Consider the following 113,078-nt stretch of genomic DNA (forward strand, 5'->3'; position numbering starts at 1 on the left):
GCGCTCGCCGCTACCCTACGTCGTCACAGCGCCCGGTCCCGCCTGGCGTGGCCACGGGGCTGGCGCTGATCGCCTTTCCTGAACGCATCCAGCAGCGATAGGCGATTCCAAGGTTTACATCCGAGGTTCGCACGGCATCGGACAAACCCCGAACGCTCCCAAGTCTTGATCCACGCGCCCATTTCGTTTGCAATATCTCCTGCAACCGGAGACGGATTTCCGGCGTATGATCTCACCAGGAGTCCCAACCGAATGCCATTGCTCGACAAAGTTCACACGCCGGCGGATCTGCGGAAGCTGTCCCTCACGGAACTGCCGGTCTTGGCGAGCGAACTGCGCGAGCGCATCATCGCGGCCGTCAGCACCAACGGCGGGCATCTGGCATCGAACCTCGGCGTGGTCGAACTGACGATCGCGCTGCATTACTGCTACCAGTTCGGCCCCTATCCGACCGGCCCAGACCGGCTGCTGTTCGACGTGGGTCACCAGTGCTACCCGCACAAAATGCTCACCGGCCGGGCGAACGATTTCACGAAATTGCGAAAGAAGGGGCACGTTAGCGGGTTCCCGAACCCGGATGAAAGCCCCTACGACCTGTTCGCGGTGGGCCACGCCGGCACCGCCATCAGCACCGCCGTCGGCATGGCGCGGGGTGATGCGGCCGCGGGCAGACGCAACCACGTGGTCGCGGTGGTGGGCGACGCATCGATCGTCAACGGGTTGGCGTTCGAAGGGCTGAACAACGCCGGCACGCTCAAGCGGCAGATGCTGATCATCCTGAACGACAACGGCATGAGCATCAGCTCGCCCCAAGGCGCGTTCAGCGAGTACCTCGAGCGCGTGCGCGTCAGCACGACCTACGAAGAATTCAAGCGGTTCAGCGAAAAGCTCGTGCACGCGCTGCCGAACCCCATCGGGCACCCGATCGAGCAGGCGTGGAACGCGCTCTGTTCCGGCGTGAAGGGCGCCATGTGGGCCGGGCAGATGTTCGAGGCCATGGGCATTAAATACATGGGCCCGATCGACGGCCACGACCTGCCGGGGCTGGTCAACTTCCTGTCCGAGATCAAGCACGTCGACAAGCCGGTGCTGCTCCACGTAAAGACCAAGAAGGGCCAGGGTTACGAGATTGCCCTGAACGAGCCGACGCGATTCCACAGCCCCGCGAGTTTCCAGGTGAACGGCTGCCGGGTGGAGATGAAGGCCGGCGGGGGCAAGTCGTGGACGACCGCGTTCGCCGACGCCATGATCGAGCTGGCCAACACCGATTCGCGCGTCGTCGCGCTGACGGCCGCCATGCCCGACGGCACGGGCATGAGCAAGTTCCAGAAGTCGCACCCGACCCGCTACATCGACACCGGCATCTGCGAATCGCATTTGGTTGCAATGGCCGCCGGCATGGCCAAGGCGGGCCAGCGACCGGTGGCGGCGATCTATTCGACGTTCATCCAGCGGGCGTTCGACCAGGTGTGGCAGGAAGTGGTGTTGAACGGCCTGCCGGTCGTGTTCGCGATGGACCGGGCCGGCTTCGTCGGCGACGACGGGGCCGTGCATCACGGGTTCTGCGATCAATCGTTCCTGCGCCCGCTGCCTGGTATGGTCCTGATGGCGCCCAGCGACGAGGCGGAACTGAACCGCGCCCTGCGGCTGGCCATGTCCCTCGACACCGCCAGCGCCCTGCGCTACCCGCGCGATAACGTGCCGGCGTGCAACTTCGAGGCGATCGTCGACCAGTCGCTCGCCGGCTTGGCCACCGCCGAATGGAAGCTGGGCCACAGCCGCACGCTGCGCGACTTCGACGAGCCGGATGCCACCTTGATCGTCTACGGCGCCCTGATGGAAAGCGCCCTCGCCGCCGCCGACGCGCTGCTGCTGGAGGGGTTGAACGTGCGCCTGATCGACGCGCGCTTCTGCAAGCCCTTGGACGCCGCGATGCTCTCTCGCGTCCTGCGCGACGGCCACCCGGTGCTGACGATCGAAGACCACAGCCTCCAAAACGGCTTCGGCACCGCCGTGCTCGAACACGCGATCGCGAACCACCTGTCGACTGATTCGATCACCCGCCTCGGCATGCCCGACCGGCTAATCAGCCACGCGACGCGGCAAGAGCAGTTGACGGAGATTGGCTTGGACCCCGCGGGCATCGCCCGCAGCGTCCGTGAGGTCTTGCAGACGAGTCGCCCAGCCGCGTCACGGCTGTTCACCTGATGCAGTATGCAGAATCCGCTGCGCCCTTCATCCGACGACAGCTTCGGTCGCAGTAGATCGGTTACCGGTTCCATACGCATCGACTCGATCCGTTTGGAAACGCTTACGCGCGATTCTCGATGAGGCTCACCTGCCACGTAACAAAGCACTCCTCAAGGGTTTCCCCGTACGATAAGTCGCGCATCTCATGGGTTACCCTCAATTTATCGCTGCCAGCGGAGTCGTCGCTGCTGCTTAGAAATGCGGCGTGAGAAAGCCAGAAACGCGTCGCATGCTAGAATGATGCGCGATGCGATGACCAGAAACTGATGCTGGGTGATTCGGCACGTCTTTTGTTAATGAACGTTACCAGCTGCACATTGAAAATACGGTGCCTTACTCATCGAAGCCTAACACGGGCCGAAGATAAGTAGCCTGTCGAGGATCAATAAAATACTCGCAGTGGATTGTTGAGCTGATAGCCTGAGTGAACATCTGAGAGATTGCGATGGGGCTCGCTGGAGTGATCAATGGGCATTCGTGAGTTCACGGAGTCTCGACGGGGTAAGCAAAGTGCTGCGTTGCTGCTGGTTGTTGCGATCGGCATCCTGTTGGTGTCGATCCGGGGCAACCTGGGCCAAAGTGAGGCGGCGTCAACTTCACGGACCGGCTATTTCATCTGCACCGAGACTGGGAAGACCTTCCAGTACCAACTCAGCGAAGGTGACACGGTCCCGGTGATGTCGCCCTACAGCGGTTCGAAAACTGGAATCATGGGAGAGCTCTGTTACTGGAACGTGGACGGGTCGATTGGGGAAACTCCTACGGTCGTGTTGCACAACAGTGACGCACGCAAAGCAGGCCCCACCTTCTGTCCCACATGTGATCGGTTGGTGGCCAAAGACAACCCGCCGCCAGTTCCGAATTATGCACCCGTTAAACGATCCGAGTATAGGGCTAACTGACGCGCAACTAAGGGACAGCAAAATGAAGACTTCACTTAACGGACGAGCCGCCGGCTTCACGCTGGTAGAGTTGCTGGTCGTTATCGGGATCATCGCACTCCTGATCTCGATCCTCCTGCCGTCATTGAACAAGGCGCGTGCCGCGGCCAACACAGTCGCATGCTTGGCAAACCTTCGATCGCTCGGCCAAGCGATGGCGATATACTCTACGGAGAACAAGGGGGCGATCCCTGGGTCGCCTCACACGACCGGACGCAACCTTTGGCGGGTGACTGGAACTGCATATTCCAATACCTTCCTTTGGAACACGAACCCGGGCCCTGCCTTGGAGTTTTTCGATTTTTATGGTCCACTGGCATCCCTGACCGGCACCAAGCTGCCAGCTCGTACGAACAATGGGGAACGCTGGAACGACTATCGGCAGGTCAAGTCCTTTCGTTGCCCCTCAGCTGCCGACATGCTTTCGATCTCAGGTAGCGGCACTTATGATGTCGGCGCAGGACCGGTGAACACCTACGTCAGTGCATTAAGCTTCATGCTCATGCCTTATGCCAGCATGCCCAGCGCGTCGTTCAACGGCTCAACCAGTGACATGAACGGCCGACTCCGCATGAACGACGCGCCGTATTGGGTTCTACCGGGCGGCTATTCACCCAAAGTCAGCAAAGTCGGACCGGCTTCTCGTAAGGTTTATATTGCTGATGGGCTGCGCGTGTATCGATACAATCGTCCGCCCACCTACTACTTGTTCACCGACCAAGACTATACGAATTCGAACTTCACGGACTACGGACCGTTCTGGGGCTTTAGTCGCTCATGGGACCGCCAGGTATATCTTGGCACCCAGAACGGCTATGACGGACGTGTCCTATCGTTCCGGCACGGCACGACGAAATCCGGCCAGAAGGCAGGCGTATATCGTATGAATATGGTCTTCTTCGATGGTCATGCAGAGAATATGGCGGAGATGGACGCCTGCAATCCGGAAATGTGGGTGCCACGCGGTACAACAATGTCCAACACTTCTGCGGGCACGGGTGGCGTGAATTACATCGCGGCTGACGTTAAGGTTCACTATAATATGCCAACCAACTGGACGGCCCCCTAGTAAACAAGGGGTCGCTGCCACAACTTTTCGATCGAATCAAAGGTCCAGTCCGGAAGGATTGGACCTTTGCTTTTCTTCCCCTGCGGCTCCGGTACTATCTCCAGCACGATGCAATCCGACACCTACGAATCCCCCCTCGCCTCCCGCAACGCCAGTCCCGAGATGCTCCGCCTCTTCTCCCCCCGCTACAAGTTCGGCCTGTGGCGGCGGCTGTGGGTGGAACTGGCTAAAGGGGAACGGGAACTGGGGCTCGAGCGCATCTCGGTTGAGGCGATTGGCCAGATGGAGGCCCATCTCGATGACATCGACTTCGACCTGGCGGCCAAATGGGAGAAGCGGCTTCGCCATGACGTGATGGCGCACGTGCACACGTTTGAGGAAGTCGCCCCGGCGGCCAAAGGATTGATTCACCTGGGGGCCACCTCGCAGTACGTCGTGGACAACGCCGATCTCATCATCATGCGCGAGGGCCTGCGCCTGCTGGCCGGCAAGCTGGCGGCGGCGATCGATGCGCTGGCGACGTTTGCGGTGCAGTGGAAGGATTTGCCGACGCTGGGGTACACGCACTACCAGCCGGCGCAGCTGACGACCGTCGGCAAGCGGGCGACGCTGTGGGCGCAAGATCTCGTGCTGGACCTGGAGGAATTCGAACACCGCATCGAATCGCTCGCGTTCCGCGGCGTGAAGGGGACGACCGGCACGCAGGCGTCGTTTTTGTCGCTGTTCGATGGGGACCACGCCAAGTGCGATGCGCTCGATCGGCGGGTGACCGAGCGCTTCGGCTTCAAGAAGTCGTTCGACGTCACCGGGCAAACCTACCCGCGCAAGGTCGATGCGTTCATCGTCAGCGCGCTCGCCGGCGCGGCGGCCAGCGTGCACAAGTTCGCCAACGACGTTCGGCTGCTGGCGGGCATGAAGCAGGTCGAGGAACCATTCGAGGCCGAGCAGGTCGGGAGCAGCGCGATGGCGTACAAGCGCAACCCCATGCGTTGCGAACGCGCGACCGGTTTGGCGCGGTTCGTCATCACGCTGGCCAGCAGCCCGCTGCAGACTGCCGCCGAGCAGTGGTTCGAGCGCACGCTGGACGATTCGTCGAACAAACGGCTGAGCATCCCCGAGGCGTTCCTGGCGCTCGACGGCTGCCTGCAGATCGTCATCAACGTCGCGCGCGGCTTGGTCGTCTACCCGAAGACGATCGAGAACGCCGTGATGGCCGAGCTACCCTTTATGGCGACCGAAGAGATCCTGATGGCCGCGGTGCGCGCCGGTGGTGATCGTCAGGAACTGCACGAGGTCATCCGCCAGCACTCGCAGGCCGCGGCCCAGCAGGTGAAGCAACACGGTAAGCCCAACGACCTGATGGACCGCCTAGGCAACGAACCGGCCTTCAAGTCGATCAACCTCAGCCAAGTGCTGGCGCCGGCGGCATACGTGGGCCGGGCGCCGCAACAGGTGGAGCGGTTCGTGGAGACCGTCGTCGGTCCGATCCGCGACCGCTACCGCGCCAGCCTCGGTCAGACCCCGACGCTGAAGGTGTGATGCCGGCAATGTTTGGACAATGCGGCGTGTTCGTGTGGGTTTCGGGGCATGGGAAGCTCGAATCGAAAGCAGCACGTGCAAGGCGCATGCATTTCGTAAGGAATGTTACATCCCCTGCGTATGTTCCCGCCCGATAACTCGCGACTGTTGCACGAGATTATTTAGCATTCAATTCATCTTGCGATAGGACCGCACAAACCACCTATTTACCCAAGAAAAACAATGAATTTTGCAGTTGTTGATGGGCCAGGTTAGGGGTAGATTCCGTAGCGTTAGCCGTCAGGCTATGAAGTGGGTAGAGGCGGGTAGATCTTCATTTCGCGTTGCGATCGAAGTTTTACTTAGCATGCGTCGGAACGTTGGACGCTTGAACCGCTACGGGAATGCGGTTGGAGCGAGGTGTCGCGGTAAGGTGAGACCTACCGCACGACACATCCATTTCCGCGTGGCATGCGTAGCGTCGGCAGATGCCAGCCTCGACACGAAGCGATGGCGACTTGCGATGATGGGATATCGTCGGGGTCGCGTGTGCGTCAGTGGGTATATTCGGCCGGTTTGTTTGACCTGTCCCGAATCGTCTGACGCCATTGGCTTGTTTCGGTGAATGTATTGTAAATCGTGTTATCGATGTTCTGGTGCGACGTCCCAATGGTTGTGACGGCGCATCAGTCCGATAAAGGGGAAAAGATGCCTGTTGTTTCCAAGTCTGTGTCTGTTGCTTCGTTGAACCGCGCGGCGTTGGTCGCCGTCGCGTTGATCGCCTCGCCCCTGTCGGCGGCGACGACCATCACCGGTCTGACCGTGACGAACCTGTCGGGTACATCGTCGAGCCAGAACGGTGTCGATGGTAATGGCGCGCCGATCACCGGTGGCATTTCGGGTGAGAACGAATACGACCTGAACTACACCGGCGACATCCGCCGGGTCGATTCGATCATCGCCGGTGGGCTGAGCTATCAGCCCGGCATGTCGGCGACCCATGTCTACCGCCGCACGGCGACGCCCGACACCGATATCGTCTTCTTCCGTGGCAATGGCAACGCGTCCAGTCCGTCGCTCGACCTGTACGGTGAAGAGGCCCAGAGCCTGGCCGACATGTTCTCCGGCAACAACCTGAACGTCGGCGTCGACAACATGTTCGCCAACCGTGCTGACGCGAACTCGAACTTCAGCAACATCGAACGCGTCGACTTCGTCTTCGCCAACGGCATCTCGGTCAACACGGGCCGTGGCTTTGCCGTGATCGAGCGCGGCAACAAGGGCGATCACGACGAGTTCGGCATCGTGGCGATCACCGGCATCGATCAGGATGGCAACCCGACGTCGTTCGGGTCGATCCTGAACTTCGGCCTGGGCAACTGGGGCAACACCGACCTGAGCGAAAAGCAGGACTACATCGTCCTTCGCCGCGATAACTACGAGGGCTCCGACGCCGAGTTCGCCCCCAGCGCGGTTGTCCGCAACTCGCTCGGTGGCGTGTTCGTGTCGCTGACCGACCTGGCCCAGCTGGGTTCGACCATCTACGGGTTCGCGCTGGTCGGCGGTGACGTCACCGGTTCGGGCACCGAACTGGTCGACTGGACCAACCCGAACGTCTTCCCGACGGACACGCTGCAGGACAACACCAACTACGACTCGAACGGCGTCAAGATCAACCGCAGCCCCGGTGGTCTTGATCCGACCGGCACGCTCGCGTTCCTATACGAGAGCCCGACGGCCGTCCCCGAACCCGCCGCGATGGGCATAATCGCCCTGGCCGCCGGTGTGCTGGGCTTCGGTCGTCGCCGCAGCGCCAAGTAACTAAGCGGGCGACCAATGGGTCGTTCGAAGATCCTCATCGTTCAACGCCTGCTGTGGTCTATCCAAGACCGCAGCAGGCGTTCTTGTTTTGCCCATGCTCATCTGGCGCAGCATCGTCGTTCTGAAAAAGAGCGACGACCAGGCAAGCCCAGCCCGATAACACCCGCACTTTTTGCATAAATCGCCCGGCTTCGCTTTCGGATGTGCCCACCGTGCGCATATAATCGCGCGGAACCGGGCCAACCTGCCGCGCTGTACATGCAAAGAAACCAACCCGCGTCATCCTGATCGCGTTAAGCGAGTGGCCCGATTCTGCCGAAGAAATCGATTGCCCGGCCTCCTCATTGCCCGCTTGGGGCAGGTTGCGCTCTCGGTCTGATAACTTTTGCACTGAAAGCGAAGACGCATGCCCCGTGACATCCCCGTTGGTAATGGCAAGCTGCTGGTCACCTTCGACCACCAGTACCAGATCCGCGATTTCTACTTCCCCCACGTCGGTCAGGAGAACCACGCCGGCGCCGGGCCGTGCCGATTTGGTGTCCACAGCGACGTGCCGGGCACGGGCAAGGAACAGCTCTCCTGGACCAGCGACGGCTCGTGGATCGTCCGCCAGCGCTACCTGCGCGACACGCTGACCACCAGCGTCAGCCTCGAGCATCGCGGCATGAAGTTGGCGATGTATTGCAACGATGTCGTCGACTTCCACCGCAACATCCTGATCCGCAAGATCAAGGTCAAGAACCTGACGAGCAACGAGCGCGTGGTGCGCATCATGCACCACCAGGACTTCAACATGTGGGGCACGAAGATCGGCGACACCGCCTACTTCGATCCCGAGCTGCGCTCGATGGTCCACTACCGCGGCAAGCGGTACATCAGCGTGACGTTCTACAGCCAGGGCGAGCAGCGCATCGACGAGTACGCCACCGGCACCAGTGGCTTCCACGGCGCCGAGGGCACCTGGCGCGACGCCGAGGACGGCCACCTGCAGGGCAACGCGATCGCGCAGGGCGCGGTCGACAGCACGATCAGCCATCACGTGAACCTTGAGCCCGACGGCGAGCGCACGATCTACATGGCCTTCACCGCCGCCGAGAGCCGCGAGGAGCTGATCGAGCTGCACAAGTGGCTCGTGAAGATGGGCCCGCAAGGCGTCATCGACCGCACGGGCAGCTACTGGCGTCTGTGGGTGGGTGGCACGAACATCAACTTCGGCAATTTGCCGGCGAAGGTCGTGGAACTGTTCAAGCGCAGCCTGCTCGTGCTGCGCACGCAGATCGACAACGGTGGCGCGATCATCGCGGCCAACGATTCGGACATCATGCAGTTCTCCCGCGACACGTATTCCTATATGTGGCCGCGCGACGGTGCGCTTGTCGCTGACTCGCTTGATCTGGCCGGCTTCCCCGACGTGGCGCGCGGGTTCTACAGTTTCTGCCAGCGCGTGATCACCGACGAGGGCTACTTCTATCACAAGTACAACCCCGACGGTTCGCCGGCGTCCAGTTGGCACCCCTGGGTGATGAAGGGCCAGCGGGCGATGCCCATTCAGGAGGACGAGACCGCGCTGGTCGTCTGGGCGATGTGGCGGCACTACTACCGCTACCGGGACATCGAGTTCATCCGCCCGCTCTGGGTCGACGTGGTCCAGAAGGCCGCCGACTTTATGTGCAAGTATCGCGACGAGCGCACGGGCCTGCCTTTGCCGTCGTACGACCTTTGGGAAGAGCGCTGGGGCGTGCATGCCTTCACCGTCGCCACGGTCTACGGCGGCCTGAAAGCCGCCCGCAACTTCGCCGTCTGCTTTGGTGACCGCGAGCGTGCCGAGAAGTACGCCAAGGCCGCCGGTGAGATTAAGGCGGGCGCCGCAAAGTATTTGTTTAGTGAGAAGCTCGACCGCTTCGTTCGCCGGCTGGTGCCGAAGGACAGCCCGACGCCCCCCACCAACGCCACGCAGAACGGCGACACGCCATACGCCGAGAAGGTGCCGCTGTCGCACGACGAGGCGATCGGCGAGTTCTACGAGGTGGACGAGGTGATTGACGCCTCGCTCTACAGCATCTTCAAGTTCCACCTGTTCGAGGCCGACGACCCGCGCGTCGTCAGCACGATGACGCAGGTCGAGCAGAAACTGTGGGTGAAGACGCGCGTGGGCGGCGTGGCGCGCTACGAGAACGACTACTACCACCGCATCAGCAACGACATCGCCGCCGTGCCGGGGAACCCGTGGTTCATCTGCACGCTGTGGCTGGCCGACTACTTCATCACGCGCGCCCAGAACGCCGCCGACCTGAAGCTGGCGTTGCCCATCTTCGAGTGGACCGCCGGCCACAGTTTGGAATCCGGCGTGCTGGCCGAACAGGTGAACCCGTACACGAACGAGCCGATCAGCGTGTCGCCGTTAACGTGGAGCCACGCGACCGTCGTCAGCACCGCCATCAAGTACCTCGAGAAGCTCGAGAGCCTGCAGCTGTGCGACACCTGTCACCAACCCGTCTACCGCCTGCGCCGCCCCGGCCCGGTGGAGGTGAAATCGCAGGCGACCTTCGACCGGTTGGAAGCCGAGTTCGAGAACGTCGAGAGCCGCGAGACGATGAGCCCCATCGGCCACTTCCAGCGCGTCGACCCGCGCAGCAAGCAGCCGATGAAGGCCACGCTCGCGATCGACATAAGGGACTGCATCGGCTGCGACGTCTGCGTCGCCAACTGCGAGCCCGGCGTGCTGAAAATGGTCGACGGCAAGGCACTGATCGACCTAAGGCACCTCAACAAGTGCGATTTGAACGGCCAATGCGTCGAGGTCTGCCCGACCGACGTCGTGTCGCTGAAACTGCAACCCGCCAACGACCCTAACGCCGCGCCGACGGTGCTGAACAACGCCGAGGCAGAGCTGGCGTGACGGGCACGCGAGGTGCCGGAGGGCCGTTCGGGGTAATAGCGGCCGCCCGATGACGTTGGCCCCAGCGCGCGTTCACGCGCGCCGCATCCTCGCGACATCGCCGAACGGCGCGACGTGAACGTCGGCCTCGCGCCGTCGTAGCTCGGCCAGCAGGTGCTCGTGGCGCTCGTTTGCCAGCGACAGCCACCCCCCGCCGATACCGTGGAAGACGTAGATCAGCCAATCGCCGCGCGCGATGGCGTCGTCGATGTAGCCGATGATCGTCTCCTGTGGCGTGGCGTCGGTCACGCCGCGGCCGGCGAAGAACTTCTCGCGATGTGCGGGCACATCATCCGGCACGCCACCCCCTCGGCACGCTGCGAACATACGTGCGGTGGCACGGCGATAGCTGGTGCGTTCAGGACCCACCCAACTTACCCCGCACGGAAACGCGAACGACCGTGACCCTGCCGGGACCGGCACGATCGCGTCCAAGTCCTTTTCGGCGTCCACCAGTTCCTGTTCGATCTGGGCCAGTGAGTACGCCTCGCTCGCCCGCGGGTTCGGCGGTTGTCCAGGTTTCTGCGGGCACGGGTGGTACTGCGTATGGTTGCCCAACTCGTGCCCGCTGGCCGCCGCTTGCCGCCATTCGTCGGCCCGTTGGGAAATGCACTCGCCCGACCGCGTGTTGATGAAGAACGTGCCACGAAAGCCGGCGCGATTGAGTTGTGGGATCGCGTGGTCCAACTGTGCGTGCATGGCGTCGTCGTACGTCAAACTGACTGCGGCGCGCTTGCCGGCGAAACGGTTTGGTGGTGTCATACGTCCGCTAAGAATGCTCGCAACGGCCGACGGATACAATCGCCATGGACGGATCCACGCCCACTACACCACGCGACCCCGCGAAACTGCTTACGCTACAGTTGACCGGCACCGACCCGCGCGCGTGGGGCGCTCAACACGGCGAGGCATTCGCCAGCGAGATTCGCGAACTGGCGGCGATTCGTTCGGACCTATTGGCGACCGCGCTGCGCGGCTGGACGACCGCGCAGGTCGAGCGGCTGTGCGACGATCACTTGCACACGCTGGCCACGCGTTACCCGGCGACCTTGGCGGAACTGGAAGGCATCGGCGCCGGATCCGGCACGTCGCTGCGTGAGCTGATCATCCTGAACGGATACACGGATCTGCGCGACTTCTCCGCGAGCGACCGACCCGCAGTCGAGGACGGTTGCTCGGCGATGGCGATCAAGGGCCCCCACATCAACTTCGCGGCTCAGACGTGGGACATGCACGCATCGGCCGAGCCGTTCACCCTACTGCTCGACCTTCCCAACGCCACCGTGCCCGCACGGGTGCTGACCCTAACCGGCTGCCTCGGCCTGTGCGGTGTGAACGCGGCCGGCGTCAGCGTGATGATTAATAACTTCCATTGCCGCCAGACGAACCGCGGTGGCATTGTCTGGCCCGGCCTGGTGCGGCAAATGCTCGACCAGCGCACCGCTCACGCCGCGGTCGCGACGCTGAAGGCCAACCTGCCCAGTTCGGGCCATAACTACCTGGTCAGCGATCGAGATGAGGCATTCAACATCGAGACGACCGGATTGCGGCACGAGCAGACCGGTCACGTCGCGCGCGAGATGGTCGCCGCCATCGGCCACACGAACCACTTCGTTGGCGCACTGAATTCCGAGGAGATTGTCGCTCGCCGGAGCACGTCGACCGACGCGCGCCTGGCCGCGCTCGACGCGTTCTTCGCCGACCATCCCGCCGCCGAGGTAACGGGGACCGTCGCCAGGGCCGCTTTCTTCGAAGCGGGCGCCTTATGCGACTGCGTTTGCTTTCCGAAGCCCCAGGACCCCGCCGCCGCCTGCACCTGCGGCGGCATCGCGGTCGATTACGCCACGGGGACGGCGATGGCGTTCAGAGGGCTTTACGACAAAGCGCACGCGATCGAGTGGCGATTCTAGCGATGGTTCCCGCACGTACGCAGAAAACGGGACGGGTCACCCGTCCCGTTTTCTGCCCCCGTCAGCTGGGCGAGCGGTGCCGTGCGTTTAATCCAACACGACGAGTTCGTGCTTCGGCTTGGCCGCGTCCGGTGACGTGCTTGCTGGTCTCACGTGTTTCAGCACGCCTTCCAGCAACGGGCGCATGACGCGCAGCTGCTTCGTCTTGATCGCTGCGTTCCACAGCGGCTCGAACTTCTTCCACCCCGCGGCATACGCGAAATGCTTGGCCGACCGTCCCACCGTTGCGTGGTGCGTCGCGGCGGTGGCGATGTTGTGCCACGAGTAGAACTCGCGGTACGCCCAGCGGTAGCCGGCCTCCAGTTGGTCAACCGACATGTGCGCCGGCCGGAACACCGCGTGCCGCGTGTCGTAGCGGTCCCAATCGCGCGTCAGCAGTCGCCCCTGCGACTCAATTCGCTTGAAGAACCCCGTGCCCGGGTACGGCGTGGCGACGTGGAACGTCGCCGTCGTGATGCCGCTGCGCACGGCCCAATCTACGGTGCGGCGGAACACGTCCGGGCCGTCGTTGTCCAGGCCAAACACGAAGCTGCCGTTGATCATGATGCCCAGATCATCCAGCCGACGGATCGCGGACGTAATCCTTGCCAAGGTTTTGCCCCTTGTTCGTCTCCCGCAGGTTTGCCTCATCCAGCGATTCGAATCCGACGAAGATCGACCGCAATCCCGCAGCGGCCGCCTGCTCGATCGCGGGCCCCTTGAGGATGGAATCGACGGTCGCTGCACCCTGGAAGATGCGGTTCATCCCCTTCATTCCGGCAAACAGGTCGCGCGCGAAGGCGCGGTTGCCGAGCAGGTGGTCGTCGAGGAAGTAGAGGTGCCGCCCCGGCAGCCGCGCGATCTCGGACAACGCATCGTCGACCGTCTGCGTGTAGAAGGTTTTGCCCCCTTCGAAGAACGCGTCCTTGTAGCAGAAGTCGCAGTGGAACGGGCAGCCGCGCGTCACCACGATCGAGTTGGGCACGAGGTAGCGCTGTCGATGGATCAAATCGCGCCGCACCGGCGGCAGGCCGACGAGCGTGCGCGGGTGGTCGGCCGAGTTGTACTGCGCGCGCACCGCGCCGGCGCGCCGATCGCGCAGGAACTGCGGGAACGTGTGCTCGCCGGGCCCGAGGAAGATCACGTCGGCATGTGGCCGTGCTTCATCTGGCAGGCTGGTGACGTGCAGGCCGCCAAGCGCCACGAATGCCCCCTGCGCGCGATAGTAGTCGGCCAGCCGATAGGCCCGTCGTGCATTGGTAATGTAGACCTGGATCACGACCAGATCCGGCACGTCCGCCAGCGGACGGTCGATTGGCACGTCGCCTTCAACGTGTTCGTCGATGATCTGCACCTGATCTAGATCGCGGTCGAGGTAGGCCGCCAGCGTTGCCAATCCTAACGGGGGAAACAGCGAGTACTTAATCGGTCGCCAGAACGGCCCTTTCGCCTCGGTCAGTGCTGGCAGGATCATCAGAACATTCATTCACGGCCCCAAAAGTGGTGGGAGTCATGCTACTCCATGTCCGAGCGGTGAGAATGTTGCAGTCGCGGTGGGCCGGCCGTCAGGTCGTCTGCGCGGAGACCAACTGAAAGTCACGCAGCGAATGAAGTTGCCGTTCCACGTCGTAGTAGTGGCGGCGCCTCGAGAAGACGACGCGCAGCTGGATGTCGACCGAGCTAAGATCGCCCGTGCGCTCGAAGCTGGTTTCAACCACCTCCACGAGCGTGTTCTTAAACAGGTCGACCGCCTCCGGCACGCGCTCGGGCGTCCAGGTCGAGCGCAGCTTGACCGTGCGGTAACGGCGGCGTGGGAAGGCGTCGCCGACGTAGTTGAACAGCCAGAGCGTCAGGACGATCAGCGTCGCCGCGATGATCGTCAGCGAGTACATCCCGAAGCCGGCGGCCAGCCCAACGGCGGCGACGGACCACATGGCGGCGGCGGTCGTCAGGCCGCGCACCGAACCCTTCGTCTGCAGAATCGTGCCGGCGCCCAGGAAGCCGATGCCCGTCATCACCGCGTACCCGATGCGGATCAGATCGACGTTGACATGCACACCCGCCCCGGCGCCGCCCCAGTCGGTGCGCGTCATCTGGATCGACACGACCATCACCAGCGCGCTGGCCATGCAGACGAGGATGTGCGTGCGGAACCCCGCCTCGCGGCCACGGATCTCCCGCTCGGCCCCCACCAGCCCACCGGCAGTGGCGGCCAACAGCAGGCGAAAGATCGCTTCGGCGGTCCAGCCGATATCGGACAGGAACTGGTGCAGGTACTGATCGAATGGGTTCATTGAGGGCGTTACCGCAGGTTGGAACGGCGGATCTTAACGAGTTCTTAACAATTGGAGAAGAGGAAGGAATGTCTGGAGTTGAGCGGCCGAACTTCGGGGCGCTCCGGTCGCTCTCCTGCATGCTTCGGGAGAGGGAAAAGAGGCCGCTACTCAATCGGTTCTGGAATCGGCGTCTCCATCGGCCGGCGCCACAGCAGGTGAAGGCGCCAGTGGTCGTCGAGGCGCTCGGGGTAATCCAAGCGATAGTGCGCGCCGCGGCTCTCGGTGCGCGTGTAGGCGGCGGTGGTGACGAGGAAGCAGACCGTCAGCATGTTCTGCAACTCCCAACCCGCGACGGCGGCGGGTTGGCCGAGCGTCGTGGGGTTGAAGGTCTTGTCCATCACGTAGCGGCTCCAGAACGCGATGATCTCGCGCGTCTCGGTCAGGCGGTCGCCGTCGCGCTCAATGCCGACGTTGCGCCACATCACGCTGCGCAGGGAGCTCTTCACGTCGACGATGTCCAGCTCGGTCTTGTTGCTCTTGTCAATCTTGTATTCAAGGTGATGCGGGAACTTCACGGCGTTTGCCGTCGCCTCGCGGGCGGCGTCCTCACCGGCGCGGGCGCCGAAGGTCAGACCTTCCAACAGCGAATTGCTTGCCAATCGATTGGCCCCGTGCAGGCCGCTGCAACTGGCTTCGCCGACGGCGTACAAACCGTTGAGGCTCGTGCGGCCCATCTCGTCGGCGTCCACACCGCCGATCATGTAGTGCGTCGCGGGGTGCGTGGGGATGAGGTCCTTGGCGGAGTCCAGTTCGAAGTCGGTCAGCAGCTTCTGCAACTGCGGGAAGCGCTCGCGGAACTTTGTTTGTTCCAGGTGTCGCGCGTCGAGGAAGACGTGCGTGAAGTGCGTGCGACGGATCTGTTCGACGATCGCCCGGCTGACCACGTCGCGCGGCGCGAGCTCGCCGTCCTTGTGGTAGTCGAACATGAAGCGGTAACCGTTGCGATCGACGAGGTACGCGCCCTCGCCGCGCACGGCTTCGGTGATCAATGCACGGCTGGCACCGGCGATGTAGAGCGTGGTGGGATGGAACTGCACCATCTCCATGTCCTGCAGTTTCGCCCCGGCGCGGTACGCCATCGCGTGACCGTCAGCGGTGGCGATCTTCGGATTCGTGCTTTCGCGATACAGCTGGCCCGCCCCGCCACTGGCCAAGATCGTCCGCTGGGCCCAGATGAGCGTTTCTTTGCCATCGATCAGCGCCAGTGCCCCTACGCAACGGCCATCGTCGGTGACGAGGTCGATCGCGAAGGTGTTCTCGCTGATGCGGATGTTGTCGCTGGATCGCACCTTGCGGATGAGCGTCTGAGCCATCTCCTTGCCCGTCGCGTCACCGTAGGCGTGCAGGATGCGCGCGTAGCTGTGGCCCCCTTCGAGGCCATAGGCCAAGTCGTACGCATTGCCGGCCTGCTTATCGAAGTTCGCGCCCCACTGAAGCAGTTCGAGGACGCGCTTGGGCCCCTCTTCGACGGTGATGCGGACTGCCTCTTCATCGCACAATCCGACGCCAACGATCTCGGTGTCCTTGATGTGCGCTTCCACCGAATCCAACGGTTGCAACACCGCCGCCACGCCCCCTTGGGCGTACCATGTATTGGATTCATCGACGGAGTCCTTGGTGAGGATCAGCACGTCGGCCCCCGCGTCCGCCGCCGCGATCGCCGCACGCAGCCCCGCGACACCGCCACCAATGACCAGCACGTCCGTCACCTGCTGCGGCAGGCGGGACGCTTTGAACGGGACCAAATAACGGCGTTGGGTGAGGGCTTCGAACATAAGTTATCGCGAAGAATACTAAGCGAAACGCAGACAGCGCGGTACAATCAGTCAATGGACTGGACGCAGTACATCGATCGAGATCCGCAGGTGATGTTAGGTAAACCGGTCTTCCGTGGCACGCGCATCACGGTCGAATTCGTCCTGGACCGACTGTCCCAAGGCGCCACTGCGGACGACCTGCTGTCCAACTATGAGGGGCTGCGACCCGAACACATCCCCGCGGCTCTCGCGTACGCTGCCGCCACCATACGCAATGACGAACTGGTCGCGGCGCGATGAGGATCCTCGCTGACGCGCACATCGGCTGGCTGATCGTCCGGCATCTTGAGACGCTCGGTCACGACGTGTTGCGTGCCGCGACATTCCCGCCAAGCACGTCGGATGCGGAGATCCTGAAACGAGCGGTAGATGAAGGCCGCGTAATTCTGACCAGCGACAAAGACTTCGGCGAACTCGTGTTCAGGCTCGGCCTGCGTGCGGTGGGCGTAGTGTTACTGCGAATTGACGTGCCGACGGAAGCCGAACGCCTCTCCGTTGTCGAATCGTTCTGGCCTGATATCGAGCAGGCGGTGGTCGGGCACTTCGTCACAGTGACGGCTCGGCGCGTTCGTCGGATACCCCTCCCGTAACGTCACTACGCCCCTTCGCGCGTGATGATCTTGTAGTTCTCGCGTTCACCGTTACCGCGTAGCGGGTAGTCCTTGCGCAGCGGGTAGTTGCCGTAGCCGTTCCAAGTGAGCAGGCGGCGCAAATCGGGGTGGCCGGTGAAGATGATGCCGAACATGTCGTAGGCCTCGCGCTCCATCCATTCGGCGCCGGGCCAGATGCCGGTGACGCTGGGGACCTTCAGGCCGGGGTCACCGTCGGCCTCGGCGTCCTCGTCGCGCAGGGGCGTGCCGCCGACCGTATCCTGCGTGGGGTTCAGGAAGACCTTCAGCCACAGGCGGTCGTTGCGCGACAGGCTGCTCAGACCGTAGTTGACGGCAAAGCGATCCTTGGCGCCGGGGTAGTTCAGGTAGTCGACGCCGTTCAGCTCCGCCAGCATCTCGAACCGCAACGCCGGGTCGTCGCGCAGGTAACGGCAGACGTCGAGCAAATGCTCGCACGGCACGACGATTGTCACCATGTCGCGGAACTCGCCGACCTTCAGCCCGATGTCGGGAAACTTGGCTTTCAGCGGGGCCAGGGCAGGATGGTTGATCGTACGGGGCATCGGCTTCCTTTAAACGGCGTCTACGAACGCGGGCAATTGTTGAGCGGCCCGGCCAAGCCGTCAAGCGATGGAGCCCGGGTTAAGTGGGGCAGCCAATCGACCGAAATATGGATTAGCAGCCTTCGACGCCCCTCATTTTGAGTGCGTACCGCACGCCTTACCGCGCTTGCGCACCCCTCGTAAGAACCGGCCACTAAAGTGGCCAGTCAGGTTGCGCGGGCTTTCAGGCTGGATACCTGATCGGGGAGTTCGGAGAACGACGCCATGCGACGTATCAAGGACACGCTCAGGTCGATCGTACGCGACGAATCCGGCACGGAGATCATCGAGTACGCGCTGATCCTGGGCATCATCAGCGTCGCGTCGATCTCGATGATCACGGTCTTCGGTGAAAAGGTCCTGGCAAAATGGACCTCCATCGACAGCCACAGCTTCTAAAACCCCGACCCCACCACGGCGGCCTTCCCGCTTCAGCGGGGAGGTTCCTCCGCCTTACAACGAACACGCGATAATCGGCTCGACCTCTCCCCCGGTGTGCAGCCAGCGCCGGCCGTCGTTCTCGATCAAATCCTGCGCCCGCTTGGGCCCCCACGATCCTGGCGCGTACTGGGCAGGCGGCTTCTTGGACATCGCCCAGCCCTGCTCGATCGGGTCGACCACCGCCCAAGCGGCCTCGGCCTCGTCGCCGCGGATGAAGAGGGTCTGATCGCCGAACGTGGCGTCGGAGATCAGGCGTTCGTAGGCCTCGGGCGGTTCGACGTTGAAGGTCGTCTTGTACAGGAAGTCGAGCGCGACGGGCTTGATGTTCAGCTGCCCCTGCCCGCCGGGCACCTTTCCGTTGATGCGCCAGCTGATGCCCTCGTCCGGCTGCACGCGGATGATGAGGTCGTTGGGGTACAACTGCGTGTCGCACTGCCGCTGGAACAGCGTCTGCGGTGGTGAGCGGAACCGCACGGCAATCTCGCTGACCTTCTGCGATAAAGACTTGCCCGTGCGCAGGTAGAACGGCGTGCCGCTCCAGCGCCAGTTGTCGATGTACAGCTTCAGCGCCGCGAACGTCTCGGTGCCGCTTTCCGCAGGCACGTCCTTTTCCTTCAGATAGCCCGGCGTCGATTCCCCACCCGCCTCGCCGGCGCCGTACTGGGCGCGCACCACGAAGTCGTCGACGCGCTCGGGGTTAATCCGGCGGATCGACCGGAACACCTTCACCTTTTCATCGCGAATGCTTACCGCGTCCAGCGCCGTCGGGGGCTCCATCGCCGCCAGCGCCATCAGCTGGAACATGTGGTTCTGCACCATGTCGCGCAGCGCGCCGCTCGAGTTGTAGTAGCCGCCCCGCTTGCCCACGCCCAGCGTCTCGCTGACCGTGATCTGGACGTGGTCGATGTACTTGTGGTTCCACAGTGGCTCGAAGATTGCATTGGCGAACCGCAGCACCATCAGGTTCTGCACCGTCTCTTTGCCCAGGTAATGGTCGATGCGGTAGATCTGCTCTTCCTCGAAGTACTTGTGCAGCAGCGCGTTCAGCTTCTTGGCGCTGTCCAAGTCGCGCCCAAAGGGTTTCTCAATGATGATGCGCTGCCAGATCTTCTTGCCCGACCCATTGTCACCATTGCCGGCCGGCTTCAGCTGGCCCAGTTGGGTGATGATCGGCTCGAACGCCGCCGGTGGGGTTGAGAGGTAGAACAGGCGGTTGCCCCCGCCACCGAACTGCTTGTCGTAACCGTTCAGCGAGTCGGCGAGCTTCGCGTAGCTGGCGGCGTCGCCGTAGTCGCCGGACTGGTACGAGATGCGCGGCTCGAGCTTCTTCCAGAGCGCCTCGTCCATCCCGTTGCGGGCGAACTTCTTGATCGCGTCGTAGCACTCCTGGCGATACTGCTCGTCGGTCATCGGCGAGCGCGAGTAACCGACCAGGTACGACGCATCGTTCAGCGTGTTCTCGCGCGCCAGTTCGAACAGCGCCGGGATAAGCTTCCGCTTGGCCAGGTCGCCGCTGGCACCAAAGATGACGATCGCGCACGCGGGGGCAGTTGGCATAAATATCCTTCAACTAGTCGACCCGGAAGTTTTACCGAAACGCCGCCGGAATGCCACGGGCGGCGCGCCTCGTTTGGCGACGGTTATCGCCGGTCAGACGCAGACGCGCGTGGGGAGCAAAGGTACAATCGCAGCGATGATCACCCACCGCGTGTCCGCCGGACCGTTTACGCACATCTATGATCCCAGCATTGGCGAGGCGGAGCCGTGGTACATCAACGACCACTGTTTTGTGCACGGCCACGACGGGCTGTGGCACATGTTCGGCATCACGCACGCCGAGCCGGCGAATTCCGCGGAGGAAAAGTCGCTGGCGCACGCGACGGCGGCATCGCTGGCGGGTGGTCCGTGGACGAAGCAACCGTTCGCGCTGACGGCCGACCCGGCCGCGGGGGAAACGCACCTCTGGGCGCCCCACGTGCTGCGGCACGGCGGCATGTACTACATGTATTACTGCGCCGGTGGCAACAACGACGAGCAATACCGCATTCACCTCGCGACCTCGCCAGACCTGCGCCAATGGCAGCGCGTGGCTGACAACCCGGTGGTGACGGCCGGCTTCCACGGGCGCGATCCGTGCGTCATCCGCGTGCGCGACCAGTGGGTGATGTACTACACCGCCACCAGCGAGCCGGCCGGTGGGTGGCACATCGTGGCGGCGCAGGTCAGCGACGACCTGGTGCACTGGCGTGAGCCGCGCACGGTCTTCACCTGTCGCTTCAAAGGCAAATGGGGCGGCGGCACCGAGTCGCCGTTCGTGGTGGAAAAGGACGGCGCGTTCTACCTGTTCATCGGTCCACGCAGCATCAGCGACGACTACGACTACGGCCGCGACTACGACCGCACTCAGGTCTTCGCCTCGCGCGACCCGTTCCACTTCGACATCAACGAGATGGTTGGCGAGATTCCCGCCCACGCCGCCGAGGTTGCACAGGACTTGGACGGCCAGTGGTACGTCTCGCGCTGCGGCTGGGGCCGCGGTGGACTTTACCTGGCGCCCCTGATGTGGGGTTGACACGCGATTTTCAACCGCCGTTTTGGCGCGTGACCGCTGCACGTGCGGAGCGAGGATGAGAGGCGGAGGCGGGCGGCCGAGACGTCGCGATGATGTCTCGGCCGCCGGCTAATCTGGACGTCTCACGCAACCTTATCGATCTTATCGATGTACGACGCCCCGGCCGACCGAGTGCGTGACCGAGCCGCCGTCCGCGTCCTGCGTCGGCACCAGCATGCCCTGGGGCGACTCCGAGCCGCCCATGAGCGGCGTATTCATCGACTGCGGGTTCTGACCCAGCGACGGACCCTGCCCGCCCATGCCCTGACCGGAGTAGCCACCTTGTCCACCGCCGCCGGTCATCGATCCGCCACCCTGCTGGCCACCACCGGTCATGGTAACCCCGCGGTAGAACTCGTAAATCGCGTAGCCAATGAGCCCGTAAACCGCCAACTTGATCAAACGAAGCATAAAGTTCTCCTATTTTGAAACGACAACCGAATGTAAGCCGCCGGTGCCATCGCGCCAGCCTGCAAAATATGAACGGAAAATTCGGCGACGCGTCCGGTTAGCGTCCCGGCAGGGTTGGCCACCGGGAACGCCATCCCTACAATCGCGGCCTATGCGTGACCCCCGCTTGGAACGACTTGCCGATGTGCTGGTGAACTACTCGACGGCCGTGAAGAAGGACCAGGTTGTCCGCATCAGTGGCCCCCCGATCGCCCAGCCGCTGATCGTCGAGCTCTACCGCAAGGTGCTGGCCGCCGGTGGTCACCCGGCCGTGCGCATGGTGCCCGAAGAGCTCAACGAGATCTTCCTGAAGAACGCCACGGACGAACAGTTGAAGTGGTGCAACCCGATCAGCCAATACGAGTACGAGCGCATCGACTGCAGCATCGGCATCTGGGCTGAGGAAAACACCAAGGCCCTCAGCAACTGCGATCCGAAAAAGATCGGCGCCACACAGGCGGCCCGCAAGCCGCTCATGGACATCTTCATGAAGCGCGCCGCCGAGGGATCGCTGAAGTGGGTCGGCACGCAGTACCCGTCGCAGGCGCCCGCCCAGGACGCCGAGATGAGCCTGGCCGAGTACGAGGACTTCGTCTTCAACGCCGGCCTGCTGAACCACCCCGACCCGGTCGCGGCGTGGAAGAAGGTCAGCGAGCGCCAACAGCGCCTCGTGGATTTCCTGCAGGGCAAGAAGGAGTACCGCGTTGTGTCCGCCAACGGCACCGACGTGCGCATGAGCCTTGAAGGCAAAACCTGGGTGAACTGCGACGGCCACGAGAACTTCCCCGATGGTGAGGTGTTCAGCGGCCCCGTGATCGACAGCGTCGAGGGACAGATGAACTTCAGCTTCCCGGCCGTCCATCACGGCCGCGAGTGCGATGGGGTAAAGCTGACGTTCCGCAACGGCAAGGTCGTCGACGCCAGCGCGGCCAAGGGCGAGGACTTCCTCATCTCCATGCTCGACATGGACGCCGGCAGCCGCCACATCGGTGAGAACGCCATCGGCACCAACTACGACATCCAGCAGTACACGCGCAACACCCTGTTTGACGAAAAGATCGGCGGCACCGTCCACTTCGCGCTCGGCGCCGGCTACCCCGAAAGCGGCAACAACAACCAGTCCGGCCTGCACTGGGACATGGTCGTCGACCTTCGCCAAGGTGGCTTCGTGGAAGTGGACGGCGTGAAGATCATCGTGGACGGAAAGTTCACCAAAGAGGGCATGCCGGGGCTATAATAGCGATTGACTAAGGAGCGGCCGCGATGACCAAACGACTTGAACAAGCGATCAACGGGATGTCTCCTGACGCGATCAGGGAGTTGGAAGATTTCGCAGAGTTCCTTCAGTCGCGCCGGCCGAATCCCGAACAAGCGGTCCCCGATCGCCGACTGTCTCTCAGCTGGGCTGGTGGGTTGGCGCATCTGCGCGATCAGTACGCCTCCGGTGTCGAACTCGCACATGCAATTCGCGATGAGTGGGCGGATTCCGTTGCGCCCCACGCTACGAGAACCGATGGAGATAAAACGCATCTCGACGGAGACTAAATGTATCTGGTCGACACCAACGTTTGGATCGAATCCCTGCTTTTACAAGCGAACGCCAACGAGGCCGATCAGTTCTTTCGATCCATCTCTCCGCGCGAGCTACTGATCACGGATTTCTCGACGCACAGCATCATCCTGAAGCTGCACAGACTGAACATGCACGCCAAAGCCGTCGAGTTTGCCGACGATCTGCTGCTGGCTCCGCAGGTGACGGTCATCACCATCCTGCCGTCCCACTTACCCAGCGTGCTGAAGTGCATGCTGTCGACGGGTTTGGACTACGACGATGCTTATCAGTACGTCGCTGCGGAGGCGAATAACGCGACGATCGTGACGTTTGATGCCGACTTTACAAAGACTCCGCGAGGTGGCAAGTCGCCGGGACAAGCCGTGGCCGAAAGACGGACCACACCGGGGAGCCCCTAATGGACGGCCTCGACATCCGCCCTGCCATCGCGTCCGATCTGCTGTCGATCAACGAGATCTACAACCACTACGTCGGCTCCTCCACCGCAACGTACCAGACGCGCCCGATGTCGCTACAAGAGCGGGCGGCGTGGTTTGCCAAGTACGACGGGCTGCACCCGGTGATCGTCGCCGAGCGCGATGGGCGGATCGTCGGCTGGGCGTCGCTGGGCGAGTTCCACAAGCGCGAGGCGTTTCGCAATACGGTCGAGAGTTCGATCTACGTCCGCCACGACCAGCGCCGTCTGGGCATCGGTAAGGCCCTATTGGCCGAACTGATTCAGCAGGCCCGCGTGATCGGCCACCACACGATCATCGCCTCCATCGACAGCGAACAGTCCGCCAGCATCGTCCTCCACGAACACGCCGGCTTCGCCCGCGTCGGCCGCCTGCATCAGGTGGGGTACAAGTTCGGCCGCTGGCTGGACGTGATTTACATGCAGATGATGTTGTGAGGCGGAAAGGAATGACCAATGACCAAGCCCGAATGACCAGTAAATGACCAAGCTCCAATGTCCAAACCCTCCCCCGCGATCGTCATCCTGAGGTACTCCGAAGGATCTCCCCCCCGTATTTGCAGGCAGGAATGAAGAGATCCTTCGGAGTACCTCAGGATGACGAATCTGGAGCATTGGGCATTTGGCATTGAGCATTCATTGGTCATTCGGGCTTGCTCATCGTTCATTTCCACATCGACTCAACGGTAACGCTCAGCGACAATGGCTCCCATGCTCATCGTCGACGCCCACCTCGATCTCTCCTACAACGCCCTGCTCGGCCGCGACGTGCTGGCTCCCGCCGCGCATCAGCCGCCCGATGAGGGTGGCATTCCCACGGTGGGCCTGCCCGATCTGGCCAAGGGCGGCGTGAAGCTGATCTGCGCCACGATCTTCTGCATGCCCAGCCTCGACGGCAAACCGGGCTACGGGTCGGCCGAGGACGCGTACCGCGAGGGCGTGCGGCACCTGGATTGGTACGAGGAGGCCCGCGAGGCCGGCCACTTCTCATTCATCCGCACGCCGGCGCAGTTACAGCAAGTCGTCAACGATCACGATCACGAGTTGGACGCCACCCAGCCCGCCATCCTGCTGTTGGAAGGCGCCGACCCGCTGCGCGACCCCGCTGACCTGCCCGGCTTTTTCGATTCGGGCGTGCGCATCGTCGGCCTGGCGTGGCGCGAAACCCGCTACGCCGGCGGCACCGGCACGCCCGGACCGCTGAAGCCCGAGGCGTATCCGCTGATAAAGGCGATGGACGAATTGGGCATGATCCACGACGCCTCGCACCTGGCCGAGGAATCGTTCTGGCAGCTGATGAAGGCGTCCGCCGGCCCGGTGATGGCGTCCCACAGCAACTGCCGCAGCATCGTGCCGACCGACCGCCAGCTGTCCGACGACATGATCCGCGCCATCATCGAGCGCGGCGGTGTGATCGGCATCAACTTCTTCGACAAGTTCCTCTTACCCCCCGCCGACTACGGCCACCGCCGCGCGACCCTGAACGACGTCGTCGCCCACGTCCGCCACATCTGCGACCTCGCCGGCGACACCACCCATGTCGCCATCGGCACCGACATGGACGGCGGGCTGGGTCGTAATGAGATTCCCGAGGAAATCGCCACCAGCGCTGATCTGCCCAAGCTCGCGGACGTGCTGGCCGCCAGTGGTTTCGCGGTGCAGGATATCCAGAACATTATGGGGGAGAACTGGCTTCGCTATTTCCAGCAGAACCTGCCAGGTTTGGACGACCTGACATGAACGCAAGCTGCAGGAGCGCGATCAGCGAAAACCAACCGGCGGCGTCGGAACGGACCAAGGTGACCACAGCGGCCGACAGCCGTTCCAATACCATCGACGCCACGGAGGCTGCCGGTTTGGGGTTGGCCGGGACCTGAGACCAGCGTTGCAAGTCGCCGGCCGGGGCAAAGCCGGACCCTACGATGGGAAAGTGGGCCATCGGGTCATACGGGCTCGCAAAGTTGATCCATCCCCACGCACCGAGTATCTGCGAGATATCGTGAGCCCGGAATACCATGCTTCCCAACAGCAGGACCAGGACGATCGCGCACGACGTGACCGCGGCGGTCTGCCGACAGGCCCGCGCGACGCTGATGGCGTAAACGTAGAACAGCAGCGATCCCACGAGGAGAACGTAGGGGGTCAGCAGCGGGATGATGTAAGCGAACTGACCGTACGATGGGCCGATTCCCGCGACCTTCAAAAGCGTCCCTACGACGCCTGCGAGGACAATGACGCGTAGCAGACGCCGGACAGCGTTCGCGTAGCGTGGCTGGTTCAGACCGACCGCGCTGCGCGTACTGGCATACACACCGCTTGCCGCCAAGATGCAAGCCGCCACGCGTAAGGCCGACCGAAGCACGAGCGTCGCCGGGCCCTCCGGCAGCATGCGGGCAATACCCTCGATTACGATTGCCACGATGATCAACCACGGCCCCCATCGCAGGTCCGACCGCCTTCGTTCATCGTTCTGCCCACCCACCGCGAGCATGCCCGCGTACTCATCGGCCGCCTTCGCCGCCGACATGGCGACCACAGTCCCGCATTCGGGACAGCGGCCGTCCAGCGTCTGACCGCGCAGGCAATAGCCGCACCCGATACAGGCCGCATCGCTGTCGGGCAGGTCGGCGAATCGCTTGGAGCCCGATCGACTTGTCATTCCACCCGCGTCCGTCATTGGTCACCCATTGTGCGTTCCACGTCGTCGGCCGCATCCATTCGGCGTCCCGGCATCAACGCCAGGTGAACCAAAACCAACAGCGACCAACAGCTCGCCAACAAGATCACTCCGCGTCTGAGGTCGGCTGCGAAGCCGCCTGGCATGTTGACAAGGTCGCTAGCCAGCGTGGCGGTGAGCAAAACGCCGGAGATCGGTAGTGCGTTGATGATCTCGCTGACACGTCCGCCGACACCCATAAGTACTTCGATGCCAGTTTCCATTGATACCAGCGTCCAGACAATCGATGCCAGCACGAAGACGGCGAAGGCCTCGACGGCCGTCACACGGCGACCGGCGCGCCAGGCGATTTGACCGGCGTACAAAAACAGGAGCGCGCTCGCCCAGATCGAGCAGTAGAACGCGAGGTTGAAATAGGTGTCAAGCCATCCGGTCGGACGGCGGAAGCCCTGCATCAGGTGCAAGGGCACCAGCACGAAAGGGATCGCGATGACCGTCGCGATTCGCACGAGTAAGCGCGTCAGTCGAACGTCCAATGGCTCGCCGCCATGGCGCGACGGGCGGGTGGCGACCAACAGACCAGTCGTCCCCAAGCCAAAGCCCGCGACCCAGAGGCAAATTCGCGGCGTGTCCATCGACTTCAGGTCCGGCAGCAACAGGATGACCAGCGAGCACCCCCACGCCGCTAGCATCAGCCACGGCCCGGCCCGCAGGTCGGACGTCCGTCGGGCGTCGCCCTGCCCGGTTGTCGCCACCACGCCCGCCAACCGGTCCGCGACCCGTATTGCCGACTCGGCGACGGTCGTGCCACACTCGGGACAGCGGCCTTCCTTCGGCTGGGTTCGCAGGCAGTAACCGCACCCTTCGCAGCGCACATCGCTTTCGGGAAGGTCTCCAAAACGGCTGAATGTTAATCTGGGATAATTCTGGTCAATCATGCGCCCCGCCGGTAAGTGACGCTCAAATCATCGCTTGCAGACAGAACAACTGCAACAACCTTCCCATATGTTAAAATAGGTAAAGTAATCATCCGGGCTCTCCGATATAACACCTGTTGCATGTTACCCAGATTAACATGGCCTAGTAAGTCCAGAACGGCCGCAGGGACGCAGCCGGTGAAGTGATGGTGATGGGTGCGGTTGGATAACCGCCTTGTCCGCTGATCTTTCGGAGAGTGTCCATGAGCCTTACCTACGACCTGTCGGCCGCCAAGCTTTCGCAGCACTATGTCGAACCGTTGCTGGCTGGCGACCGCATCGCTTGCCGACAACTGATGGACAAGGCGATCGAGGCGGGCGTTCAGCCGGAAGATCTGCTGAACCAGCTCGTCTGGCCGACCATGGAACTGCTGCAGTCGCTGTACCGCGAGGACCGCATCAGCATCGCCACGCTGAACATGGCCACCCGCCTGAACCGCTCGCTGACCGATCAGCTCTGCGGCCGCCTGGAGCGCAAGGCCAGTAACGGAAAGCGCGTCCTGATCTTCTGCGGCGACGACGAGCCCGAGGAACTTGGTGGCCAGATTTGCGCCGAGATGTTCGAGGCCGACGGTTGGACCGTCCGCTTCGCCGGCGGTGGCGTGCCGCACGACGAGGTCCTGAAGCTCATCGGAGACATCCGCCCTGACCTGCTCGTAAACTTCAGCACCCTGCCAAGCGGTGTGCCGGGCGTGCGGAAACTGATCGACTACCTGCGCGACGTGAACAGCTGTCCCGACATGCAGGTGATGTGCTGCGGCGGCATCTACAAACGGGCCGAGGGCCTGAGCGAAGAGATCGGCGCCGATCTGTTTGCCCCCGACGCCGCCAGCGCCGTCACCATTGCCAACGATCATCCGACCCGCCGCGCGACCGCCGACCAGCAGACCGTTGGCCGCACCCGCCGGGTGCGCAAGGCTGCCGAGGTTCGCAAGGAAGAATCCGATGCCCGGATGACCGCGAACGTCGCCTGAAAACGAAGCAATGCGACCGGCATGGACGCCGCGATTGCAGTAACCGCTACCGATCATCCGCGGGGGTCGTTCCCCCAACCGGTGCTCGCGGCGAGGGATCGCGAGCCGCTGCCCACAGCGGCCTGCGAATGAAGCGTGAACGGATTCACGGCCAGATACATCGCCTGACGCATGACGCGTCGGACGCCGTCGCGGATGTCGACGCGGACAGCATGGACGCATTCAGCCGGCCTTCTCAGGATGAGGGGCCGGCTTTTTTATTGCCCCGCGTCGGCTACTGCGCCCCCTCTTCTGTAGGACAGGCATTCCTGCCTGTCTCTCCCCCCGTCTTGCTCTCTCCCCCCGTATTCTCTCTGTCTTTCTTCTGTGGCACAGGCATTCCTGCCTGTGTCTCTTGTGACTTTTTCTCTTCCAGTGGGGCGGACGTTTTTGTCTGCCTCGCAGCACTCGCTGCGATTTCATATGAAGAAGAGAACGGGGCCACCAAACGCCTTGGTGTCGTCCCGAGCGGAGCGCGAAGGTTGTCGGACAAAATCCCTGCGTTGATAAGGGACATGTCATCCCGATGGGAGGCTTGCCGACCTGAGGGATCTCCCAGTGCCGCGAACCGTCTGTGGCTCGAGATCCCTCAGGTCGCTACCGCTCCCATCGGGATGACACCTTGGGCAATGGATCGCCATTCGTATGACGAGCCCTCACCCTGACCCTCTCCCGGAGGGAGAGGGAACCAAGTCGCCGAGCCCCGTGAATCCGCGTCTTCCTACCGCCCCGCCACCGTCGGATCGACGCCCAGCGTCCCCACCAACCGCTGCACGTACGCCGATTCGGACACGCGGGCGAGATCCGCCTTCGCCTGGGTCAGTCGGCCGGCGATGTCCAGCCGCTGGGTTTCCTCGGCGTGCATGCCGTTGGCGGTGAACGCCTGCAAATACTCGACGTGCCGTTTCCAGAGCGCGACGTCGCTGGCCTGCTTGGCGGTCAGGCGGGCGCGGTACCAGTCGCTCTGCATCAGGTGCTCGCGCGTGAAGAGCCGGCGGACGTCGGGGTGGTGGGCGTCCTTCCCCTCGTAATGGCCGTGAACCATGATGTGCAGGACGGCCTTCAACGGCGGAATCGCCTGCTCGACGCTGCCGTCCTCGAAGTACTGCTTGGCGACGCGATGCTGCGCTTCGACGATGTTCAGGATGCCGTCGACGTAGGCTTCCATGTCCTGCGTTTCGGGCTTCAGCATCGCCTCGTCGAACACCTTGCCCGGGCTGTCGAACAACCGGCCGAAGAACGTGCGGACGAACTGGTACGTGATGCGGTACCCCAGCCGGCTGGCGGGGATGGTTTGGCCGCCGTGCTGGAAGTCGGTGATGGGCTCGAGGTAGCCGTTGTCGATCATGTACTTCGCGTCGCGCTCGTGCGGCTTCAGGCGGCACCAGATCTCGGGCACCAGCAGGCTGATGTCGTGATCGACCCGAATGTTCGGCCCCACGTAACCGGCCGCCGTCGAGAAACCACCGAGCCCGGTCAGGATGTAGCTGACGAGCGCGGCGTTCAGGTCGATCACCGGCGCAACCGCGTTGAACGGCGCCTTCGTCAGCGCCCCTTCGCTGCCCGCGCCGGTGGTCGACGGCGACTTGCCGGTCAGGCTGCAGACGAAGTCCATGAACAGCTCGGGCAGATCCTGGTAGTGAATCGGGTTGTACACCGCCAGCGGGCGAATGCCCGCCTCCTTGTCTGGCGGGTTGTTGCGCCGCCCCACCAGCACCGCATCCACCGGCCTCGCCAGCGGTTGGTCGGCGGGCATGGCGCGCCAGAAGCGCGTGCCGATGTCGGCCAGGTACGCGCCCAGCGGGTTCACCAGATCGGGCCGATCCTGCAGGTACCGCGGGTTCTTCGTCGGCTTGCCATCCACGATGCGCGGGTGCGCCGACGACACCACCAGCCCCCCGTCGGCCGCTGCGGCGTCGGCGAGCAGGCGCTTCATCGGTGACGTGTAGGCGTCGAACTCGGTGATCTTGTCGACGATCTGCTTCGCCTCGTCCGACGACAACGGCTGGAAGTTCGAGATGAAGTTGTTCGGCTTCGACAAATCGATTTCCGTCTGCTTGTCGAAGCCCGGAATGATCGCGTCGTCCGGCCGTTGGAACAGGCGCGTCTCGCAGTTGATCAGCAGCTTCAAGCTGTGATCGTCCGTCGTCGGCACGCCCGCCGGCAGCATGCCGGGCGGCACGACGACCGAGGCGGTGATGTCGTCCTCCGTCTGCACCTTGGCCGCAGGGAAAAAGTCCTGCCGCAGCTTATAGGTGCGCCACCCGTGGTTCGGCAGCAGCCCGACGCGCAGGTACGTGCCGCCGGCCTTCTTGTCGTCCACCTTCAGCTCGTGGCCGTCCTCACCGTTGACCACGTCCACGGTGAAGTGCGACCGCCAATTGTCGCCCCACTCGGGCTTGAACAGCCGCTTGATGAGGAAGACGAACGCGAGGATGTCGGTCGGTATGCTCGCGAGCCACTTGTTGTACTCGTCGGTGTACTCATCCGACGGCGTCAGCAACTTGATCACGCTGCCGAGCGTGCGCTCCTTGCTTAAGATCGGCCGGCTCGGCGTCTTGGCGTAGTCCTGCGGGGCCTTGCCGGGCTTCCAGCGCTTGCTGTGATCCTTGGCCAGAATCACTTCCACCGCGTCCAGGTCCTTCTGCAGGTTACCGACGTAGATCGGCCCGTAGATCATGTAGTCGCTGAGCGACTTGCTGATCTCGCTCTTGCCACCGCCACTGACCGTGCAGGGCTTGTGACAGAAGACGCCCTCGGCGACCGTGATGATCACCCGAAACCGCCCGCTGCCCGGGTGCTTGTTCAGCGTCAGCTTCTGGCCCCAGGGTGGCATGTATACGTGCTCGGCCAGCAGCGGCAGGGTCTGCGGCTTGCCGTCCTTCGTCCATTCCACCGTGAGCGACCGCGAATCCAGCACGGCGTCTTCAGCGATATAGATGACGTTGGGGTAGCGCTTGTCGACGCCGTACCCCTCGGGCTTCACGTCCATAATGTGCCCGTAATCCCGCGCCACATCCGCAAACGTTCGGCCGTTGCCGTAGCGCGGGTTGGGCCGATAGGCATCGCCCAGGCTGAAGCTGAGGAACGCCAGCGCGCCACCGGCGTGTTCCTCTTCGGCGCTGCCGTACAGGTTGGCGGCGTAGCTGATCTGCGTCTTCACTTCCTTCTTGCAGTAGCCGTAATAGTTGTCGGCGATCAGCGTGACGATCACGCCTTGCTCGGTGCGGCACGTAATCTTGAACGCGGTGCCGTTGTTGTACTTCTCGTCAGCGTCCTTCCAACAGGCGCCGTCGCGCTTCTGGCGGGCCGTGGCCTGGTCGACGTGCGGCAGGCCCAGTTCCTTCTTCGTCAATTGCGTTAGATGCGGCGCCAGGATCACGCAGCCCGTGTGGCCGGTCCAGGTTTGCGGGTCGAGGGCCGCGTCGTTCTCCGGCAGCACCGGGTCGCCGGCGTTGCCGAAGATCGATTCGACGAAGTCAAGGTTGCTCACCAGGCTGCCCGGCACGTAGAACCGCACCTCCATGCGCTTGGCTGGCTGCTTGCCGGGAATCTCGGGCACCACGATCGGGCGCAGCAGCAGCGTGCAGAACCCCTCGGCCTTCTGCGGCTGGTGGGCGGTGTAAGGCAACTCCATCATCGCGCGCGGTGGCTTCACCGCGTGCTGGAACAGCTTGGCAAAGACCGCCAGCGGCACCGCGACCTTGTCGCCCGGCACGGGCAGGCCCCCTTCGGCGACGTGGAACGTACCTGCAGTCGTCCTGCGGTCGCTGCGCGGGTTGTGCAGCACGCCGTTGCGAACACGGTAGCTGCTCAGCAGTTCGCTCTCGTACGTGTCGCTATCCATCGGAAGCGACAGCTCGCGCGCCACGCCCGGCCGATCGAGCCCGAACGTCTGCCCCGGCAGGCGCAGCGGCTCGGGCAGGTTCAGGTGAGCGGTGTGACCGTTCAGGAACCCTTCGATGCGCTTATCGACCGGCGAGCGGTAGTCCGAAAGCAGCCGACTCTTCTGCCGGTAGTTGCTCAGCAGCCCCGTCACCAGGTGCGACAGCCCCGACTCCGCCTGCGTCGCCACGCCCGGCAGGCCCAGCGCCAGCAGCTTCAGGTGGATGAACTGCTGCAACTGCGCCCGATCGGGCGCGGGCCCACCCAGTGCCTGATCGGCCACGACCACATGACTTCTATACACGGCAAATCTCCTTGCGAGCCATCGACTTTTCATCGCTCCGCACGGGCGCGGTTCCGTGGGAATGGACCCGTCCGGGAGCCTAACCGCGTGCGTGTTGCGAGGCAACGTAATGATGACGCTTCGAATGACGAAAGGGGCGAACACGCCAGCCACTAAAGTGGCGAGCCTTCGGGTTCATCCCAGCGCCCCCACCTCTTCTGTAGGACAGGCATTCCTGCCTGTCTCTCCCCCGTCTTCATCTCCCCCCGTATTCTGTGGCACAGGTATTCTTGCCTGTGTCTCTTCTGCCTTTCACTTCTACCAGCGGGACGAACATTCTTGTCTGCCTCTCTTCCTTTGCGTTGCGCATCCATCAACAGCATTCAAGAGACGCGAAGGCGCGAAGCCACGAAGGATACGCGAAGAAAAACGTAACCCGATGTCCCGGCGGCGGTTTGGGTAAGCGAAAACGCGAAATCGTGCACCATTATGCACCATTTTGCGCCATCGCCTGAGTGAGACCGGGACCAACTCGGTCCCGCACACCAGCCATTCACTTGTCAAAGAACACACTATCCATCTCTACGCTCGCGCTGCGCAATTAAGCTCGATCCGGCGCAACGCCCTTCGCGCCTCCTTCGCGCCTCCTTCGCGCCTTCGCGTCTCTGCCTCCCCCCGCCCACCACAAAGAATCCCCCCAACATTGCCCGCAGCGGCAACACCGTCCGCCCCGCGTGATATGATGAACAGGCGAGGTCCCCATCATGAGCCAACTGTCCCAACATCCCGCGTTGCTGCAGATCGAGGACACGCTGGACCTCATCGGCCAGCGGTACCGCGTTCACCGCATGGCCCGTGGTGCGGTGCTGTTCGGCGCGACCGTGGTCCTGGCGACCGTGGCGCTGGCGTTCTTCGCCCACGCGACCGAGCCCGGCTCGCGGCTGGCGTACGTGGCGCTGCCGGTCTGGTTGATCGTCGTGATCGGCGCAGCCGTCGCGTGGGTCCTGCGGCCACTGCTGATCCGGCCGCGCTCGCTGGAGGTGGCCCGGCTCGTCGAGTCGCGCGTGCCGGACCTGCACAACGGTCTGACGAACGGCCTGCTGCTGACCCAGCGGGACGACCTAGCGGACAACCCGTGGCTGCCGTCGGTGTTGGACGAGATCGTTCAGAGCACCCGCGGCGCCTCGCCGGAGTCGGCCGTGACGTTCGCCGACGTGAAACGGCTGGCGATCACGCTGTCGTACGCCGTCGTGCCCGCATTGCTGCTGGTGGCGATCTTCTCGGGTTCATTCGCGCACGGCTTTGCGCAGATGTGGTCACCGGCGGCGTTCGTGCCAATCGAGGGGGATGCGAAAATCATCTCCGTGCTGCCGGGCGACACGACGCTCGTGCAGGGCCAGCCATTAGAGATCGTCGTGCTCGCCGAGGCCGCCGCCGACGCGCCGGCGCACGTCATCTTCGATTCCGGCGTGCCACGGGCCGAGGTGATCGGGTCGCCGGCCGAGGATGGCATCGTGCGCTACACGTATCGCGTCGACCATGTCGATTCGACGCTGAAGTACCGAATCGAGATCGCCCGCACGCAGAGCGCATGGTACGTGGCGAATGTGGTGCAACAGGTAAAGCTGACGAACCTGTCGCTGCGCATCGCCCCGCCGAGTTATACGAAGCCAGAGCCGGAATCGATCGTGATGACGATTAAGCCGGAAGACCTCGGCAAGGCGCCGGTGGAGGTGCTGCAGGGCAGTTCGGTCGACCTGTCGATCGGCATCGACGTGCCCGTGGCCGGCGGCATATTGCAGGTGGACGGCGCGTCGCCGATCGCCATGAGCCGGTCGGACGATGGCCGGCAGTTCAACGGGTCGACCGTGCTGCTGCACGATGCCCAACTGGCGGCGTTGCTGACGGAGACGGGTGGGCAGATTGTCGCCCGCCTGCCCGACCCGGCGTTGCCGATCACGGTGAAGCCCGACGCCGCGCCGACGATCGAGGTGAAGTGGCCAACCACCGAGACTGCGGTCGCGCCGGACGCGGAAGTGAAGGTCGTCGCCAAGGCGAGCGACGACGTCGGCCTGTCGACCGTGCGCGTGCTGATGGCGACCTCCGCCGGCGGCCCACTCACGAGCGTGTTCGAAAAGACGGTCAGCGACTCGGCCGCGGTGTTCGATTTGGCGCAGGCGATCGACATCAAGCCCGAGTACCGCAAGCACGGCTCGTCGGTGCGCCTGCAGATTGAAGCGGTCGACAACCGCAACCTGATCGGCCTCATCGACAACGGCGGCCCGCAGACGACGCAGTCGCCGATCTACGAGATCAAGTTCCGCGACCCCGCCCAGATCGCCGCCGACGAAAAGGAAGCCAGCGACAAGCTGCGCGAGATTCTGACAGAACTGCTGCGCCAGCAGAACGCGTTGCACACCACGACCACCATCCTGAAGCCCGAGGACATCGCCGGCATGGCGAAGGTGGGCACGGGTCAGGCGCAGCTGGCGGTTACCATGCAGCAGACGGCCGACACCTTTAAGTTCAACCCGGACGATACGGTTGTTCAGAAGACGCTGATCGTGCTCGCGACGGGCCCGGCGAAGGACGCGATCGACCTCACGGCGGCGTTTCCGACCGAACCGGTGATGAAGGAGCGCGCCCGCCTCAGCCTGGACCTGCAAACGCGCCAGCGGCGGATCATCAGCACGCTGGAAAGCTTGCTGGCCCTGCTGAACAAGTCGCCCGAGCCCACCACGGCCCCGGCAGCCAAGGAAGGGGGCGATCTGCCGAACAAGGTCGATGCGCTGAAGAAGCTGAACGAGGATCTGAAAGAGTTCATGAAGGAACAGCAGCGCATCCTCGATCAGACCACCAACCTGGCAAAGAAGCCGGTCGATAACTTCGACGAGAAGGACAAGAAGCTGCTCGACGAGCTGCTAATGAGCCAGGAAAAGCTGGACGCCTTCATGCAGCAGAAGGTCAGCGATTTTTCCAAGCTGGCCGAGCAGGACATGAGCAACGCCACGCTGCTGAAGGAACTGATGGAGGTCTACAGCGAGGTGACGATGGCCAAGGACGGCTTAAAGAAGCAGGCCATGGAGATCGCCGTGGCCGCGGAGGATGCGGGGCTGGAACTGGCCAGCGAGATCACGAGCAACCTTGAGAAATGGCTGTTGGAAAATCCCGATCGCGTGAAGTGGACGCAGGAAGAGCTGCTGGACAAGCAGGACGTGCCGATGGCCGAGCTGCCGACCGAGTTGGAAGACATGATCGGCGAGCTGATGGAAGAGCAGGAGGATCTGTTCGAGGACGTGGAGGACATGAACGCGAACATGACCGACAGCCTCGACAAGGGCGCCGGCTGGGACGCCGCCGACGGGCCGATCGCCAACATGAGCGCCAAGGGCGTTACCGGCAACACGCTGCCGAACAACAACGAAATGGGTGGTCGTGCCGGTGAGGGGCGCAGCGGCAAGTCGCAGGGCGAGTTCGTCGAGGATAACGCGACCGGCAAGGGTGGCCGTAATACGCCAACGCGGCTCGACCCCACGGCGTTCCAGCAAGGTCAGATCAACGACACCAGTAAGGACCCCGTCGGTGGCGCCACGGGTGGGGGCAAGATGAGCGGCCAAGGTGGCGAAGGTTTAGAGGGCCCGGTGCCGCCGGGTGTGTCGGCGGAGATGAAGCGGCTGGCGCAGAAGCAGGCCCAGATCCGCAACGCCGCCGAGCGGCTCAACCTGCAGTACCAGCTTGGCCGGTACGACAACTTCAAGCTCACGCAGGCGACCGCCCTAATGCGGCGGGTTGAGTCCGACCTGAATGCCAACCGCTACGACACCGCATTGCGCCGCCGCGACGTGCTGCTGGATTCGATCGACACTTCACACTTGCTGCTATCCGGCGAGATCAGCGTCCAACACGACACCAGCCCGGTCGCCACCCGCAAGTCGCAGGAACAACTCAACAACGCCATGAACGGCGACCTGCCGGCGGCGTGGAGCGATGCGCTGAAGACGTATTACAAGAAGCTGGGGGCGGAGTGAGGTGCGAGCCTCTGCGGCTGTAGCGGCGACGACGCGATCAGGCCAAGTGGTCATCCCGGGCGGAGTCTGTAGGCTCGCGGCCAAACCCCTGTCGCCTCGCGCGCACTTGTCATCCCGATGGGAGGCTTGCCGACCTGAGGGATCTCGACCCACGGACGGTTCTCGGCCCTGGTAGATCCCTCAGGTCGCCAAGGCTCCCATCGGGATGACACGTTGCGTGATTGCGGCGGGCCTCTTCAGGAAGGGGCCGTTGCGCCACGTTCGGGCGCGTCACCTCACTACGAGGTCGACTCGTCGCCACCATCGCCGTCATCTAATCCCTCAGCCCGCGTCATCTTCAGCTCCCCATCCGCCCCCTTGCTCAGCAATTCGATCTGTTGCTCGGCCCGTTCCAACACGCCGCGGCAGTGTTGCAGGAGGAAGCGGCCGCGCTCGTACTTGATCAGGGAGTCTTCGAGGCCGATCTCGCCGGCCTCGATGTCGCTCACGATCTGGTTCAGCTCGCGCTCGGCTTCTTCGTAGGTGCGGGGGACGGGTTGCTTCTTGGTGGCCATCGGAAAGGATTATAATCCTTTTCGAATTTCCGGGCGACCGCCCAAGCATGGGGCGCGGGCGTTGGGTAAACTACTCGGGACATGCCAGCGGTGACCGACGCACGCAACCAGACCTCAGATGCCGCGCCCGCTACGGTGGACGCCGCGGGCGCCGCGCTGCCGTCGCGGCCAAGCGGGCGGTGGCGCACGTACGTGATCGCCGTCACCGCCGTCATCGCTGCCGCCTTCGTGCGGCAGGCGTTTACGCCGATCCTCGGGCAACGCGCCCCCTACTGGACCTTCCACATCGCGCTGGTCGTCTCGGCCTGGTTCGGTGGGTTGCTTCCGGGCCTGCTGGCGACGGCGCTGGGCGCGGTGGCAGCGGTGTACCTCTTCGTGAACCCCGCGCACGAACTGGGCGTGCAGACCGCGCAGGACGCGATCAGCCTCGGCATCTACTGCTTCATCGGGGTCGTCGTCTCCTTGCTCACCGAGAGCCTGCACCGCGCCCAACTGCGGGCCGAACGCGCCTCGGTGCGCGCCCAGCAGCGCGACACCGCCGTGCGCGACATCATGGAACACACGACCGACGCGATCGCGGTCTTCGACCGCGACTGGCGGTTCGTCACCGCCAACGAGCGCGCGATGGTCATGCTGCGCCGCTCGGCCGAGGCGCTAGCGGCGGGCACGTTCTGGACGCTGTTCCCGCAGACGGTCGGGTCGGAGCTGCAACAGCGGCTGACGCGCGCGATGGAGACGCAGGCGCCCGACCGGTTCGAGACCTACTTTGCCGGGCTCGACCTGTGGGCCGAGGTGCAGGTGTCGCCGGCGCCAGAGGGCCTGACGCTGTTCTTCAACGACACCACCGCCGCCCATGCCACGGCGCGCCAGCGCGCCGTGATGGCGGCCATCAACGAGGCCGCGCGCTCACCCGGCAATGGCGAGGAAACCGCCTGGGCGATCGTGTCGGCGGTCGGTCGGTTGCTGGGCGTGGCCCGCTGCACGGTGGCGGACGTGGACGTGGAGAACGGCGTCGTCCACGTCTTTCGCGACTACCTCGACGGGGTCGACAGCATCGCCGGCATGCACCGCCTGGACGACTACGGCGCGTTCCTGGAGCGCGAGACGCGCCAGGGCCGCACCGTCGCGGTCAACGACGTCTCGGCCGACCCGCGTATCGACGTCATGCAGCGCGCGGTCTACGCTAGGATGCAGATCGGCGCGTTCGTCGCGGTGCCGCTCATGCGCGACGGTCGCGCGGTCGGGCAGTTCAACGTCCACAGTGTCGCCCCCCGCGCCTGGCCACCGGAAGACGTGAACATGCTCGAACAGGCCGCAGCCCGCACGTGGTCAGCCGTCGAGGCGGCCCGCGCCGCGCAGTCGCTGCGGCGCAGCGAACAGCGCCTGCGCCTGGCGCTGGAGGCCGGCCAACTGGGCGTGTGGGACTGGGACCTGATCACCAACCGCGTCAGCTGGTCCGACCGCATCTACGGGTTCCACGGCTTAGACAAGGACGAGGTCGGCATCCGGCTCGACCCCGACCTGCCCCTCATCCACCCCGACGACCGACCGCTGGTGCTGGCGGCCCGGCGGCACACGCTGGAGACCGGCGAGCCCTACCAGATCGAGTTCCGCGCCATTCAGCCCGACGGCAGCGCCCGCTGGCTCTTTACCAACGGGTCCCTGATCCGCAACGACGCGCTCCAGCCCGTGCGCATGCTCGGCGCCACGATCGACATCTCCGAGCGCAAGCGACAGGACGAGCAACGCGAGCAGCTGCTGGAATCGGAGCGCAACGCCCGCGCCGAGGCCGAGCGCGCCGGCCGCATGAAGGACGAGTTCCTCGCCACGCTCAGCCACGAGCTGCGCACGCCGTTGAACGCCATTCTGGGTTGGTCACAGCTCATCCGCGCTGGCCGCATGCCGAACGACGAGTTGCAGCACGGCCTGGAGACCATCGAGCGCAACGCGCGGGCGCAGGCACAGCTGATCGACGATTTGCTCGACATGTCGCGCATCATCAGTGGCAAGGTGCGGCTCGACGTGCAGCCGTTGGACTTGGTCGACGTGGCCACCGCCGCCGTAGCTACCGTGCGCCCGACCGCCGAGGCGAAGGAGATCACGCTGGCGGCACAGATCGGCGAGCGGCACTGCCCGATCAGTGGCGACGTGAACCGGTTGCAGCAGGTGTTGTGGAACCTGCTGAGCAACGCCATCAAGTTCACGCCGCGCGGCGGGCGCGTCACGCTGGCGGTGCGGTGCCCCGGTGGCGCGCAGACGGTGGAGATCGTCGTCACCGATACGGGTCAGGGCATCACGCCCGACTTCCTGCCGCACGTGTTCGACCGCTTCCGTCAGGCCGACGCCAGCACCACCCGCCGTCATGGAGGCTTGGGCATCGGGCTGGCGATCGTGAAACACTTGGTCGAAATGCACGGCGGCACGGTGACCGCGACCAGCGACGGGGCCGGTCATGGCGCGGTGTTCACGATATCGCTGCCACTGATCGCCGGCCTGCCCACGACGCTGCCGGCCGAGTCGCCGTCACGATCGATCGCGTTCGGTGAACCGGCCCACGAGCCCACGTTGGCGGGCGTGCGGGTGCTGGTGGTGGACGACGAGGCCGACGCGCGCGACCTGGCTAGCCACGTGTTGACCGGCCGCGGCGCCAGCGTCGCGGTCGCCAGCAGCGCCGCCGAGGCGCTGGACGGGCTGGTGAGCGGCTGGCCGTTCGACGTGCTCGTGAGCGACATTGGCCTGCCCGGCGAGGACGGCTACGCGCTGATCCGCCAGGTGCGTTCGCTCGACGGCGCGGTCGGTGGCAAGGTGCCGGCGATCGCGCTGACCGCCTACGCCCGGGCCGAGGATCGCACGCGGGCCATCCTGGCCGGTTACCAGGTTCACCTGACCAAGCCGATCGAACCGTCCGAACTTCTGGCCAACGTCGCCAGCCTCGCGGGTCGCACCGGGTCGGCAAGTCCGGCGGCACCGACGTCTCCCGCGACCGTCGGCACGGTGTAATGCCATTGACCGGGTGCCCGCCCGCCACATAGCATCGGTTCTCAAGGAACGCATCACATGTGGTTTTTTGGCATTGTCATCGTCGTCGGCCTGCTGGCGCTCTTCTGGTTTGCGCGCAAGGCGTTCATCAGCTGGTACGGCGAGGAACAGGGCGCCACGAGCGGGTTCTCGATGGGCGATCTGCGCGACATGCGCAAACGCGGGCAGATCAGCGAGGCCGAGTTCGAGCGCGCCAAGGCCATGGTGATCGATTCCGCCAAGCGCGCCGCGGCCGCCCCACCCCCCAAGGCGCCGTTGAAGGACTTCCAAGCCAAGGGCATCAACTTCACCGGCGGCTTCCCGATCGAGCCGCGCGACGACCGCCATCGACGCGAGTAACCCTGCAATCATGGCATTATCGGCCGCTGCTGCCGTTGGGCTCGGTTCGCTTCACGCCCGGTAACCACGGGCGTTTATAGGGACCTCCCCACGTCGATTTCGCGTTTTCATTTTGCGCATTGGCAATGCTAAGATGCGGTAACGAAACGGGGAACGAACGCATCAAGTAGGACCCCCCAATCGTTCGATAGACAGACGAGAGAGGCATGGAAATGCCAAGGGCTCGGCGCCGCGGTCGCGCCGCCCTGCGAGCAAGTCGGGTGGCGCGGTCAACGCGGCCACCCGCGTGTTTCTCGGATAAGCTCACCCGGCACGCGCCAAAGCGCGAACGGGTGGATCACAGCAGGAAGGTGAGAGTCAATGGCCAACAACAATCGTCCCGGCAACGGCGGTGGCAGTGGAACGGTGCCGCCCGGGAACCCGCCCGGCAACAGCACCAACCCACCCGGTGGGTTTCGTGGGCGCCGGGTGACCACCTGCAGCTTCTGTGGCAAGAGCAGCCGCGACGTCGGCCCGATGGTGGAAGGTCCCAGCGACGTCTACATCTGCGCCAACTGCGTCGATTTGGCCCACAACATCATCCGTCAGGAAAAGCGCAAGCTGTCGACCAGCTCGCCGATGTTCAACAGCATTCCGTCGCCGCGCCAGATCAAGGAATTTCTGGACGGGTACGTCGTCGGGCAGAACCACGCCAAGCGTGCGCTCGCCGTCGCCGTTCACAACCACTACAAGCGCCTGAGCACCACCGGTGAGAACGCCGCCGCACCCGCCGAGACCGGTGGCACCACCGCCCCCGCCGTCGCCGCGGCCGCCGCTGCGGCTGCGAACGACGTGGAGATCGACAAGAGCAACGTCCTGCTGATCGGGCCCACCGGCTCGGGCAAGACGCTGCTCGCCAAGTCGCTCGCCCGCGTGCTGAACGTGCCGTTCGCCATCGGCGACGCGACCACGCTCACCGAGGCCGGCTACGTCGGTGAGGACGTCGAGAACATCCTGCTCAAGCTCCTGCAGAACGCCGACTACGACCTGGAAGCCGCCCAGCGCGGCATCATCTACATCGATGAGATCGACAAGATCGGCAAGACCAGCGGCAACGTCTCCATCACCCGCGACGTGTCGGGTGAAGGCGTGCAGCAGGCATTGCTGAAAATGCTCGAAGGCACCGTGGCCAACATTCCGCCGCAGGGTGGCCGTAAGCATCCCGAACAGCAGTACATCCAGATGGATACGTCGCAGATCCTATTCATCTGTGGCGGGTCGTTCGTCGGGCTGGAAGACATCATCCGCAAGCGTCTGGGCAAGCGCCAGATCGGCTTTGGTTCGGAAAACGGCCCGACCGAGCAGACCAACGAACGCGCCACCACCCTGGCGCAGGTTCAGCCGGAAGACTTGGTCGAATTCGGCATGATCCCCGAGTTCGTCGGCCGCCTGCCGCTGTGCGCCACGCTCGAACCGCTGGACGTGCAGACGCTGATCAACATCCTGACCGAGCCCAAGAACGCGTTGGTCAAGCAGTACCAGAAGTTCTTCCGCCTGGAGAGCTGCGAGCTCACCTTCACCAGCGGCGCGTTGGCGAAAATCGCCGAGCGAGCGCTGAAGCGCGACACCGGGGCCCGCGCCCTGCGTGCGGTGTGCGAGGAGATCATGCTCGACATGATGTACCGCCTGCCTGACGAGGGCCAGGGCGGCAAGTACGTGATCGACGAAGCGGTGGTCGAAGGCCGCCGGAATATCTTCGAGATCAAGCCCGAACGTCGACAGTCGGCGTAAGCCGAACGTATTGCGACAGATAGAACCAGGGCCGGCGAATCGCTTCGATTCGCCGGCCCTTTTCGTTTGCGCTGCCACGGAAGCCGTCCTCTTATCCCCTCTCCCGGTACTCCGGGGGAGGGTTAGGGAGGGGGGCCGGGTGCCTTGCCTCATTATTAGAGCGGTTCAACTTCGGGTGTAGCGTATGGCCGCAACCCTGTCATCCCGAGCGGGAGCGGTAGCGACTCGAGGGATCGCCACGGTCGAGCGCCCTCCCTTACTTGAGATCCCTCAGGTCGCTACCGCTCCCTTCGGGATGACACGCTACACCTGAGGTAGAGCCGCTCTAGACCGGAAGCCCCCACCCCAGCCCTCCCCCGGAGTACCGGGAGAGGGGGTGAAGACAGTCCTCAGGCGTCACGTGTGTACCAACCCCGCTGGGTCGAACCCCTCCCCCGCCGGTAGTTCGCCCATCTCGATCGACGCAAATCCCACGTTCACCGCGAACGTGGGCAGGTTCAACGCCGCACACAGGTCGCCATGCCGGTTGGCGGCGTAGGCGTAGCCGTTGCCCTCGGTCCCGGGTTTGGACAGCAGCGTGGTCAGCCTGCGGATGGCCGTCGGCCGGCTGAACATGTCGGCGACACGTTCGGGGTCGCCCGGTGGCGCGGTGGCGCCGTCGGTCAGGTCCTCGTGCGGCTCAGAGACGTACGCGTCGACCTGCTGCCCCTTGTCGAACAACACGTACAGCAACACCCGCGTCGCGTACGTCATCACCAGCAACACCGGACATTCGAAGTGCTGGGATAGCTCCGCGGCCAGTGGTTCCTGGCTGGCCAGGTCCTCGTGATACACGACCGTCGCGTTTCGATACGTCGGCGCGACGTACGCGACCGTGCCGAGCCGCTTCAGGTAGGCGACCACATCGGCCTGGCTTGGCCCGACGAGCGTGAGGTTGGCGTAAGAATGCATGAACGTGATCCTACGCGCCCCCTTCACGTCCTGCGACCGCGTTTTCCGATGATATCCAATGTTGCGGCCGCGCGGTCGTCCGTGGCCGTTCCGGGGCTGTCAGGCCTTTGTCCGACAAAGAGGTTTGCGATGCTGCGATTCTCCTGGGCGATCGTCTTCTGCTGGGTTTTATGGACGGGGGTTGCGCAGGCGCAGCTGACGCCGGAGATGGTGCGCATCCAGACCGAGACGGTCGCGTCCGACCCACCTGCGACCCAGCCGACAGTCAACGTCATCGTCAACACCGAGGGCGCGCCGTCCACGCAGCCTGCCGAACCCGACAATCTGTTCGAGTCGCTGTCCGCCACGCGCATCGCGCAGATCGCTCAGGGCAAGCTGAAAATCACGCTGGATGACGTGAAGCAGCCGCAGTTCTGGCTGGAGACGATCCGCGACCTAGTCAAAGCGATCTTGATCTTCGTCCCGCGCGTGATCGCCTGCTTCATCTTCCTGTTCGTCTTCTACCTCATCTACCGCGGCATCCGCCGGCTGGCGACGCGGAAGATGAAGGACGACAACGTCGACACCAGCATTCGCGACATGATCGGCGGCCTGCTGAAGTGGACGATCATGGGCTTCGGCGTCGTGATCGCCTGCAACCAGCTCGGCATCCCGATCGTCGCGATGCTGACCGGCGTGTCGATCATCGGCCTGGCCGTCGGCTTCGCCGCCCAGGAGACGCTGGCGAACTTTATCGCTGGCATCGTGATCTTCCTCGATAAACCCTTCAAGGTGGGCGACTGGATCGAGGTGGACGAGCAGGAAGGCTCCGTCACGCGCGTCACGTTCCGCAGCACGCGCTTCACGAATTTAGACGGCGACGTCGTCGTGCTGCCGAACACGGCCGTGCTGGCGCACCGCATTATCAATAAGTCGACCAACCCCGTCACCCGCGTGAACGTGCCGATCGGCATCGCCTATGGCGAATCGATCGACCGCGCCCGCGAGGCGCTGCTTGCCACGCTGGACGGCGACCCGCGCGTTCAGCCCCGCCCCGCCGCCGAGGTCGTGGTACGCGCCTGCGCCGACAGCAGCATCAACCTGATGCTGCACTTCTGGATCCGCGAGGAACGTTACGAGGACGCGATGGTCTGGGAGTACTTGGAAAAGTGCAAAAAAGCGTTAGACGCCGCGGGGATTTCCATCCCGTTCCCGCACATGCAACTGCTGCTGGAGAAGACGCCGGCGCTGGAAATGCTGTCCGGAGCGAACGCGAAGCGGGGCTAGGGGCCAAGGCGAGTTCCCCCGACTTCTGTAGGACAGGCATTCCTGCCTGTCTCTCTGCGGGATCGTTGCGCCTCGTTTAATTCAAAAGAGACGCGAAGGCGCGAAGGTACGAAGCCGTCGCAAAGGATATCCTGCAACCCGAAGCCGCGCCGGTGGTTTGGGTAAGGCAAAACGCGAAATCGCGCACCATTCTGCACCATTTTGCACCATCGGCCGTCCCGTCCAATGAGCTGGCCGCCGCTATTCGGTTGTCAAAGAGCACGCTATCCATCTCTACGCCCGCGCTGCGCGATTCAGGCGTGATTGGCGCAACAACCACGGCCTTTCTTCGTGTCCGTCTTCGCGCCTTCGCGCCTTCGCGTCTCTTTTCTGCTGATGGAGGCGCGACGCAAAGAGAGACAGACAAGAATGCCTGTGCCACAGAAGACCGAATACGGGGGGAGATTAAGACGGGGGACAGACAGGCAGGAATGCCTGTCCTACAGAAGAGCGCTCTATCCCACAATCTCCCGCAACGTCGTCGCGGCGTAGCGCACCTGCTCTTCCGGCAACTCCGGGTAGACCGGCAGCGCCAGCACCTCGGCGGTCGCGCGCTCGGTCTCCGGCAGGTCGCCTTCGGAATAGCCCAGATACTGAAAGCACTGCTGCATGTGCAGGCCCAGCGGGTAGTAAATGCCTGAGCCGATGCCCTTGTCGGCCAGCTTCTTCTTCACCGCGTCGCGGTTGGGCACGCGCACGACGTACTGGTTGTAGATGCTCTCGTTCCCCTCATCGATCGCCGGCGTGACCACTTTCGACCCGGCCAAAATCTCGTTGTAGATCGCGGCGTTGCGCCGGCGGGCGGCGTGCCAGCCGTCGAGGTACTTCAGCTTCACGTCCAGCACCGCCGCTTGAATCGCCGCCAGGCGGAACATGCCGCCGATCATCTCGTGGAAGTACGTGTGACCACTGCCGTGCACGCGCATCTTCCGGCAGGTGTCGGCGAAGGCGTCGTCGTTCGTGCAGATCGCCCCGGCGTCGCCGAACGCGCCGAGGTTCTTCGTCGGGTAAAAGCTGAGGCAACCCGCGTAAGCCTCAGAACAGGCGGCCTTGCCGTGCCGCTTGGCACCGATCGCCTGGGCGGCGTCCTCGATCGTCTTCAAGCCGTACTTGCACGCGATCTCGTTCACACGGTCGATCTTGGCCACCTGGCCGAACAGATCGACGGGCATGATCGCCTTCGTGTGCTTGTTGACCTTCTTATTGATCAGATCGGTATTGATGTTGAAGCTGCCGGGCTCGATGTCGACGAAGACCGGCTTAGCCCCCACCCGCGCGATGCTGCCGGCGGTCGCGAAGAACGTGAAGCTCGGGCAGATCACCTCATCGCCCGGGCCAACGCCCATCGCCATCAGGGCGCACAGCAGCGCGTCGGTGCCGCTGCTGACGCCAATGGCATGCTTCGTGCCGCAGTAGGCGGCCAAGTGCTTTTCGAACTTCTCGACGTGCGGCCCGAGGATCAGCGCCTGGGCGTCGCAGACTTCGTCGATGGCCGCGCGAATCTCCTCGCGCAACGGGCCGTACTGGGCGGTCAGGTCTAACAGCTTAACGTTCATGCCCTAAAGATTAGGGCGCGGGGGAAGTGGGAGCAATGACCGGCGCGCAATCCCTCATCCCCGCTTCCTTCAGCTTAATCGCTTCGGTAAGCACGTCCCCCGACATGCGCACCGCTTATGACGCGCGTAGGGTCCCATCCAAATCGCGTTATCCGTCAAAGACCGACGCGTCTGCCAAAGCGTTTGCACGACTGATTTTGAGTTCGATTCCGTCCGAAATCACATCAGGCGTGCTGTCGTTTGGCCGCCGGTTGGCAAGGACGGATTCGGAACATGAAGAACAACGTCGTCGGTCATCGTGCCACGGTCGAAGCGCTGGAACAGCGTACCCTGTTCGCTGCCGCTCCCATGTTCGGCGCCGCGGTGATCGAGACCGACACCGGCCCGGAACTGCACGTCACCGGCACCGCCAAGGCCGACAAGATCACGATTACCCAGACCGCCGATGGGTTGAAGGTGTCCAACGGCGCCAAGTTCAATCAGACCTTCGCCGGCCAGTTCAAGGCCATCCAGGTGATGGCGGGCAAGGGGAACGATGTCGTGAAGATCGACTCGTCCGTCCACGTCAACGCGAAGATCTTCGGTGGCGCGGGCAACGACAACCTCACCGGTGGCTCGGGCAACGACAAACTCTACGGCGAGGCCGGCAACGACACGCTCAACGGTGGCAACGGTGACGACGTCCTCGTGAGCATCGGCGGTGGCAAGGACACGCTGATCGGTGGCGCCGGTCGGGACAGCTTCTGGACCGATGCGCGCGAGACGATCCGCGACGCGTCGGCCGACGAACTGGCCAACGCCGTTCGCCGGGTCACCAGCTTCGCGCCGGTCGGCGTGCAGCAGGGCGACAAAGTGAAACTGACCAAGGTCAGCACCGAGCTTACCGGCCAAAACCTGACCGACCCCACCGTCACGACGGGCGTCACCGGTTATGCGAACTTCGCCGCCAAGCCCTTGTTCGCCAGCACCGGCCCCAGCGCCGACGACGTGGCGCAGGGCTACCTCGGCGACTGCTACTACCTGGCGACCCTCGCCTCCATCGCCGATACCGATCCTGCGGCTATCCGCGATCGCGTCGTCGAACTGGGTGACGGCACCTACGCCGTGCAGTTCGACCGCAAGGGTGTGAACGTCTTCGTCCGCGTCGATGGCGACCTGCCCATGGCCAACAACGCGCTGGCCTACGCCGACCTTGGCCGTGAACGCTCGACGTGGGTCGCGATCATGGAAAAGGCCTTCGCCTACTTCCGCACGAACGTCGCCAGCTACGGTTCCATTGAGGGCGGCTGGATGGACGAGGCGTCGACCGCGCTCGGCATCGCGAGCCAATCGATTTTCAACGCGTCGTCCGTCGGCACCCTCATGAACGCGCTAACCGACGCCCTGGCATCGGGCAAGGCCGTCACCTTCGCGACGTTGCCGACGTGGAAGGACATCGAGTTCGTCCCCGCCCACGCCTACCAGGTCGTGTGCGTCACGCTCGCCCCCACCGGCGACGCCACGAGCGTCACCCTCCGCAACCCCTGGGCGATTGACGGTTACGTCTCCCGGGACGGCGTGCAGGACGGCTACGTGACCCTGTCGCCGTTGCAGGTGTACAAGTCATTCTGGGCGACGACGTTCGCTGAGGTGTAGTGGTCTTAGCCCCTGTCGCTTCGGGAGAAGGCTGGGCACTGTTGACGGCCCCAATACGACTATCCCAGTTCAAAAAGCGTGTCATCCCGAGGGGAGGCTTGTCGAGGGGAGGGCTATCGGACAAAGCCCTGTCGCCTAGTGCGCACTTGTCACTCCGAAGGGAGCCGAAGGCGACCTGAGGGATCTCGAGCCAAGGACGGTTTATGGCCTTGGGAGATCCCTCAGGTCGCCAAGGCTCCCATCGGGATGACGCGTCCCTGACCAACCAAGGATTTTTGCCCACTAGCTTTCAGGCTCCGCTCGGGATGGATAGTTCGCGCCCGTCCACCTTCCACCCTCCGCCTCCCGCGTTCCCGATCTGCGTCCATTACCCCTTTCCCGCCCCTCTCCGTTATAATCGCGTCCGATGTACGAACCGAAACGAATCCTGGTGGTTCAACCCAGTTGGGTAGGCGATGCGGTGATGGCCACGCCGACGCTGCGCGCGTTGCGCGAGCGGTTTCCCGATGCGCACATCGCGTACCTGATGAAGCGGTACGTAAAAGAGATGTACACCGGCATGCCGTGGGTCGATCAGATCGTCACCTATCGCACGGGCAAGACGAAGAAGCAGGCCGGCCGTGGCAAGTTCTTCGACATCGCCGCTCGGTTGCGCGCCGGGAAGTTTGATTTGGCGGTGCTGCTGCCCAACTCGTTCAAGAGCGCGCTGGTCTGCAAGATGGCGGGCATCGACCGCATTGTGGGTTACGAGCGCGATGGGCGGGGCTTTTTGCTGTCGGACAAACTCCTGCCGGTGAAGGACAAGGGCAAGTTCGTGCCGTCGCCCATCATTCGGTATTACATGGGGTTAGCCCACTATTTGGGCGCGACCGGCAAGAACCTGAAGATGGAGTTGTTTGTCACGGATTCCGAGCGCCGCGAGGCCGACGACGTCTTCGCGCGCAGCGGCCTCGAGGCCGACCTGGACCGCCCGGGCTCTCGCGGTCAGGCGCCGCTCATCCTGCTGAATCCTGGCGCCCAGTACGGCGCCGCCAAGTTGTGGAAGCAGGAGTACTTCGCAGACCTGGCCGACCGGTTCATCGATGACTTGGGCGCCACGGTGCTGATCAGCGCCAGCCCCAAGGAACGGCCGATCGTCGAGGCGATCAAACAGCACATGCGGCGCGTGCCGGTGGACCTGAGCAACAAGGGGATGACGCTCGGGTCGCTGAAGGAGATCGTTCGACGCTGCGACCTGATGGTGACCAACGACACCGGCCCGCGGCACATCGCCGCCGCCATGGACATACCGGTTGTTACCGTCTTTGGCCCCACGCACCCGGAGTGGACGGAGATCTACTACGCCAAGGAACGCCAGGTGGCCGTGAAGGTCTTCTGCGGCCCGTGCCAGCGAAAGATATGCCCGCTGGACCACCGCTGCATGACGCGCGTGACACCCTCGATGGTCTACGACACGTCGATGGCGTTGCTCCGTGGCGGCGCCGGGGCGGGCGTGACGGTGTGATGGAATCTATCTGCCCAGATTGGCCCGCGCGCCCGGCGTTCCTACCGAATCCCCTTCAATCGCTGATACAACCGCCACTCGTTCATCGCCATATATCCCCCGAAAACCACGGCAAACGCCGACACCAGCGGCAGTCCGTACGCGCGGTACGTGCTAAGCAGAAACGCCAGGTTTCCCAGCGTCGCCAGTACCGTGAAGACCATCACCGCCAGCACCGCAATCGGGTTGCGGATGAACGCGATCACCATGCCTTCCAGGATCAACGCCACCGCGAACGCGGTGACGGCCAAGTCGCGCTGGAAGAAGATGCTATCGACGTAGCGCATCGGGTTGCCCTGCGCATCGGTGACGGCACCAGGATCGCCACCGGTCAGAAAAATCAACAGGCCAGGGTTGAGGAACAGCAAGATCGCGGCGATGCCAAAGCTGATCCAGGCCTCGGCTCCGGCGGTGGTGGGAACGTCGCGGCGGTGGAAGTCGGCAACCGGTTCCACCCGACGCGGGTTGTCGGCCGGCACGGGCGCGCCCGCCGGTGGAGCCTGGTCGACCGGTGGGCGTTGATCGCCCGATAGTTTCGGAAGCTTCGACATGTCCATGATTGGCCTCGCGCGCTTGATTCGCTGGGGTTCCCCGTGAAAATGCCATGGTAGGGTCGGCCGGGCATTCGCGAAAGAGCCGGCCGACTCCGCTTTTCCCGCGCCAGGAGCGATATGTCCGACGTGCTTGCCGAGATCGACTCAGTCTTCACCACCGCTCATGCCGAGTTGGCCACCGTTGCCAACGCCGAGCAGCTCGAGACGTTTCGCATCAAATACCTGGGCACGAAGGGGAAGGTAAAGGACCTGATGTCCCTGCTGGGCAAGGCCGCGCCGGACCAGAAACGGGCGGTGGGCCAGCGGGTAAACGCGGGCAAGGAATCCCTGACGGCCGCGTTCGAAGAGGCCAAGGCCAAGCAGTCGGCCGGGCCGGCGACGCGGGTGGGAATCGACGTTACCGAGCCCGGAATTAAGCCCGAAATCGGGCATCGCCACGTGCTGATGAAGACGGTGGACGAGCTCGTGGAGCTGTTCGCCCGCATGGGTTTCACCGTCGCCAGCGGGCCTGAGGTGGAGGACGAATTCCATAACTTCATCGCGCTGAACATCCCAGCCAATCACCCCGCTCGCGACCCGCTGGACAACTACTACATCCAGCCCTTCGGTACCGCGGAAGCTGCAAAAAATGCGGGTGTTTCCGCCGATCCGACCGCGGCCCTGCTGCGCACGCAGACGAGCACGGTGCAGATCCGCGTGATGGAAAACCAAGCTCCACCGATTCGGGTCGTCATTCCTGGCCGGGTCTATCGACCGGACACCCACGACGACACGCACTTGTCGATGTTCCACCAGCTGGAAGCGCTCGTGATCGACGAAAATGTGACGATGATCGACCTGAAGAGCACGATTCTCCAGTTCGTTCGCGCCTATTTCGGCCAGGACACCAAGCTCCGCCTGCGGCCCAGCTTTTTCCCATTCACCGAACCGTCGGCTGAGGTCGACGTGTGGTTCGAAGATAAGCAGCGCTGGATCGAGCTCGGCGGCTGCGGGATGGTGCATCCCAACGTGCTGAAGGCCGTCAATATCGACCCCGAAAAGTACAGCGGCTGGGCCTTCGGCTTTGGCATCGAACGCATCGCGATGCGCAAGTACGGCATCACGAACATCCGCCAGTTCGTCGAGAACGACCTGCGTTTCCTGCGGCAGTTTTAAAGATCGAGCAGATACGAAACCGCAAGCGGTGAACGAGACCTACCGCTTGCAGTTTCACAGTCCCGCTGCGCTCAAATAGTTCGTGCAGGCGCGCGAACCGTTTTCAACGTGCCGCGTAATATCTCTCGGCCCGCAAGTATGGGACGCGAGAGAGTGGCTTGGCTAAGACCCGATAAACCGCCCGTCCCGTTCAATAACTTGCGACCGTAAAATTCTTCGCGAAGCGCTGTTGCAATCCATCGGACGGCCGTTATTATCCCGCCTCACCAATCGGAAACGAGTTGGTGACGCGACGCGAGCGAATCGGAAACGAAACGCGAACGACGCGAAGAAAAAAAGTTTGTCGCAGGCCTTGACGCGACGAGAAAAGAAAGTAAGATTCACCTCCCAATCGCGACTGACGCGAACGGACGTGAAGACGACAGCAAGAGGCAACAGCAGTTTGAGCAACCGCAAGACTGTAACTCTCCGCAGTATCTCGAAGTGACCCCCTGACACAATCAGAGGTCACCAAGAGGTGGCTGAACCGACGGCAGGCGATAAAGCTGCCACGGGTGCCTGTCGCTGTCGAACTTGAGTAAGCATGCCGTTGCGACGGTGTCCTTATCCGTGTTCGACGGAGTAAATCGACTGAGTGAACCGATTGAGAAATCGATCGTATTACTAAGCCGAGTTAAATGATCTTTGACAAGTGAATACGAGGTTCGAGTTGATTTCTTCAGAATCAACTAGAACTCCGCGACGTCCGGCCCCATTTTGATGGTCTTTCCGATGCCGGACGTCGTCGAGCACCTTTTTGGCGATTAGGGTGTGAAATACACACCCGCAAATGAGTCACTTCGCAAGTGACTGTTTGGATGACCATAGTCGATTGTTTGTTCCGTTACTGGCACGCCCGCCAGTGTTAGGACCGAGAGTTAGTTCCTCTCCGGTGCGACCTGTTCCTCTCTTCGTGCACGTTTGACGGAGCTTGGACTGGAAGCTGAAGGGCTGGTATCCGAGTAATTCGGAGCGGTTTCAATCTTAACGTGACGGTGATCGATAAATTTGGTCAAGTTACTAAGGGTACATGGTGGATGCCTTGGCATCGAGAGGCGATGAAAGACGTGGTAGCCTGCGATATGCTTCGGGGAGCTGGCAAACAAGCTTTGATCCGGAGATTTCTGAATGCGGAAACGCAATGCAGTTACCCTGCATTACCTGCACATGAATTCATAGTGTGTATGGAGCGAACCTGGTGAACTGAAACATCTAAGTAACCAGAGGAAAAGAAAAAGACATTGATTCCGTAAGTAGAGGCGATCGAAAGCGGACATAGCCCAAACCGGGATTCGTCCCGGGGTTGCGGAAGCACTGAGGGGTTACAAAACCGTTCTTAGCCAAACCGTCTGGAAAGTCGGGCCATAGCGTGTGAAAGCCACGTAGGCGAAAAGAATAGGTCCCCGTTAATATGTGCTATCCAGAGTAGCACGGAGCTCGTGGAACTCCGTGTGAAGCTGGTGGGACCACCCACCAAGGCTAAATACTACTCGATGACCGATAGTGAACTAGTAGGGCGATTGAATGGTGAAAAGCACAGCTATTAGCTGAGTTAAAAGTACCTGAAACCATGTACTTACAAGCGGTCGGAGCCCTATGCCCGCAAGGGAATGGGTGACGGCGTACCTTTTGCATAATGGGCCGGCGAGTGCATTTCTGCAGCAAGGCTAAGGGTTCAAGACCCGGAGCCGTAGCGAAAGCGAGTCTTAAGATGGCGTTAAGTTGCAGGATTGCGGCCCGAAACCCCGTGATCTACCCGTGAGCAGGTTGCATGCCCCGTAAAAGGGGCAGAAGGACCGAAGCCGTGAACGTTGAAAAGTTCTGGCATGACTTGCGGGGAGGAGTGAAAGTCTAATCAAACGGGGAGATATCTGGTTCTCATCGAAATGCCTTTAGGGGCAGCCTTCGGCAACTACTCTGTGGGGGTAGAGCTACTGAAAGGGACTGTGGGGCTACCCGCCTACGCATCCCTACCAAACTCCGAATACCACAGAGACTATCCGAGGAGTGAGTCCGCGAGGGATAATCTTCGCGGTCAAAAGGGAAACAACCCAGACCACCTGCTAAGGTCCCAAAATTTAGTTTAGTTCGGTAGGAAGTTATTGTTCTGAGACAGCCAGGATGTTGGCTTAGAAGCAGCCACCATTTAAAAAGTGCGTAATAGCTTACTGGTCGAGAACAGTAGCGCCGTAAATGATCGGGAATAAACTAGATACCGAAGCAGTGGATTCGCAGCAATGCGAGTGGTAGATGAGCGTTGTACTCCGCGTCGAAGCCATACCGTAAGGAGTGGTGGAGCGTGTACAAGTGAGAATGCCGGCATGAGTAACGATAATGCAGGTGAAAATCCTGCACGCCGAAAACCTAAGGTTTCCTGGGGAAGGTAAATCCGCCCAGGGTTAGTCGGTCCCTAAGACGAGGCCGAAAGGCGTAGCCGATGGACGGCAGGTTAATATTCCTGCACTAGCAATGAAGGTTTGAAGCTGAGCGTGTGGTCTCTTAAGACAGATCCTCCGATTAGACGTGGAGGTTTCGCAAGATCGAGGGCACTTTGTTCCCGAAGTCTGTGGATAGAGGTCCGAGAAGAGCGCCGCAGCTACGACATTGTTAACCGTACTAAAACTGACACAGGTAGGTGAGGAGAATATCCTAAGGCGCTCGAGAGAACTGCGGTTAAGGAACTAGGCAATTTGACCCCGTAACTTCGGGATAAGGGGTCCCTCCTCCTTCGGGAGAGGGCGCAGGAAGTGAGTCTGGCGACTGTTTATCAAAAACACAGTTCCGTGCTAACTCGCAAGAGGATGTATACGGAATGACGCCTGCTCGGTGCCGGAATGTTAAGGAAGTCGGTCAGGGGTTCGCCCCGAAGCTGGCAACCGAAGCACCGGTAAACGGCGGCCGTAACTATGACGGTCCTAAGGTAGCGAAGTTCCTTGTCGGGTAAGTTCCGACGCGCATGAACGGCGTAACGACTGGACTACTGTCTCAACCGCAGACTCGGTGAAATTGAAGTGGCGGTGAAGATACCGTCTACACGCAGCAAGACGGAAAGACCCCATGCACCTTTACTATAACCTGGTAGTGATGCCGGTTGTGGACTGCGTAGAATAGGTGGGAGGCGTTGATCCTCTGGTTCCGGCCAGAGGGGAGCCACAATGTGAAATACCACCCTGTTTGCATTCGTCATCTCACCCTGACCCATGAATCTGGGCAGGGAACCCTGCTAGGCGGTTAGTTTGACTGGGGCGGTCTCCTCCAAAAGAGTAACGGAGGAGTGCAAAGACGGGCTCAGAACGGTTGGCAATCGTTCGTCGAGCGCAAAGGTAGAAGCCCGTTTGACTGCGAGTGCTACGGCACGAGCAGATGTGAAAGCAGGTCTTAGTGATCCTGTGGTCCCGTGTGGAAGGGCCATAGCTCAACGGATAAAAGGTACGCTGGGGATAACAGGCTGATCGCCTCCGAGCGTCCATAGCGGCGAGGCGGTTTGGCACCTCGATGTCGGCCCATCGCATCCTGGGGCTGAAGGCGGTCCCAAGGGTTTGGCTGTTCGCCAATTAAAGCGGTACGCGAGCTGGGTTCAGACCGGCGTGAGCCAGGTCGGTCCCTATCTGCTGTGTGCGAAGGAACCTTGACGATAATTCATCCATAGTACGAGAGGATTTGGATGGACTGACCCCTGGTTTACCAGTTGTCCTGCTAAGGGCACGGCTGGATAGCTATGTCGGGAAAGGATAAACGCTGAAAGCATCTAAGCGTGAAGCCAATATCAAGACAAGGGTTCCCATGAGACCCCGGGTAGACCACCCGGTTGATAGGCTGGAGCTGTAAGTACCGAAAGGTATTCAGGTCACCAGTACTAACGGTCGATCGACTTGACCATTTTTATCGATCACCGTTCGACGTGATCCTGTTCCGTAACACGAACAGGAACCCACTCGAATGGCTCGATGGTCATCAATCTCAAAAAGCGTGTTCGACAAGCGGAGCACGTCATTTCTGAGCAATCAGGATGAAACGTTCGAACCTCGTAATTCACTAATAAAGTGGCTTGGCCAGCCTTAAACGGTTGGCCAAGTCTTCGTTGGTGGCTATATCCTCAGGGTCACACCCGTTCCCATTCCGAACACGGTCGTTAAGCCTGCGGAGCCGATGATACTGCTTCAGCGGGAAAGTAGGTCACTGCCAGCGTTTATTCAAAAGCCCCCGGCACTCAAAAGGTGTCGGGGGCTTTTTTGCGTACATTGGTTTTATAGTCTGGCGCCGCCCCCCCACTACTCGCGGACCCTCCCTCCACAAGCCGTCTTGTTCTATTTTTGTCGTAGAGCCTTTTCCTTTATTCGTGGCGGGCGCAGGACACGTTGTCATCCCGATGGCAGCCTTGGCGACCTGAGGGATCTCGACGTGACAATCGTTTATCCGCACACCGATCCCTCAGGTCGCTACCGCTCCGTTCGGGATGATAATGCCTTGACCGCTACGATTGAAGTGAGAGTGCTCTAAAGCGGCGAGTCCGGTGGAGCGGGCGTGCTCTTTGCACGGTCCTTGCCTGGGCTATTTGTTCCTAATTCATGTGCTGGAAGAAGCGCACGATCACTTCCCTCGTGCGCGGGCCGTCGAATTCGCACAGGTAGATCCCCTGCCATTGGCCGAGCACGAGCTGGCCGCGTTCGACCAGGACCTGCACGCTGTTGCCGACCAGCGCTGTCTTCACGTGGCTGTCGCTGTTCCCTTCATTATGTCGGTAGTACGGCTCCTGCTTGGGAATCAGCGTCTCAAGCTTCTTCAGTAGGTCGTGTTGAACGTCTGGGTCGGCGTTCTCCTGGATGGTGATGCCGGCCGTCGTGTGGGGGACGTAGACGAAGGCGATGCCATCGCCCTGCTGCTGCCGCACAATTTCGGCGACGCGGTCGGTGATGTCGACCATCTGGCTGCGCTGTTGGGTGCGGACGCGTTCGGTTGTGCTGTGAGATGCCATAGGGGACTCCTTGGCACATCCTACGACCGGTTGGCGATTGGGTCAGCTTGGAAGTTGGGGATGAACCCCGCGCGATGTCCGCATCCTGAGGTACTCCGAAGGATCTCCCCCCATATTCGTACGTAGGACGGAAGAGATCCTTCGGAGCACCTCAGGATGACGATTCAGAGTTGGGACGCGTGCGTTGATATATGCGCAACTCGCCCAAGCCGCCCGGAGGTCTTTGGCGCACGAGGTTTGAAGAGGCCTACCAAGACAAGCGACCCCGGGAGTTGGTTTGCTCCCGCGGCCGTGCTGGTTCCGCCAAGCCGCAAGTGGGTGCTCGCGGTGCTTGTAATGATGAAGTGATCCGTCGCGTCTAGGGCAGCGTGATCGTCTGGCCGGCCTTCAGCGAAGTGGGAGATAGTCCCGGATTGGCGCTGGCGATGCGGGTCCAGTGCTTGCCGTCGCCGTAGGTGTTGCGGGCGATGGCGTAGAGGGTGTCGCCGCTCTTCACCTGGTACTGGTTGCCGGCGGCCGGCTTGGCGGCGGGCGTTGCGGGGGTAAGGGTCGTCGGCGTGATGGAAGCGGCGGTGGCGTAGGTCGGGGTGGCGCTAACGGGCTTGGCGTAGACGATCGCGTCGCTCGGCGCCGGGTCGGCGGCAACGCCGCTGGCGACCGCGGGCTTGGCGGCGTGGCGGACGGGCTTCACGTCCAGCACACTCGGGTTCACCTCGGCGGTCTTCGCCTTGCCGTTTTCGCAGCCGATTAAACTCCCGATCATCACGGCCGCGAGCAAGGCGAACATCGACTTCAACATGGCGTCTCCGATTCCTGCAGTTGTGAATGCCGCCCGTTCGTCATCTTGACGGTGGCGGTGATGCAGGACTTATCGGAGCAGATTCAACATGAACGTGAGAAATGGCGGCGGCATGGCCGTGGCATGGGCGTCTCGCCCGTGCCTGTGGACTCATCAATTGTTTTTATTTGTGGCAGCCGGCTTCGATCGAACGGGCTGCCGCAAATGGGATCTTCACGCCCATTGCACGCATGGGCGGGACGCCCCTGCCACGGTATGGGGAAAGCCCCTCCCCCGCTGTTGCGCGTGGGAGGGGCTCAAGCGTGACTTGATCGTTACTTCACTTCACGCCATCGCGCCGGGCCAACCGTTTGGCGACGCGGACGCCGCTCTCCAGGGCGCCTTCCATGAAGCCGACGAACTTGTAGCACGTGTGTTCGCCAGCGAAGTGCAGGCGTCCCAGGCCGTTGTAGAGGGTCGGACCGATCCGGCAGATCTGGCCGGGCGCGGGGAACGTGTAGCCGCCCTTCGTCCAAGTGTCGCCAAGCCAGTCGACGAAGGTCGAGCGGACCAGGCTCTTGGAGAAGCCGGGATACATCGCGTCCAACGCCGGGCCATAGGCGGCATCTTTCTCGGTCGCGTAGGCGGCGCGGGCGCTCTCGGCGGCGGGACCACCGCTGTAGGCGGTCAAAGAGATGCCTTCATCGCCCGGCGAGCCGTCGGTCGATTCCCACGTGCTGCTGACGTCGCCGTCGGTCATGCCTTCGGGCGACAGGTTCACCTGTTCCCAGAACCGGTTCTTCACCGCTGCCAGGTACTTCACGTTGTTGCCCATTTGCGGGGCCAGCGCCCGCGGTAGGGAAGGTGTGAAGCGGATCTTCCGCCAAATGCTCGGCGGCACGGTAAGCACCACGTCGTCGCCGATCAGCGTCTTGCCGTTGCTCAGCACCACGCTAACGCCCAGTTCCGTCTGCGTGATGCTCTTGGCGGCCAGGCCCAGCAGGACGTTCTCGCGACCGATGGCGTCGGCAAGGCACTCAGCCAACTGCTGGTTGCCACCGCGCAGGCGGAAGACTTCGGTATCGGTGAAGTAGCGCACTCCCCCACCGGCCGCGATTTGCGTGAGGTTGCCCAGGTAGCTCTGCCGGTCCATCGGCACCGCGTTGTTCCCCTCAAACTCGGCGGCGATCGCCTGCTTTGTCGTGGGGCTCACCGGCAGGTTGTCCAGCCAGTCGGCGGTCGATCGCAGATCCAGCTCGCGCGCGTTCGCCGACAGCCAAGGCTCTTCGATGTTCACGCCTTTGGCGTCATCGATCAGCGGTTGGAACGCCGTGTCCATCTCGGCCCAGATCGCGTCGGCCTCGGGCTTCGTCAGGCGCTGGCCGTTCAGCACGATGGGCGTATCGGCATCGTCGGTGACCACTTCAACGTAGTCCAGCCCAAAGTGCGTCTTGTACGCCCACCAGTGCGGTTGATTCAGCCCGATGTACTCGCCGCCCCCCTCGGCGGTCTTGCCGGGCAGCAGCTCGCGATAGGAGACGACCCGCCCGCCAAGGCGATCGCGCGCCTCGACCACGACTACGTCGTAGCCCATCGACTTCAGCTCATGCGCGCTGGATAGACCGGCGAAGCCGGCGCCAATCACAATGATGCGCTTCTGAACCGGTTTCGACGACGATGCAGACGAAGCAGACGACGGCGCCTCGAGCGGCACGTCGATCGAAAGGGGCAGGTTGTCGATTCGGGGCAAGTCCGGACGGAGGGGAGACCCTCGCGGCGTCGGCCGATCGCTGCTAGGCAGCAACCCGGCCGAGGCCGCGACGGTCGCCTTCAGCGCGGCTTCGCGTCCCGGCCCACTGCATAGCTCGGGCCTGTATCGACGTAGAAATTGTCCGTACAACGAGAACGGCATAAAGCACCTTCCATTGGTTTGCGGGCCGCAGCCCGTGTGTCTGTTGGAGCCATGTCTAATTCAACCCTACACCACGCCCCCTGAACCGGTCAACATCGTAACTGGAGGCACAAAGTATTCGTAAACCGAATACCTACAGTATATTACGTTCTCGACACCACCTAGGTTCGCATGCCGCGGTGGCGGCTATTTCCCAGCCCAACTTGCCCAGTCAGCAGACTGAACAATGTTTAGCGCCTGAGGGCCTTCCCGCGGTCGCTTGCCGGGTGATCGGTGGTTTGAGATAGTCTCCGCGCATCAACTGGAGCAACCCGCATGGCCATCCGCGTCACCGTCTGGCACGAACACCGTCACGAAAAAATTAACACCGCCGTCGCCGCCGTCTACCCGCAGGGCATGCACGAGGCGATCGCCAACTACCTGCGTCGATCAGGCGACCTGGAGGTGCGAACCGCCCTGCTGGATGCAGCCGACAACGGGTTGCCCGAGGACGTGTTGAACAACACCGACGTGCTGACCTGGTGGGGCCACGGCGCCCACCACGAGGTGTCGGACCTGACCGTCGAGCGCGTCTACCGGCGCGTGCATGACGGCATGGGCCTGATCGTGCTGCACTCGGGACACCACTCGAAGATCTTCCGCAAACTGATGGGCACCGGCTGCGACCTGAAGTGGCGCGTCGGCAACGACCGTGAGGTGCTGTGGGTGACGCGCCCGGGCCACCCGATCACCGAGGGGATCGAGGAGTGCATCATCCTGGAACAGGAAGAGATGTACGGCGAGTTCTTCGACGTGCCCGAGCCGCTGGAGACCGTCTTCATCAGCAATTTCTCCGGCGGCGAGGTCTTCCGCAGTGGCCTGACCTACCAGCGCGGCCAGGGCAGCATCTTCTACTTCCGCCCGGGTCACGAGACCTACCCCACGTACCACAACCCGCAGGTGATGCGCGTGATCGAGAACGCGATCCGCTGGGCCGTCCCGCGCGACCCCGCCCGACCGGTAAAGTTCGGCCATCACCCGCAGGACTGGATGGAAAAGAAGAAGAGCGAAGGCCGCGTTTAGAAGAACGGCTGACGCGAACGACCGCCGCACGCGAGCAGCGGTCGGTTCACTTATTCATCTCAAGCGCCACGCCGCGGCTTTACCGTGGCATGGGCGTCTCGCCCATGCCTGTGGATTGGAACTAGAAATCGCATTTGTTCCAGATTGCGCTGATCAAGCCGCAGCAACAAATCTGACCTCACGGCCCTACCCAATGCATGGGCGAGACGCCCATGCCACGGCCAGAGCGGACGACACCGAGTTCGGTAACACATGCTTCGCTTACGTGGCCCGCTCGTCTTCTCCGCGTGCCTCCGCGCCATCCTCTGCGCCTCTGCGGTGAAAAGCGTTACTCCCAGTCGCGCACGGTCATCGCGCCCCGGCAGTTGCCGACCGGCGCGCCGGCGCCCTGGCCCACGGCGTCGCCGAAGTAGCCGGGGATCTCGGTGCCGTTGGGGAGCTTGCGCGGCAGGTTCATGCCGGTGGCGGTGGGACTGGTGCAGAATAGATGGCCGAGCGGTTGCGGTGGCACGGCGTAGTAGCTCAGCGGCATGCCGAGCCGGCCGATGGCGGCCCAGGCGTAGTAGTTCGTGTAGGCCATGATGCACGTGGCGTCGCCACTGGCGTCGTTGCCCGGGCGGCCGACCTCACCGTCGAGCTTCAGGTCGCTCGTCGCGTGCAGCAGCTCGACGCCGTCCTGACCGTAGGCGTGCCAGTCGACCATCCTCGGCGTCAGCACGCGTTTGTCGTCGAACTCGGTCTGCTTGCCGTGATGCGGGGCACCCACGCCGTGCGCGATCTCATGGGCGATCGTGTTGGCGATGTCCTGCTCGGCGGTGTAGGGCAGCTTCACCCCACCGGCCTTGGCGACGGCGGCCTGGCGGGCGTAGAAGCTGCGCGCGCCGGCGACGTCGACCACCGCCATCTCCGATTTCCTCGGCGTCTTCCGCAGTTCCGCAACGGGACGGTTTTCACCAGCGCTCTTCGGCAGCGCTTCCTCCTTCAGCAGGATCGCGTACTGCTCGCCACCACTGGCGACGCCGCGGTTCAGGTTCAGGTGGCGCGATTCGGGCAGCTCGCCCTCCTTCAGCTCCACCACCTCGATCCCGCTGGCCGACCTGAAGAGGTCGAATCCCTGCTTGGCCGGGGCGCCGATCTTGTTCAGCACGGCCAGCTCTTTGCGCATCGGATCGAGCTTGCCGGTGGTGCGCGTCGGCTTGCCGAGCACGATCAATCCGCGATATTCCTCGTACGCGGTCAGGCCGTCGCCCTTCTTGTCATTGCCGGTTTGCTCGTCCTGATCATCGGTATCTTTGCCGGTAAATTTGGCTAATTTCTTCCATTTGTCGCCAATTTTTGAGTCCACGGCCCGCTTGGGCAGCAGGATGTCGCCGCGGGCGGTGTCGTCCTTCAAGTGGCCGACGATCACCCGGCCATCCATCAGTTCGGCCGTCACCAGGATCGTGCCGTAGGCGCCGAAGTCGAAGCACGACAGCGTCGCGTTCGTCTCCTCGTACTCGCCGTCGGGCGACGCCAGCGTTGCGCCTTCGTCGCTCACCTTCCAGTCGCCAGCGTTCTTCTCGGGCTCGAAGCGCAGGTCGGGCGCTGTGCCGGCGTTCTTCTGCGGCCAGTTGAGGCAGACGCCCTTCTCGCGCGACACCTCACTCAGGCGATAGGTCATGCGGACGGCCTTCTGCGCCGGCTTGCCACCGTCCTTGCCGACGACTTTGGCCGTGATGGTCGCGGTGGTGCCGGGCTTGTCCTCGCTCAAGCTGGCGACCGGCAGCCAGTCGGCGTAGTTGGCGATCTCGACCTGCAGTTCGACGTCGACCGCATCGGCCGGCACGAGCGTCCAGCGCACGCCGCCGGCGGAGGGGTGCTGCTTCAACCACGCCTCTTCGTCGAAGTTCTGCTGCGACTTCGCGTGGTTCATCGCCTGCGCGTGCGACCAGTTGCCACTGATCACCCGGCCACCCTCGGGCAGGGTCAGCACGAGTTCCGCCGGCGCGGGCGTGGGAACGCTCACGCCGTAGTCGTAGGATGCCGGGCCCCACTTGCGGTCGGTCGTGCTCCACTTTTCGGTGCCGCCGTACTGAGTGGGAACGCCTTTGGTGTCGATGATGCTGATGTCGTAGGTGCCGTCCTCGAGGTTCATCGAGACGTGTACGCCGACCGCGCTGGTGCCCGAACCTTCGTCGTATCGCGTCGCGATGGAATTTCCGGGCGCGGTCTCGCGGGTGCGCTTCGAGATGCTCGAGTTTACCGGCCCCTTGCCGTGCAGGTTGAAGACCATCGCCGGCTCGCCGTCCTCGCGTTCCAGCAGGATCTTCCCGCTGCTTTCGAGGTTGTAGACCGACCGGTTCGTCGTCCGCCCGCCTTCCTCCCAGGTGTAGGGCCCACTGGCGGTGTAGGTGTAGCGCAGTTCCCACTGCTTCACGCCACCAAAACGCTGGAACAGCGTTTGGGCGTGGGACGGGGTGGTACAGATAAGGACAATCAGCGTGATGAGTAAAATCGCATTGCGCATAAGTTTGAACCGTACAGAAGCGACGGCACAGCGAGCCAATTCATTACGTGAAATTGAAGTCGGATTTAATCGACAGCGCGCGTGACCGCCTTCACCGTGGCTTGGGCGTCTGCCCCACGCGTCAAGTTAGGCAGTGCCTGACAGATCGAACTTCTAAAGAGAAGATTGTCATCCCGAAGGGAGCGGTAGCGACCTGAGGGATCTCAAATGGCTGACGACGCCCGGCTTGGGAAATCCCGAGAGTCGCCATCGCTCCTCTCGGGATGACACCTGCGCCAGGGTCACCAAATCTGATCTGGTCCGTCAGACAGTGCCCAGCGCCACCCGCTGTCATCAGCCCCGCGGTGGCAGTGAGAGCGTCTTCACCTTCACAATGTTCGGCCGGGCGCGCAGGCGGTTGACCAACGACGCGGGGGCCTCGCTGTCGGTCTTCAGGACCATTAGGGCGGTCGCGGTGCCGTCCTTGGCGAAGTCGCGGCTGATGACCATGTCAGCGATGTTCACGCCGGCCTCGCCAAAGCTGGTCCCGACGACGCCGATCACGCCCGGCTCGTCCTTGTTGATGATCAGCACCATCTGGCCCTCGGGGATCATGTCCATTGAATAGCCGTCGATGCGTAAGACACGCGGCAGGCCATCTTGATATACGGTTCCCAATATTCGATGGCTGTCGCCACCCGGGCATTCCGCCCGCACGCCGACGATGTCACCGACCAGTCCGCTCGGGGGCGCCGCCTCGGCGATCGTCACCAGCTCGATGCCGCGGCTCTTGGCGAGATGTTCGACGTTGATAATGTTCACACCGCCGTTGGTGAGGTGCGGCTTGAGCAGCTCCACCGTCGCCAGGCGCAGCAGCGTCGTCATCAGCTTCTGCGCCCGCGGCCCGCTGGCGCGCAGCGTGATCGTCTTGTAGCCACTGTCGCACAACCCGGCCAGCAACGTTCCGATCCGGCTGGCCAGCTTGGCAAAGCCCGCCTCGTCCGGTGGCAAATCAAGCTTGATGCCACCCGCGTTCACGGCCCCGCGGATCTCACCACTGTTCAGGTAAGCGACGATCGCCTTGCACGCTTCCACCGACACCGCCGTCTGCGCCTCGTCGGTGCTGGCGCCCAGGTGCGGCGTGAGCACGGCATTCTCCAGCGCGAACAGCGGGTGCTCCTTCATCGGTGGCTCGGTCTGGAAGACGTCGATCGCGGCACCGGCGATCCGCTTTTCCTTCAAGGCCTCGGCCAGCGCGATCTCGTCGACCACTTCACCGCGCGCGTCGTTCACCACCAGCAGGTTCTTGCGGGCCACGTTGAACAGGCGTTCGCGGTTGAGCAGGTGGCGCGTCGCGTCGCCGCCGGGCACGTGGAAGGTGATGATGTCGATCTGGCGAAGGAACTCGTCGAAGTCGCGGACGATCTGCACCTTACCGTCGAGCGCGGTCGGGGCGCTGAAGAACGGGTCGAACCCGATCACGTTCATCTCAAACGCCAGCGCTCGCGTGGCGACCGTCTGCCCGATACGGCCCAAGCCGACGATGCCGAGCGTCTTGCCGGCCAATTGTGTGCCCTGGTAATCGTTGCGCTTCCACCCGCCACCCCGCACGTGGGCATGGGCCTGCGGGATCTTGCGGGCCAGGGACATCATCAGCGCCAGCGCATGTTCCGCGGTAGACAGGGTAGAAGCGGCCGCCGTGTTCAGCACGAGCACACCCTTGGCGGTGGCGGCGTCCAAATCGATGTTGTCGACGCCCACGCCCGCCCGCGCGATGGCCTTCAGGTTGCCGGGGTTCTCCAGCACCTTGGCGGTCACCTTAGCGCCGCTGCGGACGATCAGCGCGTCGTACTCGCCGACGGCCGCGGCCAGTTCCGGCTCCTTCAGGCCCACCTTCACGTCGTAGGCGATGCCGCAGGTCTTCAGGTAGTCCAATCCCTCTTCAGCCAGCTTGTCAGCAACGAGAATCTTCATGGGGCGCGGGTCCTTCGGTTATGGGAGACCGATCGTAAGGGAAGCGCTTGGCTGCCAGCAAGGGCAAGGCCCCTATAGGGGATGATGGGGTGCTTTGAAAATAGCGCTGAGAGGAGCATCTCAAAGGGTAACAAAGAACGCGGCCGCTCTGACCGTGGCATGGGCGTCTCGCCCATGCATGTGGACTGGAAGGTGACATAGCGTTGTTTGGCTATCGCGCCGACTGAGCCGTTGAAACCAATCTGGTCTTCCGGCCTCACGACACGCATGGGCGAGACGCCCATGCCACGGAAAGGCACCCCCTCCTCCCTATCCCTTCCGCACCGCCGTCACCGCGCGGTCTTTGCCGCCATAGTCTTTGAGCAGTCGGACACCCTCAAACTCGTCATGCGCCGCCACCAGTTCCTTGGCCGCCTCGCCCTGGTCGAAGGCAATCTCAAGGTAAATCTGCCCGCCGGGTGCCAGCCGATAGCCGGCGTGTTCCATAATGCGGCGATGGACGTCCAAGCCGTCCGCCCCGCCATCCAAGGCCAGGCGTGGCTCATAGTCGCGCACGTTGCGGTCCAGCGTCGCGATCTGGGCCGTCGGAATGTAAGGCGGGTTGGCCACGATCACGTTGAACGCTCCCGCGTCGACCGCGTCCTTCAACGGCTCATACAAGTCACCCTGAAGGACCGCCACGCGGTCGGACAGGCCCAGTTTCTCGACGTTCTGCTGTGCGATCTTCACCGCCGCCGGGCTGATGTCGATCGCCGTCACGATCGCGGTCTTGATGCGCTGCGCGATCGCGCACGCCACGCAACCGCTGCCCGTGCACAGGTCCAGCACGCGCGGCGACTCCATGCCCGGCGTGTTCCTCGCCGCCTGCAGCACGTTCTCGACGAGCGTCTCCGTATCCGGCCGCGGGATGAGCACGCCCGGCCCCACCGCAAATTCGAGGCTGAAGAAGTGCCCCTTGCCCGTCAGGTATGCGATCGGCTCCTGCTCGCCCGCCCGCTTCACGAGGTCGCGAAACGTACCCAACTCGCGCTCGGGCACGGGCCGTTCGTAGTCGGTGTACAGCTTGATCCGCGGCACGTTCAACACGTGCGCCAGCAGCAGCTCGGCGCTGAGCCGCGGCGCGTCAACCTCTTTGCGCGTGAAGAACCCGCTGGTCCACTCCAGCAGCCGCCGCACGGTCCATCGCTCTGCATCTGCTGGCATAAGGGTGGGGATTGTAGGATTGCACTACGGTGCTCACAACCGTCGTGGCGTATCGACGGTTGGCGTTCAGCGTCCTACCCTTTCGGATGAAGGGCATTGGCCGATCAACGCAACAGGGGCAGGCACGGATGCCTGCCCCTGCGACGTTAAACCTCTCACATGCCGCGCCGGCCCATGCGCCGGCGCGTCGACCGCGTGCTTAGTAGCGGCGCCGCCGAACCAGCAGGCCCGTGCCCACCAAGCCCAGCAATGCCAGCGTCGTCGGTTCGGGGACGGCGGCGGCGTTGAAGTCGGAGTTGTGGTCGATGACGGCCCACGCGTAGTTGCGGTCCGCATCGAAGCCCCAAGCGCCCAGTTTCGGCGACAGCAGTTCGTTGCCCAGCAGGTAGCTGCTGTACGACCCCACGTGACGCATCGAGGCCAGGTAGGTGTCGATTTCGGTCGTCTCGGTGCCGGTCCCGACCTTCAGCGTGCCGGCCTCGAGGTCCAGTTCCTTGATGTTACTGTTGCCCAGCACCGCGTTGATCCACTCGCCCCCACCTTCGGCATTGGCGTCGGCCCGGAACCAGCGCAGTTCACCGGCGGCGCCAACCGTGGGGTCGTAACCGACCTGCAACACGTGCAGGATGCCGGGCAGCGTGTTGCCCTGCTCGTCGGTCTTCGTGCCCAAGCCGGTGATGCTGACGATGTCACCCACCACGCCCTGGGCGGCGTCGGCGGCGGTGCCTTGGCGGAACTGCACGCGGAGGTTCACTTCCCGGTTCAGCGTCGCCGAATCGAGCAGCGCCGCCGTCGTCTGGCGGGTGGAGGTGGCGAGGATCGCCTGATCGCGAAGGTTGATGCCGGAGGTCAACAGCTTCGACCGATCGTCGTTCAGCGGGCCGGCGATCTTGTGCTCCAGTTCCCAGGTGCGGGTGTGCTGCGCACCCGCACCCCAAACGTTGCCGTGCTCCTGCGAATAGGCAGCGTCGGTCAGGTCGCCGTTGTACTGATCGTACCACTCGGCCTGCAGGGTCGCCTGATAGATGCGACCGAAACCGTCGGGGCTCTCGGTGGGGACCAGGGGGCTGAGCGAGACGTCCCACTCGATCTTCTCGCCCGGCGCCAGGGTGAGGGGTCGACCGAAGCCGAAGGGGGAACCCGGCATCGGGCCAACGCGGAACGCCTCGCGTTGGCTGCCACCCAGGTAGATGCCACCGACGGCGTGAGCGCGGTCGCCGGCCGAGGTGCCGTTGCGCAGCTCGAACGTATCGCCGGCGACGAGTTTGGTGCCGGCGGGCGTGCCACCGACGGCGGCGCGGGCGACGCTCTTCGTGGTCCAGTCGTAGCTATGGCTTGCCTGCACCGCTTCGCCGCTAAGGCCTTCGCCGGCAATGCCACCGTTCGGGGCGTCCGTGAGATTGACCGTGCCGCTGTTGCCAGTGGCGGTGAACTGCTGCTCAACCGTGATGTTCGTGTGCGTCTCCGTGTCGAACTTCCGGCCGACCGATCCGTTAACGAACGTCTGACCCACGAAGCTGCCGCCGTAGGTGTAGATGATCGCGTTGCGGCCGGCGACCTCGTTGTTGGCCAGCACGTTGTACTTGACGGCCACCTGAAGGTCCGTCTGCTTCACCTCGCCGGCGAGGTTTTCGACCGACTCGATGTTCGAGCCGAGCTGGAACGTGTTGGTCTTGGCGCCGATCGTCGTATTGTCGACGTTGATCGTGCCGGTGAACGCCACGTTCGCCTGCACGGCCGAACCGTTGAAGGTGACGGCATCGGTCAGCTTGGCGTTCACGCCCGATTGAGTGACATCGAACGCGTTGAGCTTGAGGCGGGTGTGGGCGTCGTCGGAGTAGTTGCTGGTGATGACCTCCGCGGTGTTCACGTCGAGCGTGCCAACCTGGTCCTTCATCACGCGCCCAACCTGCAGGATGGCGGTAGACGGCGACAACAGGCGGTCGGCCAAGGCCGTGCCACTGGCGGTGAACGAGACGCCCGACAGGTCGACGTCCGCCCCACCGATGCGCTCGACGGAGATCAGTGGGCTCTGGCGGTGACCGTTGACGTTGTTATATCCACCGAAGTCGGCGGTGCGGACGTTCGACGGATTGTTGATGTGCGCGTTCGTCGTCGGCAGCGTGACGGTGGTGCTGTAGCTGCCCAACTGGCTGCGCTGCACGGCGATCGCGTGCGATTGGTTGGCATCGTTGAAGGTGAAGTCGCTTGCGTTGGTCAGGGTAAAGCCATCAACGCTAGCGTACCCACCGCCGTTCACGGTCACGTTCGTGCCCAGACCGCCCGTCAGCGGGCCGCCGTTCAGCGTCAGCGAGCCAATCGACTGGTTGGCCATATGGCGGCCAACGTTGTACGTGCCCGACCCGGTCAGCGGGCGGTTGTTGACGAGGCTATAGGCAACGTCGTGGTTCTGAACCGCGCCACCCTGGGGCGTCAGCGCCACGCCCACCGTGTAGGTGCTGCCGGCAGTACCGCTCAACGCGGGGGTGTTGACGATCAGGTTGCCGCTGGAGTTGGCAAGGATCACCGCGTTGACCGACGGGTTGCCGCTGGTCACCGTGATGCCCTGCGCGAAGTCGATCGGCAGCGCGGGGTTCGCCGTGGCGTCGAAGCTGGTCGCGGCGCCGGCGTTGTTGACCACGAAGATCGGGTTGGGGTCATGCCCCACGACAACGCGCGCATCGGCCGGGGCCGTCACGGTCACCTGACCCATCGCTACGTTTACCGACGCACACGCCGACACGATCGCAAGCGACCGAAGCAATTTCACGTTTTTCAAGAGCAGATCCCCGGTTCGATGTTCTGAACCCGTCAACCAACTGCCCCCTCCGGGCGGACTGGTCTCAGGTCTCCCACGCAACCTCTAAAATGCCCTCGCGCCACCATATTGTCAAGTTTTTGAAATATTTTAGTGCGGCTGAAGATTTCGCAAACTACGGAAACACTCTGGTCAACGTCGATGGACGTCTTGGAGATCGCACTCGCTTCCCTTAGCCGCGCCGTCTGGGGGTTTGATCACTTGCCACAACCCCCGGTCGGTCTTACCCTTGTCGCTCGCTGCGGTTGCAGGACCGCGCCACACGCCATGCATCAAAAGGAATCCGTCTCATGAGCATCCTCGTCAACAGCGACACCAAGGTCATCACCCAGGGCATCACCGGCACCGCGGGCGCGTTCCACACCAAGGGCTGCCTCGAGTACGGCACGAAGATGGTCGGCGGCACGACCCCCGGCAAGGGTGGGACCAAGGATGCCAATGGTCTGCCGGTGTTCGACACCGTCCGCCAGGCGGTGGATGCGACGGGCGCCAGCGCCACGATGATCTTCGTCCCCCCGCCGTTCGCGGCCGACGCGATCATGGAAGCTGCCGACGCGGGCATCAAGACGATCGTCGCGATCACCGAGGGCATTCCGGTGCTGGACATGGTGAAGGTGAAGGCCTTCCTCGCCGGCTACCCCGACGCGGTCCTGATCGGGCCCAACTGCCCCGGCGTCATCACGCCCGGCCAGTGCAAGATCGGCATTATGCCCGGCTACATCCACACGCCCGCCGACAAGAGCAAGAGCGGCAAGAAGATCGGCATCATCAGCCGCAGCGGCACGCTGACCTACGAGGCCGTCTGGCAGACCTCGTCGCGCGGCATCGGCCAAACCACCTGCGTCGGCATCGGTGGCGACCCCGTGCGCGGCCTGGGCTTCATCGACTGCCTGAAGCTCTTCAACGCCGACAGGGACACCGACGGCATCGTGCTGATCGGTGAGATCGGCGGCGCCGACGAGACGAACGCCGCCACCTACATTAAGCAGAACGTGAAGAAGCCCGTCGTCGCCTTCATCGCCGGCCGCACCGCCCCCCCCGGCCGCCGCATGGGCCACGCCGGCGCGATCATCAGTGGCGGTGAAGACACGGCCGAATCGAAGATCGCCGCGCTGACCGCCGCCGGTTGCAGCGTGGCGGAGAGCCCCGCGACCATCGGTGAACAAATGGCGGCGGCGCTGGGCGTGAAGGGGTAGTGTGGAGAGCGAGCAAGGCCACAAGCCGCTTCCGCTCGACTACGCTGGCCCGAGGCCATCGCCGCAAGATGACCAGCCGCCACGCCTAAGCAAGCTGGTGGCGACGGCCTTCGCGTGTAGCGTGACGGCCTGCCCGTGCATTTCGACGCCGTTTGCCGCCATGGTCGTGGGCGACGACATCGGACCGCTTAGCACGATCACCATTGGGGTCGCCCTGCTCTCGCTGTGCCTTGGCATCCTCGCGTACGCGCGACTGTTGCACGCCCCTGAGACTGTGACCGGAAATGGCCTCGCAGCGACAAGCATCTGCATCAGCGGTTGCTGGCTCCTGTTGTATGCGGGGTTGCTCTGGTTCTACCGGTAAGCGAAAGGGCTTTTCGGGTGCCACGGTACGGTACGCCGTGCCGTGTCTTCCCTGCTGACCGAAGCACGGCTTGGCGCACCAAACCGTGGCACCCGCCCCGCGTTAATTGCACGGCATGGGTGGGCCGTGCGCACCTGCCGATAGCCACATGCTCAAAAGTCGACGTTTATCGGGGTGGTGGTGGGCTTGGTTCCTCGCATGCGGGTGGGGTGCGGCATCAGATGGGGCCCTCATCGGCGTCCTACCGTTGTTTTGCGTCGCGATCGCCCACGGCATCGTTTGGATCCGGCAGCGACGTGCGTCGGTGACGACGCGTCGGCTTGCCGCAGGATGCTGCCCGCGTTGCGGCTACGATGTCCGCGCCAATCCCGCCAAGTGCTCCGAGTGCGGCCAAGAGATTGCATCGGGTGACGGAATGAGTTCGTAAGGTGAGATGAAGCCCGCCGACCCGCTCGAGTGTTGCCGGGTGCCACGGGTCGGCGTACTCGCAGACCTGTGTCTTGCTTATCCCCCACAGACACAGGTCTCGGAGTACCGCGACCCGTGGCACCCGCCCTCCCTCGTCATCCTGACGGGTTGGCAAGAAACGCGGCCGGGGTCGGCCTTCACGTGGCATGGGCATCTTGCCCATGGCGTCGGTACTCCGACGCGTCGGATGGTACGCCATCCGAATCAGCAATCGCGCCAGCGAAGGAGCGCCTGGAGTCGTTGGAAGAGAAGATCGCTTGCGCTCTTTACTTCGGACCGAGTACGGCCCGACACCGCGGGCTACCGCGGCTCCACGGGCAGGATGCCCGTGCCACGGTGGGACGCCCGGGTGCCACGATCTGGTACTCCAGGTCGTGCTTGGCCGATCGCCCCCCCTGCACGACCCGGCGTACCGGATCGTGGCACCCAAACGTGGAGACGTTGCCCCTTGCCCAACCTCCTCTTCATCTGCAGCCGCAACCGCCTGCGCAGCCCGACGGCGGAGGCGGTGTTCGGCGCGATCGATGGGATCGAAACCCAGTCCGCCGGGCTGGCGGCGGATGCGGAGTGCATTGTGTCGGCGGACATGCTGGCGTGGGCCGACGTGATCTTCGTCATGGAACCGGCCCACGGGCGTAAGCTGTCGCGGCGGTTCGGCCCGCACCTGCGCGGCAAGCGCGTCGTCTGCCTGCACGTGCGCGACGTCTACACCTACATGGACCCGCGGCTCATCGACCTGCTCTGGACGATCGTGCCGCGATCGGTGCCGGCGCTGCGCGGGGCGAAGCCGCAATGACGCCGCGCCTGTTGGCCGCCGGGCCGCGGCGGTTTACCATGGGCGACATGCCCTTCACCGACGAAGAACTGAAAAAGGCCCTCAAGGCCTTCAAGAAGCGCCTGAAGCTCACCCGCCTCGACGACGAATCGAAGCTCGGCCACAGCCCGCTGACCGGCGGTGGCGCCAAGGTGGTCGCCATCCAACCCCCCAGCGGCTTCGGCCGCGAGATCTGGGAAGAACTCGCCACCCAAGGCTACCTGAAACACGACGGCGGCGGGTTTTATGAACTGATGCCCGGCAAGTAACCGAGACTATTTGCGCCAGGACGTTCCGTGCGATTCTGCTGGACCGGCCCGCTCGGCCATTCGCCTACTTGATGCACGCATCACATAGTCGTCACCGGTCGCGGTACGTTGAGACCGGCGTCTTCGCCAAAACGAGCAAAAAAGTTTTGCGAGTATGCCGGCCTGCCGGCCTGTGGCACCCGGTGCGACGCGTCCACTCTTCCCGTAGCGTGGGCGTCCCGCCCATGTCCGGTTAGCAGGACAGGAAATGGGATTGGTTGCAGCGCCCGTTAACAAGTCTGACGCAACAACAGCGTCTTCCGCTTCGACCACAATCATGGGCGAGACGCCCATGCTACGGGCGGATGCCGAGGCGGCGCGGTTCTTTGAGTTAGAAGGGCTCGCCTCTGGCCCCTCTCCCGGTACTCCGGGGGAGGCTGGGAGGGGGCAACTAGGAACTGCTGGTGCCGAATACCTGCCACACCACCTTCGTGTCCACACGGGAGACGAAACCGAACGGCTAGCCTGCCGGGTTCGCGCTTCCCGTGGCATGGGCGTCTCGCCCATGCGTATGGATTGGAACACGAGATTCGATTTGTTAGGTAACGCGCGGGCAGAGCCGCTGAAGTGAATTTTGGCCTCTGGCCTCATTACGTGCATGGGCGAGACGCCCATGCCACGGTTGGATACGACCCTGCCTACCAGCATCTACTCGGGATGCCGCATAGGTCGTGACTCATTCGGTTACAGACACCACGCAGAATCAGGAATGCCCCTAACGGCCGCGCGGTTCCTCAACGCGCCGAACCCGTGGCCTGCTGGCGATGCTTGTACATCGCTTCGCCCACCTGCCTCGCGACCTCGACGGTTTCCGTGTACGGGTTGTCGGCGACGTCGACGAGGCCGCATTGGTAGTTCTCGCCGTCGCTCGGGCGGCCGGTGACGGATTCGTCGCCGTACTGGAACCAGTGGACGCCGACGATCTGCGGGTTTTCCAAGGCGCTTTCGACGTAGTCTTTGTACTTGCGGGCGCGGTCGGCCTGGCTGTCGGCCGACACAAGGCCGGTGCCGAACAGGCCGCGATCGGTGGCGCAGAAGTGGAACTCGCCGATGAGGGTGGGGCCGTCCAAACCGTCCGGCAGCCGGTGGGCGCGCACGCTGTGGGCGTAGACGTTATAGCTGCTGACGTCGCAGTACTTCACCATCTGCGCAGCGATGTTCACCGCGCCGCCGACGGACCGGCAACCGAAGTAGAGCTTGTCGGGATCGATCCCCTTCACCGCCTGCCGCACCGTGCGGAAGTACGTTTCAGCGATGCGGGTGGTGAACTCGGCCAGATCGCCACGCGCGCCCTCGGGTGCGATAAACTTCGCGTCGGCAGGCTTGGCCAAGTCGTCCCACGACGCGTACGTGCTGCCCCAGGCAGCATTCAGCGCAGCGATGTCGGGGTACTTGGCCTTCAGCGTCTTCAGCAATTCCTGCTTGGCGGCGCGGTCGGGGGTTTGCTTGAGCGCGTCCTCGGCCAGCGTCGTCTCGCCGCCCCAGGGCATTTCGTTGTCGACGAAATAACCGATGCAGAACGGGTCGCCCTTCGTGTTGGCCAAGAACTGCTTGGCACCCGCTTCGACCGCGGGCGCGAACTTGGGATCGAACACGTCGGGGAAACCCGAATGCTTGGCCCGCAGCTTCGGCGCATCGTAGAACATGACGGCGGTGTACGGCGTGCGCTTCAGCTTCATGATGCGCCAGTCAGACCAGTTGGCGATCGTGTTCATGCCCCAGGCACGCAGGCGCTTGTGGACGACGTCGGCCTCGATGTTCTTCCAGTCGTCGCCGTACTTCAGTTGAAGGTTGCGGGCCGTGTGGTTGAACGTGTCAGCCGTGCTCTTGCCGTCGACTTCCTTGAAGCCGTAGAAGGCCTTTCCCTCGCCATCAACCGGCGGCAGGTCGGCGAACCAATTGTCGCGATCCGTAATCGGCGTAACGGCGCCACTGGCCCGCACGACGCATGGCCCGACGCTGAAGAACAGCCGACCTTCGGGGTCGACGAGCCACCACTTGCCGTCGAGCTTTTCGGTACGGAAGCTGCCGGTCGCGTTGAGTTGAGGACCGTTGGCCCACCCGCCGAACTGGTTCCATTCCATCGGGCCCTTGTCGGCAGCGAGTTGCTTCGCCTCGGCATCGCGGGCAACGTGTAGGTCTTCGACCGAACCTATCTTCCCCGGCCATTCCTTGTGACGGAACTGCCCGAAGGTGTCGAGGATGGGAAAGAACTCGGCCGGCGTCATCTTCAGCCAGGTGGGCTCAACATACCGGCCCGCCGCGAACACGTTGCTGATGACGTACTTGGCCGCGGGGGCGCTACCGCTGGAGACGAAGGGCTTGATCGTTACCACGTGTTTCGTATCGAGCCCTTTCGTGCCGGGATACAGGCCTTGCGGGAACGCGATCATGCCCGACAGCTTGATGTCCGGGTTACCACCACTTCGACTTAAGGGCACGACGATCGTGCTGCGCTGGTCGGGCTGGATGCCGGCGCGGTGGCCGATGTCCGATTCGGTGCCGTCGGGGCTTTTCGAGTCGATGCGCATGCCGAGGTCGAGGTCGCGCGAGTCGATGTTGTGGACGTCGAAGCTGACGTACTCGTACTTCGACAGATCCCACTCGCCGTTGGGCGGGTCGATATGAAAACCCGGATACCACCCACCCGCGGCGGAGGTGATCTCCACGCCCGGCCCGCTGCGCGTTTCGACCAGCCGGCCGGTGGTGCCGTTGTTCCCGGGATTGGCGACGTTGAAGCTCGCATCAAATGTGACAAGCTGCATCCGCTCGGCCTGTTCCTGACCGAACACGCCGGCAGTGATAGCGACACAGCAAACTAACGATGCCAACGCGGGCGTGAATCGAATCATCTTGTGCGAGTCTCCGGAAGACGAACTGAATGATCTGGTACGAGTACTACCCGGTGCTAGAGGGTACGTTGCGGTTGGAACTGAATCGGGCCTTTGACGGAGGTATTTCCGTCGGTACCCCGGACCGTCATCCTGAGGTACTCCGAAGGATCTCCCCCCGTACTCATTCGGGAAGAAAAGAGATCCTTCGGAGTACCTCAGGATGACGACTTGCGCGCAACACAGTTCCTGTGTCGATTTTCAATGCAATGGCTCCGCACGGGCGTCGTCATGCCCCTGTCTACGGCAACACCGACGCCAGTCGGCCGGCCGCGCGGAGCAGCGCGAGGTAGTTGGACTTCTCAGCGAACTGTTCGCTGACGAGGTTCAGCTCGGCCGACAGCAGGTTGTCCTGTTGAACGAGGCGGTCAAGGTTCGTTTCCGATCCCAGTTCGTAGCCGCGTTCGGTAAGGTCGACCGCGCGTTGGGCGGCCGTCACTTGGATCTGCAGGTCGGCGATCTTGGCGCGGTTGCCGGCGAGGTTCTGGTAGGCCTGCGTGACGTCGTCGATCACCTGCCGTTGGGCACTGCTGAGCGCAAGGCCGCTCTGGCGATAGACGCTCCAGGCACGGCGGATGTCGGCCTCGATCTGCAACGCCGAAAAGATCGGCAGGCTTGCCGAGATGCCACCGGCCCAGTTTTGGGACGACTTGGGGTCGTTGTAGAGGTAGTAGTTGAAGTTGATCGAGACCGACGGGAAGTACTGCCGGATGGCCGCCTGCACGCCGAGCCGAGCCGATTCCACCGCCCGCAGCGCCGCCAGCAGGTCGTGCCGTTGAGCGAGTGCCTCGGTCTGCCACGCGTCGAGCGCGGCTTCCTCGATGGCGGGCGGATTGAACGCATCGGTGAGCCTGCCGCGGACGGCGGCTACGCCCATCAGTCGGGCCAATGCGCTGCGTGCGTTGGCGGCATCGGTGCGGGCCTGCGTGAGCGAGACGCGCGTGCTGGCGAGTTGCGCCTGGCTCTGCGCCACATCCAACGGCCGCACGCCGCCCAGGCGCTGGCGTGCTTCCTGGTCGCGCACCTGTTCGCTGCGTAGGCGCACGCTGCTTTCGAACACCGCCGTCTGCCGTTCGAAGCGCAGCACGTCGTAGTAGGCTTGCGCGACCTGCAGCAGCACGGTCTCGCGCTGGTTCAGCAGCAGCTGCGCCCGCTGCTCGGCCGTGCGGCGAGAGGCACGCAGGTTGGAGACGTCCGCCAGCGAACCGCTGACCGAGGCGTTCAACGGCACAGTGAGGCGGTCACTGGTACCACTACCGGTGCTGCCGAAGTTGATCGCGGTGCCGCCACCGGTGTCAATCGTGCCGTCGCCGTCGAGGTCTTGCCCGGTGCCCACGCCGGGGATGATGAAGCTGCCACCGTCGCCGCTGCCCGTGCGGTGCGTCAGCGTGTATGACGGCGCCAGCGTGAGCGTCGGCAAGAACGTGCCGGCGGCGCGCATCTTGTCGGCCAAGGCTTGGACGTAGTCCTCACCGCTGGACGCGATCGCCTCGTTGTCGGCATTCGCCACCGCTAGCGCTTGTTGAAGCGAGAGCGGTTCGGTGGGCTCGTATGTGGGTCGCGTGGTAGGTTCCGGTCCATCGAGTATGGCGCGATAGCGGGCGACGTCCTTGGAATGGTCGATACAGCCGGTGGCTAGGGCGAGAGTAAGCAGAGCGGCGCATCGGCTCCCTCTCCCGGTACGCCGGGAGAGGGTTGGGGTGAGGGTGATTTTGATCGGCGAATGGCGCGGCATTGTTCGGAAGTCTCTAACAAGAATCTCTACTGCTGAAGCGTAATGGCCAATCGAAATCACCCTCACCTAGTCTCTCCCGGCGTACCGGGAGAGGTACCGGAGGCCGCCTTCGCGTCATTCGTACCTTAGCGCCTCGATCGGGTCGAGCTTCGCGGCCCGCCTCGCTGGGTAGTAGCCGAAGAAGATGCCGACGGCCAGCGAGAAGCCCAGGGCCAGCGCGATGCTGTACGGCTGGACGATTAGCTGAAACTGACTCTGCGCCGCGGTGATCACGCGCGTGGTGACCAGCGCGATCGCCATGCCCAGCGCGCCGCCGAGGAAGCTCATGACGACCGATTCGATCAAGAACTGCCGCAGGATGTCGCGCGGTCGGGCGCCGATCGCCTTTCGGATGCCGATCTCGCGCGTGCGCTCGGCGACCGTCACCAGCATAATGTTCATAATGCCGATCCCCCCCACCATGAGCGAGATGCCCGCGATGCCGCCCAGCAGCATCGACAGCACGTTGGTCACCGTCGTCATCGTGCTGATCATCTCGGCCTGGCTCTGCACCTGAAAGTCGTTCGGGTCGCCCTCCTGCAACCGGTGCCGCCGGCGAAGGATCTGCGTGGCCTGTGACTGCACGCGGTCGATCACATCTTTATTGGCAGCGCGAACGTCGATCTCGTGCAAGTGGTCGACGCCGATCAACTGCTTCATGCCGGTGGAGTACGGCACCAGGATCTGGTTGTCGGGGTTGAACCACCCTTGGTCGCCCTTGGGCTCGGTGATGCCCACCACGCGGTAGTTCACCCCTTTGATGCCGACCGATTGCCCCACCGCCCAGCCGTGGTCTTTGCCGAACAGATTCTCGGCCGTCGTGGGACCGAGGACGGCGACGCGGGCGTTGGCGTTGACGTCGGCATCGGTCAGCGTGCGGCCGACCGCCATCTTGAAGTCGCGCACGGCGAAGTAGGTGGCGCTGGTGCCGATCAGGCTCGTGCTGGTGTTCTTGTTGAAGTACTTCACCTGCGCGTTGCCGCGCACCACCGGCGCCACGTGCGTGGCATCGCCAATGGCCAGCAGCGCCAGTCCATCGTCGACCGTAAGGTTCTGGTAACTACCGCTGACCACGCCACCCGTGCCGCGCTGCGCGGGGCGCACGATCAGCAGGTTGGTGCCGAGCGACGACAGCCGCCCTACCACCGTCGCCTGCGCGCCGGCGCCCAAGGCCAATGCCGAGATGACCGACCAGACGGCGATGATGATGCCCAGCATCGCCAAAATCGACCGCAGCTTGTTGGCCGCCAGGCTTCGCAGCGCCAGGCGGACCGTCGTCCAGAACATCATGCCGTCACCCCCACCCCGGGCGCTACCGCGCCGACCAGTTCGGGTGGCGTAACGATCTTGCCGTCGCGAATGTAGATCTCGCGCGGGCAATGGCGGGCGACGGTCAGGTCATGCGTGACGATGAGGATCGTACGGCCCTGCGCGTTCAGCTGCTTGAACAGCGACAGCACCTCTTCACCGGTGCGCGTGTCGAGCGCGCCGGTCGGTTCATCGGCCAGGATGATCGCCGGGTCGTTCACCAGCGCCCGCGCGATGGCCACGCGCTGCCGTTGACCGCCGCTAAGCTGGTTCGGTTCGTGATGCATGCGGTCGGCCAATCCCACGATCTCCAGCGCCGCTTCCGCCTTGTCGCGCGCACCCTGCCCGCCGGCGTACTGGATCGGCAGTTCGACGTTCTCCAGCGCCGTCATGCGCGGCAGCAGATTGAACGTTTGGAAAACGAACCCGATCTGCCGATTCCGCACGCGCGCCAGTTCGTCTGGCGACAGCTCCGACACGTCCTCCCCCGCCAGCACGTAACGCCCTTCATCCGGCCGATCCAGACAGCCCAGGATGTTCATCAGCGTGCTCTTGCCCGACCCGCTGGGCCCGCGAATCGCGACCATCTCACCGGCCGCCACGTGCAGCGACACGTCGTCGAGCGCGTGCACGATCTGCCCGCCGAGCTCGTAGGACTTGATGAGATGTTCGGCTTCAATCATGGGTCTTCCGGTCCCCTCTCCCGGTACTCCGGGGGAGGGTTAGGGTGGGGGCGATTCGTTGTAACGAGGACCGCCACCCACTCACATGCAAGATTCGCGAGCCTCAGGACTCGTCATCCTGAGGTACTCCGAAGGATCTCCCACCGTATTCACCCGGGAAGAAGGAGATCCTTCGGAGTACCTCAGGATGACGAGCAGCCCGAAACAGTGGCCGTATCACTGCGGCTTACCGCCGCCCGCATTGCGCCAGATGCTCGGCACCTCGCTCTCGCTCACACGAATCTTCTCGCCGGCGGCCAAGCCACTGGTGATCTCGTAGGTGTCGATACCTTCCACGCCCACGACTACCTCGCGTTCGCTGCCGTCCTCCATCGTCACGTACGCCTTGCCGCCACGGAGCGCCACCGCGTTGGTGGGCACGGCCACCACGTCATTGCGGTCTTTCTGAATGATCGTGACGTTGCCCGTCATTGCCGGCTTCAACAGGTCCTTGGCGGCGTCCAGCACCTCGACCTTCGCTTCGAACGTGACGACGTTCGACTCGTTCACACCCTTCACCGCCACGCGCACGACCTTTCCCTCGAACACGCGGCCCGGGAAGCTGTCGACCGTGATGCGGGCGGGCTGGTCGACGCGCACGCCACCGATGTCGCTCTCGTCGACCGTCGCCATCACGAACACGCGCGACAGATCGGCCAGCGTGAGGATCGTCGTGCCGCCGTTTACCGCGTTGGTGCCACTGGCGACGATCGTGCCCAGCTGCACCTGAAGGTCGGAAACGGTGCCGTCCATCGGCGAGTAGACCGTCGTGTACGCCAGCTGCTGCTTCTGCGTGTCCAGTGCGATCTGGCTGGTCAACAGTTCCGCCTCGGCCATCGCGACGGCCTGGCGTTGATACTCCAGATCGATCTCCTGCTGCTTCAGTTCCTCGATCGCCACCTCGGCGGCGCGCTGCTCGGCCAGCGCGGCGGCGGCGTCGGTCTGGGCGGTCTCCAGGTCCTGCTGCGAGCCCAGCTCGGCCGTCACCAATTGCGCCTGACGATCCGCCTTCGCCTTGGCGTTGGCGGCCCGCACCTTCGCTGATGCCAGCGCCGCCTCGTTGCGCATGCGCGTGGTGGCGAGCGCAAGTTCAGACTTGCGCAGGTTCGACTGCGCCTGCGCCAGCCGTGCCTTCGCCTGCGACAGCGCTGCCTCGGCCGATCGCACGGCCAGCTCTTCGTCCGTCGGATCCAACTGGCACAGCAGGTCCCCCTTCTTCACGGTCTCGCTCACGTCGAACGGCAGCTTGATGATCTCGCCACTGGCGCGGCACTTGATGTCCACCTCAAGGTTTGCCTCCACCTTGCCGGAGGACTCGACGCTCTGCTGCACGTCGCTTAGCGCCACCTCGACCACGCGCCCCGTCGGTTGCGCCGCCAGTGCCGCAGCCGCCCGCTTGCGGTACTGCCACCAGCCGACCGCCGCAATCACCAGCACCGCGATCGTCGCAACAATGACCCACTTCCGCCGGTTGCCTTTGGACTTGGCCGCGCCCGCTTTACGCGGCGTCGCTCCCCGCGCCGGTGGGGCGCTGGAGGGTGGCGTTGCCAAGGGTGGCTGTGCTGGGTCCGCCGGGCCGGCGGGCGGGTTCGTAAGCGTGGGCATCTACCTGATTATTGGTGCCCAACCGGCCGGCGACAAATCGAAATCGTTCGGGGGAATTCCTCGCGTCCCCCGTTTAGCCGCGGGCTTGCCCGCGATGGATTGCCATCCAACCGCGGGCAAGCCCGCGGCTAAACGGCGCTATGGTTGAGGGTGACACGCGATAGCAGCCTACCGCCGGGCGATGCGGTAGATCACACCGTTCGTATCATCGGAAATCAGGATCGCGCCGTCCTTGGCGATCGTCAGCCCGGCCAGGCGGGCGAAGTGGGCCTTGCCGTCCTCGATCAGCCAGCCGGTAACGAACGGTTCGAGCGCGGTGGGTTGGCCACTGTCGTCGAAGCGGATGCGTGCGACGCTGTAGCCAACTGGGTCACCCCGGTTCCACGAACCGCGCATGGGAATGAAGGCGTCACCGTTGTAGTCGGCGCCGAGCCCGTCACCGGCTTGGAACGCCATCTGCATCGGGGCGGCGTGGGCCTTGTAGGTGAGCACCGCGGGTTCGGTCTGCTGCGCGTAGGCCTGGCGCGACAGGCCGCGCGGCGGATCACCATCGGTGATGGGGTCGACCACGCGATCGCCGTATACGAACGGCCATCCATAGTCTTTGCCCTCCTGCAGCCGGTTGAGTTCCTCGGGCGGAACCGTGTCACCGCGCCAGTCGCTGCCGTGGTCCATGCCCCACATCTGGCCGGTCTGCGGATGCCAGCCGAAGCCGATCGTGTTGCGCAGCCCGCGCGCGAAGATCTCTCGGCCGGTGCCGTCGGGGTTCAGTCGCAGGATCGTCGCGTGTTCGGGATTCTTCTCCGGCTCGGCGTTGCTGCTGCTGCCGACCGACAGGTACAGCTTCCCGTCCGAACCGAACTTCATCGTGCGATTACCGTGCCGGCCGGCCTCGGGTAGATCGTCGAGCAGCAGCTTTGGGTCGCCCACCGTGCCGTCGGCTTTCATCGGCGCGGCCCATAGCTTCGTGGGCGACGCGAGGTACATCTTGCCGTCGTGCAGCGTGATGCCGTGGACGTCCTTCAGCCCACTCACCACCGTGCGCGGCTCGTCGGCGACACCGTCCCCATTGCCGTCGCGCAGCGCGAGCACGTCGCCGTTCTTTCGGCGGGTGACGTAGACCGTGCCATCGTCGGCCGTCGTCAGCATGCGCGGCTCGCCGTCCAGCTTCGCGAAGACGTTGACCTTCAGGCCGTCGGGCACCTTCAGCTGTTCCATCCGTTCCTGGCTGAAGTCCCTCCGGGCCGGCTGGAACGCCACTCCCTTACCATCGGCGGGCTTGTCGAGCGAACGGCATGCGCTGGCGACGATCGGCAACGCGATGAGGACGATGCAAGTGAAGGTCAGGCGGCTGCGGGACATAATTTCTCCATTCGAAGACGCATGCCACCTTCGCGGCTTTCTTGTTCCCTGTGAACCCCGAAAGATTTGAGCCTGTCCGCCAAATCAACTTTAGCCATCGATCAAATCGCCCATTCCGACTTTGGATTGGCCGACGTCTAATGCACGGATGAGCACGTTGAACGACAAGGAGACCCGCGAACCCGAAGTGACGACCGCGGCGGCGACGAAGCGGGTGGCGATCGTGCTGGCGTGGGCGTTCGTGACGCTCGTCGCGCTGTGGTTCTTCCCGGCGGTGAAGATGCTGCTGCTGGGCATCCTGGCAGCGGCCAGCGTCGCGGCGCTGCTGCACCCGCTGGCCGACCGGTTGCCCGTGCGCCGTGGGCTGGCGGCCCTCATCGTCGGGCTGGCATTTGTGGTCACGGCGGCGGGCGCGATGGGGACCATCGGGTGGCTGCTGGCGGGCCCGATCAAGCGCGAGGCGCAGAACTGGCCACAGACGCGCGAGCAGATCAACCAACACCTGGACAACTGGAGCGATCGCCTGAACCTCGATCAACCGCTCACGACCGACTTGCTGATCCGCCGGGCCGCCAGCTATATGGGCAGTGGCGACATGGCGGCGAGCATGGCCGATATCCTGCTGAAGGTGCTGATCGCGCTGGCGTTCATCTTCATCGGCTCGATCTACTTCCTGGCCGACCGCCACGACCGCCTGATCAACCCCGTGCTCCCCATGCTGCCCAAGCCGCGCCGCGCGCAGTTGTGCGACGCGGCCGCCGATTTGGGGCCGAAGCTGCGCTGGTGGTTGCTCGGGCTGCTGGTCAGCATGTCGCTGGTGGGCTTGGTGTCGGGCATCGGCTACACGATCGCCGGGCTGAAGTTCGCGCTGCCGTTGGCCTGCTTGTCAGCCGTGGCGGAAATCGTGCCGGTCATCGGGCCGTTGATCGCGTTCCTGGTGGCGTTGCTGTTCGCGTCGACCCAGGGCGCGACGCAGGTGGGCGGCGCCGTGGCGGTGTGGGGTGTGGTGCAGACGCTGGAGTCGTACGTGATCCTGCCGCTGGTGATGAAGCGCGCCGTGAAGATGCCGGCGATCGTGACGCTGTTCACGGTGATCTTCTGGAGCGAGGTATTCGGCCCCGCCGGGCTATTCATGGCGATCCCACTCAACCTGCTGATCTGGAGCCTGGTCGACCACATGATCATCCGCCCCCGCAAAGCCGCCGAGGCCCGCGCGGGCACATCGGCCAGCCCCGCGACGTGACGCCTCTTCTGTAGGACAGGCATTCCTGCCTGTCTCTCCCCCCGGTCTATCTCTCCCCCCGTATTCCCTCTTCTGTGGCACAGGCATTCTTGCCTGTGTCTCTTCTACCTTTGCCATTCTTGGTGGGACGGACATTCTTGCCTGTCTCTCTTGCGCACCAAAAGCGAACGCGAAGGTCGCGAAGGGCAGACGCGAAGGACCACGAAGAAATCGGCGAGCTTCGCGGCGGCGGTCTGGGTAAGGCAAGACGCGATTTCGTGCACCATTATGCATCATTCTGCACCATCGGGTGGTCGAGCCAGTCGCCGGTAAGGCTCGTCACGTCCCATATTCAGTTGTCAAAGATCACGCTATCCATCTTTACGCTCGCGCTGCGCGATTGAGGTGGAAGGAGCGCAACGCGCGGCGCATTTCTTCGCGGCTTCCTTCGCGCCTTCGCGCCTTCGCGTTCTCTTCGTTCTTACCAAGCAGTAGCAGAGAGACAGACAAGAATGTCCGTCCCACCCAATGCAAAGACAGAAGAGAGAATACGGGGGGAGAGACAGGCAGGAATGCCTGTCCTACAGAAGAGCGGCGCGCACGGAGCGGCTAGCGGGCAGTTGCTACTCTTCGACCGCCCAGACTTCCATCGTCTTCAGCGCCTTGTTCGGGCTGACGTGCAGCGACGTCGCGGGCACCCCGTCGCGGTTGGGCACGGTCGAGAAGAGCAGCCATCGGCCCCACGCGCGGCTGAGCTTGCGTTGGTCGTCTTCTATGATGGAAACGGACTTACCCTCGTGGGCAGCGTCGATCTGCAATTCGAAGTTCTCCATCACGGGGCCCGTCTGCATCAGGCGCACCGCAGCGATAGAGACCGGCTTGTCCCACGTCAGGTCCTTGATCTCGCCGGTGTAGATCCGCTTCACGTTTGGCGACGGTTGCGGCGCGCCGGGCAAGCCGATCATGGGCGTGGTCAACCAGGCCGTGTCGCCGTCGCGATACAGCACCGCGCCGCTATCGGCCGGCACGGTGGCGCCCGCGGGCACGCCGGTCATGCGCAACGTGAGACGGCTGCCGGGCAAATCGTCGGGCAGGGTGACGGTGACGCTGCCGGCGTCCACGTCGACCTTCGCGGCCTTGCGGGCGGCGACGTAGTCGAAGATGTCGCCGGTGGGCGCGACCCACACGTCGTCCTTGCCGCCGCTGCCGTAGGTGTTGGCGATCGTCGACAGGCGCGTGTGCCAGCGCTTGTAGGCGTCGGATTCCTTGTCCGCGTCAATGCCGTGCGTGAAATCGATGTGGGCCGAGCCGTCCTTCGGGCCGTCCTTGGGAAACTGGTGCATCGGCTCGCCCTTGCCGTTCGATTCCCACGGCTTGGTGTCGAGGTACGTGCGGCCAAGGTCCAGCGGGTCCAGCTTGGCGTCGTACACGTCCTGCGGAAACTTCGTGCCCACGCGACTGCCGGAGCGCAGGCCGAACTCGTTCAAGTGGCTTCGGTAGTCGGTATAGCCGTTGGGATAGACGAAGTGCGTCGGCGCCCGGCCGTCGCCCACTTCCGTCGCGAAGACGGTCTGGCTCCAGAACAGGTCGTTCCGAAACTGCTCGGGCGTCAAAATCTCCGGCGGCGTGCCCCACGACCGGCCCGCATGAAAATAGCTGTGACTGATGATGCCCCACCCCTGATCGCGCAGCGTGCGCACCTCGTCCCACGTCAATCCGGTCGAGTTCCCCGTCCCCGTCGACGACACAATCAATGCCGCCCCACCCACGAACGGCCGCGACTTCCCGCCACTAACCCCCGGCGGCGCATCGGTGTAACTAAACTCCGCCAACAACGGCTGAACAACGGTGGCCGTGCCCTTGGGACCGTCGTCGATCTCCAACGCGTACGCCCAGCGCTTGCCGTATTGGAATGGTGCGACCTCCACCTGCGGCGCGACCGCATTTGTGGCGGGCGTCCACTTCCAGGTCCATTCAGCCGATACGACACGATCAGGCATACTTAGCAGTGCAGCAACAGCACTCGCTGTCGTGATAATCGAGCGGAACAGCATCGAAGGTGTCCTTGGAAATCATTCCGCCGCAACAATTCTGCACACTGTGATTTGATCGATGCGTGGAGAAAGCAAAATAAAGCTGTCGCCCTGTTCGAGTAATCACGTATGAGGTGGTTGTCACGCTCATCAATTCATCGAAGGCTGCGAGGCCGGCCCGCTACTCTCGAACGGCGAACTTATCGCCATTGGTGTCACCTCTGATTGCGTGAAAGGGGCTTCTTGCATTCGTCATAGCATCTTCAGGGCCTGCATAGTTCCGGCTTCGAAGTACGGTGACGTGGCCGTCCACGAAAAGCGTTGGACGCCCTGACTTCACGCCGTGAAAACTCTCGATGTTCAGTTTGTTCGTCCAAGCTCCTCCCGTTAAACGCATTGAACACCACTGCATCGGCATTTGCGTCTGCACTGAGCGGTAAACACTCGGCTTCCAACGATTTACAGCGTTAGCGGCAGGAAGAGTGGGACTCGAGTCAAGGTCAACGTAATGCTTGCTTTCACGTTCCTGATAGTACAGTCCCGCGTATGTGTTCTTGTCAACCGTAGTATCATTGTACGAGTACTGGTAACCGTTGGCGTGAATTCCCCTGCCCGTTGACCCACCGGACGCTGGGCAGAGCCAAATGCCACCTACAACGCTCTTGGCTGCGTTAGCGCTCGACCATTGCTTTTGCTTGCCCGTGTACTTCGATAGCCACATCTCAAGCGCGAAGCCTTCGCACATGCGGGCGGTCTCGCCAACGATGCTGGTACCCGAGTGCGTGGTACTTGCGTTCACCATAAACACTGGCCACCAGTCCCTGTTCTCGGTCGAGTACATGGTATATGCGAGGCCTATCTGACGCAGGTTACTAGAGCACGCCACCAGTTGTGCCGCTCGACGCGCCTTGTTCAGCGAGGGGAGCAGGATGCTGATCAGGACGGCAATAATGCCGATGACGACGAGCAACTCAACAAGCGTGAATGCACCATGTCGGCGGCCAGAATTAGGTGAACGTGTGAACATGACCATGCCTTCCTACGTGGCGACCATTAATCGAGACGCGATAGTGCGATGTTAATGCCGCTGTCTGTCGAGGCGAGTAAGCAGCAATATAGCTCTTACGAAGGCGAACTGGCGGCACATGCCGCCAGTTCGGTGTTTGACGAGTACCATAGCACCAATGGCTGCCTACTCACGCGCTCATGAGTAACAGAGGCGCGATTAGTTTTCCTTTACCGCGAAGCGATTGCCACCACCAAAGAAGGTGCCGCCGTTTGCTCCCGGATGACTGATTTCATAATACGAATGAACCGTGGGAGAGGCGTTGCTAGACATGATGTGTTGAGAATCGCCCTTATAAAATCTATTGTTCAGGACGCCAGCGTGGCCATCCATGAAAACGGTTGGTCGACCCCCGGGGAAGTGCCAACTGCGCGTGTTGTAGCCATCCGTTCCTGGCGCACCCCGGGTCGAACACCATTGTATAGGAAACTGTGTTTGCATTTTCCGATAATGCATAGGCCTCCACGACCCGGCGATCGACGGATTCGTATCGGGGAGACCACCGTTTAGCCGGAAACGGCTGTCGGCTCGGAAATGATACCACAGGCCGCCATAGGCATTGACCTCGCGGTAATGGCCCGAATCGCCTGTGTAATGCTTGTTTCGGCCATTTGTAGTCGTTGTCGTTATCGGAGAAGAGGGGCAAATCCAGATCCCGCCCGCAACGACCTGGTCGGCAGCGACGTCAGTCCATTCGAGACGCTTCCCCGTATAGGGCGACAACATCATTTCCAGATGGTACTTCTCGTGCGTGAAAATGCTGTTACCCTCGCTGTTGTACTTGATCGGCCACCACCCCTTGTTGTCTTGCGCGTACTGCATGAACCCCATGCCGATCAGACGCAGGTTGCTCAGGCAGGCCACCTGCTGGGCGGCCCGGCGGGCCTTGTTCAGCGAGGGCAGCAGGATGCTGATCAGCAAAGCGATAATGCCGATGACGACCAGCAGTTCAACGAGCGTAAAGGCGCGGCGCCCGTTCGTACGACCCTTGAGTGACGCGAACATTTCGACCTCCTGAGCGAGGGCTCCCAAAACGTGTGGGGAGCACAACGCGACCCGTTGAAAACATGACAGACAAATGGACGGCTACACGCCCCGCGCTATCGCGATGGCGAAACAACAGCAGTGGTCGGCGGCGTCACCGACGCCACCGATTCACGTTCGATCAGACGATTACTTAGAATGACGTGCGAAGGGCCCTGCTTTTCCGAGACCTGCTTCAGCAGGACCTCCAGCGAGCGCTCGGCCAGCTCCATCATGGGTTGGGCGATGGCGGTCAGCGGCGGCGCGAGGAACTGCGACACGCGGTCCGATTCCATGCCCAACAGCGAGATGTCCTGCGGCACGCGCACCTGCAACACTTGTTGCAGGATGTACATCGCTTCCATGCCCATGCTCTCGTTGGCCACGAAAAGGGCCGTGGGCTTTGCTACCGTCGCCAAGCGGCGAAGCAGGCCGTACATGGGCTGGTGGTCGGTGAACGAGACCGTGTCGCTGTCGACCGGCAGGCCCAGTTCCTGCAGGCGGCTGACGAAGCCTTCGTACCGCTGCAGTGTGCCCCAGTTGCTGCGTTCCTCGCAGATCATCGCGATGCGGCGATGGCCGCGGCTGGCGAAGTAGTCGGCGGCCATCTCGCCGTGCTGGCGGTGGTCGCTGGCGACGGAGGAGAACTCTGACTCGTCCATGCGGTTGAGCGTGACGACCGGCACGCCGCGCAAACCGCGCAGCAGTTCGATCGTGGCGTCGTCCCACGCCATCGCGACCACGCCGTCGATCAGGCGCGCGTCCAGGCGGTCGAGGTTGTGTTCGGTGACGAGTTCGACGGCGACGTCGTGCTTGGAGATCGTCTCGATGATGCAGCTGAGCAGGTTCGGCACGAACCCGCCGAAGGTGGTGAAACGATGGCGATCGATGACGATCGCGACGGTCAGCTGCCGCGCCGTCATACGCGGGCGAAAGCCCGACTTCTTCGCCGACGCCAGCACGCGTTTGCGCGTGGCCTCCCCGATGCCACCGCGCTGATTCAAGACGCGGCTGACGGTGCTGGCGGACACGCCAAGCGTGTCCGCCAAGTCGTAGATGGATGGTGACGATCGAGCGGCCATGTTTTACTTCTCAACAACTGCAGAAATGAGCAAAACGCAATTGTTGCGTAAGCATACAACAGTTTCGGCCCAAGTCAAAAGGAAAAGCCTGCTTACGGCGGCTGGAACGGCAAGATCACGCAACTTCTGTAAGTGATGCGGGCGTCCGTGTTTCCCGCTGTCTTTGCGGGCGCGGAAGCGTGCATTCACACCCGCCTCACGACCGATAAACCGCAGTTTCGGTTACGAGCAGGGGTTTTCCCTCGGCGAGGATGTCTGTTATCACGGCGTAGCCCGCTACTTTATGAAGTGGAGGCAGGCGCGCCATTTATCGCGATCCTGCATCACCTCGGGACTCCTCGCGCAAGCAATATCCAATGCGAGTGCAATTGTTGCGTCATGCGATTTTTGAGACGATGATGGCACGTCGAACGCTTGATCCTGGAAGCCACGGAATGGGCACCTTCCATGATGGAGTCTGCCGTTAGTTCACATGTTCCCTCAGCGCGTGGCGTCTCTCGCGCAACCTGGTGAGTCGGTCACACGTCGAACATCAACACGTACTTCCGAGGAACCCGCTATGGCCTCTGATGGCAACCCGTATTACACCCGCACCGCGTTGGTCGTACCGAGCGTGTTCGAACGGCTTAAGGAACGCGTGCGTGCGGGGGAAATCACGCCCGCGAGTTCGGCGGCGTATCGACAGTTGCTGGCCGACGCGGAGTCGTTGTTGCCGGCGCCGTTGCTATCGGTGACGCAGAAGCAGCACGTCCCACCTTCCGGCGACAAGCGCGACTACTTCAGCCTCAGCGTCTACTACTGGCCCGACCCTAACTCCCCCACCGGTCTGCCCTACGTGCCGCGCGACGGCATGATCAACCCTGAGGTCGACGACTACGACCGCCCGCACCTGGCGCTCGTGTGCACGTCGGTCGACACGCTCGCCACCGCCTACGCGCTCGGCCGCGACGAGCGCTTCGCGGCCAAGGCCGCCGCCATGCTGCGCACGTGGTTCGTCGACGAGCAGACGCGCATGAACCCGAACATGCTGTTCGCGCAGTACATCCCCGGCGAGAACGTCACCACGCCGTGGAAGGACTATCCGGCGCGCTTCGTGCCTGGCACCGGTGGCCGTAAGGGCATCTGGGTGTCGTTCGGCGGCGTGATCGAGGACCACCCGCTCATCACGCTCACCGATTCCATTCGCATGCTGCGCGGCTCAGCCGCCTGGACGATCGCCGACGACGAGGCCGTTCGCCACTGGTACCGCGCCTACGCCGACTGGCTGCTCACGCATCAGCACGGGCTCGACGAGGCCGGCTGTCGCAACAACCACGCGTCGTGGTACTGGGCCGGCATCGCCGCGTTCCTGCAGTTCGTGGGTGACGACGACCGCGTTAGGCAGTACAGCGAGACCTACTGGCCACCGCGTTTGCAGATCCAGATCGAGCCCGACGGTAGCCAGCCGGAAGAGCTCTGCCGGGCGATCTCCAAGAGCTACACGGCGTTCACGATCTGCTCGTTCACCAACTGGGCCATCGCTGCCAGCGCGTGCGGTTTCGACGCGTGGGCGTACGCCACGCCCGATGGCCGTTCGGTGGGCAAGGCGATCGACTGGATGCTCCCCTACCTCACCGGGCAGGCGCAGTGGACGTGGAGGCAGGTGAAGCCGTTCGATGACGAATCGATCATCCCCCCGCTGGTTGCCGCTGCCGAAGGCTTGAATCGACCGGTGTACCGCGAGGTGGCGTCGGGGCTGAAGGCTGGGGCGTTCGAGGGTCGCACGCGGCTGCTCTTCGGCCTGTGACCTCCGGCCGTGGCACTGACGGGGCGCACGGGGCGCCCATTCTACGTGGGGAGCGACTGCCCGCATCGCTTGCAGAATTGCGCGTCGGCATCGTGGTTCCGCAGGCCGCAGCTGGGACACACGGCGCCGCGTGGGCCGCGGCGGTCCTGGGCAACTAGTTCGGCGGTCACGATGCCGGTCGGCACAGCGATGATGCCGTAGCCGGTCAGCATCAGCGCCGACGCCAGCAGCCGGCCCAGCGGTGTCACCGGGGCGATGTCGCCGTACCCCACGGTGGTCAGGGTCACGATCGCCCAATAGCAGCTAAGGGGGATGCTGGTGAACCCGCTATCGGGCCCTTCGATCAGGTACATCGCCGCCCCGACGATCAGCACGATCATCGCGACGCTGAAGATGAAGACGGTGATCTTCCGCCGGCTGGCGCGCATCGCCATGGCCAGCGAGTTGGCTTCGCCGGTGTAGTGAGCGAGCTTCAGCACGCGGAACACACGCAGCAAGCGCAGCGCGCGGATGACGATCAGCGACTGCGCCCCCGGAAACAGCAGGCTGACGAAGGTCGGCAAGATCGCCAGCAGATCGACAATGCCGTAAAAGCTCACCGCGTACCGCAGCGGCCGCTTGACGCAGGCGAGGCGCAGCACGTACTCGATCGTGAACAAGATCGTGAACGTCCACTCGATCGCCAGCAGCGTGTGACCGTGCCGCTCGTGGAGCGATGGCACGCTCTCCAGCAGCACCGCCAGCACGCTGAAGCAGATCATCACCAGCAGCACGACGTCGAACGCCTTGCGGGCCGGTCGATCGTGCAGAAAAATGATGTTGAACATCGCCTGCTGGACCTTCCCGTCGGCCGGCGATACGTCGATTTCTGGCTTCATCGCCTGCGACTATAACGGGAAAGAGGTCGCTGCAGCGACGAACATGGCGGGATGCGGCTCTGTGAAAAGATGGTTGAACGCCAAGACGCCAAGGACGCCAAGCGAAGAAACGCCAAGAAGATCCTCCGTTCTCCTGTTTTCTACCTTGGCGTCATTGGCGTCTTAGCGCGCAACAACGAATGTTTTCCACAGAGCCGCGGGATGCCCATGCCACGATCGGAAGCACATTGCCTTAAACAAAGCGGCCCCCGCATATCGGGGGCCGCTTTGCTTGGTTGAAGAAAACGTCACCCGAAACTGCTCGGGCGAAGCTTGGGTTACTCGTCTTCGACGATCGTCTCGCGCACGACCTCTTCGATGCTCGTCACGCCGTCGTAGATCGCCATCAGACCGCTTTGGCGCAGCGTGCGCATCCCGCGGGCCTTGGAGGCCTGGCGCAGCACCTGGGTGCTGGCCTTGTTGATGATCATGTCCTTCATGTCATCGTCGAGCATCATGATCTCGTACAGCCCCTGCCGGCCGCGGTAGCCGGTGTTGTTGCAGCTGTCACAGCCCTTGCCGTAGTAGAACGTGCGGCCCTCGACGTCCTCCGGACGCAGTTCCAGCTCCATCAGCTGTTCGAGGCCGGGCGTGTACTCGGTCTTGCAGTTGCTGCAGATCTTGCGGACCAGTCGCTGCGCGACCACGCCTTCGATGGCGGCCGTTACCAGGAACGGTTCGAGCCCAAGGTCCAACAGACGGGCGATGCTGCTCGGCGCGTCGTTCGTGTGCAGCGTGCTGAAGACCAAGTGACCGGTCAGCGATGCCTCGACGGCGATCTTGGCGGTCTCGTGGTCGCGAATTTCACCGACCAGGATCACGTCCGGGTCTTGACGCAGCATCGAACGCAGGATGCGCCCGAACGTCAGTTCGATTTCAGGCTTGATCTGGCACTGCACGATGCCGTCGATGTCGTATTCGACCGGGTCCTCAGCGGTGATCAGCTTGCTGCTGGGGTCGTTCAATTCGCGCAGCGCCGAGTAGAGCGTGGTCGTCTTACCGCTACCGGTCGGCCCGGTCACGATACAGACGCCGTTGGGCTTGTGAATGAGCTGGCGGACGGCCTGCAGATCGTCCTCGCGCATGCCGAGCTTGTCGAGGTCGAGGTTGACGTTGCCGCGGTCGAGAACGCGCATGACGACCGATTCACCGAACATGGTCGGCAGCACGCTCACGCGAAGGTCGATCGGCTGGTTGTTCACGTTCAGTTCGATACGGCCGTCCTGCGGCATGCGCCGTTCGGCGATGTCGAGGTTGGCCATAACCTTGATACGGCTGCTGATGGCCGGTGCGATGTGCGCCGGTGGCGGCATCATCTCGTACAGCACGCCGTCGATGCGGTAACGCATCTTGAACTCGGTCTCGAACGGTTCGAAGTGGATGTCCGATGCCTTGTCCTTGATCGCCTGAAGCAGCACGAGGTTGATCAGCTTGCGGACCGGGTTGCTGTCGGCGGCCTCCTTGATGCTGTCGAGGTCGATCGACTCGCCCTTGCGGCCCTTCAGGTCGGCCAAGGCCTCGTCGTTCTGCATTTCGCCAAGGATCTGCCCGAGGTCTTCGGCGGCGGCCTTGTAGTGCTTGCCGATCAGGCGCTCGATCGCGTCCTCGTCGGCCATCACGGCCTTCACGCTGTAGCCCATCAGGCTGCGCAGGTCGTCGAGCGCGCGGAAGTTCTCGTGGCTGGCCATCGCGACGGTCAGCTTCTTCGTGACCGGGTCGAACTCGAGCGGCAACACCTTGTTGGTGGTGGCGATCTGGGCAGGCACGGCGGCGATCGTCTTCGGATCGATGTTGCGCCCTTCCAGGTTCACCAGCTCGTAGCCCTTCTGGGCGGCCAGAGCGATGTTGAGGTCGGATTCCTTGATGTAGCCCAGACCGACCAGGATGCTGCCCAGCACGCCCTTCTGGCGGCGTTGGATGTCGAGCGCTTCGACGACCTGATCGCGGGTGATCTTGCCCATCTTTGTCAGCACGCGACCGATGGGCCGGCCCTGCAGCTGATCGATCGGCGGCATTTGTCCCGGCGCCAGCGGCGGGGTCGCAGGCGCGGGCGACGCAGCGCCCGCAGGGGGCCTTGCAGCACCGGGAACGGGCGAGACGGGGACCGGCCCGCGGCCACCACCATTGGCGCCACCCATGCCCGCGGGCGCGGCCGGTGGGCGGGCGCCGCCCGATCCACCGGACGACGGCATCGACGGCGCACGGGCACCGGTCGACGCGCCACTGGGGGCGGGCATCGACGGCGCTCGGGCACCGGCCGACGCGCCGCTGGAAGTCGGCATCGAGGGCGCCCGCGCGCCGCTATTGGCGCCGTTCGACCCATTGCTGCCTGGCGGACGGGCACCCTGCGTCGGTGCGGCGGTCGCCTTGGCGGCGCCGGCGTGGCCGCGGTCGGCGGGCTGGCCACCCATGTTCGGTGGCGCGCTGGCGCCGACGGTCGGCGCAACGGGCGTCGTCACGTTCGGCTTCTGCGCCGGCATGCCCGGCCCGGCCGCCCCTGCTGGACGGGCGGTGGACGTGACGGGCGCTGGCGTGGCGGGCTGCGATGGTGCTCGTGACATAAGGTGCATCCTCTCCGGGAAGTCGGAAGGGCCAAGTGCGAGGGCGGAAGGATGAGGAGCGAGCCTCCATCCTTCACATGCGTCGCGACTTCACCGCGTCAGACTTCGAACAACTCAATCTCCTGTCGGGATCGGCCTTGAGTGACCATCCCGTATCTTGTCCCCTTCCAATTCCACTTCCACCTTCCGCGTTCCCCCGTCGGCCTTCCAATTACTTCTTCGCCGCCGCCGCCTGCATACGGGCGCGGTTGGCGGCGATTTGCGCCTGGCGTTCGGCCTCGCTTTGTGCCCCACCGGCGCCGCCACCACCGCCCGGCTTGGGGGCAGCAGGGTTGCCGTCGCCGTCTCCCTCGCCGGCCTCGGGGAACTCTTCGTCCTTATCGGTCATGAAGCCGTTGCGCTGCATCTTGTCGACCATGGCGCCGGGGTTACGGCTCTTGTCGATCGCCTCTTCAGCGCTGATCTTGCCGAGCGTGAAGTTCATCCAGAGGTTGTCGTCCAGCAGCTGCATGCCGAACTTCTTGCCGGTCTGGATTTCCGAGTCGATGCGGAACGTCTTGCTTTCGCGGATCAGGTTTTGGATGCCCGGCGTCACGTACATGAACTCGTACGCCGCGATCATGCCGTCGGTGTCGGCCCGGGGGCAGAGGCACTGCGACAGCACGGCGATCAGATTGCCGGCCAACTGCACGCGAACCTGTTCCTGCTGGTCGGTCGGGAACGCGTCGATGATGCGGCTGATCGTGCTGGCCGCACCGTTCGTGTGCAGCGTGCCGAACACCAAGTGGCCCGTTTCGGCGGCGCTGACGGCGGCGCCGATCGTGATCGTGTCGCGCATCTCACCGACCAGAATTACGTCCGGGTCCTGTCGCAGCGCGCGGCGCAACCCTTCGGCGAAGCTCGGCACGTCGGTGCCGACCTCACGCTGCACGACGACGCTCTTCTTGTGCGGGTGGTAGTACTCGATCGGGTCCTCCATCGTGATGATGTGCCGATCGAAGTTCTCGTTGATGTAGTTGATCATCGACGCCAGCGTCGTCGTCTTGCCCGACCCCGTCGGCCCGGTCACAAGAAAGATGCCGCGCGGACGGCGGCAGATCTGCTCGGCCATCTTCGGCAGGCCGATCTGCTCGAACGTCAGCAGCGTGTTGGGGATGCGCCGCAGCACCATGCTGGTCAGCCCCTTCTGCTTGAAGATGCTAACGCGGAACCGCGCCTCGGTGCCGTAGGCGAACCCGAAGTCGCCGGAGCCGGTTTCCTCGAACTCCTGCTGAATGCGGTCAGGCGTGATCGACTTCATCAACGCCGTCGTGTCTTCCGGTTCCAGCACCTTCGTCTGCAGCTCGCGCATGTGACCATGCAGGCGCAGCACGGGTGGCTTGCCTACCGCAAGGTGCAAGTCAGAAGCCTTGCGCTTCACGGTCGTCTCGAGCAATCGATCAATCTGAATCGTGGCCATTAGTTATGTGTCCGTTGTCCGTGGTCCGTTGTCAGTTGCTTCAGAAAGTCATCGCCCGCCGGCCTGTTGCACCGCGGGCATGAGGTCGTTTAGCTCTTCGATGCGCAGCATTCGGATATCGCGCACCGACGCGGCAAACCAGGGGAGCTTGGCCGAGACATCGATCACCGCCAAGACGCAGGTGACGGCGTTGATGTTCTCGCCACCAAAGTACATGCTGCCCTGCTGCCACGTGAAGCCATGTGCCATCAACACCTTACGGATCTCGACGTACGCGTTGTTGTACGGGTCGCCGTAGTTGTGCCGCAACGACTCAATGTCCATATCGAACGCGACCGCATACATGGGCTTATCTTTCTGAATCGAGATGCCGTTGGGCGCGATGCTGCGCGTTGGTCCCAGTTCTGCGAGCTTCATAGTACGTCCTTGTAGACGACATCGTCCCTATCCATTGCCCCAATCCAATCCGCTTACACCGATGCCGGATCGGTCAGCAGGCCTTCGACCTGCGCGACCTTCACGATTTCCTCGGCCGTCGTCACGCCCGCCAGGATCTTCAGCTTGCCGTCCTGCAGCAGCGTTTTCATGCCACTGGCGATGGCGGCCTTGCGGATCTTGTTGCTGGGGGCGCGGTCGAACGCAAGCGTGCGCAGCTCGTTGTTCATCTGCATCATCTCGAAGATGCCCTGCCGCCCGCGGAAGCCGATGCCGCCGCAGAAGTCGCAGCCCTTGGGCTTGTAGATCGTCTTGCCCTGGCGGTCCTTGTCGGTAATGCCCGCCAGCTTCAGCCACATGGGGTCGGGGTCGTTGTCCGGGGCCTTACACTTGGGACAGAGCACGCGCACCAGCCGCTGGGCCAGCACGGCCTGAATGGAACTGGCGACCAGGAACGGCTTGACGCCCATGTCGATCAGACGCGTGATCGCGCCCGGCGCGTCGTTCGTGTGCAGCGTGCTGAAGACCAAGTGGCCCGTGAGGGCCGCCTGAATCGCCACTTCCGCCACTTCGATATCGCGAATTTCACCGACCAGGATGATGTTGGGCGCCTGACGCAGCATGGCACGCAAGATCATCGAGAACTTCAGCCCGATCGCCTCCTTCACCTGGCACTGGTTGATGCCGACGAAGTTGTACTCCACGGGGTCTTCCGCGGTGATGATCTTGCGGTCCGGGCGGTTCAGTTCGTTCAGCGCGGCGTACAGTGACGTCGTCTTACCTGAACCCGTAGGCCCGGTGACTAGAAAGATGCCATTGGGGCGCTTGATGATCCGCTGGAACGCCTTGTAGTCCTCGTCGGCGAACCCGAGGTTCGGAATGCCGATGCGCACCGCGTCGGGCCGCAAGATACGCAGCACGCACGACTCGCCGTGATACCCCGGCAGCGTGCTGACGCGGAAGTCGATGTTCACCTTGTCGATGTTCATCTTGATGCGCCCGTCCTGCGGCAGGCGCTTCTCGGCGATGTCGATGCCCGCCATGATCTTGATACGGCTGATCAGCGGGTTCTTCATGCGAAGTGGGATGCGGTCGCGCACCACGCATTCGCCGTCGATGCGATACCGCACCTGCACGCGGTCCTTCATCGGTTCGATGTGAATATCCGACGCCCGGTTGCGCACGGCTTCAGAGATCAACGCCGTCACCAGCTTGATGATCGGGGCCTGCGTCGGGTCGTTGGCGGCCGCCTCTTCCATGCCGCTGACGTCGATCGATTTATCAATCGACCGATCGACCGACTTGTCCATCGTGTCGATCGTCTTTCGGATATCCAGCGACTTGTCGACCGTCTTGTCGATCGTGCTCTGGGCGCTCGTCTGGAACAGCTCGTCTAGAATCGCCTTGATCCGGCTGCGCGGCGCCAGCACCGGGCGCAAATCCTTGTGCAACCGGAAGCGCAGCACGTCGATCATCTCCAGATCGAGCGGGTCGTGGACGGCCAGGCGGATCTTGCCCCCCTCGGTGCCCAGGGGCAAAATCACGTACTTCTTCATCAGCTCGTCGGGAATCAGATTGACGGCGTTCGGTGGGACGGAGTTCTTGTCGAGGTCGACGTACTCCATGCCGTGCTGCATCGCCAGGCCCTTGTAGACGATGGCCTCGCTGCACATCTTCAAATCGACCAGCGCCTCACCGATGCGGTAATTCTTGGTCTTGGCATGCTCCAGCGCCTTGGCCACGTCCTTGGCCGTCACGGCGTTCAGGTCCACGAGAATTTCGCCCAGCTTCTTCTGCTGTCGTGCCATGGTGTCAGTCCTCTGCTGCTGCGACTACTGCTGCGTCCGCCAGACGGGTGTGAAAGACGGCTCGCCGGTGCGTTGCGATGACGCTGGCGATGAGGAAGCGACGACCAGGCGCGAGCCTGATGCGCACGATGCGTTCCGTTCGCTCCCCGTCCTCGTCCGTCGTCTGTGCCGCCTCTGTCAAGGGGCCGTAAGAAGGAGTGTACCTTGCCGTCACGAGCGGGGACAAGCACTTTCTGCCAGTTTGAGGCGTGCGGTCGCGTCGTGACCAGCAGATTATAGGCCGCGCAGGCGATCGGATCGACCGACCGTAGGTTCCACGCGTTGAGATGCGCGTCCCCCACGCCAATCACGCCACCCGTCGTTTGATACCAGGCCCAACCAGCCCTTGCTGCCCGATCTTCCGGCACACGTCATACCGACCCACTGGCAGCGGGCCGCGTTCACCCGTTCAACCACTGGTCGCAGTTCACGGGCCGCAGCCGCCAGTTGCGGGCGTTCTTCCGCTTTTGCTGTCGTGGTTGCATGCGTTCCTCTGACCGGATCACACAGGACCGATCAATGAATGGCTCTCGAAAGAATCGGACGTGCCGCTTTTCGGGTTGGACGTGGTAACCCGGAGATCATGGTCGTTGTCATCAACGACCACGCCAGTGCGGCGCAATCGACGATTGCGGGGGAACTGGAACGCTGCTGCCCGTTCACTGACGGGTTCATGCGTCCGAACCCACCGCGGTGCTGGCACCGGGGTGCGGCGCGTGCGACGGTAGCGAGGCTGCGTTCAGGCGAAACTGCTTGCGGTAGGCGGTGGGGGTGAGCGCCAGCTGTTCCTGAAACGTCTCGCCGAACTGCTTGCCGCTGCTGAAGCCGCAGGCCTTGGCGATGACCGGCATCGGTTCGTCGGTCTCGACTAGCAGCCGGCGGGCACGCTCCAGTTGCACCCGACGTATCTCGAAAGCGGGGCTGCGGCCCAGCGCTTGCGTGAAGCGCACCTCCAGCGACCGTCGCGACATCGCCAGCTCGTCCAGCAGATGCCTGACGCGCAGCGGACCGCGACCGACGCGCTCGTGGATCAGCCGGACCGCCACGGCAATTTCGGGGTCGTCGATCGCAAGAATGTCGGTGCTGCGCCGGGTCACAATGCCGACCGGGGGCAATAGCAACTGCCCGACCGGGGCCGGTTCACCGGCGATCAGCCGGTCGAGCAGCGCCGCGGCCTCGTAGCCCAGCTGCATGGTCGGCAGGACGATGCTGGACGTCGGTGGCACGTTCAGCTCGCACAGCGGTGGATCGTTATCGACGCCGAGCAGCGCCATCTCCTCGGGTACGCGCAGGCCCGCATCCCGCGCCACGATCGCCAGGTGTCGGGCGCGCAGGTCATTCGCCGCCATCAGCCCGACGGGCTTGGGCAGCGACGCGACCCATTCCACCAGCGGTCGGCGGTCGGGTGGTGGAGGGTAGTGGGGCCAGCCGAACGTCTGGCAGGGGTGGCCATGCGCCTCGATCCTCTGGCAGAACCCCGCCTGACGTTCACCGGAAAAGTAGCGCTCGGGAATGCCGCAGAACGCGAACGACCGAAACCCGCGGTCCAGCAGATGCTCGGCACCAAGCCGGCCGGCGGCGTGGTTGTCGGGGCGCACCGCGGGCAGATCGTTGAAGGTCGCGTGCGACGAGACGTTCACCACCGGCACCCGCGCCGCACGCAGGCGGTCGGCGTCGTGCTGGCCGTACACCTGCGCAATCACACCATCGGCACCCGTCAGCTCGGTAACGCCCTCATTGTCCCAGTTGGGCACCTCGGCAACCCATTGCTCGCGGTTGGCGACGTAACTGCTGATGCCGCGCAGCAGGCCCTGCCCGTACGACGTGTGGGTCTCGATCATCAAGACGATTCGTAACTTCCGCCGCCTCATACACTCACATCCTACCCGACCATACCATAGTCGTGCGCAAATCCCGGATACTTTCACGCATTTGCCGGAACTACTTGCGGTACCCTTCGTCTCAAATACCGGTTGACTCTCGACCAGCTTCGGGCTGGGCGACAAATCAGAACGATCACACACATCGGTCCGACCACCGGCGCACCTCGCGAGGTTTGCCGGTCCGGCGTTTTTTGGAGGCGGAGAATGAACTTTGTCACGTCCAGCATGTTTGGGTTCCTTGCGGTCAGCACGCTCACGGTCGCCGCGAGCGGGGCGATCGTTCTGAACGATGGTTCGACCACCAGCAACCTCACGCTGCTGAGTTCCACCGGCACTGCGCCCAGCACCGGCACGGCGGGGACGTCGATGTCTTCCGACGGCGCCGTCATCACGTTGACCAGCAGCCGCGATCGTCGCACGCTTGCCTACAGCAACACGGCGATCGCCAGCAGCACTTACACCGTGAGCGCCGAGGCGGCCAACAACAACCCCGGCACGTTCGCCAACCGGCGGGTCGGACTGATTGGCTGGTTCAACACTGCCTCGCTGGAGGGCATCGGCATGTACCGCAATCAGGGGAGCGGTGAACTGCGATTACGCACGCTCGACCTGGATAGCAGCAACGTCGAGAGCGTCAACGGCCTGTTCACGACTGGCGGCTCGGCGCTGGCGTCGGACAACTTCCACTCGTCGTTGGTCCAATCGGGCACCACCGTGCGTTATGCCTTCGATTTCCAGGCGCCGACCGCAAGCGACCTCACGGCCCTACCGACGGTGACAAGCCGTGTGGTGGCCTCAGTTACGAGTTTGGATGGCGTGACGACCTACGGCAGCCGGACCTTCCTGACGAACCTGGCGGCGCCGGCCGACCATCGCGTTGGGTATTTCGGGTACCTCGCCGAGGACACCGGCGCGTTGCCGCTGGGCCGGTTCGACAACCTGTCGGTCAGCGAGAACGCGGTCGTGCCGGAGCCCACGTCACTGGCGGCGCTTGGCATGCTCGGCGCGTTCGCGCTGCGTCGCCGCGGCCGCTAACCCACCACCACCGACGATCGGGCGGTCCGCACCTGGCGGATCGCCCCATTTCACTTTTGTTCTAGACGTGGAGACCCACCATGAAGCGACAAAACCGTGGATTTACGCTCGTCGAACTGCTCGTGGTCATCGGCATCATCGCGTTGCTGATCAGCATCCTGCTGCCGTCGCTGAACAAGGCAAGAGCGTCGGCGAACAAGGTGGCATGTGCCAGCAACATGCGGCAGATCGGGCAGGCGATGACGATGTATGCCAACGCGAACAAGCGCATGCTCGTCCCGGCGGTCATGGTGTGGGACGGCTGGTACAAGTTGACCTACGACGACCTCCTTGCCCCAAACCTCGGCACAAAGTGGCAGAATGACATGGACTGGCAGGGACCGTATGTGGGGAACCAGACCGGGTTGAACGGAACACACATCAGCCAGGTGTTCCGTTGCCCGACGGATGACTTGTACGATACCGCCCCGGCCTGGATGCTAGGCGAGGCGAACTACCGTGCGGTGCAGTTCCGGATCAAACGCAGCTACTCAATGGTGAAGAACGAGTGGGGCGGCGGGCCGACCGGCGGCGTCGTCGCGTATGGCACCGGTGAGCAGTTCGGGTACAACGGTGACCGGAACGCCGCGATCGTCGACACCGGCGCGTTCTGGGTGGATCGCCGGCCCGTTAAGCTGGCGTCGATCCCCCTGTCGTCGGAAAAGTTGGTACTGGTGGAGAATTTCCAGGGGAACGTGATGGGCAGCGATTCGGGACCTGCCGTCAACACGCCCGACGACTGCAGGCCAAACTTCATCCGCCCGGCCCACAACGGTAAGCAGAACAACTTCCTGTTCGCGGATGGTCATGTGGCTGGCATGCGATTCCAGGAGACGTTCCCCGCGGGTGATGCGCCGACCCTCAGGCCGGCCCGCGGCATGTGGAGCCGAGCTCGATAATTAGAGTGGGCCAGGATGCGCTTCCTGTCCCGCGTGGCGCGCCAAGAACAACGACCAACCGAAGACGGCCAACGACACGGGCGTGACGGTGATCGGCCACCACCGCCGTGGCGTCAACTGGCGCGACGGTGACGACGGCGATCAGCGGCAGTGTTCCTCGTGACGGTTGTGGAGAGACGCGAAAACGCCGGGTGCCACGGGCGGTACGCCGCCCGTGTTGATCCGTGCTCGACCGACAGCCGGACGACGTACCGCCCGTGGCACCCGGCTGTGCGTCCATCCATGGGGCGCGTCTGGCCGGGTCGCTTGAACGGCCACGCCACTGATGATCGCGCTTTTCGACGGTCGCGCTTGCCACGGGGGGCGATCGACGCGATAACCCCAAGCCCATGGCAGCCACCGATAACAAAATTATTTACTCGATGACCGGCGTCTCCAAGATGCACGAGAAGAAGGTCATCCTGAAGGACATCCACCTCTCGTACTTCTACGGCGCCAAGATCGGCGTGCTGGGGGTGAACGGGTCGGGCAAGAGTACGCTGCTGCGCATCCTGGCGGGGCAGGACAAGAACTACGAGGGGACGATCACCAAACAGCCGAACTTTAGCGTCGGCTTCCTCGAGCAGGAGCCGAAGCTGGACCCGGAGGCGACGGTGATCGAGGTCGTTCGCCAGGGCATGCAGGCGACGGTCGATTTGCTGACCGAGTTCGACAAGGTGAACGACAAGCTGGGCGATCCGGATCTGTCGCCCGAGGACATGGACAAGCTGCTGGAAAAGCAGGGCACGATTCAGGAAAAGCTGGACCACGCCAACGCGTGGGACCTCGATAGCCAGTTGGAAATGGCGATGGACGCGCTGCGCTGCCCGCCGCCGGATGCGAAGATCGGCCCGCTGAGCGGCGGTGAGAAGCGCCGGGTGGCGCTGTGTCGGTTGCTGCTGCAGAAGCCGGACATTTTGCTGTTGGACGAACCGACCAACCATTTAGATGCCGAGAGCGTGGCGTGGCTGGAGCAGCACCTGCAGCGGTACGAGGGGACGATTATCGCGGTCACGCACGATCGGTACTTTCTGGACAACGTTGCCGGGTGGATTCTGGAGTTGGAGTTTGGCAGGGGGTTCCCGTTTAAAGGCAACTATTCGAGCTGGCTGGAACAGAAGAAGAGCCGGCTGGCGGTTGAGGAAAAGCAGGAATCGAATCGTCAGAAGCTGCTCGCCAAGGAACTGGAATGGGTGCGCGCCAGCCCCAAGGCCCGCCAGGCCAAGAGCAAGGCCCGTTTGAAGGCCTACGAGGAGATGGCGTCGGCAGAGAACCAGAAGAAGGCGACCGAGATCGACATCTACATCCCGCCGGGCCCGAAGCTGGGGCAGCTGGTGATCGAGGCGCAGAACGTCAGCAAATCGTTCGGCGACAAGGTGCTGCTGGACAACGTGAACTTCACGCTGCCGCGCAACGCGATCGTCGGCATCATCGGCCCCAACGGCGCGGGCAAAACGACCCTGTTCCGCATGATCACGGGTGAAGACAAGCCCGACAGTGGCACGATCCGCCTGGGCGACAGCGTGAAGCTGGCCTACGCCGAGCAGACGCGCGAAGCGCTGGGCACCGGTGAGAACGTTTGGCAGGTGATCAGCGAGGGGCAGGAGTTCATCCAGTTGGGCAACGTGAAGATGAACAGCCGCAGCTACGTGACGCGGTTCGGCTTCACGGGGACCGACCAATCGCGGTCGGTGGACGTGCTATCCGGCGGCGAGCGCGGGCGCATTCACCTGGCCCGCATGCTCAAGAGCGGCGCGAACGTCATTTTGATGGACGAACCGACCAACGACCTCGACGTGAACACGATCCGCAGCGTCGAGGAGGCCCTGGAGAACTTCGCTGGCTGCGCCGTCATCATCAGCCACGACCGCTGGTTCTTAGATCGCGTGGCGACGCATATTCTGGCGTTCGAGGGGGATAGCCAGGTGCGGTTCTTTGAGGGCAACTTCACGGAATACGAGGCCGACCGGCACCGCAGGATGGGCGCCGAGGCGGATCGGCCGCACCGGATCAGCTATCGGAAATTAACGAAGTAGGATTCGTGGCGGAGGTGAATGCACGGGTACGGTTACATAGGGCTTAATCGCGGTAAACATGACGTGTCATCCCGAAGCGCAGCGAGGGATCTCGAATTACCGAGAAGTGCTCGGCCGATCGAGATCCCTCGCTGCGCTTCGGGATGACAGGGGGAGCGTAGCTCGCCTTGGGCAGTAACTTGGCTCAGGTCGCAACACGTCGCCGACGCAGCATCACCCCGACGCCGAGCGCGACCACCAACACCCCCACCACTCCCGGTTCGGGCACCGCCACAAAGCTCTCGCCGACCATCGCATCGGCAATCTGCTGCGCGTAGGCGGGGACGAACGAGCCACCGCTGGCGACCCACTCCTTGGTCTTGTCGTCGGTCGCGTTGAACCAGTTGATGCCGACGAGCGTCAGCTGTCCGCCGACGTCGATGAAGTTGGGCGCGCCCGAGTCGCCGCCTTGCAGGAACGTTTCGTCGATGCCGGAGCCGTCGTCGTAGTAGGAGATGGTGGCGTACCCTTCGACGCCACCGACGTCGAAATTGTCGTTCGGGTTAGGCGGGATGATCTCGTCGATCGTATTCCGCCCAACTCGGTCCGACGTGTCGCCCGCATTACCACGACCATAAACGAACTGGGAGCGGCCAATGTAGGCGCTGTTGTCGCCGAGCAGCGGGATCGCGTACGTCGCGATGTTGTGCAGCGGATTCAGCGGCGTAGTCAGCCTGCCCAGCCGCAAATCGCTGTTGGAGCCGTCCGGATTCTTCAGTGTGACCGCCGACGCGACGGTGTAGCTGACCGTGCCGCCGGGCACGTTGTCGGCATCGAACGTCGCGGTTGAATTGACCGCCGGGCTCGCGTGGGCCGCCGTCAGGAAATAGCTCGGCGAGATCATCGTCGCCCAGCTACCACCGGCATGCCCCACGCCCGAAAAGTCGTACCCCGCCCCGATAAAGCTCGGGCTGTTGGCGAATCGATCGTGCCGTGCCGGCGTGTAACCATCGATATGCAATGCCGCGTTAGAGACGGCCGGGAAAAGCGTAGCTGCCAGCAAAAACATCAGCCGGTTGCGCATGTAGGGTTCCTCTTCGACAAATTAGGAATCGAAGCGAAACCCTACCACCCCACCGCAACCCTGCGAATCGCCAAAAAGCGATCGAAGGCAAACAAACTCGCGACCACCCCCGATGGCGGTCCCAGCTTCGCTGAGCCCGCTTCCCCGCCCCCCACACCACACCGGCGCGCAATTCCCTTACCCGATCTGGCACGTCCGCACCGACAACACGCGCGGCACGTCCCCCGGCAGGCGCTGCCACGCCTTGCCCCCATCGCGGCTCGCGTACACGTGTCCCATGGTCGTCCCAAGGTACACGCCCGGCTCGTCCCGGTCGTCCACCGTCATCGCGTCGCGCAGGATGCCGACATAACTGCCCGCCGGCAGCCCGTCGTTCGTCGCGGCCCACGAGGACCCCTCGTCGGTTGACCGGTAGATCGCGAATCGCCCATCCTTGAAGAACCGGGTCTCGTCACCGCCCAGCGGCGCGATGCACAGTTCGCCGCGGTTGGTCATCACCATCGGAAACCCGAAATTGCCCGGCAGGCCGTGCTCGATCTTCCGCCAGTTGTCGCCGGCGTCGTCGGTGCGGTACACACCGCCGTGGTACTGCATGAAGAGCGTGTCGGGCTTGGTCGCGTGCTGCACCATCTTGTGGACGCAGTGCACCGCGTCCGGCTCATCCGACCCGGTCGGCACGCCGCCCAAGCCCTTGTTGGCCGGCGTCCAGGTCGCGCCACCGTCGGTCGTGCGGAAGCAGCCAACCGCGCTGATGCCGACCCACATGCGCTGCGGATCGCTGTGGTCGACGATGATCGTGTGCAGGCAGAGCCCACCCCCACCCGCGAACCACTTGGGGCGCGTGGGGTGCTTCGTGAGCGAGTCGATTTCGGTCCAACTGTCACCCCCATCGCGCGAGACGAAGAGGCCTGCCTCATCGACGCCCGCAAACACCGTGTGGTGCTGAGCCGGGTGTGCGCAGACCTGCCAGATGCGGTTCATCTTGAACCCCGACTCCGCCGAGTACGCCGGCCCGCGCTCGATCTGCGACCACGTCTTGCCCATGTCGTCGCTGACGCGCAGCGTCGCGCCGTAAGCGTAATGCGTCGTCCCCACAATCAACCGCGGCGTCTCACGCCCGTTGACCAGTCCCACCGAGCTCACCTCCCACCCCGGCAGCATCGGCTCTGCCATCGTCCATTGCTGGCGCGACGCGTCGCTGGTGTAGCAGAAGAGGCCCTTGGTGGTGCCGACGAAGAGATGCTGCTGTGACATAGTTTGCCCCGTTGGAAGGTTTGGTGCCCACAGGATGCGCTGCTGAGGTCGGTATTTCAAGCGACGCTGTGCCTTCACGTAGCATGGGCGTCTCGCCCTTGCCTGTGGTCAAAGCGGAAGATCAATTTTTGGTTGGCAATCTTCCGGAGTAGATTCCCGGGATGAAATGAATTTTGCGTGCTGCTGGCAGGCATGGGCGAGACGCCCATGCTACGTGAAGCGAAGATTGCTACTCCCCCGACGGTTCGCGAATGACCGCGGCGATGTCGCAGCACTTTTCGAGCAAATGTTCGACCGTCTCCAGGCTCAGTACCGTCGCGGCGTCGCTCTTGGCGTTCTTGGGGTCGGGGTGGACCTCCAGGAACAGCCCGTCCACGCACCCCGTCGCGACGGCGGCGCGGGCGAGCAGGGGCGCGTACTGCGGGTTGCCACCGCTGGCGCCGCCCAGGGCGGCCGGTTGCTGGGTGCTGTGGGTGACGTCGAAGATCACCGGCACGCCGAAGCTCTTCATGATCGCCAAGCCCGTGAAGTCGTTCACGAGGCGGTTGTAGCCGAAGAACGAGCCGCGCTCGGTCAGCATCGTCTGGCTGGGGATGACCGACCTGCGATTGGCAATGGCCGCCGACGCTTCATCGCCGCGCGCGGCCTTCACCTTCTCGACGGCGTTGGACATCTCCTGGGGGCTCATGAACTGCCCCTTCTTGATGTTCACCGCCGCCCCACTGCGGCCGGCGGCGTGCAGCAGGTCGGTCTGCCGCGCCAGGAACGCCGGGATCTGCAGAATGTCCACCACGCTCGCCGCCTCGGCGACCTGGTAGCTCTCGTGCACGTCGGTCAGCACCGGCACGCCCACCTGCTCCTTCACGGCCTTCAGCACGATCAACCCATCCTCGAGCCCCGGCCCGCGGAAGCTGCCGTTGGACGAGCGGTTGGCCTTGTCGAAGCTGGCCTTGAACACGTACGCGATGCCCAGCTTGTCGCAGATGCCCTTCATGTGCGTCGCGATCTGCAGCGACTGATCGAGCGACTCGATCACGCAGGGGCCGGCGATGACGAACAGCGGGGTACGGGTCAGGTAGTCATTGGTCATGAGTCACTAGTCACCAGTGGTAAAAGTGCGTCCGGTCGTCAGGCACGTGCGAGTGACGAGGGACCAGTGACCAGTGACCGCCTACGGCACGATAAAGCCCACGCGCCGTTCAAGCAAATCGATGCGCAGCGGCGTGAAGCCGAAGGCGTCGCCGTCGAGTTGGATGGGGGTTTGTTCTGACGACTCGATCTCGATGCGCGTGCCACCCGCCAGCACGACACCGTCGGCCTGCAGGTGCTCGCCGGCGGCGGCGAGCAGCGCGATCTGCAGCAAATCCTTCCGATCGCGGCACGGCATCACGCAAACGTCCAACCGGCGGTCGTTCGGTCGCGCATCGGGCAGAAACGGAAAGCCCATCCCATACTCCGGCACGTTCGCGACGATCGCGATGGCCGGGCGTTCATCGAAGATCGGCCGCCCGTCGACCGCAACGCGCAGCGGGTGAAACGCGTAGTCGCGCAGCGTGAGCAACGTGGGGAACGCGTAGCTGATGAAGTCGATCGGCCCGTTGCGCACGCGCTCCATCTCGTGCACCACGTGCGCGTCGAACCCGGCGCTGGCCATCAGCAGAAACATCTGCCCGTTGGCGCTGCCGGCGTCGAAGTGCACGACCCGGTACTTCGCGATGGCCGCCGCGATCTCGTCGGCGGGGTCCTCGTCGTGCCAGGCCAGTTCCAAATGCTTGCCGATGAGGTTCGCGGTGCCCATCGGCACGAGCAAAATGGGCGGCGGTTCGGGCAGCACCTCGTACAACCGAGCCGCGACCGCGCGCAGCGTGCCATCGCCACCCATTACGATCGCGGCGTGATGCGTCGCCGCAGGCTTGGGCAGAAACTGGCCCGGCGGCTCGAAGACCGTCCGCACGTCGTACCCCGCCGGCTGCAACCGCCGGGCGATCTTCCCCGCAAACGACCGCGCCCGCCCCCGGCCCGCGTTCGGGTTGCAGAAGACGAGGATGGTGGGACGGGGACGCATGGACTTCCCGAGGCTAATGCAATTCCGCGCAGGCGTCATCCGTGTGGAACGATGGGCGTCTTAGCCGTGGCATGGGCGTCTCGCCCAGGCGTGTAGATTGGAATAGGAGATTTGATTTGTTGGTATCCGCGTCGTCCAGGCCGCTGAAACAAATCGAGTTCTTCCGGCCTTATGGCGAACATGGGCGAGACGCCCATGCCACGGAAGCACGAACGCTAATGGCCAACCCCCCTACCCAAACTATTTTTATCACATTCATGCCCATATGCATTCCAGCCCCCTCTGGAGTCGTTGACAGCCCCAAATCGCTCACATATCAATACTAACTTGATTCGCGCGCCCGAGATACGGGCGTGTTTCCGCACCCCGACCGCAACCGAGCCACCCCCTATGACAGACATGAGCGTATTGTCGATTAACGAGCGCGCCGCCGAGGAATACTTCCGCAAGGCCAAGGAAGCCGATGCCGCGGGCAACCACGAGAAGGCGATCGAGTTTTACGAGCGCACGCTCAACGAGAACCCCGACCACGAGCAGGCCTGCTTCGAGCTGGCGCTGATGTACGACCGCCGGGCGGAAGATGCCAAGGCGATCGAGCTGTACGAGCGTCTGGTCACCAGCCCGCCGGTCAGCATCAACGCGCTGCTGAACCTGGCGCTGCTGTACGAGGACAACAACCACTACGACGAGGCCCACCGCTGCCTCGACGCGGTGCTGCGCACCGATCCGAATCACCCCCGCGCCCGCCTGTACATGAAGGACGTGGAAAGCGCCCGTTCGATGTACTACGACGACGAGGACAACGGCCACGGAGACCGCCGCAACGCGGTGCTGGACATCCCGATCACCGATTTCGAGCTGTCGGTTCGCAGCCGCAACTGTCTGAAGAAGATGAACATCCGCTCGGTCGGCGACCTGCTGCGCACGAGCGAGCCGGAGCTGCTGAGCTACAAGAACTTCGGCGAAACGAGCCTGAACGAGATCAAGGCCCTGCTGGCCCAGAAGGGCCTGCGCCTCGGCCAGAGCCTGGAAGGCGAAGGCAAGGCCGCCGCCGCCGCCAGCACGATGGCCCGCCGCCCCGCCACCGTGCCGGGCAACATTCCGTCGGAAGTGATGAACAAGACGGTCGGCGACCTCGAGCTGTCGGTCCGCAGCCGCAAGGCGCTCCAGCGGTTGAACATCAACCTGATCAGCGAACTCGCCAGCCGCACGGAAGACGAACTGCTGGGCTGCAAGAACTTCGGCCAGACCAGCCTCAACGAGATCAAGCAGCAGCTGGCCACCTTCGGCATGGGGCTGCGTAAGCTGGACGAGTAACCTGTAAGTCTCAATGACCAAACCAGAATGACCAATGAACGTCCAATGACCAAGAACCAATAAAGGCGGGTTACCGTACCCAGCATTGGACATTGGCGTTTGGACATTCATTGGTCATTCGGATCTGGCCATTGGTCATTCTGAATGCCTCCCACGGACGGGAACCCGCGATGACCCAACGGATTGGGCTGATCATCCTCGCTGCGCTCCTGCTCGTGCTGCTGCCGTTCGGCGGCTGCCAGCAGGATAACCTGTCGTCCGTCTCCCCGCGCGATCCCAAGAGTCCCGTCGTTCGCGTGCGGCTGCTCGAAGGGCGCGACCGCATCGCGCTCACCGCATCCGCCAACCCCACCGTTCGCACCGGCGCCGACCGGCCGATCACGCTCAACCTGCCCCATGGCACGCCGATCGACGTCACGCTGGCGGCCGGTGGGTGGCGCGTGGGCGACCAGATGCTGGGCACGGGCGAACTGGTGATCGAACCCGCCACGCCTGGCTCGGTGAAGGTCGACAACCAATCCTATCGCGGCCGGTACCGCCTGGTGCCGACCGGGCCGGGCAAGTTCGACGTGGTGAACGACGTCGACGTCGACGGCTACCTGATGGGCGTCGTGTCGAAGGAAGTGCTGCCCAATTGGGACGAGGAGACCTTTAAGGCCCAGGCGATCGTCGCCCGCACGTACGCGCTCTACGAGATGCGCACCGCGTCGCGCAGCCGGGCGTGGGACCTGTTTCCCGACCAGCGCAGCCAGGTGTACGGCGGCATTGGCGCCGAGAGCGCCAAGAGCCGCACCGCCGTCGACGCGACGCACGGCGTGGTGGTGGCGGCCGGGGCACGCGGGCAGGAGAAGATCTTCCCTGCCTACTTCAGCTCCTGCTGCGGTGGCGCCACGCAGAGCGCGGTCGACGCCTTCGGGTTCGATCAGCCGCACATCGCGCCGCTGGGTGAGCAGAACGTGAAGACGCTGTGCGCCGCCAGCCCGCGGTTCAGCTGGGGCGAGGTCGCGGTCCGCAAGGATGAGCTGACGCGCCGGTTCCGCCTCTTCGCCGCCCGCCGCAGCACGTCGCCGGGCGACGTGTGGACGGCCGCGACGAACATGGCGACCGTCACGTCGATCGAAGTGGCGCCGCAGGGCATCAACTCGGCCGGCCGGCCCGTGCGGTTCATCATCACCGATGCGCGCGGCGTGCGGTACAGCTTCAGCGGTGAGGAACTCCGCACCGCCATCAACACCGACGCCCCCAAGGACAACCGCGTCTTCAGCAGCTTCTTCAAGCTGATCAACGCCGGCGACACCGTCCGCTTCGTCGACGGCCACGGCTGGGGCCACGGCGTCGGCATGTGCCAATGGTGCGCCGAAAGCCGCGCCCGCCAAGGCATGCGCCACGAGGACATCGTGCTCGCCGCCTTCCCCACCGCGCGCCTCGTGCGGGCCTATTGAACGTTAGACTTAAGCACTAAACCCACCCTCGTCATCCTGAGGTACTCCGAAGGATCTCCCTCCGTATTCTTATCGGGCAGGTCACACGCTTTCCAGGGCATCGGCCTCCTTCATCAGGCGGCCAACACCCTAACTACGTGTCACCCATGTCCCGGAACAAGTGTCACCTATGTGCCGAGTCCATACACTGTGTTGACCCTACAGCACGGCTTGGAGTACCAAACCGTGGCACCCAAACGCTACGGTAAGGCGCGTCCTGCGCTAAGCAGTAGCCGCCGGGGCGATCGGCCACGCACGGCGGATCGCGAACGGGATGAGCCAGAGGAAGACCCCCGCCATCACCAGCGGCACGACCGTCAGGCCTGCGCACAGCACTGCCGCGAACCACAGCCCCATGAAGCTGCGCAGGCGCACGTCGCTCGGGCCCGTCGGCGAATAGAGCACCTCGACCCTATCGCCCACCGCATGCGCCGGCGGATTGCTCGCCCAGCCCGTCGTCGACTGGCGCGTTGTGCCCGCTGCGTCGCTGTACTCAAACACCGAGTAATAGGTCGTCCCGTTGTCGCCCGCCGATGGCTTCAACTCGATAACAATTCCCGGAACGCTGACCGCATTCTCGACGAACGCCGCCGTGGACGCGTAGAACCAGACCGCCAATCCACCGGTCACCAGCGCCGGCAGTAAACACAGCAGGCCGACGATGCGGCTGGGAAGAATCAGTCCGCGAGCGTCCATGGGTTCCCTAACGTAGTGCCATCGAGTGATTGAGCCGGCGCCGGCTTCCGCATTTAGTTTACCTACCGCGACGGTCCGCCGCATCGGCGGGTGATTGGCGTGCGGCCCGGCCGCTGCACTCAACACCACCCCAGCTTTGGCAGCACGGCCCGCAACGCCTCTGGTAACTCGTCCCAAGTGCACGCGTGCCCTCGCACCCGAACGTTGTTCCAAACCCTGAACGACTCCGGCCGTCGTTCGGGCACGATGACGTCGCGGGCGAGAAACGTGATGCGATCGGCCGGCTCGTGCGAGCACATCGTGTAGTGCGGCCGCAGCGTGTCCGCCAGTTCCAGTCGACGCTGTTCGAACGGCTGGCCATCATCGAGCCCCAACAGGCAGATGTTGCAGTAGGTTCCGCCCCGATCGCTCCACAGGTGCAGCACGCAGAAGCGAACGCTCGTGCGATCGTCGAGCCGATACGCCGCCACGTCGCCGACGCGGAAGTCGGTGGACGACTTCGGAAGCGGCTTGAGCTTCCGCGCCTTCGGTTGGGCGCCTAGGAGTTGCTCGCGCAGCTTCGACAAGTGCTTCTGGCGCTGGTTGACGCCCGAACGGCCGTGATCGTTCCACCGGCGGAGGTCGGCGCCGCTGTCGATGATCGCCACGGCCCGATCCCGCACAGTGTCGAGCAGCCGCCCGAATTTCCACTGCGTCGCGGCAAGCGCGAGCCAGAATACGACGGCATCGTCTTCGTCCGCGAGCATTTCGGCCGATTCAAGAACCAGACGCTCTGTCGCATCGGTAGCGCTGAGCTCTTCGGCCACAAGGTCCGTGAACGCATCGCGCACGTCCGCCGCCGTATCGTCGGAGAAGATGGCAGTGCCCCAAGCGCCCATGCGTCCTTACTTCGCCGTTGTATGACAAAACCCGATGCCCCGACCGTCAGTTCCCCGCCATCGCCAGCGTCATCAGATGCTCATCGTAGAAGCGGCCATCGCACGCGAACGTCTCCCGCTCGGTCCCATAGATCACAAACCCAAGCGATTCGTACAGCCGGACAGCCGCGCGTTGTTCCGTCACCACCGTCAGGTTCACCCGGCGGATCGCGGTGTCGGCCGCCGCGCGATCTAGCGCGGCCTGCATTAGCGCCCGCCCCTGGCCCTGTTGCCGCAGCGACGGCGTCACGTACAGGCCGGCCACGTAGGCCCCATGCTTCTCGTTGGCCGCTTCGTAGCGTGAGAAGCGAACGATGCCCACCAGCGCCCCATCCGCAAACGCCCCGAAGATGCACCGGTCCTCGGTCGCCACCAGCCGCCGGCCCATCGCCGCCAGGTCCGGCTCCTCCTCCATCACCGCCCCAAACGCCGGCGGCCGCTCGCGCAGCGCCATTAACCGCACCGCCCGATAGGCCGCGGCATCTTCGGGCGATAGGGGGCGAATGGGCATGAGGGGTTAGCTTAACAAACGTAGATAACGGGATGGGTACATTTACCTGACAATTGGACCTGTCCCGCCATCTGCCTCTCTGGATATTCTGGATGTCCCCTTTTCCTCACCCGGCCAGTGATCTCACACATCATCGATCGCTGGCCGGTGACGATGGCATAGATGTCGCCGCCTTCAGATGCTCTTCGAGCAACTTGACAACCCCTTGAGCGCGAAAGTATCGCGCACTTTCCAAGGCGGTCCATGGTTCTCGCCCCATGCCGCGAACGCGAATGGTTACGTCGGCACCGGCGTCGAGCAGTGCCCTCAGTGCCTCGATGCGCGTATCATCAGAAGTAAACTGGATGAGGGCGGTGCCGCCGACCTTCTGCTGTGCGTTCACGTCTGCGCCAGCCTCGGCCAACAGCTTGATCGCGTTGGCCTTGTTGAACGTGACCGCCCGGAACAGTGGGGTCTCGCCCTTATGATTGCGTGCTTCAAGGTCGGCCTTGTGTTCGATCAACGCTTGCATCGCTTCCAGGTGACCCCCTGCCGCCGCCTCGCCAAGCGGGGTGTTGTAGCCTTGTTTGTCCCCCTGGTTGGGATCTGCGCCCTTGTCGATGAGCTGCCGGATGACCGCGGCCGGCGCGCCCGCGGCGGCCGCCCAGTACAGCGGCGTTCGCCCGTCGCGGTCGGTCTGGTTGACGTCGGCGCCGCTGTCGATCAACAGCTTGGCAAGATCGGGACGCCCCACGGTCACGGCGGTCACGAGCACGCCCCGCCCGTTGCGGTCGACCTTGCTGGGATCCGCGCCGGATCGCAACAGCAGTTCAGCGATGGCTACGCCCGGCGTGCGCGGCGTGAACATCAGCGCCGTGGTCCCACCATCGCCGACTGCGTCGACCTTGGCTCCCTTCTCAATCAGCAGGCTCGCCGCTTCGAGCCGGCCCAATGCCACGGCGTTCATTAGTGGTGTGCGGGAGTTCTCGGGGAGGTCGACGCGTGGGTCCCCCTTGTCCACAGCTTTGATGAACTCTAAGTCGTTTGCCGTTACAGCGTCGAAGACCGACCGATCAGCCCCTCTTGGATCGCATCCGCACAGGAGCAACGCCAACGCGAAGCCCGCGCAGTGCCTCATCAAACCTTGCCTTGAACTGAAGACGCTCATAGCACCGCCCGGAGTGAGGGTTAGATAAGGCGGGGGCACGGGTTGGTACGCCAACTTGTGTCTTTGCCTCACCCCTTCGTAGTCGGCCGGAGGATTAAAGGGGTCGGGAGTCATTGTTGTCGACAATCAAAGACTCCCGACCCCTTTATCGACCCTCGAGGTGTTGGAGAAGACGTAGCGGCCACAATGCCGGGCGCCACGGGTCGGCGGGTGGCACAGGCTGGTACTCCTGCCTGTGCGTAATGGCGGTCGGTGGGGAAGCACAGGTACGAGTACGAACCTGTGCCACCCGCCGCGGCCGCGCCGGAGAAGGATAACGGGACAGAGAAGGATAACGGGACAGGTCCAATTACTCATTTAACTGGACCTGTCCCGTTTTTTGTTCGCGAACCACAAGGAGCTTACCCGCCGGCCCGGTCCGCTGCATTGGCTGGTTATGCTGCGGCCGCACCGCCGAGAACGTGAACGGCCCACCAACTGCCCAGGCCGGCGAGTAGCACGCAGAGCAGCACGACGAGCAGATACAAGTTCGCCCACCATTGTGGTGGCGACCATTCCCGCG

At 63.4% G+C, this 113,078-nt stretch carries 83 protein-coding genes and 2 rRNA genes (1 of these 85 only partly in view); 39 read left to right on the forward strand and 46 right to left on the reverse strand.

What is annotated here, in order from left to right; genetic code table 11:
- The 6 genes from VGN72_02395 to VGN72_02420 all read left to right on the forward strand — a co-directional run.
- Window positions 1–82: the 3' end of a TIGR02206 family membrane protein gene (locus VGN72_02395; GenBank protein ID HEV7298186.1), read on the forward strand. 731 nt of this gene lie to the left of the window's left edge; only the last 82 of its 813 coding nucleotides appear in the window; the start codon falls outside the window, past its left edge; its stop codon occupies window positions 80–82.
- Window positions 83–252: 170 nt separating this feature from the next.
- Window positions 253–2,208 (forward strand): 1-deoxy-D-xylulose-5-phosphate synthase, encoded by a 1,956-nt coding sequence (dxs, locus tag VGN72_02400; GenBank protein HEV7298187.1) that lies wholly within the window; start codon window positions 253–255, stop codon window positions 2,206–2,208.
- A 966-nt stretch (window positions 2,209–3,174) separates the two neighbouring features.
- Window positions 3,175–4,260, forward strand: coding sequence for a prepilin-type N-terminal cleavage/methylation domain-containing protein (locus VGN72_02405; GenBank protein ID HEV7298188.1), 1,086 nt, complete (start codon window positions 3,175–3,177; stop codon window positions 4,258–4,260).
- A gap of 108 nt (window positions 4,261–4,368) precedes the next feature.
- Window positions 4,369–5,799 (forward strand): adenylosuccinate lyase, encoded by a 1,431-nt coding sequence (purB, locus tag VGN72_02410; protein ID HEV7298189.1) that lies wholly within the window; start codon window positions 4,369–4,371, stop codon window positions 5,797–5,799.
- A gap of 687 nt (window positions 5,800–6,486) precedes the next feature.
- Window positions 6,487–7,599 (forward strand): PEP-CTERM sorting domain-containing protein, encoded by a 1,113-nt coding sequence (locus tag VGN72_02415; protein ID HEV7298190.1) that lies wholly within the window; start codon window positions 6,487–6,489, stop codon window positions 7,597–7,599.
- A gap of 406 nt (window positions 7,600–8,005) precedes the next feature.
- Window positions 8,006–10,498 (forward strand): glycoside hydrolase family 15 protein, encoded by a 2,493-nt coding sequence (locus tag VGN72_02420; GenBank protein HEV7298191.1) that lies wholly within the window; start codon window positions 8,006–8,008, stop codon window positions 10,496–10,498.
- Between the two features lie 72 nt (window positions 10,499–10,570).
- Here the strand turns inward: VGN72_02420 and VGN72_02425 are convergent, their stop codons facing one another.
- The gene (locus VGN72_02425; GenBank protein ID HEV7298192.1) at window positions 10,571–11,299 is read right to left on the reverse strand and encodes a polysaccharide deacetylase family protein; all 729 of its coding nucleotides are present in this window, start codon (window positions 11,297–11,299) and stop codon (window positions 10,571–10,573) included.
- Window positions 11,300–11,343: 44 nt separating this feature from the next.
- Between VGN72_02425 and VGN72_02430 the strand changes: the two genes are divergently transcribed.
- A complete protein-coding gene (locus tag VGN72_02430; GenBank protein ID HEV7298193.1) occupies window positions 11,344–12,447 on the forward strand; it encodes a C45 family peptidase in 1,104 nt (367 codons plus the stop codon).
- Window positions 12,448–12,534: 87 nt separating this feature from the next.
- Here the strand turns inward: VGN72_02430 and VGN72_02435 are convergent, their stop codons facing one another.
- From VGN72_02435 to nadB, 4 genes are all read right to left on the reverse strand, one after another.
- Window positions 12,535–13,098 carry a hypothetical protein gene (locus tag VGN72_02435; GenBank protein ID HEV7298194.1) on the reverse strand — a complete coding sequence of 188 codons (564 nt, stop codon included), beginning with the start codon at window positions 13,096–13,098 and terminating at the stop codon, window positions 12,535–12,537.
- The gene (locus VGN72_02440) at window positions 13,061–13,960 is read right to left on the reverse strand and encodes a cobalamin-dependent protein (protein ID HEV7298195.1); all 900 of its coding nucleotides are present in this window, start codon (window positions 13,958–13,960) and stop codon (window positions 13,061–13,063) included. Before VGN72_02440 ends, VGN72_02435 begins: the two co-directional genes overlap by 38 nt.
- A 91-nt stretch (window positions 13,961–14,051) precedes the next feature.
- Window positions 14,052–14,780 (reverse strand): MgtC/SapB family protein, encoded by a 729-nt coding sequence (locus VGN72_02445; GenBank protein ID HEV7298196.1) that lies wholly within the window; start codon window positions 14,778–14,780, stop codon window positions 14,052–14,054.
- A 146-nt stretch (window positions 14,781–14,926) separates the two neighbouring features.
- Entirely contained in the window at window positions 14,927–16,597 is a 1,671-nt protein-coding gene (nadB, locus tag VGN72_02450; GenBank protein ID HEV7298197.1) for an L-aspartate oxidase, read from the reverse strand.
- A 54-nt stretch (window positions 16,598–16,651) separates the two neighbouring features.
- Between nadB and VGN72_02455 the strand changes: the two genes are divergently transcribed.
- Together VGN72_02455 and VGN72_02460 are read left to right on the forward strand one after the other, a co-directional pair.
- Window positions 16,652–16,879, forward strand: a complete 228-nt coding sequence (locus VGN72_02455; GenBank protein ID HEV7298198.1) for a DUF433 domain-containing protein — start codon at window positions 16,652–16,654, stop codon at window positions 16,877–16,879.
- Window positions 16,876–17,229, forward strand: a complete 354-nt coding sequence (locus VGN72_02460) for a DUF5615 family PIN-like protein (GenBank protein HEV7298199.1) — start codon at window positions 16,876–16,878, stop codon at window positions 17,227–17,229. The genes VGN72_02455 and VGN72_02460 overlap by 4 nt, the downstream gene beginning before the upstream one ends.
- Before the next feature lie 5 nt (window positions 17,230–17,234).
- Here VGN72_02460 and VGN72_02465 read toward each other — a convergent pair whose 3' ends face one another.
- Complete coding sequence (locus VGN72_02465; GenBank protein ID HEV7298200.1) at window positions 17,235–17,813, reverse strand: NADH-quinone oxidoreductase subunit C; 579 nt, start codon at window positions 17,811–17,813, stop codon at window positions 17,235–17,237.
- Window positions 17,814–18,077: 264 nt separating this feature from the next.
- Between VGN72_02465 and VGN72_02470 the strand changes: the two genes are divergently transcribed.
- Window positions 18,078–18,251 carry a Flp family type IVb pilin gene (locus VGN72_02470; GenBank protein HEV7298201.1) on the forward strand — a complete coding sequence of 58 codons (174 nt, stop codon included), beginning with the start codon at window positions 18,078–18,080 and terminating at the stop codon, window positions 18,249–18,251.
- A gap of 54 nt (window positions 18,252–18,305) precedes the next feature.
- Here the strand turns inward: VGN72_02470 and zwf are convergent, their stop codons facing one another.
- Window positions 18,306–19,850: a glucose-6-phosphate dehydrogenase gene (gene zwf, locus VGN72_02475; GenBank protein HEV7298202.1), complete on the reverse strand. Its 1,545-nt coding sequence runs from the start codon at window positions 19,848–19,850 to the stop codon at window positions 18,306–18,308.
- 136 nt (window positions 19,851–19,986) lie between these two features.
- Here zwf and VGN72_02480 point away from each other — a divergent pair, with 136 nt between their 5' ends.
- The gene (locus tag VGN72_02480; protein HEV7298203.1) at window positions 19,987–20,865 is read left to right on the forward strand and encodes a hypothetical protein; all 879 of its coding nucleotides are present in this window, start codon (window positions 19,987–19,989) and stop codon (window positions 20,863–20,865) included.
- Between the two features lie 141 nt (window positions 20,866–21,006).
- Here the strand turns inward: VGN72_02480 and VGN72_02485 are convergent, their stop codons facing one another.
- Window positions 21,007–21,315: a hypothetical protein gene (locus VGN72_02485; protein HEV7298204.1), complete on the reverse strand. Its 309-nt coding sequence runs from the start codon at window positions 21,313–21,315 to the stop codon at window positions 21,007–21,009.
- 151 nt (window positions 21,316–21,466) lie between these two features.
- Between VGN72_02485 and VGN72_02490 the strand changes: the two genes are divergently transcribed.
- The 5 genes from VGN72_02490 (at window position 21,467) to VGN72_02510 (ending at window position 25,121) form a co-directional block, all read left to right on the forward strand.
- A complete protein-coding gene (locus VGN72_02490; GenBank protein ID HEV7298205.1) occupies window positions 21,467–22,591 on the forward strand; it encodes an aminopeptidase in 1,125 nt (374 codons plus the stop codon).
- A gap of 26 nt (window positions 22,592–22,617) precedes the next feature.
- Window positions 22,618–22,899, forward strand: a complete 282-nt coding sequence (locus VGN72_02495) for a DUF2281 domain-containing protein (protein HEV7298206.1) — start codon at window positions 22,618–22,620, stop codon at window positions 22,897–22,899.
- A complete protein-coding gene (locus VGN72_02500; protein ID HEV7298207.1) occupies window positions 22,900–23,325 on the forward strand; it encodes a PIN domain-containing protein in 426 nt (141 codons plus the stop codon). It abuts the gene before it with no gap.
- A complete protein-coding gene (locus VGN72_02505) occupies window positions 23,325–23,819 on the forward strand; it encodes a GNAT family N-acetyltransferase (protein ID HEV7298208.1) in 495 nt (164 codons plus the stop codon). Before VGN72_02500 ends, VGN72_02505 begins: the two co-directional genes overlap by 1 nt.
- A 264-nt stretch (window positions 23,820–24,083) precedes the next feature.
- Complete coding sequence (locus VGN72_02510) at window positions 24,084–25,121, forward strand: membrane dipeptidase (protein ID HEV7298209.1); 1,038 nt, start codon at window positions 24,084–24,086, stop codon at window positions 25,119–25,121.
- Here the strand turns inward: VGN72_02510 and VGN72_02515 are convergent.
- Entirely contained in the window at window positions 25,057–26,040 is a 984-nt protein-coding gene (locus tag VGN72_02515) for a hypothetical protein (protein HEV7298210.1), read from the reverse strand. The genes VGN72_02510 and VGN72_02515 overlap by 65 nt on opposite strands.
- 14 nt (window positions 26,041–26,054) lie before the next feature.
- Window positions 26,055–26,714: a hypothetical protein gene (locus tag VGN72_02520; GenBank protein HEV7298211.1), complete on the reverse strand. Its 660-nt coding sequence runs from the start codon at window positions 26,712–26,714 to the stop codon at window positions 26,055–26,057.
- A gap of 524 nt (window positions 26,715–27,238) precedes the next feature.
- Here VGN72_02520 and VGN72_02525 point away from each other — a divergent pair.
- Window positions 27,239–28,009, forward strand: coding sequence for a B12-binding domain-containing protein (locus VGN72_02525; protein ID HEV7298212.1), 771 nt, complete (start codon window positions 27,239–27,241; stop codon window positions 28,007–28,009).
- Window positions 28,010–28,769: 760 nt separating this feature from the next.
- Here the strand turns inward: VGN72_02525 and VGN72_02530 are convergent.
- Complete coding sequence (locus VGN72_02530) at window positions 28,770–32,237, reverse strand: hypothetical protein (protein ID HEV7298213.1); 3,468 nt, start codon at window positions 32,235–32,237, stop codon at window positions 28,770–28,772.
- A gap of 743 nt (window positions 32,238–32,980) precedes the next feature.
- Between VGN72_02530 and VGN72_02535 the strand changes: the two genes are divergently transcribed.
- Window positions 32,981–36,244 (forward strand): hypothetical protein, encoded by a 3,264-nt coding sequence (locus tag VGN72_02535; protein HEV7298214.1) that lies wholly within the window; start codon window positions 32,981–32,983, stop codon window positions 36,242–36,244.
- Between the two features lie 278 nt (window positions 36,245–36,522).
- Here the strand turns inward: VGN72_02535 and xseB are convergent, their stop codons facing one another.
- Complete coding sequence (xseB, locus tag VGN72_02540; protein HEV7298215.1) at window positions 36,523–36,798, reverse strand: exodeoxyribonuclease VII small subunit; 276 nt, start codon at window positions 36,796–36,798, stop codon at window positions 36,523–36,525.
- A 90-nt stretch (window positions 36,799–36,888) separates the two neighbouring features.
- Between xseB and VGN72_02545 the strand changes: the two genes are divergently transcribed.
- The 3 genes from VGN72_02545 (at window position 36,889) to clpX (ending at window position 41,946) form a co-directional block, all read left to right on the forward strand.
- Window positions 36,889–39,798, forward strand: a complete 2,910-nt coding sequence (locus VGN72_02545; GenBank protein HEV7298216.1) for an ATP-binding protein — start codon at window positions 36,889–36,891, stop codon at window positions 39,796–39,798.
- Between the two features lie 57 nt (window positions 39,799–39,855).
- The gene (locus tag VGN72_02550; GenBank protein HEV7298217.1) at window positions 39,856–40,176 is read left to right on the forward strand and encodes an SHOCT domain-containing protein; all 321 of its coding nucleotides are present in this window, start codon (window positions 39,856–39,858) and stop codon (window positions 40,174–40,176) included.
- 360 nt (window positions 40,177–40,536) lie between these two features.
- Complete coding sequence (clpX, locus tag VGN72_02555) at window positions 40,537–41,946, forward strand: ATP-dependent Clp protease ATP-binding subunit ClpX (protein ID HEV7298218.1); 1,410 nt, start codon at window positions 40,537–40,539, stop codon at window positions 41,944–41,946.
- Between the two features lie 396 nt (window positions 41,947–42,342).
- On the opposite strand, the gene VGN72_02560 is transcribed toward clpX, so the two are convergent.
- Window positions 42,343–42,897 carry a hypothetical protein gene (locus VGN72_02560; protein ID HEV7298219.1) on the reverse strand — a complete coding sequence of 185 codons (555 nt, stop codon included), beginning with the start codon at window positions 42,895–42,897 and terminating at the stop codon, window positions 42,343–42,345.
- Window positions 42,898–43,026: 129 nt separating this feature from the next.
- Here VGN72_02560 and VGN72_02565 point away from each other — a divergent pair, with 129 nt between their 5' ends.
- The gene (locus tag VGN72_02565) at window positions 43,027–44,163 is read left to right on the forward strand and encodes a mechanosensitive ion channel family protein (GenBank protein HEV7298220.1); all 1,137 of its coding nucleotides are present in this window, start codon (window positions 43,027–43,029) and stop codon (window positions 44,161–44,163) included.
- 494 nt (window positions 44,164–44,657) lie between these two features.
- On the opposite strand, the gene VGN72_02570 is transcribed toward VGN72_02565, so the two are convergent.
- Complete coding sequence (locus VGN72_02570) at window positions 44,658–45,758, reverse strand: DegT/DnrJ/EryC1/StrS family aminotransferase (protein HEV7298221.1); 1,101 nt, start codon at window positions 45,756–45,758, stop codon at window positions 44,658–44,660.
- A gap of 273 nt (window positions 45,759–46,031) precedes the next feature.
- Between VGN72_02570 and VGN72_02575 the strand changes: the two genes are divergently transcribed.
- Together VGN72_02575 and waaF are read left to right on the forward strand one after the other, a co-directional pair.
- A complete protein-coding gene (locus tag VGN72_02575; GenBank protein ID HEV7298222.1) occupies window positions 46,032–47,393 on the forward strand; it encodes a C2 family cysteine protease in 1,362 nt (453 codons plus the stop codon).
- Window positions 47,394–47,799: 406 nt separating this feature from the next.
- A complete protein-coding gene (gene waaF / locus VGN72_02580) occupies window positions 47,800–48,897 on the forward strand; it encodes a lipopolysaccharide heptosyltransferase II (GenBank protein ID HEV7298223.1) in 1,098 nt (365 codons plus the stop codon).
- 41 nt (window positions 48,898–48,938) lie between these two features.
- On the opposite strand, the gene VGN72_02585 is transcribed toward waaF, so the two are convergent.
- A complete protein-coding gene (locus VGN72_02585; protein HEV7298224.1) occupies window positions 48,939–49,487 on the reverse strand; it encodes a hypothetical protein in 549 nt (182 codons plus the stop codon).
- 120 nt (window positions 49,488–49,607) lie between these two features.
- On the opposite strand from VGN72_02585, the gene pheS reads away from it, so the two are divergent.
- The 3 genes from pheS to rrf all read left to right on the forward strand — a co-directional run bounded on the left by pheS (window position 49,608) and on the right by rrf (window position 54,872).
- The gene (gene pheS, locus VGN72_02590) at window positions 49,608–50,645 is read left to right on the forward strand and encodes a phenylalanine--tRNA ligase subunit alpha (GenBank protein HEV7298225.1); all 1,038 of its coding nucleotides are present in this window, start codon (window positions 49,608–49,610) and stop codon (window positions 50,643–50,645) included.
- A 1,049-nt stretch (window positions 50,646–51,694) separates the two neighbouring features.
- Window positions 51,695–54,564, forward strand: a 23S ribosomal RNA gene (locus VGN72_02595).
- Window positions 54,565–54,764: 200 nt separating this feature from the next.
- Window positions 54,765–54,872 (forward strand): 5S ribosomal RNA (gene rrf / locus VGN72_02600).
- A gap of 373 nt (window positions 54,873–55,245) precedes the next feature.
- Here the strand turns inward: rrf and VGN72_02605 are convergent.
- From VGN72_02605 to VGN72_02615, 3 genes are all read right to left on the reverse strand, one after another.
- Complete coding sequence (locus tag VGN72_02605) at window positions 55,246–55,659, reverse strand: secondary thiamine-phosphate synthase enzyme YjbQ (GenBank protein ID HEV7298226.1); 414 nt, start codon at window positions 55,657–55,659, stop codon at window positions 55,246–55,248.
- 358 nt (window positions 55,660–56,017) lie between these two features.
- A complete protein-coding gene (locus VGN72_02610; GenBank protein ID HEV7298227.1) occupies window positions 56,018–56,458 on the reverse strand; it encodes a LysM peptidoglycan-binding domain-containing protein in 441 nt (146 codons plus the stop codon).
- Window positions 56,459–56,777: 319 nt separating this feature from the next.
- Complete coding sequence (locus VGN72_02615) at window positions 56,778–58,187, reverse strand: FAD-dependent oxidoreductase (protein HEV7298228.1); 1,410 nt, start codon at window positions 58,185–58,187, stop codon at window positions 56,778–56,780.
- A gap of 477 nt (window positions 58,188–58,664) precedes the next feature.
- On the opposite strand from VGN72_02615, the gene VGN72_02620 reads away from it, so the two are divergent.
- Window positions 58,665–59,411 (forward strand): ThuA domain-containing protein, encoded by a 747-nt coding sequence (locus VGN72_02620; GenBank protein HEV7298229.1) that lies wholly within the window; start codon window positions 58,665–58,667, stop codon window positions 59,409–59,411.
- A 328-nt stretch (window positions 59,412–59,739) separates the two neighbouring features.
- Here VGN72_02620 and VGN72_02625 read toward each other — a convergent pair whose 3' ends face one another.
- From VGN72_02625 to VGN72_02640, 4 genes are all read right to left on the reverse strand, one after another.
- Entirely contained in the window at window positions 59,740–61,917 is a 2,178-nt protein-coding gene (locus tag VGN72_02625; protein ID HEV7298230.1) for a hypothetical protein, read from the reverse strand.
- A 333-nt stretch (window positions 61,918–62,250) separates the two neighbouring features.
- Window positions 62,251–63,870, reverse strand: coding sequence for a phosphoglycerate dehydrogenase (gene serA / locus VGN72_02630; GenBank protein HEV7298231.1), 1,620 nt, complete (start codon window positions 63,868–63,870; stop codon window positions 62,251–62,253).
- 309 nt (window positions 63,871–64,179) lie between these two features.
- A complete protein-coding gene (prmC, locus tag VGN72_02635) occupies window positions 64,180–65,073 on the reverse strand; it encodes a peptide chain release factor N(5)-glutamine methyltransferase (GenBank protein ID HEV7298232.1) in 894 nt (297 codons plus the stop codon).
- Between the two features lie 199 nt (window positions 65,074–65,272).
- Window positions 65,273–67,786 carry a PEP-CTERM sorting domain-containing protein gene (locus VGN72_02640; protein HEV7298233.1) on the reverse strand — a complete coding sequence of 838 codons (2,514 nt, stop codon included), beginning with the start codon at window positions 67,784–67,786 and terminating at the stop codon, window positions 65,273–65,275.
- Window positions 67,787–68,181: 395 nt separating this feature from the next.
- Here VGN72_02640 and sucD point away from each other — a divergent pair, with 395 nt between their 5' ends.
- The 4 genes from sucD (at window position 68,182) to VGN72_02660 (ending at window position 71,002) form a co-directional block, all read left to right on the forward strand.
- Complete coding sequence (sucD, locus tag VGN72_02645; GenBank protein ID HEV7298234.1) at window positions 68,182–69,087, forward strand: succinate--CoA ligase subunit alpha; 906 nt, start codon at window positions 68,182–68,184, stop codon at window positions 69,085–69,087.
- Between the two features lies 1 nt (window position 69,088).
- Window positions 69,089–69,451, forward strand: coding sequence for a hypothetical protein (locus VGN72_02650; GenBank protein ID HEV7298235.1), 363 nt, complete (start codon window positions 69,089–69,091; stop codon window positions 69,449–69,451).
- A 916-nt stretch (window positions 69,452–70,367) separates the two neighbouring features.
- Complete coding sequence (locus VGN72_02655) at window positions 70,368–70,715, forward strand: hypothetical protein (GenBank protein HEV7298236.1); 348 nt, start codon at window positions 70,368–70,370, stop codon at window positions 70,713–70,715.
- Window positions 70,712–71,002: a hypothetical protein gene (locus tag VGN72_02660; protein HEV7298237.1), complete on the forward strand. Its 291-nt coding sequence runs from the start codon at window positions 70,712–70,714 to the stop codon at window positions 71,000–71,002. The genes VGN72_02655 and VGN72_02660 overlap by 4 nt, the downstream gene beginning before the upstream one ends.
- Before the next feature lie 773 nt (window positions 71,003–71,775).
- Here VGN72_02660 and VGN72_02665 read toward each other — a convergent pair.
- The 6 genes from VGN72_02665 to VGN72_02690 form a co-directional block, all read right to left on the reverse strand.
- Entirely contained in the window at window positions 71,776–73,893 is a 2,118-nt protein-coding gene (locus VGN72_02665; protein ID HEV7298238.1) for a beta-galactosidase, read from the reverse strand.
- Between the two features lie 280 nt (window positions 73,894–74,173).
- The gene (locus tag VGN72_02670; GenBank protein HEV7298239.1) at window positions 74,174–75,667 is read right to left on the reverse strand and encodes a TolC family protein; all 1,494 of its coding nucleotides are present in this window, start codon (window positions 75,665–75,667) and stop codon (window positions 74,174–74,176) included.
- 114 nt (window positions 75,668–75,781) lie between these two features.
- Window positions 75,782–76,996, reverse strand: coding sequence for an ABC transporter permease (locus VGN72_02675; protein ID HEV7298240.1), 1,215 nt, complete (start codon window positions 76,994–76,996; stop codon window positions 75,782–75,784).
- Window positions 76,993–77,697 carry an ABC transporter ATP-binding protein gene (locus VGN72_02680; protein ID HEV7298241.1) on the reverse strand — a complete coding sequence of 235 codons (705 nt, stop codon included), beginning with the start codon at window positions 77,695–77,697 and terminating at the stop codon, window positions 76,993–76,995. Before VGN72_02680 ends, VGN72_02675 begins: the two co-directional genes overlap by 4 nt.
- 216 nt (window positions 77,698–77,913) lie before the next feature.
- Window positions 77,914–79,341, reverse strand: coding sequence for an efflux RND transporter periplasmic adaptor subunit (locus VGN72_02685; GenBank protein HEV7298242.1), 1,428 nt, complete (start codon window positions 79,339–79,341; stop codon window positions 77,914–77,916).
- A gap of 168 nt (window positions 79,342–79,509) precedes the next feature.
- Entirely contained in the window at window positions 79,510–80,703 is a 1,194-nt protein-coding gene (locus VGN72_02690; GenBank protein HEV7298243.1) for a PQQ-dependent sugar dehydrogenase, read from the reverse strand.
- 148 nt (window positions 80,704–80,851) lie between these two features.
- On the opposite strand from VGN72_02690, the gene VGN72_02695 reads away from it, so the two are divergent.
- Window positions 80,852–81,946, forward strand: a complete 1,095-nt coding sequence (locus VGN72_02695) for an AI-2E family transporter (GenBank protein HEV7298244.1) — start codon at window positions 80,852–80,854, stop codon at window positions 81,944–81,946.
- A 602-nt stretch (window positions 81,947–82,548) separates the two neighbouring features.
- Here VGN72_02695 and VGN72_02700 read toward each other — a convergent pair.
- The 4 genes from VGN72_02700 to VGN72_02715 form a co-directional block, all read right to left on the reverse strand.
- Complete coding sequence (locus VGN72_02700) at window positions 82,549–83,925, reverse strand: polysaccharide deacetylase family protein (GenBank protein ID HEV7298245.1); 1,377 nt, start codon at window positions 83,923–83,925, stop codon at window positions 82,549–82,551.
- 214 nt (window positions 83,926–84,139) lie between these two features.
- Window positions 84,140–84,985, reverse strand: a complete 846-nt coding sequence (locus VGN72_02705) for a type II secretion system protein (protein HEV7298246.1) — start codon at window positions 84,983–84,985, stop codon at window positions 84,140–84,142.
- Window positions 84,986–85,183: 198 nt separating this feature from the next.
- Window positions 85,184–86,029, reverse strand: coding sequence for a prepilin-type N-terminal cleavage/methylation domain-containing protein (locus VGN72_02710; protein HEV7298247.1), 846 nt, complete (start codon window positions 86,027–86,029; stop codon window positions 85,184–85,186).
- Window positions 86,030–86,124: 95 nt separating this feature from the next.
- On the reverse strand, window positions 86,125–87,129 hold the full coding sequence (locus VGN72_02715) for a LacI family DNA-binding transcriptional regulator (protein ID HEV7298248.1): 1,005 nt from the start codon (window positions 87,127–87,129) through the stop codon (window positions 86,125–86,127).
- 559 nt (window positions 87,130–87,688) lie between these two features.
- Between VGN72_02715 and VGN72_02720 the strand changes: the two genes are divergently transcribed.
- Window positions 87,689–88,915, forward strand: coding sequence for an alginate lyase family protein (locus VGN72_02720; GenBank protein ID HEV7298249.1), 1,227 nt, complete (start codon window positions 87,689–87,691; stop codon window positions 88,913–88,915).
- Between the two features lie 41 nt (window positions 88,916–88,956).
- Here VGN72_02720 and VGN72_02725 read toward each other — a convergent pair whose 3' ends face one another.
- The 6 genes from VGN72_02725 to VGN72_02750 form a co-directional block, all read right to left on the reverse strand.
- Complete coding sequence (locus tag VGN72_02725) at window positions 88,957–89,793, reverse strand: ion transporter (GenBank protein HEV7298250.1); 837 nt, start codon at window positions 89,791–89,793, stop codon at window positions 88,957–88,959.
- Between the two features lie 317 nt (window positions 89,794–90,110).
- Window positions 90,111–92,393 carry an ATPase, T2SS/T4P/T4SS family gene (locus VGN72_02730; protein HEV7298251.1) on the reverse strand — a complete coding sequence of 761 codons (2,283 nt, stop codon included), beginning with the start codon at window positions 92,391–92,393 and terminating at the stop codon, window positions 90,111–90,113.
- Window positions 92,394–92,604: 211 nt separating this feature from the next.
- On the reverse strand, window positions 92,605–93,852 hold the full coding sequence (locus tag VGN72_02735; protein ID HEV7298252.1) for a type IV pilus twitching motility protein PilT: 1,248 nt from the start codon (window positions 93,850–93,852) through the stop codon (window positions 92,605–92,607).
- Between the two features lie 48 nt (window positions 93,853–93,900).
- Window positions 93,901–94,269, reverse strand: a complete 369-nt coding sequence (locus tag VGN72_02740) for a virulence protein (protein HEV7298253.1) — start codon at window positions 94,267–94,269, stop codon at window positions 93,901–93,903.
- A gap of 53 nt (window positions 94,270–94,322) precedes the next feature.
- A complete protein-coding gene (locus tag VGN72_02745; protein HEV7298254.1) occupies window positions 94,323–96,095 on the reverse strand; it encodes a GspE/PulE family protein in 1,773 nt (590 codons plus the stop codon).
- Window positions 96,096–96,805: 710 nt separating this feature from the next.
- Window positions 96,806–97,975 carry a substrate-binding domain-containing protein gene (locus VGN72_02750; GenBank protein ID HEV7298255.1) on the reverse strand — a complete coding sequence of 390 codons (1,170 nt, stop codon included), beginning with the start codon at window positions 97,973–97,975 and terminating at the stop codon, window positions 96,806–96,808.
- Between the two features lie 246 nt (window positions 97,976–98,221).
- Here VGN72_02750 and VGN72_02755 point away from each other — a divergent pair, with 246 nt between their 5' ends.
- The 3 genes from VGN72_02755 (at window position 98,222) to ettA (ending at window position 102,065) form a co-directional block, all read left to right on the forward strand.
- Window positions 98,222–99,052, forward strand: a complete 831-nt coding sequence (locus VGN72_02755) for a PEP-CTERM sorting domain-containing protein (protein ID HEV7298256.1) — start codon at window positions 98,222–98,224, stop codon at window positions 99,050–99,052.
- 80 nt (window positions 99,053–99,132) lie between these two features.
- On the forward strand, window positions 99,133–99,990 hold the full coding sequence (locus tag VGN72_02760; GenBank protein HEV7298257.1) for a prepilin-type N-terminal cleavage/methylation domain-containing protein: 858 nt from the start codon (window positions 99,133–99,135) through the stop codon (window positions 99,988–99,990).
- A 389-nt stretch (window positions 99,991–100,379) separates the two neighbouring features.
- Complete coding sequence (gene ettA, locus VGN72_02765) at window positions 100,380–102,065, forward strand: energy-dependent translational throttle protein EttA (GenBank protein HEV7298258.1); 1,686 nt, start codon at window positions 100,380–100,382, stop codon at window positions 102,063–102,065.
- Window positions 102,066–102,249: 184 nt separating this feature from the next.
- Here the strand turns inward: ettA and VGN72_02770 are convergent, their stop codons facing one another.
- The 4 genes from VGN72_02770 to VGN72_02785 form a co-directional block, all read right to left on the reverse strand.
- The gene (locus tag VGN72_02770) at window positions 102,250–103,128 is read right to left on the reverse strand and encodes a trypsin-like serine protease (GenBank protein ID HEV7298259.1); all 879 of its coding nucleotides are present in this window, start codon (window positions 103,126–103,128) and stop codon (window positions 102,250–102,252) included.
- Between the two features lie 177 nt (window positions 103,129–103,305).
- Window positions 103,306–104,382, reverse strand: coding sequence for a hypothetical protein (locus tag VGN72_02775; protein ID HEV7298260.1), 1,077 nt, complete (start codon window positions 104,380–104,382; stop codon window positions 103,306–103,308).
- Between the two features lie 229 nt (window positions 104,383–104,611).
- Entirely contained in the window at window positions 104,612–105,472 is an 861-nt protein-coding gene (gene kdsA / locus VGN72_02780; protein HEV7298261.1) for a 3-deoxy-8-phosphooctulonate synthase, read from the reverse strand.
- Window positions 105,473–105,553: 81 nt separating this feature from the next.
- Window positions 105,554–106,447 (reverse strand): diacylglycerol kinase family protein, encoded by an 894-nt coding sequence (locus VGN72_02785; protein ID HEV7298262.1) that lies wholly within the window; start codon window positions 106,445–106,447, stop codon window positions 105,554–105,556.
- A 399-nt stretch (window positions 106,448–106,846) separates the two neighbouring features.
- On the opposite strand from VGN72_02785, the gene VGN72_02790 reads away from it, so the two are divergent.
- Window positions 106,847–107,764, forward strand: a complete 918-nt coding sequence (locus tag VGN72_02790; protein HEV7298263.1) for a DNA-directed RNA polymerase subunit alpha C-terminal domain-containing protein — start codon at window positions 106,847–106,849, stop codon at window positions 107,762–107,764.
- Window positions 107,765–107,934: 170 nt separating this feature from the next.
- Window positions 107,935–109,206, forward strand: a complete 1,272-nt coding sequence (locus VGN72_02795; protein ID HEV7298264.1) for a SpoIID/LytB domain-containing protein — start codon at window positions 107,935–107,937, stop codon at window positions 109,204–109,206.
- A 261-nt stretch (window positions 109,207–109,467) separates the two neighbouring features.
- Here VGN72_02795 and VGN72_02800 read toward each other — a convergent pair whose 3' ends face one another.
- The 4 genes from VGN72_02800 to VGN72_02815 all read right to left on the reverse strand — a co-directional run bounded on the left by VGN72_02800 (window position 109,468) and on the right by VGN72_02815 (window position 112,315).
- Window positions 109,468–109,941: a DUF3592 domain-containing protein gene (locus VGN72_02800; GenBank protein HEV7298265.1), complete on the reverse strand. Its 474-nt coding sequence runs from the start codon at window positions 109,939–109,941 to the stop codon at window positions 109,468–109,470.
- Window positions 109,942–110,060: 119 nt separating this feature from the next.
- Window positions 110,061–110,819 (reverse strand): DUF4259 domain-containing protein, encoded by a 759-nt coding sequence (locus VGN72_02805; protein ID HEV7298266.1) that lies wholly within the window; start codon window positions 110,817–110,819, stop codon window positions 110,061–110,063.
- A gap of 46 nt (window positions 110,820–110,865) precedes the next feature.
- A complete protein-coding gene (locus tag VGN72_02810) occupies window positions 110,866–111,369 on the reverse strand; it encodes a GNAT family N-acetyltransferase (protein HEV7298267.1) in 504 nt (167 codons plus the stop codon).
- Window positions 111,370–111,499: 130 nt separating this feature from the next.
- Window positions 111,500–112,315: an ankyrin repeat domain-containing protein gene (locus tag VGN72_02815; GenBank protein ID HEV7298268.1), complete on the reverse strand. Its 816-nt coding sequence runs from the start codon at window positions 112,313–112,315 to the stop codon at window positions 111,500–111,502.
- Between the last annotated feature and the right edge of the window lie 763 nt (window positions 112,316–113,078).

The organism is Tepidisphaeraceae bacterium, from assembly GCA_035998445.1.
Classification (GTDB): domain Bacteria; phylum Planctomycetota; class Phycisphaerae; order Tepidisphaerales; family Tepidisphaeraceae; genus DASYHQ01.

Bases quoted from the DNA above. Each gene is read 5' to 3' on its own strand.
- dxs (HEV7298187.1), top strand. From the start codon at position 253: ATGCCATTGCTCGACAAAGTTCACACGCCGGCGGATCTGCGGAAGCTG.
- VGN72_02405 (HEV7298188.1), top strand. From the start codon at position 3,175: ATGAAGACTTCACTTAACGGACGAGCCGCCGGCTTCACGCTGGTAGAG.
- purB (HEV7298189.1), top strand. From the start codon at position 4,369: ATGCAATCCGACACCTACGAATCCCCCCTCGCCTCCCGCAACGCCAGT.
- VGN72_02415 (HEV7298190.1), top strand. From the start codon at position 6,487: ATGCCTGTTGTTTCCAAGTCTGTGTCTGTTGCTTCGTTGAACCGCGCG.
- VGN72_02420 (HEV7298191.1), top strand. From the start codon at position 8,006: ATGCCCCGTGACATCCCCGTTGGTAATGGCAAGCTGCTGGTCACCTTC.
- VGN72_02425 (HEV7298192.1), bottom strand. From the start codon at position 11,299: ATGACACCACCAAACCGTTTCGCCGGCAAGCGCGCCGCAGTCAGTTTG.
- VGN72_02430 (HEV7298193.1), top strand. From the start codon at position 11,344: ATGGACGGATCCACGCCCACTACACCACGCGACCCCGCGAAACTGCTT.
- VGN72_02440 (HEV7298195.1), bottom strand. From the start codon at position 13,960: ATGATCCTGCCAGCACTGACCGAGGCGAAAGGGCCGTTCTGGCGACCG.
- VGN72_02445 (HEV7298196.1), bottom strand. From the start codon at position 14,780: ATGAACCCATTCGATCAGTACCTGCACCAGTTCCTGTCCGATATCGGC.
- nadB (HEV7298197.1), bottom strand. From the start codon at position 16,597: ATGTTCGAAGCCCTCACCCAACGCCGTTATTTGGTCCCGTTCAAAGCG.
- VGN72_02455 (HEV7298198.1), top strand. From the start codon at position 16,652: ATGGACTGGACGCAGTACATCGATCGAGATCCGCAGGTGATGTTAGGT.
- VGN72_02460 (HEV7298199.1), top strand. From the start codon at position 16,876: ATGAGGATCCTCGCTGACGCGCACATCGGCTGGCTGATCGTCCGGCAT.
- VGN72_02465 (HEV7298200.1), bottom strand. From the start codon at position 17,813: ATGCCCCGTACGATCAACCATCCTGCCCTGGCCCCGCTGAAAGCCAAG.
- VGN72_02470 (HEV7298201.1), top strand. From the start codon at position 18,078: ATGCGACGTATCAAGGACACGCTCAGGTCGATCGTACGCGACGAATCC.
- zwf (HEV7298202.1), bottom strand. From the start codon at position 19,850: ATGCCAACTGCCCCCGCGTGCGCGATCGTCATCTTTGGTGCCAGCGGC.
- VGN72_02480 (HEV7298203.1), top strand. From the start codon at position 19,987: ATGATCACCCACCGCGTGTCCGCCGGACCGTTTACGCACATCTATGAT.
- VGN72_02485 (HEV7298204.1), bottom strand. From the start codon at position 21,315: ATGCTTCGTTTGATCAAGTTGGCGGTTTACGGGCTCATTGGCTACGCG.
- VGN72_02490 (HEV7298205.1), top strand. From the start codon at position 21,467: ATGCGTGACCCCCGCTTGGAACGACTTGCCGATGTGCTGGTGAACTAC.
- VGN72_02495 (HEV7298206.1), top strand. From the start codon at position 22,618: ATGACCAAACGACTTGAACAAGCGATCAACGGGATGTCTCCTGACGCG.
- VGN72_02500 (HEV7298207.1), top strand. From the start codon at position 22,900: ATGTATCTGGTCGACACCAACGTTTGGATCGAATCCCTGCTTTTACAA.
- VGN72_02505 (HEV7298208.1), top strand. From the start codon at position 23,325: ATGGACGGCCTCGACATCCGCCCTGCCATCGCGTCCGATCTGCTGTCG.
- VGN72_02510 (HEV7298209.1), top strand. From the start codon at position 24,084: ATGGCTCCCATGCTCATCGTCGACGCCCACCTCGATCTCTCCTACAAC.
- VGN72_02515 (HEV7298210.1), bottom strand. From the start codon at position 26,040: ATGACAAGTCGATCGGGCTCCAAGCGATTCGCCGACCTGCCCGACAGC.
- VGN72_02525 (HEV7298212.1), top strand. From the start codon at position 27,239: ATGAGCCTTACCTACGACCTGTCGGCCGCCAAGCTTTCGCAGCACTAT.
- VGN72_02535 (HEV7298214.1), top strand. From the start codon at position 32,981: ATGAGCCAACTGTCCCAACATCCCGCGTTGCTGCAGATCGAGGACACG.
- xseB (HEV7298215.1), bottom strand. From the start codon at position 36,798: ATGGCCACCAAGAAGCAACCCGTCCCCCGCACCTACGAAGAAGCCGAG.
- VGN72_02550 (HEV7298217.1), top strand. From the start codon at position 39,856: ATGTGGTTTTTTGGCATTGTCATCGTCGTCGGCCTGCTGGCGCTCTTC.
- clpX (HEV7298218.1), top strand. From the start codon at position 40,537: ATGGCCAACAACAATCGTCCCGGCAACGGCGGTGGCAGTGGAACGGTG.
- VGN72_02560 (HEV7298219.1), bottom strand. From the start codon at position 42,897: ATGCATTCTTACGCCAACCTCACGCTCGTCGGGCCAAGCCAGGCCGAT.
- VGN72_02565 (HEV7298220.1), top strand. From the start codon at position 43,027: ATGCTGCGATTCTCCTGGGCGATCGTCTTCTGCTGGGTTTTATGGACG.
- VGN72_02570 (HEV7298221.1), bottom strand. From the start codon at position 45,758: ATGAACGTTAAGCTGTTAGACCTGACCGCCCAGTACGGCCCGTTGCGC.
- VGN72_02575 (HEV7298222.1), top strand. From the start codon at position 46,032: ATGAAGAACAACGTCGTCGGTCATCGTGCCACGGTCGAAGCGCTGGAA.
- waaF (HEV7298223.1), top strand. From the start codon at position 47,800: ATGTACGAACCGAAACGAATCCTGGTGGTTCAACCCAGTTGGGTAGGC.
- VGN72_02585 (HEV7298224.1), bottom strand. From the start codon at position 49,487: ATGTCGAAGCTTCCGAAACTATCGGGCGATCAACGCCCACCGGTCGAC.
- pheS (HEV7298225.1), top strand. From the start codon at position 49,608: ATGTCCGACGTGCTTGCCGAGATCGACTCAGTCTTCACCACCGCTCAT.
- VGN72_02605 (HEV7298226.1), bottom strand. From the start codon at position 55,659: ATGGCATCTCACAGCACAACCGAACGCGTCCGCACCCAACAGCGCAGC.
- VGN72_02610 (HEV7298227.1), bottom strand. From the start codon at position 56,458: ATGTTGAAGTCGATGTTCGCCTTGCTCGCGGCCGTGATGATCGGGAGT.
- VGN72_02620 (HEV7298229.1), top strand. From the start codon at position 58,665: ATGGCCATCCGCGTCACCGTCTGGCACGAACACCGTCACGAAAAAATT.
- VGN72_02625 (HEV7298230.1), bottom strand. From the start codon at position 61,917: ATGCGCAATGCGATTTTACTCATCACGCTGATTGTCCTTATCTGTACC.
- serA (HEV7298231.1), bottom strand. From the start codon at position 63,870: ATGAAGATTCTCGTTGCTGACAAGCTGGCTGAAGAGGGATTGGACTAC.
- prmC (HEV7298232.1), bottom strand. From the start codon at position 65,073: ATGCCAGCAGATGCAGAGCGATGGACCGTGCGGCGGCTGCTGGAGTGG.
- VGN72_02640 (HEV7298233.1), bottom strand. From the start codon at position 67,786: ATGGGTCAGGTGACCGTGACGGCCCCGGCCGATGCGCGCGTTGTCGTG.
- sucD (HEV7298234.1), top strand. From the start codon at position 68,182: ATGAGCATCCTCGTCAACAGCGACACCAAGGTCATCACCCAGGGCATC.
- VGN72_02660 (HEV7298237.1), top strand. From the start codon at position 70,712: ATGACGCCGCGCCTGTTGGCCGCCGGGCCGCGGCGGTTTACCATGGGC.
- VGN72_02665 (HEV7298238.1), bottom strand. From the start codon at position 73,893: ATGATTCGATTCACGCCCGCGTTGGCATCGTTAGTTTGCTGTGTCGCT.
- VGN72_02670 (HEV7298239.1), bottom strand. From the start codon at position 75,667: ATGCCGCGCCATTCGCCGATCAAAATCACCCTCACCCCAACCCTCTCC.
- VGN72_02675 (HEV7298240.1), bottom strand. From the start codon at position 76,996: ATGATGTTCTGGACGACGGTCCGCCTGGCGCTGCGAAGCCTGGCGGCC.
- VGN72_02680 (HEV7298241.1), bottom strand. From the start codon at position 77,697: ATGATTGAAGCCGAACATCTCATCAAGTCCTACGAGCTCGGCGGGCAG.
- VGN72_02685 (HEV7298242.1), bottom strand. From the start codon at position 79,341: ATGCCCACGCTTACGAACCCGCCCGCCGGCCCGGCGGACCCAGCACAG.
- VGN72_02690 (HEV7298243.1), bottom strand. From the start codon at position 80,703: ATGTCCCGCAGCCGCCTGACCTTCACTTGCATCGTCCTCATCGCGTTG.
- VGN72_02695 (HEV7298244.1), top strand. From the start codon at position 80,852: ATGAGCACGTTGAACGACAAGGAGACCCGCGAACCCGAAGTGACGACC.
- VGN72_02700 (HEV7298245.1), bottom strand. From the start codon at position 83,925: ATGCCTGATCGTGTCGTATCGGCTGAATGGACCTGGAAGTGGACGCCC.
- VGN72_02705 (HEV7298246.1), bottom strand. From the start codon at position 84,985: ATGTTCACACGTTCACCTAATTCTGGCCGCCGACATGGTGCATTCACG.
- VGN72_02710 (HEV7298247.1), bottom strand. From the start codon at position 86,029: ATGTTCGCGTCACTCAAGGGTCGTACGAACGGGCGCCGCGCCTTTACG.
- VGN72_02715 (HEV7298248.1), bottom strand. From the start codon at position 87,129: ATGGCCGCTCGATCGTCACCATCCATCTACGACTTGGCGGACACGCTT.
- VGN72_02720 (HEV7298249.1), top strand. From the start codon at position 87,689: ATGGCCTCTGATGGCAACCCGTATTACACCCGCACCGCGTTGGTCGTA.
- VGN72_02725 (HEV7298250.1), bottom strand. From the start codon at position 89,793: ATGAAGCCAGAAATCGACGTATCGCCGGCCGACGGGAAGGTCCAGCAG.
- VGN72_02730 (HEV7298251.1), bottom strand. From the start codon at position 92,393: ATGTCACGAGCACCATCGCAGCCCGCCACGCCAGCGCCCGTCACGTCC.
- VGN72_02735 (HEV7298252.1), bottom strand. From the start codon at position 93,852: ATGGCCACGATTCAGATTGATCGATTGCTCGAGACGACCGTGAAGCGC.
- VGN72_02740 (HEV7298253.1), bottom strand. From the start codon at position 94,269: ATGAAGCTCGCAGAACTGGGACCAACGCGCAGCATCGCGCCCAACGGC.
- VGN72_02745 (HEV7298254.1), bottom strand. From the start codon at position 96,095: ATGGCACGACAGCAGAAGAAGCTGGGCGAAATTCTCGTGGACCTGAAC.
- VGN72_02750 (HEV7298255.1), bottom strand. From the start codon at position 97,975: ATGATCGAGACCCACACGTCGTACGGGCAGGGCCTGCTGCGCGGCATC.
- VGN72_02755 (HEV7298256.1), top strand. From the start codon at position 98,222: ATGAACTTTGTCACGTCCAGCATGTTTGGGTTCCTTGCGGTCAGCACG.
- VGN72_02760 (HEV7298257.1), top strand. From the start codon at position 99,133: ATGAAGCGACAAAACCGTGGATTTACGCTCGTCGAACTGCTCGTGGTC.
- ettA (HEV7298258.1), top strand. From the start codon at position 100,380: ATGGCAGCCACCGATAACAAAATTATTTACTCGATGACCGGCGTCTCC.
- VGN72_02770 (HEV7298259.1), bottom strand. From the start codon at position 103,128: ATGCGCAACCGGCTGATGTTTTTGCTGGCAGCTACGCTTTTCCCGGCC.
- VGN72_02775 (HEV7298260.1), bottom strand. From the start codon at position 104,382: ATGTCACAGCAGCATCTCTTCGTCGGCACCACCAAGGGCCTCTTCTGC.
- kdsA (HEV7298261.1), bottom strand. From the start codon at position 105,472: ATGACCAATGACTACCTGACCCGTACCCCGCTGTTCGTCATCGCCGGC.
- VGN72_02785 (HEV7298262.1), bottom strand. From the start codon at position 106,447: ATGCGTCCCCGTCCCACCATCCTCGTCTTCTGCAACCCGAACGCGGGC.
- VGN72_02790 (HEV7298263.1), top strand. From the start codon at position 106,847: ATGAGCGTATTGTCGATTAACGAGCGCGCCGCCGAGGAATACTTCCGC.
- VGN72_02795 (HEV7298264.1), top strand. From the start codon at position 107,935: ATGACCCAACGGATTGGGCTGATCATCCTCGCTGCGCTCCTGCTCGTG.
- VGN72_02800 (HEV7298265.1), bottom strand. From the start codon at position 109,941: ATGGACGCTCGCGGACTGATTCTTCCCAGCCGCATCGTCGGCCTGCTG.
- VGN72_02805 (HEV7298266.1), bottom strand. From the start codon at position 110,819: ATGGGCGCTTGGGGCACTGCCATCTTCTCCGACGATACGGCGGCGGAC.
- VGN72_02810 (HEV7298267.1), bottom strand. From the start codon at position 111,369: ATGCCCATTCGCCCCCTATCGCCCGAAGATGCCGCGGCCTATCGGGCG.
- VGN72_02815 (HEV7298268.1), bottom strand. From the start codon at position 112,315: ATGAACGCCGTGGCATTGGGCCGGCTCGAAGCGGCGAGCCTGCTGATT.